General features: G+C 51.4%; 116 protein-coding genes and 1 pseudogene (2 of these 117 only partly in view). 62 read left to right on the top strand and 55 right to left on the bottom strand.

Annotation, left to right across the window (positions count from 1 at the left end):
• The 3 genes from GQE98_RS01670 to GQE98_RS01660 form a co-directional block, all read right to left on the bottom strand.
• A protein-coding gene (locus GQE98_RS01670; RefSeq protein ID WP_161313814.1) for an MFS transporter crosses the window boundary here: on the bottom strand, window positions 1-908 show its 5' portion. The gene continues 331 nt to the left of window position 1, outside the view; only the first 908 of its 1,239 coding nucleotides appear in the window; the start codon lies at window positions 906-908; its stop codon lies off the left edge, out of view.
• Window positions 909-1,018: 110 nt separating this feature from the next.
• Window positions 1,019-1,801 (bottom strand): TIGR02186 family protein, encoded by a 783-nt coding sequence (locus GQE98_RS01665; protein ID WP_161313813.1) that lies wholly within the window; start codon window positions 1,799-1,801, stop codon window positions 1,019-1,021.
• A gap of 5 nt (window positions 1,802-1,806) precedes the next feature.
• The gene (locus GQE98_RS01660; RefSeq protein ID WP_161313812.1) at window positions 1,807-2,724 is read right to left on the bottom strand and encodes a sulfite exporter TauE/SafE family protein; all 918 of its coding nucleotides are present in this window, start codon (window positions 2,722-2,724) and stop codon (window positions 1,807-1,809) included.
• A gap of 263 nt (window positions 2,725-2,987) precedes the next feature.
• On the opposite strand from GQE98_RS01660, the gene GQE98_RS01655 reads away from it, so the two are divergent.
• Window positions 2,988-4,016, top strand: coding sequence for a glycosyltransferase (locus GQE98_RS01655; RefSeq protein WP_161313811.1), 1,029 nt, complete (start codon window positions 2,988-2,990; stop codon window positions 4,014-4,016).
• On the opposite strand, the gene GQE98_RS01650 is transcribed toward GQE98_RS01655, so the two are convergent.
• A complete protein-coding gene (locus tag GQE98_RS01650) occupies window positions 3,946-4,347 on the bottom strand; it encodes an Mpo1-like protein (protein ID WP_161313810.1) in 402 nt (133 codons plus the stop codon). The genes GQE98_RS01655 and GQE98_RS01650 overlap by 71 nt on opposite strands.
• Window positions 4,348-4,496: 149 nt before the next feature.
• Here GQE98_RS01650 and GQE98_RS01645 point away from each other — a divergent pair, with 149 nt between their 5' ends.
• The 5 genes from GQE98_RS01645 (at window position 4,497) to GQE98_RS01625 (ending at window position 11,627) form a co-directional block, all read left to right on the top strand.
• Entirely contained in the window at window positions 4,497-4,937 is a 441-nt protein-coding gene (locus tag GQE98_RS01645) for a MerR family transcriptional regulator (RefSeq protein ID WP_161313809.1), read from the top strand.
• A 124-nt stretch (window positions 4,938-5,061) separates the two neighbouring features.
• On the top strand, window positions 5,062-6,198 hold the full coding sequence (locus GQE98_RS01640) for a thiolase family protein (RefSeq protein ID WP_161313808.1): 1,137 nt from the start codon (window positions 5,062-5,064) through the stop codon (window positions 6,196-6,198).
• A gap of 2 nt (window positions 6,199-6,200) precedes the next feature.
• On the top strand, window positions 6,201-8,534 hold the full coding sequence (locus tag GQE98_RS01635) for a 3-hydroxyacyl-CoA dehydrogenase/enoyl-CoA hydratase family protein (protein ID WP_161313807.1): 2,334 nt from the start codon (window positions 6,201-6,203) through the stop codon (window positions 8,532-8,534).
• 14 nt (window positions 8,535-8,548) lie between these two features.
• Window positions 8,549-10,339 (top strand): acyl-CoA dehydrogenase C-terminal domain-containing protein, encoded by a 1,791-nt coding sequence (locus GQE98_RS01630; protein ID WP_161313806.1) that lies wholly within the window; start codon window positions 8,549-8,551, stop codon window positions 10,337-10,339.
• 151 nt (window positions 10,340-10,490) lie between these two features.
• Window positions 10,491-11,627: an acyl-CoA dehydrogenase family protein gene (locus tag GQE98_RS01625; RefSeq protein ID WP_161313805.1), complete on the top strand. Its 1,137-nt coding sequence runs from the start codon at window positions 10,491-10,493 to the stop codon at window positions 11,625-11,627.
• Window positions 11,628-11,848: 221 nt separating this feature from the next.
• On the opposite strand, the gene GQE98_RS01620 is transcribed toward GQE98_RS01625, so the two are convergent.
• The gene (locus GQE98_RS01620) at window positions 11,849-12,793 is read right to left on the bottom strand and encodes a homocysteine S-methyltransferase family protein (RefSeq protein ID WP_161313804.1); all 945 of its coding nucleotides are present in this window, start codon (window positions 12,791-12,793) and stop codon (window positions 11,849-11,851) included.
• A 232-nt stretch (window positions 12,794-13,025) separates the two neighbouring features.
• Between GQE98_RS01620 and GQE98_RS01615 the strand changes: the two genes are divergently transcribed.
• Window positions 13,026-13,643, top strand: coding sequence for a TetR/AcrR family transcriptional regulator (locus GQE98_RS01615; RefSeq protein WP_161313803.1), 618 nt, complete (start codon window positions 13,026-13,028; stop codon window positions 13,641-13,643).
• A gap of 1 nt (window position 13,644) precedes the next feature.
• On the opposite strand, the gene GQE98_RS01610 is transcribed toward GQE98_RS01615, so the two are convergent.
• Genes GQE98_RS01610 through GQE98_RS01600 form a run of 3 tightly spaced genes read right to left on the bottom strand, consistent with a single transcriptional unit; the run spans window position 13,645 to window position 15,651 of the window.
• Entirely contained in the window at window positions 13,645-14,547 is a 903-nt protein-coding gene (locus tag GQE98_RS01610) for an acyl-CoA thioesterase (protein WP_161313802.1), read from the bottom strand.
• Window positions 14,544-14,978 carry an acyl-CoA thioesterase gene (locus tag GQE98_RS01605; RefSeq protein WP_161313801.1) on the bottom strand — a complete coding sequence of 145 codons (435 nt, stop codon included), beginning with the start codon at window positions 14,976-14,978 and terminating at the stop codon, window positions 14,544-14,546. The genes GQE98_RS01610 and GQE98_RS01605 overlap by 4 nt, the downstream gene beginning before the upstream one ends.
• Window positions 14,979-15,003: 25 nt before the next feature.
• Window positions 15,004-15,651 carry a TetR/AcrR family transcriptional regulator gene (locus GQE98_RS01600; protein WP_161313800.1) on the bottom strand — a complete coding sequence of 216 codons (648 nt, stop codon included), beginning with the start codon at window positions 15,649-15,651 and terminating at the stop codon, window positions 15,004-15,006.
• 156 nt (window positions 15,652-15,807) lie between these two features.
• Between GQE98_RS01600 and GQE98_RS01595 the strand changes: the two genes are divergently transcribed.
• Window positions 15,808-16,332 (top strand): EF-hand domain-containing protein, encoded by a 525-nt coding sequence (locus GQE98_RS01595; protein ID WP_161313799.1) that lies wholly within the window; start codon window positions 15,808-15,810, stop codon window positions 16,330-16,332.
• A 216-nt stretch (window positions 16,333-16,548) separates the two neighbouring features.
• Here GQE98_RS01595 and GQE98_RS01590 read toward each other — a convergent pair whose 3' ends face one another.
• On the bottom strand, window positions 16,549-17,424 hold the full coding sequence (locus GQE98_RS01590) for an SDR family oxidoreductase (RefSeq protein WP_161313798.1): 876 nt from the start codon (window positions 17,422-17,424) through the stop codon (window positions 16,549-16,551).
• Between the two features lie 191 nt (window positions 17,425-17,615).
• Between GQE98_RS01590 and GQE98_RS01585 the strand changes: the two genes are divergently transcribed.
• Both GQE98_RS01585 and GQE98_RS01580 read left to right on the top strand, forming a co-directional pair.
• On the top strand, window positions 17,616-17,918 hold the full coding sequence (locus tag GQE98_RS01585) for an SCP2 sterol-binding domain-containing protein (RefSeq protein WP_161313797.1): 303 nt from the start codon (window positions 17,616-17,618) through the stop codon (window positions 17,916-17,918).
• A 106-nt stretch (window positions 17,919-18,024) separates the two neighbouring features.
• Window positions 18,025-18,231: a hypothetical protein gene (locus GQE98_RS01580; RefSeq protein WP_161313796.1), complete on the top strand. Its 207-nt coding sequence runs from the start codon at window positions 18,025-18,027 to the stop codon at window positions 18,229-18,231.
• A 308-nt stretch (window positions 18,232-18,539) separates the two neighbouring features.
• On the opposite strand, the gene GQE98_RS01575 is transcribed toward GQE98_RS01580, so the two are convergent.
• The 4 genes from GQE98_RS01575 to GQE98_RS01560 form a co-directional block, all read right to left on the bottom strand.
• A complete protein-coding gene (locus GQE98_RS01575) occupies window positions 18,540-19,091 on the bottom strand; it encodes a 3'-5' exonuclease (RefSeq protein ID WP_161313795.1) in 552 nt (183 codons plus the stop codon).
• 29 nt (window positions 19,092-19,120) lie between these two features.
• Window positions 19,121-20,839, bottom strand: coding sequence for a long-chain-fatty-acid--CoA ligase (locus GQE98_RS01570; protein WP_161313794.1), 1,719 nt, complete (start codon window positions 20,837-20,839; stop codon window positions 19,121-19,123).
• Between the two features lie 96 nt (window positions 20,840-20,935).
• On the bottom strand, window positions 20,936-21,874 hold the full coding sequence (locus GQE98_RS01565) for a threonine/serine dehydratase family protein (RefSeq protein WP_161313793.1): 939 nt from the start codon (window positions 21,872-21,874) through the stop codon (window positions 20,936-20,938).
• Between the two features lie 7 nt (window positions 21,875-21,881).
• Window positions 21,882-22,292: a PaaI family thioesterase gene (locus GQE98_RS01560; protein WP_161313792.1), complete on the bottom strand. Its 411-nt coding sequence runs from the start codon at window positions 22,290-22,292 to the stop codon at window positions 21,882-21,884.
• A 154-nt stretch (window positions 22,293-22,446) separates the two neighbouring features.
• On the opposite strand from GQE98_RS01560, the gene GQE98_RS01555 reads away from it, so the two are divergent.
• On the top strand, window positions 22,447-23,103 hold the full coding sequence (locus GQE98_RS01555) for a cation efflux transmembrane domain-containing protein (RefSeq protein WP_161313791.1): 657 nt from the start codon (window positions 22,447-22,449) through the stop codon (window positions 23,101-23,103).
• Between the two features lie 40 nt (window positions 23,104-23,143).
• Here the strand turns inward: GQE98_RS01555 and GQE98_RS01550 are convergent, their stop codons facing one another.
• Window positions 23,144-23,332: a DUF1508 domain-containing protein gene (locus GQE98_RS01550; protein ID WP_161313790.1), complete on the bottom strand. Its 189-nt coding sequence runs from the start codon at window positions 23,330-23,332 to the stop codon at window positions 23,144-23,146.
• 100 nt (window positions 23,333-23,432) lie between these two features.
• Between GQE98_RS01550 and GQE98_RS01545 the strand changes: the two genes are divergently transcribed.
• Window positions 23,433-23,681 (top strand): ParB N-terminal domain-containing protein, encoded by a 249-nt coding sequence (locus tag GQE98_RS01545; RefSeq protein WP_161313789.1) that lies wholly within the window; start codon window positions 23,433-23,435, stop codon window positions 23,679-23,681.
• A 5-nt stretch (window positions 23,682-23,686) separates the two neighbouring features.
• Here the strand turns inward: GQE98_RS01545 and GQE98_RS01540 are convergent.
• Window positions 23,687-25,156 (bottom strand): annotated as a pseudogene (locus tag GQE98_RS01540) (M20 family peptidase); the annotation flags it as partial.
• 88 nt (window positions 25,157-25,244) lie between these two features.
• Between GQE98_RS01540 and GQE98_RS01535 the strand changes: the two are divergent.
• The 4 genes from GQE98_RS01535 (at window position 25,245) to GQE98_RS01520 (ending at window position 29,936) form a co-directional block, all read left to right on the top strand.
• Window positions 25,245-25,823 (top strand): cysteine dioxygenase family protein, encoded by a 579-nt coding sequence (locus GQE98_RS01535; RefSeq protein WP_161313787.1) that lies wholly within the window; start codon window positions 25,245-25,247, stop codon window positions 25,821-25,823.
• Window positions 25,820-27,418, top strand: a complete 1,599-nt coding sequence (locus GQE98_RS01530) for a rhodanese-like domain-containing protein (protein WP_202526025.1) — start codon at window positions 25,820-25,822, stop codon at window positions 27,416-27,418. The genes GQE98_RS01535 and GQE98_RS01530 overlap by 4 nt, the downstream gene beginning before the upstream one ends.
• Window positions 27,419-27,589: 171 nt before the next feature.
• Entirely contained in the window at window positions 27,590-28,786 is a 1,197-nt protein-coding gene (locus GQE98_RS01525) for an acyl-CoA dehydrogenase family protein (protein ID WP_161313786.1), read from the top strand.
• A 13-nt stretch (window positions 28,787-28,799) separates the two neighbouring features.
• Window positions 28,800-29,936: an acyl-CoA dehydrogenase family protein gene (locus tag GQE98_RS01520; RefSeq protein ID WP_161313785.1), complete on the top strand. Its 1,137-nt coding sequence runs from the start codon at window positions 28,800-28,802 to the stop codon at window positions 29,934-29,936.
• Between the two features lie 57 nt (window positions 29,937-29,993).
• On the opposite strand, the gene GQE98_RS01515 is transcribed toward GQE98_RS01520, so the two are convergent.
• The 9 genes from GQE98_RS01515 to GQE98_RS01475 form a co-directional block, all read right to left on the bottom strand.
• Window positions 29,994-30,572, bottom strand: coding sequence for a thymidine kinase (locus GQE98_RS01515; RefSeq protein WP_161313784.1), 579 nt, complete (start codon window positions 30,570-30,572; stop codon window positions 29,994-29,996).
• A 13-nt stretch (window positions 30,573-30,585) separates the two neighbouring features.
• Entirely contained in the window at window positions 30,586-31,107 is a 522-nt protein-coding gene (locus GQE98_RS01510) for a DUF1643 domain-containing protein (RefSeq protein ID WP_202526024.1), read from the bottom strand.
• The gene (locus GQE98_RS01505; protein WP_161313783.1) at window positions 31,073-31,762 is read right to left on the bottom strand and encodes a glutathione S-transferase; all 690 of its coding nucleotides are present in this window, start codon (window positions 31,760-31,762) and stop codon (window positions 31,073-31,075) included. Before GQE98_RS01505 ends, GQE98_RS01510 begins: the two co-directional genes overlap by 35 nt.
• Window positions 31,763-31,836: 74 nt before the next feature.
• On the bottom strand, window positions 31,837-32,559 hold the full coding sequence (locus GQE98_RS01500; protein WP_161313782.1) for a hypothetical protein: 723 nt from the start codon (window positions 32,557-32,559) through the stop codon (window positions 31,837-31,839).
• Window positions 32,560-32,882: 323 nt separating this feature from the next.
• A complete protein-coding gene (locus GQE98_RS01495) occupies window positions 32,883-33,242 on the bottom strand; it encodes a hypothetical protein (protein WP_161313781.1) in 360 nt (119 codons plus the stop codon).
• 121 nt (window positions 33,243-33,363) lie between these two features.
• Window positions 33,364-34,053 carry a fumarylacetoacetate hydrolase family protein gene (locus GQE98_RS01490; protein ID WP_161313780.1) on the bottom strand — a complete coding sequence of 230 codons (690 nt, stop codon included), beginning with the start codon at window positions 34,051-34,053 and terminating at the stop codon, window positions 33,364-33,366.
• Window positions 34,054-34,075: 22 nt separating this feature from the next.
• On the bottom strand, window positions 34,076-34,570 hold the full coding sequence (locus tag GQE98_RS01485) for a hypothetical protein (RefSeq protein WP_246157142.1): 495 nt from the start codon (window positions 34,568-34,570) through the stop codon (window positions 34,076-34,078).
• A 24-nt stretch (window positions 34,571-34,594) separates the two neighbouring features.
• Window positions 34,595-35,005, bottom strand: coding sequence for an RNA-binding S4 domain-containing protein (locus tag GQE98_RS01480; protein ID WP_161313778.1), 411 nt, complete (start codon window positions 35,003-35,005; stop codon window positions 34,595-34,597).
• A gap of 3 nt (window positions 35,006-35,008) precedes the next feature.
• A complete protein-coding gene (locus GQE98_RS01475; RefSeq protein WP_161313777.1) occupies window positions 35,009-37,954 on the bottom strand; it encodes a helicase-related protein in 2,946 nt (981 codons plus the stop codon).
• A 330-nt stretch (window positions 37,955-38,284) separates the two neighbouring features.
• Here GQE98_RS01475 and scpA point away from each other — a divergent pair, with 330 nt between their 5' ends.
• Window positions 38,285-40,435, top strand: coding sequence for a methylmalonyl-CoA mutase (gene scpA, locus GQE98_RS01470; protein WP_161313776.1), 2,151 nt, complete (start codon window positions 38,285-38,287; stop codon window positions 40,433-40,435).
• A 7-nt stretch (window positions 40,436-40,442) separates the two neighbouring features.
• Here scpA and GQE98_RS01465 read toward each other — a convergent pair whose 3' ends face one another.
• Window positions 40,443-40,952: a L,D-transpeptidase family protein gene (locus GQE98_RS01465; RefSeq protein WP_161313775.1), complete on the bottom strand. Its 510-nt coding sequence runs from the start codon at window positions 40,950-40,952 to the stop codon at window positions 40,443-40,445.
• Between the two features lie 118 nt (window positions 40,953-41,070).
• Here GQE98_RS01465 and GQE98_RS01460 point away from each other — a divergent pair, with 118 nt between their 5' ends.
• Window positions 41,071-42,105, top strand: a complete 1,035-nt coding sequence (locus GQE98_RS01460; RefSeq protein WP_161313774.1) for a histone deacetylase family protein — start codon at window positions 41,071-41,073, stop codon at window positions 42,103-42,105.
• The gene (gene queF / locus GQE98_RS01455; RefSeq protein ID WP_161313773.1) at window positions 42,106-42,570 is read left to right on the top strand and encodes a preQ(1) synthase; all 465 of its coding nucleotides are present in this window, start codon (window positions 42,106-42,108) and stop codon (window positions 42,568-42,570) included. It abuts the gene before it with no gap.
• A gap of 1 nt (window position 42,571) precedes the next feature.
• On the opposite strand, the gene GQE98_RS01450 is transcribed toward queF, so the two are convergent.
• Both GQE98_RS01450 and GQE98_RS01445 read right to left on the bottom strand, forming a co-directional pair.
• Window positions 42,572-42,970, bottom strand: coding sequence for a cytidine deaminase (locus GQE98_RS01450; RefSeq protein WP_161313772.1), 399 nt, complete (start codon window positions 42,968-42,970; stop codon window positions 42,572-42,574).
• Between the two features lie 23 nt (window positions 42,971-42,993).
• Window positions 42,994-43,998, bottom strand: coding sequence for a proline racemase family protein (locus GQE98_RS01445; protein WP_202526022.1), 1,005 nt, complete (start codon window positions 43,996-43,998; stop codon window positions 42,994-42,996).
• A gap of 110 nt (window positions 43,999-44,108) precedes the next feature.
• Between GQE98_RS01445 and meaB the strand changes: the two genes are divergently transcribed.
• Both meaB and rpmB read left to right on the top strand, forming a co-directional pair.
• Window positions 44,109-45,101, top strand: coding sequence for a methylmalonyl Co-A mutase-associated GTPase MeaB (gene meaB / locus GQE98_RS01440; protein WP_202526021.1), 993 nt, complete (start codon window positions 44,109-44,111; stop codon window positions 45,099-45,101).
• Window positions 45,102-45,212: 111 nt separating this feature from the next.
• Window positions 45,213-45,500 carry a 50S ribosomal protein L28 gene (rpmB, locus tag GQE98_RS01435; RefSeq protein ID WP_161313770.1) on the top strand — a complete coding sequence of 96 codons (288 nt, stop codon included), beginning with the start codon at window positions 45,213-45,215 and terminating at the stop codon, window positions 45,498-45,500.
• 141 nt (window positions 45,501-45,641) lie between these two features.
• Here rpmB and cobT read toward each other — a convergent pair whose 3' ends face one another.
• Genes cobT through GQE98_RS01420 form a run of 3 tightly spaced genes read right to left on the bottom strand, consistent with a single transcriptional unit; the run spans window position 45,642 to window position 49,159 of the window.
• Entirely contained in the window at window positions 45,642-47,510 is a 1,869-nt protein-coding gene (gene cobT / locus GQE98_RS01430; protein WP_202526020.1) for a cobaltochelatase subunit CobT, read from the bottom strand.
• Window positions 47,511-47,518: 8 nt separating this feature from the next.
• Window positions 47,519-48,520: a cobaltochelatase subunit CobS gene (cobS, locus tag GQE98_RS01425; RefSeq protein ID WP_161313769.1), complete on the bottom strand. Its 1,002-nt coding sequence runs from the start codon at window positions 48,518-48,520 to the stop codon at window positions 47,519-47,521.
• A 48-nt stretch (window positions 48,521-48,568) separates the two neighbouring features.
• Window positions 48,569-49,159 (bottom strand): J domain-containing protein, encoded by a 591-nt coding sequence (locus GQE98_RS01420; protein WP_161313768.1) that lies wholly within the window; start codon window positions 49,157-49,159, stop codon window positions 48,569-48,571.
• A 221-nt stretch (window positions 49,160-49,380) separates the two neighbouring features.
• Between GQE98_RS01420 and GQE98_RS01415 the strand changes: the two genes are divergently transcribed.
• Together GQE98_RS01415 and GQE98_RS01410 are read left to right on the top strand one after the other, a co-directional pair.
• Entirely contained in the window at window positions 49,381-49,638 is a 258-nt protein-coding gene (locus GQE98_RS01415) for a BolA family protein (RefSeq protein WP_161313767.1), read from the top strand.
• A 133-nt stretch (window positions 49,639-49,771) separates the two neighbouring features.
• Window positions 49,772-50,038 (top strand): ribbon-helix-helix domain-containing protein, encoded by a 267-nt coding sequence (locus GQE98_RS01410; protein ID WP_161313766.1) that lies wholly within the window; start codon window positions 49,772-49,774, stop codon window positions 50,036-50,038.
• A gap of 5 nt (window positions 50,039-50,043) precedes the next feature.
• Here GQE98_RS01410 and GQE98_RS01405 read toward each other — a convergent pair whose 3' ends face one another.
• From GQE98_RS01405 to GQE98_RS01390, 4 genes are read right to left on the bottom strand one after another with little or no spacing between them, the layout of a single operon-like run.
• Window positions 50,044-50,919, bottom strand: a complete 876-nt coding sequence (locus tag GQE98_RS01405) for an AEC family transporter (protein ID WP_161313765.1) — start codon at window positions 50,917-50,919, stop codon at window positions 50,044-50,046.
• 38 nt (window positions 50,920-50,957) lie between these two features.
• A complete protein-coding gene (locus GQE98_RS01400) occupies window positions 50,958-52,250 on the bottom strand; it encodes an HlyC/CorC family transporter (RefSeq protein WP_161313764.1) in 1,293 nt (430 codons plus the stop codon).
• Between the two features lie 9 nt (window positions 52,251-52,259).
• A complete protein-coding gene (gene aroB / locus GQE98_RS01395; RefSeq protein WP_161313763.1) occupies window positions 52,260-53,399 on the bottom strand; it encodes a 3-dehydroquinate synthase in 1,140 nt (379 codons plus the stop codon).
• A complete protein-coding gene (locus tag GQE98_RS01390) occupies window positions 53,396-53,998 on the bottom strand; it encodes a shikimate kinase (RefSeq protein WP_161313762.1) in 603 nt (200 codons plus the stop codon). The genes aroB and GQE98_RS01390 overlap by 4 nt, the downstream gene beginning before the upstream one ends.
• A 205-nt stretch (window positions 53,999-54,203) precedes the next feature.
• Between GQE98_RS01390 and GQE98_RS17970 the strand changes: the two genes are divergently transcribed.
• The 5 genes from GQE98_RS17970 (at window position 54,204) to GQE98_RS01370 (ending at window position 59,163) form a co-directional block, all read left to right on the top strand.
• Window positions 54,204-54,344 (top strand): hypothetical protein, encoded by a 141-nt coding sequence (locus GQE98_RS17970; RefSeq protein WP_202526019.1) that lies wholly within the window; start codon window positions 54,204-54,206, stop codon window positions 54,342-54,344.
• Window positions 54,325-56,118: a hypothetical protein gene (locus GQE98_RS01385; protein ID WP_161313761.1), complete on the top strand. Its 1,794-nt coding sequence runs from the start codon at window positions 54,325-54,327 to the stop codon at window positions 56,116-56,118. The genes GQE98_RS17970 and GQE98_RS01385 overlap by 20 nt, the downstream gene beginning before the upstream one ends.
• Window position 56,119: 1 nt before the next feature.
• A complete protein-coding gene (gene xerD, locus GQE98_RS01380; protein WP_161313760.1) occupies window positions 56,120-57,013 on the top strand; it encodes a site-specific tyrosine recombinase XerD in 894 nt (297 codons plus the stop codon).
• 97 nt (window positions 57,014-57,110) lie between these two features.
• Window positions 57,111-58,091, top strand: coding sequence for an HpcH/HpaI aldolase/citrate lyase family protein (locus tag GQE98_RS01375; protein WP_161313759.1), 981 nt, complete (start codon window positions 57,111-57,113; stop codon window positions 58,089-58,091).
• Between the two features lie 115 nt (window positions 58,092-58,206).
• Window positions 58,207-59,163: an acetyl-CoA carboxylase carboxyltransferase subunit alpha gene (locus GQE98_RS01370; RefSeq protein WP_161313758.1), complete on the top strand. Its 957-nt coding sequence runs from the start codon at window positions 58,207-58,209 to the stop codon at window positions 59,161-59,163.
• A gap of 2 nt (window positions 59,164-59,165) precedes the next feature.
• On the opposite strand, the gene GQE98_RS01365 is transcribed toward GQE98_RS01370, so the two are convergent.
• Window positions 59,166-59,999 (bottom strand): SDR family NAD(P)-dependent oxidoreductase, encoded by an 834-nt coding sequence (locus GQE98_RS01365; protein ID WP_161313757.1) that lies wholly within the window; start codon window positions 59,997-59,999, stop codon window positions 59,166-59,168.
• Between the two features lie 165 nt (window positions 60,000-60,164).
• Between GQE98_RS01365 and GQE98_RS01360 the strand changes: the two genes are divergently transcribed.
• Both GQE98_RS01360 and GQE98_RS01355 read left to right on the top strand, forming a co-directional pair.
• Complete coding sequence (locus GQE98_RS01360; RefSeq protein ID WP_161313756.1) at window positions 60,165-61,376, top strand: EAL domain-containing protein; 1,212 nt, start codon at window positions 60,165-60,167, stop codon at window positions 61,374-61,376.
• Window positions 61,377-61,389: 13 nt separating this feature from the next.
• A complete protein-coding gene (locus GQE98_RS01355) occupies window positions 61,390-62,265 on the top strand; it encodes a TIGR01459 family HAD-type hydrolase (protein WP_161313755.1) in 876 nt (291 codons plus the stop codon).
• Between the two features lie 13 nt (window positions 62,266-62,278).
• Here the strand turns inward: GQE98_RS01355 and GQE98_RS01350 are convergent, their stop codons facing one another.
• Complete coding sequence (locus GQE98_RS01350) at window positions 62,279-62,896, bottom strand: protein phosphatase CheZ (protein WP_161313754.1); 618 nt, start codon at window positions 62,894-62,896, stop codon at window positions 62,279-62,281.
• The gene (locus GQE98_RS01345; protein WP_161313753.1) at window positions 62,896-63,282 is read right to left on the bottom strand and encodes a response regulator; all 387 of its coding nucleotides are present in this window, start codon (window positions 63,280-63,282) and stop codon (window positions 62,896-62,898) included. Before GQE98_RS01345 ends, GQE98_RS01350 begins: the two co-directional genes overlap by 1 nt.
• Window positions 63,283-63,528: 246 nt before the next feature.
• Between GQE98_RS01345 and GQE98_RS01340 the strand changes: the two genes are divergently transcribed.
• From GQE98_RS01340 to GQE98_RS01295, 10 genes are all read left to right on the top strand, one after another.
• Window positions 63,529-63,960 carry a MaoC family dehydratase gene (locus tag GQE98_RS01340; protein ID WP_161313752.1) on the top strand — a complete coding sequence of 144 codons (432 nt, stop codon included), beginning with the start codon at window positions 63,529-63,531 and terminating at the stop codon, window positions 63,958-63,960.
• A 29-nt stretch (window positions 63,961-63,989) separates the two neighbouring features.
• Entirely contained in the window at window positions 63,990-64,970 is a 981-nt protein-coding gene (locus GQE98_RS01335; RefSeq protein WP_161313751.1) for a bifunctional riboflavin kinase/FAD synthetase, read from the top strand.
• Between the two features lie 410 nt (window positions 64,971-65,380).
• Window positions 65,381-68,200, top strand: a complete 2,820-nt coding sequence (ileS, locus tag GQE98_RS01330) for an isoleucine--tRNA ligase (RefSeq protein WP_161313750.1) — start codon at window positions 65,381-65,383, stop codon at window positions 68,198-68,200.
• 5 nt (window positions 68,201-68,205) lie between these two features.
• Window positions 68,206-68,679, top strand: coding sequence for a signal peptidase II (lspA, locus tag GQE98_RS01325; RefSeq protein ID WP_161313749.1), 474 nt, complete (start codon window positions 68,206-68,208; stop codon window positions 68,677-68,679).
• Window positions 68,680-68,696: 17 nt separating this feature from the next.
• On the top strand, window positions 68,697-69,281 hold the full coding sequence (locus GQE98_RS01320; RefSeq protein ID WP_161313748.1) for a DUF3035 domain-containing protein: 585 nt from the start codon (window positions 68,697-68,699) through the stop codon (window positions 69,279-69,281).
• Between the two features lie 143 nt (window positions 69,282-69,424).
• A complete protein-coding gene (locus GQE98_RS01315; protein ID WP_161313747.1) occupies window positions 69,425-70,792 on the top strand; it encodes a M16 family metallopeptidase in 1,368 nt (455 codons plus the stop codon).
• 10 nt (window positions 70,793-70,802) lie between these two features.
• Entirely contained in the window at window positions 70,803-72,155 is a 1,353-nt protein-coding gene (locus GQE98_RS01310) for a M16 family metallopeptidase (RefSeq protein WP_161313746.1), read from the top strand.
• Between the two features lie 68 nt (window positions 72,156-72,223).
• Window positions 72,224-74,059: a DNA mismatch repair endonuclease MutL gene (gene mutL, locus GQE98_RS01305; RefSeq protein WP_161313745.1), complete on the top strand. Its 1,836-nt coding sequence runs from the start codon at window positions 72,224-72,226 to the stop codon at window positions 74,057-74,059.
• A gap of 37 nt (window positions 74,060-74,096) precedes the next feature.
• A complete protein-coding gene (locus tag GQE98_RS01300; RefSeq protein WP_161313744.1) occupies window positions 74,097-75,290 on the top strand; it encodes a BaiN/RdsA family NAD(P)/FAD-dependent oxidoreductase in 1,194 nt (397 codons plus the stop codon).
• A 4-nt stretch (window positions 75,291-75,294) separates the two neighbouring features.
• Window positions 75,295-76,101: a phytanoyl-CoA dioxygenase family protein gene (locus GQE98_RS01295; protein ID WP_161313743.1), complete on the top strand. Its 807-nt coding sequence runs from the start codon at window positions 75,295-75,297 to the stop codon at window positions 76,099-76,101.
• Here GQE98_RS01295 and rsmD read toward each other — a convergent pair.
• Genes rsmD through GQE98_RS01280 form a run of 3 tightly spaced genes read right to left on the bottom strand, consistent with a single transcriptional unit; the run spans window position 76,040 to window position 78,264 of the window.
• Complete coding sequence (gene rsmD / locus GQE98_RS01290) at window positions 76,040-76,645, bottom strand: 16S rRNA (guanine(966)-N(2))-methyltransferase RsmD (protein WP_161313742.1); 606 nt, start codon at window positions 76,643-76,645, stop codon at window positions 76,040-76,042. The two genes, GQE98_RS01295 and rsmD, sit on opposite strands and share 62 nt — an antisense overlap.
• Entirely contained in the window at window positions 76,645-77,547 is a 903-nt protein-coding gene (locus GQE98_RS01285) for a pseudouridine synthase (protein WP_161313741.1), read from the bottom strand. The genes rsmD and GQE98_RS01285 overlap by 1 nt, the downstream gene beginning before the upstream one ends.
• A 3-nt stretch (window positions 77,548-77,550) precedes the next feature.
• Window positions 77,551-78,264 carry a gamma-glutamyl-gamma-aminobutyrate hydrolase family protein gene (locus GQE98_RS01280; protein WP_161313740.1) on the bottom strand — a complete coding sequence of 238 codons (714 nt, stop codon included), beginning with the start codon at window positions 78,262-78,264 and terminating at the stop codon, window positions 77,551-77,553.
• 141 nt (window positions 78,265-78,405) lie between these two features.
• On the opposite strand from GQE98_RS01280, the gene GQE98_RS01275 reads away from it, so the two are divergent.
• From GQE98_RS01275 to GQE98_RS01265, 3 genes are all read left to right on the top strand, one after another.
• Window positions 78,406-78,840 carry a deaminase gene (locus GQE98_RS01275; RefSeq protein WP_161314757.1) on the top strand — a complete coding sequence of 145 codons (435 nt, stop codon included), beginning with the start codon at window positions 78,406-78,408 and terminating at the stop codon, window positions 78,838-78,840.
• Between the two features lie 68 nt (window positions 78,841-78,908).
• The gene (locus tag GQE98_RS01270) at window positions 78,909-80,111 is read left to right on the top strand and encodes an acyl-CoA dehydrogenase family protein (RefSeq protein ID WP_161313739.1); all 1,203 of its coding nucleotides are present in this window, start codon (window positions 78,909-78,911) and stop codon (window positions 80,109-80,111) included.
• Between the two features lie 152 nt (window positions 80,112-80,263).
• Complete coding sequence (locus tag GQE98_RS01265; protein WP_161313738.1) at window positions 80,264-80,494, top strand: hypothetical protein; 231 nt, start codon at window positions 80,264-80,266, stop codon at window positions 80,492-80,494.
• On the opposite strand, the gene dddP is transcribed toward GQE98_RS01265, so the two are convergent.
• From dddP to purD, 4 genes are all read right to left on the bottom strand, one after another.
• Window positions 80,491-81,819 (bottom strand): dimethylsulfonioproprionate lyase DddP, encoded by a 1,329-nt coding sequence (gene dddP / locus GQE98_RS01260; RefSeq protein WP_161313737.1) that lies wholly within the window; start codon window positions 81,817-81,819, stop codon window positions 80,491-80,493. The two genes, GQE98_RS01265 and dddP, sit on opposite strands and share 4 nt — an antisense overlap.
• Before the next feature lie 104 nt (window positions 81,820-81,923).
• On the bottom strand, window positions 81,924-82,967 hold the full coding sequence (locus tag GQE98_RS01255; RefSeq protein ID WP_161313736.1) for a phosphotransferase: 1,044 nt from the start codon (window positions 82,965-82,967) through the stop codon (window positions 81,924-81,926).
• 46 nt (window positions 82,968-83,013) lie between these two features.
• Entirely contained in the window at window positions 83,014-84,084 is a 1,071-nt protein-coding gene (locus GQE98_RS01250; RefSeq protein ID WP_161313735.1) for a phosphotransferase family protein, read from the bottom strand.
• Window positions 84,085-84,106: 22 nt separating this feature from the next.
• Window positions 84,107-85,387, bottom strand: coding sequence for a phosphoribosylamine--glycine ligase (gene purD, locus GQE98_RS01245; protein ID WP_161313734.1), 1,281 nt, complete (start codon window positions 85,385-85,387; stop codon window positions 84,107-84,109).
• Between the two features lie 86 nt (window positions 85,388-85,473).
• Between purD and xseA the strand changes: the two genes are divergently transcribed.
• Entirely contained in the window at window positions 85,474-86,916 is a 1,443-nt protein-coding gene (gene xseA, locus GQE98_RS01240) for an exodeoxyribonuclease VII large subunit (protein ID WP_202526017.1), read from the top strand.
• Window positions 86,913-87,728, top strand: a complete 816-nt coding sequence (locus GQE98_RS01235) for a M23 family metallopeptidase (RefSeq protein WP_161313733.1) — start codon at window positions 86,913-86,915, stop codon at window positions 87,726-87,728. The genes xseA and GQE98_RS01235 overlap by 4 nt, the downstream gene beginning before the upstream one ends.
• On the opposite strand, the gene GQE98_RS01230 is transcribed toward GQE98_RS01235, so the two are convergent.
• From GQE98_RS01230 to ubiA, 7 genes are all read right to left on the bottom strand, one after another.
• Window positions 87,725-88,225, bottom strand: a complete 501-nt coding sequence (locus tag GQE98_RS01230) for a hypothetical protein (protein ID WP_161313732.1) — start codon at window positions 88,223-88,225, stop codon at window positions 87,725-87,727. The genes GQE98_RS01235 and GQE98_RS01230 overlap by 4 nt on opposite strands.
• Window positions 88,226-88,784: 559 nt before the next feature.
• Window positions 88,785-88,952, bottom strand: a complete 168-nt coding sequence (locus tag GQE98_RS01225; RefSeq protein WP_202526016.1) for a hypothetical protein — start codon at window positions 88,950-88,952, stop codon at window positions 88,785-88,787.
• 106 nt (window positions 88,953-89,058) lie between these two features.
• Window positions 89,059-89,862, bottom strand: coding sequence for a 3'(2'),5'-bisphosphate nucleotidase CysQ (locus tag GQE98_RS01220; RefSeq protein ID WP_161313731.1), 804 nt, complete (start codon window positions 89,860-89,862; stop codon window positions 89,059-89,061).
• Window positions 89,859-91,214 (bottom strand): TldD/PmbA family protein, encoded by a 1,356-nt coding sequence (locus tag GQE98_RS01215; protein WP_161313730.1) that lies wholly within the window; start codon window positions 91,212-91,214, stop codon window positions 89,859-89,861. Before GQE98_RS01215 ends, GQE98_RS01220 begins: the two co-directional genes overlap by 4 nt.
• 62 nt (window positions 91,215-91,276) lie before the next feature.
• Window positions 91,277-92,047 (bottom strand): sulfite exporter TauE/SafE family protein, encoded by a 771-nt coding sequence (locus GQE98_RS01210; RefSeq protein WP_161313729.1) that lies wholly within the window; start codon window positions 92,045-92,047, stop codon window positions 91,277-91,279.
• Window positions 92,048-92,118: 71 nt separating this feature from the next.
• Window positions 92,119-93,627, bottom strand: a complete 1,509-nt coding sequence (locus tag GQE98_RS01205; RefSeq protein WP_161313728.1) for a UbiD family decarboxylase — start codon at window positions 93,625-93,627, stop codon at window positions 92,119-92,121.
• 78 nt (window positions 93,628-93,705) lie between these two features.
• The gene (gene ubiA / locus GQE98_RS01200; protein WP_161313727.1) at window positions 93,706-94,635 is read right to left on the bottom strand and encodes a 4-hydroxybenzoate octaprenyltransferase; all 930 of its coding nucleotides are present in this window, start codon (window positions 94,633-94,635) and stop codon (window positions 93,706-93,708) included.
• 101 nt (window positions 94,636-94,736) lie between these two features.
• On the opposite strand from ubiA, the gene GQE98_RS01195 reads away from it, so the two are divergent.
• Entirely contained in the window at window positions 94,737-95,477 is a 741-nt protein-coding gene (locus GQE98_RS01195; RefSeq protein ID WP_161313726.1) for a 16S rRNA (uracil(1498)-N(3))-methyltransferase, read from the top strand.
• Window positions 95,478-95,620: 143 nt separating this feature from the next.
• A complete protein-coding gene (locus tag GQE98_RS01190; protein ID WP_161313725.1) occupies window positions 95,621-96,988 on the top strand; it encodes a glutamate--cysteine ligase in 1,368 nt (455 codons plus the stop codon).
• On the opposite strand, the gene GQE98_RS01185 is transcribed toward GQE98_RS01190, so the two are convergent.
• Window positions 96,982-97,791, bottom strand: a complete 810-nt coding sequence (locus GQE98_RS01185; protein ID WP_161313724.1) for a hypothetical protein — start codon at window positions 97,789-97,791, stop codon at window positions 96,982-96,984. The genes GQE98_RS01190 and GQE98_RS01185 overlap by 7 nt on opposite strands.
• Window positions 97,792-97,825: 34 nt before the next feature.
• Entirely contained in the window at window positions 97,826-99,256 is a 1,431-nt protein-coding gene (gene tldD / locus GQE98_RS01180) for a metalloprotease TldD (protein ID WP_161313723.1), read from the bottom strand.
• A 480-nt stretch (window positions 99,257-99,736) separates the two neighbouring features.
• On the opposite strand from tldD, the gene coxB reads away from it, so the two are divergent.
• The 12 genes from coxB (at window position 99,737) to GQE98_RS01125 (ending at window position 110,759) form a co-directional block, all read left to right on the top strand.
• Window positions 99,737-100,588 (top strand): cytochrome c oxidase subunit II, encoded by an 852-nt coding sequence (gene coxB, locus GQE98_RS01175; RefSeq protein ID WP_202526015.1) that lies wholly within the window; start codon window positions 99,737-99,739, stop codon window positions 100,586-100,588.
• A gap of 25 nt (window positions 100,589-100,613) precedes the next feature.
• Entirely contained in the window at window positions 100,614-102,218 is a 1,605-nt protein-coding gene (gene ctaD / locus GQE98_RS01170; protein WP_161313722.1) for a cytochrome c oxidase subunit I, read from the top strand.
• 18 nt (window positions 102,219-102,236) lie between these two features.
• Window positions 102,237-103,157 (top strand): heme o synthase, encoded by a 921-nt coding sequence (locus tag GQE98_RS01165; protein ID WP_202526014.1) that lies wholly within the window; start codon window positions 102,237-102,239, stop codon window positions 103,155-103,157.
• A gap of 1 nt (window position 103,158) precedes the next feature.
• Window positions 103,159-103,290, top strand: a complete 132-nt coding sequence (locus tag GQE98_RS18250) for a hypothetical protein (protein ID WP_281351229.1) — start codon at window positions 103,159-103,161, stop codon at window positions 103,288-103,290.
• Window positions 103,290-103,877, top strand: a complete 588-nt coding sequence (locus GQE98_RS01160) for a cytochrome c oxidase assembly protein (protein WP_161313721.1) — start codon at window positions 103,290-103,292, stop codon at window positions 103,875-103,877. The genes GQE98_RS18250 and GQE98_RS01160 overlap by 1 nt, the downstream gene beginning before the upstream one ends.
• A 65-nt stretch (window positions 103,878-103,942) precedes the next feature.
• The gene (locus GQE98_RS01155; RefSeq protein WP_161313720.1) at window positions 103,943-104,752 is read left to right on the top strand and encodes a cytochrome c oxidase subunit 3; all 810 of its coding nucleotides are present in this window, start codon (window positions 103,943-103,945) and stop codon (window positions 104,750-104,752) included.
• A 29-nt stretch (window positions 104,753-104,781) separates the two neighbouring features.
• Window positions 104,782-105,138: a DUF983 domain-containing protein gene (locus GQE98_RS01150; RefSeq protein ID WP_202526013.1), complete on the top strand. Its 357-nt coding sequence runs from the start codon at window positions 104,782-104,784 to the stop codon at window positions 105,136-105,138.
• 2 nt (window positions 105,139-105,140) lie between these two features.
• The gene (locus GQE98_RS01145) at window positions 105,141-105,857 is read left to right on the top strand and encodes an SURF1 family protein (RefSeq protein ID WP_161313719.1); all 717 of its coding nucleotides are present in this window, start codon (window positions 105,141-105,143) and stop codon (window positions 105,855-105,857) included.
• A gap of 2 nt (window positions 105,858-105,859) precedes the next feature.
• The gene (locus GQE98_RS01140; RefSeq protein WP_161313718.1) at window positions 105,860-107,362 is read left to right on the top strand and encodes a carboxypeptidase M32; all 1,503 of its coding nucleotides are present in this window, start codon (window positions 105,860-105,862) and stop codon (window positions 107,360-107,362) included.
• Window positions 107,363-107,466: 104 nt separating this feature from the next.
• Window positions 107,467-108,867, top strand: coding sequence for a threonine synthase (thrC, locus tag GQE98_RS01135; RefSeq protein WP_161313717.1), 1,401 nt, complete (start codon window positions 107,467-107,469; stop codon window positions 108,865-108,867).
• Between the two features lie 15 nt (window positions 108,868-108,882).
• The gene (locus GQE98_RS01130; RefSeq protein WP_161313716.1) at window positions 108,883-110,142 is read left to right on the top strand and encodes a M16 family metallopeptidase; all 1,260 of its coding nucleotides are present in this window, start codon (window positions 108,883-108,885) and stop codon (window positions 110,140-110,142) included.
• 32 nt (window positions 110,143-110,174) lie between these two features.
• A complete protein-coding gene (locus GQE98_RS01125; RefSeq protein ID WP_246157173.1) occupies window positions 110,175-110,759 on the top strand; it encodes a GNAT family N-acetyltransferase in 585 nt (194 codons plus the stop codon).
• Between the two features lie 9 nt (window positions 110,760-110,768).
• On the opposite strand, the gene GQE98_RS01120 is transcribed toward GQE98_RS01125, so the two are convergent.
• Complete coding sequence (locus GQE98_RS01120) at window positions 110,769-111,344, bottom strand: YqgE/AlgH family protein (RefSeq protein ID WP_161313714.1); 576 nt, start codon at window positions 111,342-111,344, stop codon at window positions 110,769-110,771.
• A 135-nt stretch (window positions 111,345-111,479) separates the two neighbouring features.
• Between GQE98_RS01120 and GQE98_RS01115 the strand changes: the two genes are divergently transcribed.
• Together GQE98_RS01115 and GQE98_RS01110 are read left to right on the top strand one after the other, a co-directional pair.
• Window positions 111,480-112,328, top strand: coding sequence for a protein-disulfide reductase DsbD domain-containing protein (locus GQE98_RS01115; protein WP_161313713.1), 849 nt, complete (start codon window positions 111,480-111,482; stop codon window positions 112,326-112,328).
• Window positions 112,329-112,431: 103 nt separating this feature from the next.
• Window positions 112,432-112,911, top strand: a complete 480-nt coding sequence (locus GQE98_RS01110) for a peroxiredoxin (protein ID WP_161313712.1) — start codon at window positions 112,432-112,434, stop codon at window positions 112,909-112,911.
• A gap of 66 nt (window positions 112,912-112,977) precedes the next feature.
• Here GQE98_RS01110 and rnhA read toward each other — a convergent pair whose 3' ends face one another.
• On the bottom strand, window positions 112,978-113,421 hold the full coding sequence (gene rnhA / locus GQE98_RS01105; RefSeq protein ID WP_161313711.1) for a ribonuclease HI: 444 nt from the start codon (window positions 113,419-113,421) through the stop codon (window positions 112,978-112,980).
• A gap of 181 nt (window positions 113,422-113,602) precedes the next feature.
• Between rnhA and GQE98_RS01100 the strand changes: the two genes are divergently transcribed.
• A protein-coding gene (locus GQE98_RS01100; protein WP_161313710.1) for a hypothetical protein crosses the window boundary here: on the top strand, window positions 113,603-114,116 show its 5' portion. Its footprint extends 206 nt past the window's final position; 514 of the gene's 720 nt are visible here — the first part of the coding sequence; its start codon is at window positions 113,603-113,605; its stop codon lies beyond the right edge, outside the window.

Raw genomic sequence — 114,116 nt, 5'->3', positions numbered from 1 at the left:
ACAATTGTAATGACGTAGCTGAACATGGCCGTTTTGAAGAGACCGATCTTCAGGGCGAGATATCCGGCGCCTAACATACCAACGGGGATGAGCAGTCCCGACAAACCGTAATTCACCGACGCTTCAATTGGTGTAAATCCGACTTCAATCAGATAGGTGACAGCCTGGATAACGACCGAGAACATACCATTTCCCGTAAAGAAAAACACGGATGCCAAACCCCAGAATGGCCAAGTGCGGATCGCCTTGGACATGGTCCATTCAATTTCCGGCTCTTCTGCACCGGTTGTCTGTGGCCGAGATAACTCTGTACTACCCGCAGTAATCCGCCGCCAAGGCAGGAACAGGATAACAAGTAGAATACTTAGGACAATCAGGCCGAGGAGGAGTTCCGCCTGTCGCCAGCCGTAGTTTTCAATGAAAATCTGTGACAGCGAGAGGCCAAGCAGCGTTCCGGCCCCCATTGAGGAATAAATGATGGCGAGGGCAAGTGGGATCTGCGCCCTGAACCAGCGGCTCGCCATGGCTGCATTGGGGACATTGCCGCAGCAGGAGGCTGAGAACCCGACGAGCAGACTGATCGTCATGTAGAAAAGCCAGATATTTGTCGCAAAGCTTGCGAAAATGAGACCAGCCCCTGCTGATAATATGCCGACGCCATAAACACTACGTGGTCCATAGCGGTCAAACAGTATGCCTACAATGGGACCGGTAAGCCCAGTTACGACCGCACCAAAGGAGTAAATGGAGGCAACGGTACCGCGGGTCCAGTCGAACTCTTTACTTAGAGGGGCCACGAGATTGGGGAAATTCTCGAACGCGAAGCGGCCAACAAGCCCCATCAAGAAGCACAACAGGAGGACGCCAATCGCCATAGGAACAAATTCTGTTTTTTTCGGACGACCCAAGAGGTTCGCTCCATTCTTGGTTTTATTCGGGAACTTAGGGAAGTTTGTTTGAGTTAAACTTATTCTAACCCACCTTAAAAGAAATATAAATGCTCTTTCTTTTCATGGTATTAATCCTTTCGGAAGATGGCCGCAGCGAGCCAGCCGGCAAGTATTGCGACGATAATTGCCGCCATGCCATAAAGCGCTGGATAGTCATAGGCAAAATCAAAGATTTGCCGTCCAAGACCGGATTTCTTGATGAAAAGCGGAGACGACTGGGCGCCCAAAAGCTCTCCGTCCCGGAAAAGATAAAATTCCGCAATATAGTCTCCTACCGGGACGTTGGCCGGGATTGAAACCGTTGTGCGGAAAAGAGTGTCACCTAGAAAATAGACGGGAGTTTCCTGATCTGAGTAGAGTTTCGCTCGAGATTTTTGCCGGATGATGGCTTCTTCGAATGGAAGTCTTATTTCCTCAGGATTTTCCGCACCGAAACGCAGGCGTGATGGGCCGATACGAAGGCGGTTAAGGACATCTGGCGCTGCGATTTCCTCAACCGGGCGATTGCTTGCGAGGGCATAGAAGCTCGGCACTCGCGTAAACTCTAATGCGTCCGTATTAACCCAAATCCCGGCCACGCGTTCCTTGCGCCGAACGACAACATCCTCTTCAGGACCGCGGACTACAACCAAAACATCGCCAAGGCTCAACTGTTCTTCGTTGTCGCTGTCAATCTTGACGGCACCGAAGAGAAGTAACTCTGTGCCGGTAAAATCAGACGTAACCGAAATCAGATGGGAAGATATATCGGTGACCAGAGAAGACTGCGCTCTAACTGAGTCTATTGATAAAGTGCTAATAGCACAAAGCGTAAGGAGTGAAAGGACAAGTCGGTGGCACGCATACCGCATATCTATCAATTCCCTCCATCGCTGAGGGTGTAAAGATCGTCTGGCGTGATCACGAGATCAAAGGCGAGTTTCAGGCAGACAGCAATAACCAAAAGGGCGAGCATTCCACGAAGTTGTTCGCCGCGTAACTTGGTGCCAAAGCGGGTACCGATCTGCGCCCCGATAACGGAACTGCTCATCAACAGCAGGGCAAGCATCACATCCACTGTCTGTGTACTGATCGCATGAAGCAAGGTAACGTTAGCCGTCACAAATATGATCTGGAAGAGAGAGGTACCAATCACAACTCCTGTCGGCATGCCAAGGAGATAAATCATCGCGGGAACCATGACGAACCCGCCTCCAACGCCCATGATAGCGGACAGAATTCCGACCAATGCACCAATGCTGAGCGGCATTATTGCACTGATATAGAGTTTCGATTTACGAAAACGCATCTTGAAGGGCAGGCCATGGATCCAGTAATGCTGATGCAGTTTTTTCCGGGTGCCCGATCCTTTTCGCGACTTGATCATGGCGTTGATGCTCTCGATAAACATCAGGCCGCCAATTGTGCCGAGAAAAATAACATAGGACAGTGAAATCATCAGGTCGACCTGACCAATAGATGCCAGGAGTGTAAAGATCCATATCCCGATCACGGACCCGATAATGCCGCCAATTAGCAGGACGACACCCATCTTGAAATCAACATTCCCGCGCTTCCAATGGGCCAGAACGCCAGATACGCTCGCTGCCGTTATCTGATTGGATACAGTGGCGACGGCCACGGCGGGTGGGATGCCGACAAATATCAGAAGAGGTGTAATCAGAAAGCCCCCTCCAACACCAAACATGCCGGATAAGAGTCCGATCAATCCGCCCATGCCCAAGATCAAGAATAAATTGACTGAAATTTCGGCAATGGGCAGATAAACAGTCATTTGCCAGCTTTGGCCTTCTTGATTTGAATGATTTGGACGGGGCAATACCGATTCTGTTGGCTATACATGAAAAGATTGAGTAAGGGAAGGGGAGGGAGGGATTTCTTCTCTTTCCGAGTCAAATTTCTCTGTCAACTCCATGGGGGTTTGTTAAATGCGGCCCTGTTGATGCAGGGCAGCTTTGAAAATTTTCTTGTGAATGATGCAAAGGCCAAGGTATTTAAACCTCAAACAATCTGCGACGAAAAAGTTCAGGAGTAAATATGCGCGTCCTTTACGTCGGAAACTTTAATGAAAAATCAAATGGTGCCCGCTTCTATGATTCTAACAGGAAGCTCGCAAATGGATTTATTCGAAACGGTCATCAGGTTTACCAGTTCAGCGACAGAGATATCGCGCGTGCATCAACTTGGTTCGGGTCTCGCAAATTCGGCATCTTACCAGCAAATTTCCGGCTGTTGGAAACCGCCAAGAATTTCTGGCCGGATCTTCTGGTTATTGGCCATGCGGATCCTATTTTTGCAACAACGCTGAAGCAAATACGCAAGGCGGTCCCGCATATCAAAATTGCGACCTATAATTTTGATGCCCTTTGGCATCAGGATAATGTCAATAGAATTACCGCCCATGCAGACGACGCCGATGCGATTTTTATCACAACCGCAGGGGATCAACTTACACAGTTTACCCGCAAGAATAATGTCGTTTCCTATTTTCCAAATCTGGTTGATTTGTCGATAGATACGGGGCGTGCCTTTGAGAACGTTGATCCGCAATTCCGGTTATTCTATGGCATGGGGAATGCGCTACCTGAGGTTGAGCGTTATAACGTCGCCAGCCGAATTCTCGACAGGTTTGGTGATGAGAAAATCGAAATCCTCGGGATGCGTGGAAAACGCCCGATTGCAGGAATTACCTATCAACGTCATCTTGGAAATGCGCGAATGGGCCTGAACCTAAGTCAGGGGGAGGGGGACCCACTCTATAGTTCCGATCGGATGGCGCAGTATACGGGAAATGGGTTGATGACCCTGATCCACCGGCGGACAGGATATGACCATATCTACAAAGAGGATGAACTCGCCTTTTACGATGATTTTGATCAATTGCTTGAGAAAATCGCCTATTTTATCGAGCATGATGATGAGGCGCGCGTCATTGCCAAAAACGGATGGAAGCGCACTCATGAAATCTTTAACGAGCGGGTGGTGACTAAATATATTACCGAGGTGACCTTCCGTCAGGATTTGAGCGAGGATTATCAGTGGCCGACGGAGTTGCATCGGATCTAACTTCACTGATCCCGGCTTTCGCAAGTTCGTCCGGCAGTTTTCCGCGCAACCAACAAAAATACATACGAAAATCGCTATAGAGCGACCAGAACGGATAGGTGAAGGTTGCGGGCCGGTTCTTCTCAATAAAAAAATGTGCTATCCAGGCGGGGGCGTAGCCAGCGACAAGCGCGAGGAGGATCAGCCAGGGCATCATGAAAACAAAAGTCGAAATCAGGCTCAACAAGGCAAGGGTTGTGCCGAAATAGTGAAGTCGGCGGCAATTTGGGTTAGAATGTTCTTGCAGGTAATAGGGCCAAAATTCTGAATATTCAGTGATTTTTGCCGCCATTTCTTGCCACTCCCCTTATGTTCAATATACATTATAACAGATACTTCTCCAGCCGATCCAGCATCAGCAAGCAGCCCAACAAAGGTTGACGTTTACGTAAACGTCAACTATAGTGATTGCCTAATGAAATACTGGGACTCGGAATATATATGAACGCCAGAGCAAAAATTAACAGAGACGACCGTATCAGCTTTTCCATCACGGAGCTTGCGGAGGAATTCGGCGTAACCTCTCGCACCATTCGTTTTTATGAAGATAAGGGCCTTGTTAATCCCGCGCGGGAGGGGACGACGCGTATTTACTCCCGAAAGGACCGTGGACGATTGAAGATCATCCTGCGAGGTCGTCGTCTCGGGTTCAGTCTGCAGGATATTAAGAAGATGCTGGACATGTATTCACCGGAAAACGGTAGTACGGACCAGTTGGCCTTTACGCTGGATAAATGCGAGGAACAACTTGAAAAGCTGATCGCGCAACGGGCGGATATCAACGAAGCTATATCGGAACTTGAAGATGGGATTGCCCAGCTGAAGGAACATCTGGCCTCGGGCAACAAGGCGTCAGGTAGCCGCAAAAAGTCAATCGCGTAAATCGTAAGATTGACGGTTTGAGAAGACTCTTAATCGTAAAGATTAGCCCTATATTTGGGTAAACAAAAAAAGTCGATCGGAAACAGGCCGGTCATTTGCAATCATCTGAAAGGAAGTCAAGGCAATGAAAAATGTCGTAATCGCGGGATATGCACGCTCTCCCTTTACCCTCGCGAACAAAGGGGAAATGATCAAGATTCGTCCTGATGAATTGACAGGACAGGTGGTCAAGGGCCTGATTGCAAACAGCGGCGTGAATGTCGAGGATATTGAAGATGTGATTATCGGCTGTGCGTTTCCCGAAGCCGAGCAGGGATTAAACGTGGCGCGCATCATTAGCTTTCTGGCAGGTATTCCTCAATCGACAGCCGCGACGACGGTTAACCGATTCTGTGGCTCTTCCATGCAGGCCATCCATATGGCAGCCGGTGCGATCCAGATGGGCGCGGGCGATGTTTTTATCTGCGGCGGGATCGAGAGCATGACCCGTGTGCCGATGGGCGGCTTTAACCCCGCGCCACACCCCGGACTGTATAAATCATACCCGGAAGCCTATGTATCCATGGGCATCACGGCGGAAAATCTTGCAAAGAAATACAACATCTCCCGTCAGGAGCAGGAGGAAGTAGCCGTTGAAAGCCATGCCCGGGCTACGGCGGCACGCGATGCCGGCAAATTCAATGACGAGATTGTCCCGATAGTCGACGGTAATATCCGCGTCGAGCAGGACGGCTGCATTCGTCCCGAGACCACAATGGAAGCTCTCGCCGGGTTGAAGCCCGCATTTGATGAGAATGGGACTGTCACGGCGGCAACGTCATCACCGCTGACGGACGGAGCGTCGGCTACACTGGTATGCTCTGAGGAATATGCTGATGCGAACGGGTTGAAAAAGCTCGCGCGGATCAGATCGATTGCCGTTGCCGGTTGTGCGCCGGAATTGATGGGCATCGGCCCGGTTCCGGCCACCAAGAAAGCGTTGGATCGCGCGGGCGTTACCCTCGCGGACATCGATATCATTGAACTGAACGAAGCATTCGCGGCGCAGGCGCTGGCGGTCCTGAAAGAATCCGGAATGGATTTCGCCAAGACCAATCTCGATGGCGGCGCCATTGCGCTCGGCCATCCGATGGGTGCGACAGGTGCCCGCATCACCGGCAAGGTCGCGAGCCTCCTGCAGCGTGAAGGCAAGGCGCTCGGCCTCGCAACGCAGTGCATTGGCGGCGGTCAGGGCATCGCGACGGTTCTGGAGGCTTGCTGATCATGGCGATTGAAAAAGTTGCCGTTATCGGCGCCGGTGTCATGGGCGCGGCGATTGCCGCCCATGTCGCCAATGCGGGCGTTCCGGTTGTGTTACTGGATATTGTCCCGAAAGATGCGAAAAACCGCAATATGCTGGCTGAAGGTGCGGTTGCGACCATGCTGAAAACCAAGCCAGCGCCGTTCATGCATAAGAAGAATGCGCGGCTTGTCACGACTGGCAATCTGGAAGACAACCTTGATCTTGTTGCAGATTGTGACTGGATTTGTGAGGCGATTATCGAGAACACGGGCCTTAAGCAAGACCTGTACAAGCGTCTCGATGAAGTGCGGAAGGCAGGCTCGGTTGTCACCTCCAACACCTCGACCATTCCTCTCAAAACGCTGATGGAGGGGATGCCGGAAAGCCTAAAGAAGGATTTCGCCATTACTCATTTCTTCAACCCGCCGCGCTATATGCGGCTGTTTGAGTTGGTCGGCGGTGAGCATACCCGTAAAGATGCGTTGGACGATTTGCGCGAATTTGCGGATATCGCACTCGGCAAAGAAGTTGTCGATTGTTACGATACACCGGGCTTCGTCGGTAACCGCATCGGAATTTACTGGTCGTCCGTCGCGACGAGCTCTGCCTATGATCTCGGACTGACGGTTGAGGAAGCAGATGCGGTCTGCGGCAAGCCGATGGGGATTCCTTCCACCGGGATATTTGGTCTCGGCGATCTAACCGGCATCGACCTGGGGCCGAAGGTTATCGCTTCCATGCTGTCCGAACTTCCGGCGAGCGATGCTTTCGCTAAGGAGTATGACCCTAACCATCCACTGGTTGCCATGACAGCCAAGATGATTGAGGAAGGTTATACCGGCCGCAAAGGTAAGGGCGGCTTTTACCGCATGAATAAAGAGGGCGGGAAAAAAGTAAAGGAAGCCCGCAACCTTAAGACCGGTGAATATGCCAAGGCAGAGAAGCCGCAACTCGGCTCCGTCAAAGCGGCGAAGAAGGGCCTGCGGGCTCTCGTCGAATATGACGACAAGGGCGGCCAATATGCCTGGGCGATCCTCTCCAAGACGATTTCCTATGCGGCATCACTAGTCGGAGAGATAGCTGACGACATCATCGCCATCGATACGGCGATGAAAACCGGATATGCCTGGAAATATGGTCCTTTTGAGCAACTCAACCAGCTTGGCAACCAGTATTTCATCGACCGGTTGGAAGCCGAAGGCCTGCCCGTTCCGGAATTCTTGAAGAAAGTCGGCGATCGGCCGCTTTACAAGGAAGAGGGTAAAGATGCCTATTACATGACGGTCGATGGCGATTATGCTGTCGTGCCGGTGCCTGAGGGCGCCTGGATGCTTGCCGACATTAAACGTGGCAATGAGCCGGTAATGTCTAACAAGGGAGCCAGCATCTGGGATCTGGGCGATGGCGTTGCCTGTCTTGAAATTCACACCAAGATGAATTCTATCGATCAGGATGTGGTGGCGATGTTGCAGGAAGCGGGCAAGATCGACAAGAAAGGCTTCAAGGCGCTGGTCATCGGCAATGATGCGGATAACTTCTCCGTTGGTGCGAATGTTGGCCTTGCTCTCTTTGCGGCCAACGCCGCGATGTGGCCGGTGATCGAGAATTCGATCTCTGAAGGCCAGAATGCGCTGATGAAGCTGAAATACGCCCCATTTCCGGTTGTTGCTGCACCGGCTGGTATGGCGCTCGGTGGTGGTTGTGAGATTGTCCTCGCGGCGGCGGCAGTTCAGGCCCATGCAGAAAGCTATATGGGCCTTGTCGAGGTTGGCGTCGGAGTTATTCCCGGCTTCGGCGGCTGCAAGGAACTGGTCATGCGTGCGATGCTGAACAAGAAACGTCCGGGCGGCGCAATGCCTGCTCTCTCTGGAGTATTTGAAGCGATTTCCACCGCCAAGGTTGCGACCAGTGCGGCAGAAGCGCGGGATATGATGATCCTTCGCGAGGGTGATCGGGTTACCATGAACCGCAAGCGTGTTCTCGCCGATGCGAAGAAACGCGCGCTTGAGATGGTGGAAGGTTACGCCGCGCCGGAACCGGTTGAGGTGAATCTGCCCGGTGAAACCGCGGCAGCCGCCTTCGACATGGCGGTTTCCGGCTTTGTCACAATGGGCAGGGCTACCGCCTATGACGGCGTGGTCAGCGAGCAGGTCGCTCGTGTCCTCACGGGTGGAAATACGGATATCACCGAGCCGGTGACGGAAAAGAAGCTTCTGCAGCTCGAACGAGAGGGGTTCATGACTCTCATCCATAACCATAAAACGCTTGACCGGATCGAGCATATGCTCACCACCGGCAAGCCGCTTAGAAACTAGAAGGGAGTATCGAGATGCCAGTTTATAACGCACCGGTAAAAGACTTCAAATTTGTCCTGAACGACCTTCTCGGGCTCGACAAGATGACCAATATGCCGGGTTTCGAGGACGCGACACCGGACATGATTGATGCGATCCTTGAAGAGGGCGGCAAGCTGATGAGCGAGGTAATCCAGCCGCTCAATCAGGTTGGTGACAAGGAAGGTTGCACCTGGAAAGATGGGGAGGTCACAACCCCGACCGGTTTCAAGGAAGCCTATGACGAGTATCGCGCCGCCGGCTGGATGGGCCTTGATGCCGATCCGGAGTATGGCGGGCAGGGGCTCCCTCATGTTATCGGGATTGCTTTCGCCGAGATGATGAGTGCCGCAAATATGGCCTTTGGCATGTATCCGGGTCTCACGCACGGGGCCTATGCCGCGATCCACAAGCATGGCACCGACGAACAGAAGCAGACCTGGCTTCCGAAGATGGTGACCGGCGATTGGACCGGCACCATGAACTTGACGGAGCCGCATTGCGGCACGGATCTCGGGCTTATGCGTACCAAAGCGGTCCCGCAGGACGATGGCAGCTACAAGATTACCGGAACGAAAATTTTTATCTCCGCCGGTGAGCATGATATGGCCGACAATATTGTTCATCTTGTCCTAGCGAAAATTCCGGGCGGACCCGAGGGGATCAAGGGCGTCTCGCTCTTTATCGTACCGAAATTCCTGCTGGACGCGGATGGAAATCCTGCTACCCGCAACGGGGTCGAATGTGGTTCGATCGAGCATAAGATGGGCATTCACGGAAACTCCACCTGCGTCATGAACTATGAGGATGCGACGGGCTGGCTCCTGGGTGAGAAGCATAAGGGCATGCGTGCCATGTTCACCATGATGAATGCGGCGCGTCTTGGCGTTGGTATTCAGGGGCTTTCTCAGGCTGAGGTCGCCTATCAGAACGCGGTCATCTATGCGAAAGACCGGCTTCAGGGACGTTCCATCTCGGGCGTGAAGGAGCCGGACAAACCAGCCGATCCGATCATCGTGCATCCGGATATCCGCCGGAACCTGCTGATGATCCGGGCCTTTACCGAAGGCGCGCGCGCGCTCGGTCTGTGGGCAGGATTGCAGGTCGATATGGTCGAGAAACATCCTGATGAAGAGGGACGTCGCGCCGCTGATGAGGCGCTCTCTCTCCTCACGCCAGTGATTAAGGCCTATTTCACCGATATGGGGTTTGAACTCGCCGCGACGGCAATGCAGTGCTATGGCGGCCATGGCTATATCCATGAATGGGGGATGGAGCAATTCGTCCGCGATGCGCGTATTACCCAGATCTATGAAGGAGCGAACGGCATTCAGGCGCTTGACCTTGTCGGCCGTAAGCTGCCACAGAATATGGGACGCAATTTGCGTCAGTTCTTCCATCCGGTGGATGCGTTCATCCAGGAAAACATGATGGATCAGGAGCAGAAGGAATTTGTCTTGCCGCTCGCGAAAGCATTCGCAAAATTACAGCAGGGCACGGCCCTGCTTGGCGAAAAGGGCATGAAAAACCCCGATGAAGCGGGGGCGGCCTCAACGGAATATCTCCGGATGTTTGGCCTCGTTGCGCTTGGCTTCATGTGGGCGCAGATGGCAAAGATTGCGAAGGAAAAGCTGGTTGAGGGAGCCGACGATCCACAGTTTTATGAGACCAAGCTGGTTACGGCACGGTTCTTTTTTGAACGGATGCTCCCGGATGTATCTTCCCTCCTCGTGAAGATGAGCGCGGGATCAAAAACCATGATGGAGCTGGATGCGGAAGCTTTCTAGCTCGTAGTGTTAAGAAAAATGAAAAAGGGCGGGTCTTTTGGTTCGCCTTTTTTTGTGGAGAAATACACCGCAAAAGGATAGACTCGGACGAAATTGACAAATTGTCAATTACAGGGAAATTCGCACGAAACATAAAAACAAAGGTGGCGAGATGATCGAAAGAAGCATTTTCAGCGAAGAACATAATATATTCCGGGAATCGGTTCGCCGGTTTTACGAGGAACATATCATTCCACATCACGCCCAATGGGAAAAAGACGGTCAGGTGAGCCGTGACGCCTGGAAGGAGGCCGGCAAACAGGGCCTTCTCTGCATGCCGATTCCGGAAGAATATGGCGGCGCGGGCGCGGACAAGCTTTACAGTATCATCATGATGGAAGAGCAGGCGCGTGCGGGCACCACTGGCCCGGGTTTTGGCCTCCATTCCGAAATCGTCGCCCCCTATATCCTGAACTACGGCACCGAGGAGCAGAAGAAAAAATATCTGCCCAAGCTGGCATCCGGTGAAATGATCGGTGCGATTGCCATGACGGAACCCGGGGCGGGCTCTGACCTACAGGGTGTGAAAACCCGCGCCGTCAAGGACGGTGATGAGTATGTCATCAACGGCTCCAAGACCTTTATAACAAACGGCTTCATGTGCGATCTGGTGATTGTAGTAACCAAGACGGACCCGAGCGCCGGCGCAAAAGGAACAACCTTGTTCCTGGTTGAGGCGGGAACGCCAGGTTTTGAGAAGGGCCGCAACCTCGACAAGCTCGGCCTTAAGGCGCAGGATACGGCAGAGCTCTTCTTCGATGATGTTCGCGTACCGGCCAGCAATATGCTCGGCGGTGAAGGCAAGGGCTTCTTCTGCCTCATGCAGGAACTCGCTTGGGAACGGCTGCAGATTGCTATCGGCGCAACCGCGACAATGGAAGCCGTTCTTGAGGAAACGATTGAATATACGAAAAATCGCAGTGCCTTCGGCAAGGATCTCATCGAGTTCCAGAACTCCCGCTTCAAGCTGGCGGAACAAAAAACACAGGTGCAGATCGCCCGGGTCTTCGTCGATAAATGCATCGAGGAGCTGCTCAAAGGTGAACTGGAAGTGGCAACGGCCGCCATGGCGAAATACTGGACTTCCGAGGTCGAGAACAGGGTCATTGACGAATGCCTTCAGCTTCATGGCGGTTACGGCTTTATGTGGGAATATCGGGTCGCCCGTTCTTATGCTGATGCGCGTGTGCAGCGCATTTATGGCGGCACCAACGAAATCATGAAGGAGCTGATCGCCCGAAGTTTATAAGGGCGATAAGGATAGTCAACAGCTGGTGATAACGCTTGGGATGAGGCTGAATGCTTGGTGTGTTCATCTCCCATATTTGATTGTCGTGCAATTTAAGCGAGGTTTTGTGCGTTTCATGTGAAACGCCAGATTCTCCCCAGTCATATCTGAAATACATTTCTTCTACCGTATTAGACTCCGGAAGCCATAGAAAGCAGGCTCCCGGAGGCTGATATTTCCTATCAATGAAAGTGTTGATGAATAGCGGTTATATGCCGATGATCGGTACCACAGCAGCCGCCAACCATAACCAGGTTCGGCAAATACTGCGCCAGATCCACGTGCTGGGCCGCGAATTCCGATGGATTGCCATCATCCAACTCTTCCGCTTCGTCCAGCTCCGCGTGACTTAACGCTGAGGCATTGGCCCGCAAGCCTCCAATCCGGTCCCGCCATTGCCCACCAGATTTCACTACATTTTCAAAGTGCGTGGTATGAGCACAGTTGATCATGTAGTAGACGGGGCTACTATCGCTCGCGATTTCTGTCTTGCGGATGGCGTCCTCCAGTGTTTCGCCAGTTGGAAGACGACCGTCAGTCTCGACTGTAAAGGAAATTGCCGTCGGGATTCCTGCTTCGGCGCCGAGCCGTGCGATGCCGATCGCTTCGTTGACATAATTCATCGTCACAGCAGTGATCATATCCGCACCTGCTTTGACAAATGACGTGACCTGTGCCCGGTGATAATCGGCCGCCTCTTGTGCGGACATGATGAGTGACGGGTTATAGCCATCCCCACGCGGACCGATTGCGCCGTTGATGACACATTTGGTCGCTTCGGTCTCATGGGCGTCGCGGATATCATGCAGCATTTCGACAGATTCCTGGTTGACCGCATCCAAGGCTTCGGGGCTGTAACACAAAAGGTTCCCCCAATCCTGACTGGCGCGCCAGGTCGGCGTGTCGAGAATAATCCCAGTTCCGTTTTCCTTGGCAATGGCGACATATTTAAGTAGGTAGTTCTTAATCGCCTGCTTGCCCACTTGGGTTCGCATCAAGTTAAAGGCGGCGAAGTAAGGCAGGTCAAAGCCTTCCAGGAACAACATTGTCGTTTCCAGCCCACCATCGGCCAAGTAAATATTATCTTTCGATTGCGGTAACTGATTTCTATATTTCGCATGTCTCATTTGTATCTCCTGTCTGTTTGGATGGCAGGAAAATATGAACAAGATGCCCGGTAAGATAGTAGAGTTATGGTACGGTTTGCCGATAAAGTTGAAATTCAGTTTATTTCAATAAGTTAATATATTTCAAGACGACACAAACCATGATAGAATGTAGTCTGGTGTCGATTAAACTGTACCGACGGTACTGTATTTGCAGTACAGTTTTTTGCAGTTAATATTTTCCGAGGAAATTATGAGAAAGGGCGCCGAAACAAGAGAGCGGCTGCTTTCCATTGCTGAGGCTGCAATCTTGGCGAAAGGCTTCGGCGCGACCTCGATTGAGGAACTGATTGCTGAAGCCGACATCACCAAGAGCGGCTTCTTTTATCACTTCAAGGATAAGACAGAGCTCGCCCGGGCACTGGTGCACCGCTATCTCGAACAGGATGAGATTCTGCTGGATAATCTTTTCAAGCGTGCGAGAGAGCTAAATGATGATCCGCTCCATGCTTTTCTGGTGGGTTTGAAGTTACTTGCGGAAATGATGGCGGACTTGCCGGAGGGGCACCCGGGCTGCCTTGTGGCGACAATATGTTATCAGGAGCGGCTATTCGACAAGGACATACACGACATGACCCAAGGCGGGGTTCTGGCGTGGCGGGAGCGATTTGTCGCACTTCTTCAGGAAATTAGCGAAATCTATCCACCGAATGACGATGTTGATATGGAGGAGGTTGCCGATTTCATCTCAACAATTGTCGAGGGCGGCATCATTATGTCAAAGGCTTTGAGAGAACCCAAAAAGCTCGCTGCCCAGCTCATGATACTCCGCTCTTATATAAAGCTGCTTTTTAGCCCCAGGCTAGCGTAAATTACAGTTGGGCACCCAGAAGTTTTTCCTTCGGATAGTTGGTAAATTCTTCCGGTAGGGGTACAGATTTTCGCTCTGTCATATCAAAATAACAGCCAAGCACTGTGGTTGTTACCGCCAGCTTGCCGGTGTCCATGTCAATAAGGTTATGGCCGAAGCGGAAAATCTTTCCGTCCGCTCCTATCAGGCCACTTTTTAAAACAATCGCCGTGGATTTCCTGATCGGTGCATGGAATTCAGAATAGTAATCTAGTGCTGCCGAGCCGAGATTCCGCTTGCGAATGACTTCCCGTGTCAGACCGACGGAATTGATAATATGGGTTGCGGCATCTGAGAAATAACCGACGATATGCCGCATCTCGATATGATCAAACTGATCGCATTCCCACACATCCACGGAACCACGCGCGCTTTCGAACATATGATCGAGGGGGCGGGCCGGCATCAGGGCGCCAGCAAAAGGTTTCAGTTGGAAGCTATCCGGGTGCGGGTCTGCCAGTACTTCAGCCGCGGACCTGACCTCGTCTGGGAGGGGCAATGAAGTATCTGTTTCGAAATCGGCATAATCTGCAGTAAATTCATATATAGCAGACAACCGGTCATTGACCGAATTGAAGATATGAATAAAGCCCGTGATCAGGTTGTCCTTTACCTCACGCACCCCGCCAAGGCCATAGAGAGGCGTACCTACATGAACCTCCGCTTTGTACTGTGTGCGGATGTTCCTGAAGCGAAGCCCCTTGTGTGTTGAGCGAATAACCGCCGGCGAAAGGCCAAGCCTATTTTGCAGTTGAGCGAAGGCGTCGGAAGCTTTCGTCATATAGAACTGCACATTCATATGCCGCATCTGGTCGCATTCCCAGGCCTCGACCGCACCTCGGAACAGGGGAAGGAGCTTGCTCATGCCGCGTCCTCCCCGTCGATCTTCAATTCAGCCACTTTGTGCCGGATTGCATCGCTTAGAGGAATGGCCTTGCGGCTTTCTAGGTCCATATAGGCTGACGTCATCCGGCTGGAAAAGACGAGCCCGTCGTCCACACTATTGTAGAGGCGATGGTCGATGGTCACTGTTCTTTCCGAACTTCCAACAACGGCACTTTCCATGTGAATGATATCGCCGGCATGAAGCTCCGCGACATAGCGGGAATCCTGATGCACGACGGCGAGGCCGCGCTTGCCATTCTTTAAATCATCCGGGTCCAGGCCAATGACATGAAACATGTTGCACATCGCCAGACTGATGCGGGCGCCGTAATATTGTATATTCATATGTCCCAGAAGGTCGCATTCACGCATCAATACCTGGCCGCGATAGCTCTCCATATAACCGCTCATGTAGGGAAAACTCCTGTCCTTGCACTTATTCTTTTTCTTTTTGTTGTGTCATTCTTAATAGCATTCGTTCACCGTAGCGGTCGACCATTTCTTGCCCGCTTTGGTTAAGCAATTGAAGTCGTCCGCTGTTTTCAAGTATCAATAGTCCAAGAAGATAGACGACAAAATCCGTCGTTTCCTCCTGTGCGTGGGCAGGGGAGGCGGGGGTGTGATGATAAAGGTTGTGTGCAAGCAGGCCCATCAGCGTGAGCAGGCGGCTGTCCAGTTCTTTCCTCACCTCTGCCGGAATATCCGTTCCGCTCGCCTTAAGGTCCGTTAAAGTGCAGAGGAGGAGATATCTTTCCTCCCGATGTTCCCGGAAATAATCAGCAAAAATGGTAAAGGCATGTCGGGTTGCATCGTCCTGACCTTCCGTGCGAGTGAGGGCCGCTTTTATTTGCCGTGTCAATTCGCCCAGAATACCGGCAAGCAGTTCAACCTGAATTTCCTCTTTCGTGCGGAAATAGCTATAGGCGGCCCCAAGGGAGTAGCCCGCTTCTTTAGCAATATCCCGCATGCTCAGCCCGTCCAGCCCATTCGCATTGAATAGTCGTCGCGCCGCCGTCAGAATATGTTGCCGCTTGAATTTTGCCAGGTCGCTCGTCCGGCTGTGCTTCTTCTGTACCTCAATCATTTTATCGCTCCAATACTTAAACATTATCAATAAAAATGAACAATGTTCAATAATTTTCCTGTGGCGCTTTCTGAAAATAATTTTTGTTTTTTCGACGGAAATAAATTTTCCAGATCGTTGAATGTGTAAGTCAGACCAATGAAGGAGACTTGAGTAATGAAACGTAAAATAATTATAGGTTCAATGATTGCCGCTCTCGCAATTCCTGCCCTTGCCATTGCAGCGACGGACGAACATCCGAAGGGCCACCATAAAGGCGATATCTTTGAGCGATTGGATACCAATAAAGATGGTGAAATCACCTTCGAGGAAATGACAGTAAAATCGACAGAACGCTTTTCCAAGCTCGATAAAGACGGGAATGGCGCCATTAGTATCGAGGAAATGACTGTCCGCAAGAAGGAATTCTTCGATAAGCTGGACACGGATAATAATGGCACGATCAGCAAGGAAGAAGCCCGCGCCTTTCATAAAGTAAAGCGTGAGGAGAGAAAAGAACGGCATGCAGGACGGATTATGAAAATTCTGGATGCAGATGGTAATGGCACCGTCACTAAAGAAGAATTCGCCGCGGCTTCGGACAAGCGCTTTGAGGAGGCTGACAGCAATAACGACGGTTTACTTTCCGCCGATGAATTGCAGAAAATGGGCCCTAAAAAGGGTGGTATGAAAAAGGGCTGATTAAACACATCGCGATACCCTTTTCATTGCGTAGCAGGGGCCCGCTCTTCTTCCTCCATTGGAAGGGCGGGCCCTTTCGCGTCTTTGCGTCAGCAGGATATCTTCATATTTTCAGCTTCGCGATAAATGTAAGGATGGTTGCGCCAGTCCCGAATATACTCAAAACCTCCCATAAGGAGAGGGTGCGGATCACCTCCTGATGCTCCGCTCTGAATATCACTTTTCATCCTCTCGCAGAAAGGCTGGTATTTCGGCCAGATGGAATCCGTTGAAAGGTTTGTTATTCTTATGGTCCGGCATATCCCAGTTCATTCGGATATTCGGTGCGCCGCCATCGACACGCAGGCAAGTTCCGGTGATAAAGGCAGATGCCTCCGAGAGCAGGAAGACGATGCCAGCCGATACTTCAGATTCAGTTCCCATTCGCTTGACCGGGTGTGATGCGATGCGGGCCTTTACCCGGTCTTTCCACCAATCCGGATAGGTATCCATGCCTGACGAGACGATCATGCCTGGGGCAATTGAATTGACCCGGACACCGGCTGCCGCCCACTCGATGGCTGCAGTTTCAGTGAAACTCAACATGCCTTTTCGTGCCGCGCCAGAATGGCCCATACCGGGCATGGAATTCCACATATCCGCAACCATATTGACGATCGGGCCGCCTCCATTCTCCTTCATCCATTGCGTATAGCATTCACGGGCAAACAGGAAGCCTCCGGTCAGGTTTGTCTTGATAACCGCTTCCCAGCCTTTCAGGGAGATCTCCTCAAGCTTTGCCGGAAACTGGCCGCCGGCGTTATTCACCAGGCCATGAATTGCACCTTGTTGTTTTATAATATCGGCAACCGTTGCTTTGACGGCGTCTTCATCGCGAATATCGCAACTATGGATGGTCGCGATGCCGCCCACCTTGGAAATCTCATCTTGAACAGATTCGACCTTTTCGATGGATCTACCGACAAGCGCAACCTGGGCCCCGAGAGAGACCAGCTCATGGGCGGTACACCGACCAATTCCGCTGCCGCCGCCGGTCACCACGATGGATTGCCCCTCAAACAAACCCGGCCGAAAAATAGATCGATAGCTCATTAGATTCTCCTGCGTTTCTTTTTCTTTTTAGGGGCCCCCGCTGGTCCCCGACAATGCACTATAATCCTAGATCAGTATTTGACAGATATAGGCTTGACGCTTACGTTAACGTAAAGATTATGTTTGGGGCCAGATGGACCTTGTTCCGAGTTTATAGACAGTTTTAGTCAAATGCTGAAAGGAAAAGAAAGATGGCGACGCTCGAAGAGATTACCGAAGGGATGCGCGAACGGGTTGGAGATGATAGCGGCCTTGATGCGACGCTAAAGTTCGATTTTAGTGACGACGGGGTTGTTTTCGTCGATGCGACCTCGGTACCAAACGTTGTTTCCAACGAGGATAAAGAAGCCGATTGCACCATCACAATCACAAAAGAGAATTTTGAAGCTCTGGCCAGCGGCGATCTGGACCCCACAACCGCCTTTATGATGGGGAAGCTGAAAGTCGGCGGTAACATGGGCCTTGCCATGAAGTTACAGAGCGTTTTCTCCTAATCTGGGAAAAAATCCGATTTTAGTGAAATTTTTTCTGTACCTTTTGGCCATGAGCCCTTATGTAAGGCGCTTCGAATTTTAGTTGCAAGCGAGTGGAGCTAGTCACATGACAGCGAGATCAGCACGGAATGGCCGCAATCAAGGCGGCAAGAGTCGTAAAAAAGGCGGCGGCGGAAGCGGGAGCGGCTTGACGAAGAGCAGTCGGTCCAATCAGCAGCGCGCTGCCCGTAAAATGAACCTGAAGGCACATGGTCGTCATGCGGCCCGTCGTCAGTTGAAGAAAATTCAGGCAGCAACACGTATCGCAGCCTGATTAGTACGAATTTAAAAAGGGGCTGTCCTGGAATTACCGGGACGGCCCTTTTTTTTGCCTTTTCGTAAATTGCAGAATGTGATGATCCCTAGGGCTGTCAGAGGAATGTTGGCAGGCTTGGGCGGGGTGTTTACGCTGCTCTTCGGTCGCTTTTACAAGCAGTAAGGCCATTGCGGCAGGCGAGAGATGTCTGATTCGGATCATTAGGGGATTCCATATTGCGAATGATTTTCATTATTAAATAATAACCGACCCGCGAGGTCAATAGTTATTAAGAATCATTCGCAATTAAGATAGGTTTGTGCAATTTAGAGCTGGTCTATCGCGATATAGCGCTCACCTACATTGTCGTACCCTGTTTCAAATGACCAGCCGTCCCGTTCTGCGGCGATAACAATATTTGCGCAAGCCCGGCTGTCGGATAGAGCGTCATGGTGGTTTAGGTCAAGGCCCAGAAAATGCGCGACATTGGGCAGTTTTGTTGGTCGAACTTCCCACATTCCCCGTGCGAGCTTAACTGTGCAAGTGAACTCCTGGGGAGGTATGGCGATATCATGGCGTGTGCAACAGCTTTGTAGCACCCTTGAATCAAAAGATGAATTATGAGCCGCAAAAAAATCCACTCCCCTAAACAGGGGTTCGATATCCGGCCAGAGGAAGCCGAAATCAGGAGCATCCATCACATGCTCCCAAGTCAAGCCATGGATATGGGTAAAAAAGAATTCCGGGCTTGGCGGGCGGATCAGGAAAGCTTGTTCATGAACAATTTTCCCATTTTCCACCCGGACAAGACCAATTGCACAGGCACTGTCTGGCGCCGTATTCGCCGTCTCGAAATCAATCGCAAGAAAGTTACTCATACACGCCTCTTGCGCTCCTTCATGTTTATTCAGGCAGAGGCTTCCGCCTTTTTCCGGGCTTCATATTTCAGTTTTTCTTCCTCCACAAGCTCTTTCTTGGAGAGCTTACCGACAAGTGTTTTTGGAAGCTCGGGTCGGAATTCCAGCGCTGCAGGCAGTTCATGCTTGCCAAGTTTATCAGCCAGAAACTCGCGAAGCTCCTCTAAAGTGAATTCCTCTCCGCTCGGTGTCAATTTAATAAACGCCTTCGCGGCTTCCCCCCGGTAGTCATCAGGAATGCCGACAACAGTTACTTCTGCTACGGCAGGGTGCTCAAAGACAGCTTCTTCAATGATGCGCGGATAGACGTTAAAGCCGCCGGATGTAATCATGTCCTTGGTTCGGTCGACGATATGCATATAACCGTCCTCATCCAGATAACCCGTATCGCCGGTCAGAAAAAAACCGTCGACAAAGCTTGCTGCCGTCGCCTCTGGATTATTCCAATATCCTTTCATGACATTCGGGCCCTTGATCGAGATTTCCCCAATTTCCCCTGTGGGCATAATTATGCTCTTGTCATCCACACCTAGAATGCGGATTTCAATACCCGGTAGCGGGACACCGGCCGCGCCTGAAACACGCTTTTCGGTCATTGGAGTGGAGGTTCCCGAAGGAGACGTCTCTGTCATTCCCCAACCTTCCAGCAACCGACATCCGGTGACTTTCTGGAATTTCTCCTGCACTTCGAGGGGCAAGGGGGCGCCGCCAGACGCGCAGAATTTCAGCGACGACAGATCGTAATTCTTGATTTCCGGATGGCTGGCAATGGCCATATACATGGTTGGGACGCCAGGAAAGACCGAAGGTTTCTTCTTGTTTAGATCCTTCATTACGTCATCAAGCTCGAATTTAGGATGAAGAATAATCTCGTACCCACCCGCAATCCCGAAATTCATGATCACTGAAAGTGCATAAATATGAAATAGCGGCAAGACTGCGAGCACCTTTTCCTGGCCATCGATAAGAACGCCGTCTTCTCCCTCCTGCATCGTACGAAACTGCTGACAGGCGGCAATAAGGTTTTTGTGGGTCAGCATGGCACCTTTAGGAAGGCCCGTGGTGCCGCCGGTATATTGCAGGACAGCTACCTGTTCGGCTGGATTCAAAACTGGGCTTGCCTCCATTTTACCATCGTTCGCCAAAAGCTGTTTATAAGTCAAATGATTGTCATCATTCGGAATTTTTGAAATCTCTTTCGACCGAACAAGCGGGTAAAGCAGGTTTTTCGGAAACGGGAGTACTTCTTTAAGGCTGCCGACAATAACTTTTTTCAGGCGAGTCTCACGCAGCATTTCCGCTATATTCGGATACAGGACCTCCAGATCCAGCGTCACGATGAAATCTGTATTACTATCCTCAATCTTGTGGTGCAGCTCGCGTTTTGCATCAAGTGGTGAATAGTTGACCACTGTCCCGCCTGCCTTCAAAACCCCGAAAAAGCAAACAATATAATGCGGGGTATTGGGTAGATAGAGCCCAACATGCACACCTTCCTTCACGCCAAGCGCCCGGAACCCCTTTGCCGCCCGATTGACCATATCGTCAAGTTCAGCGTAGGTGATGCGCTTGTCCATGAAATCAATGGCATATTGACCAGACCATTTTGCCACGCTTTCATCGAGAAGGGCGTAGACCGGTTTCTCCTCGATGTCGATTTCCCATTTCACCCCATTAGGGTATGATTTCTCCCATAAAAATTCAGACATGGTTCTCCCCAGAACATAATATTTCCCTGTATTAGAATCAGGTTACGTTGCAAAGGGTAGAGTGGTCAATCGAAACCATGCGCTGCAATTTCAGTTTCAGGAGCGGTCAAACCCATCGGGTCCGGCGCCGCAGATTATAACGCCGATCTTTGCGGCCGGCGGCGGATTGAACCGTCCGGATTTTAGCGCAGCAATAGCGGCAGCAGCCGAAAGTTCGACCCCGAGGCCGACGTTTTGCCAAAGCCACTGTGCTGCGCTTTTCATCTCCGCATCTGAAACAAGGAGGATGTCGTCAACAAGGTTGGAGATGATCTGGAAATTAGCCTCTTCCGATCGACGCGGGGCAAGAGAGACAGCCAGTGTTTCGATTCTATCAAGGGTAATCAGAGCACCAGCGTCAATGCTTTTTCTTAAAGTGGGGGCACCTTCGGCTTCAACGCCAATCACTTTTATATCTGGTTTTAGTGCCTTCACTGCGGTGGCCACACCGGAAATCAGGCCACCACCACCGATGGCAACCAGTAAAACATCCAGATCGGGCGCATCTTCAAGGATTTCCAGCCCAATCGTCCCCTGTCCGGCGATCACGCTGGTGTCCGCGAAGGGGTGTACATACCGTTTGCCTTCTTGCGCGGCAGCAAGTGCAAAGGCGTTCGCGTCATCCCAGACAGCGCCCTTAACAACAACTTCCGTCGCTATTTTGCGGAGTTTGTCGACTTTTGATTGGGGGGTGCTTTCGGGCAGAAAAATTGTTGTGTCGGTGCCGGTCATCGCGCCGGCGGTTGCCACGCCCATTCCATGATTGCCGCCGGAAGCCGTGACCAAGCCACATCCCAACTCCTCCTGCGAGAGATCCAGCACGGTATTGAGCGCACCACGTAATTTAAAAGACCCTGAAATCTGCAAATTTTCAAGTTTTGCAGAGACCTTTACGCCGTTATCCAGCTCGAACTCCATCTGTGGAGTCCTGCGGATTTTCGGCGCCAGCCGTTTTTGCGCGGTTTTAATCTCTGCGAACATAAAATCAGCGGTCATACAATTACTACTTTCCAATAATTTTCCATATTCCATCGGCGGTCACAATCCGTTCTCCCCTGACCAGCAACTCGCCGCGCACGAATATCACGGCCATCCCCTTGCGGCTAATTTCCGCGCGTGTCTCAATCCAGTCTCCCGGCTTGGCGCCGGCGACAAAGTCGCAAGTCAAAGAGATGGTCGCGCATTGTTGTTTATCAAGGCTGCGCCAGATAATCTGGCCCAGTGTTTCATCAAGGAAGCTGACCAGCATACCACCGTGAACCATGCCGTGGCCGTTGGTATGGCTTTCATCAGCGAGAAAACCGTAAATGGTGCTGTCACCATCCGTCTTGTAGTACAAAGGGCCAATTTTTTCCGTAAAACGGCCACGGGAGGCAAAGGGGCGAAACCCTTCAGGGATTAAGGAACTTGTCATACAGGGGGCTCACTAACGTTTTTTCTAGTTTAAGTACCGCAAGTATCCAGCCTTGCGCAAGAGAGTTACCACATTAGGTATAGATGACTGCCCTTGAGCCTGAGGCAAAGACAATGATAGCCTGTAACCTGAACTAAAAAGGATTGTGGAAAGTATGAGTGCGCATTGTTGTGGCGGATCCAATTTTGACGAAGGAGAAAGTCGGCAAACCGGTCGTTACCGTCTTATTCTCTGGATTGCGCTAGTGGTCAATGGCGGGATGTTTCTGGTTGAGGTGTTTGCAGGACTTGCCGCAGGCTCTGCATCGCTACAGGCTGATGCGCTGGATTTTTTAGGGGATGCCGGAAATTACGGGATCAGCCTTTTTGTGCTCGGTATGGCCCTCCGTGTTCGGGCAAAAGCTGCGATGTTTAAAGGAATGATAATGGCCCTGTTCGGGGTTTGGGTCCTCGGGACAGTAATTTTCCACGTGATTGCCGGAACCGTGCCAACCGCGACGACGATGGGAGTTGTCGGCACGGCGGCACTGATTGCGAATTTAGCCGTGTTTATCCTTTTGTGGTCCTATCGGTCAGGGGACAGCAACATGCGATCTGTCTGGCTCTGCACGCGTAATGACGTGATCAGCAATATTGCTGTTCTGGCCGCCGCCGCCGGGGTATTTGGCACGGGCACCGGCTGGCCAGATTTTTTCGTTGCGGGAATTATGGCAGTCCTTGCCTTGCAGGGGGCTTGGGTGGTCATTCGTCAGGCGCTCGGTGAAATGCGAGAAGAAGGCAGCAGGCACCCGCTGCCTTCCTCCTCAAGCTGATCTCAACGTCGTTATAGCCTCTTCCGAGGCTTTTCCCGGCTTAGCTTGCCGGTCTGACATATCCGTTTCGTTCAGCATTCTGAATGCATTCTTCCTTATCCGCATACCCCTGCGTAGAGGCACCGACGATGCGTCCATTGGGTGCGGTACGGCGCCATCGCCATTTATGATGCTTTACATTGTGGTCATGGTAAAATTCCCACTTATCTCGATCACCTTTATCTGTCATCCTGTTCTCCATTGGCTAAATATAGATTTAGACGCGTTGACCAAGAATTTGTGAGTAAGTAACTGCGACCGAGAATAATTAAATTTTACACTCTGGAGATGTGATGAAGACCGTCATTATCGAAACCGATAAGATCTATGTGCCGAGTAAAACCCGCAAAGGATTGGATGTCGCGCGCGTCGATGCGCTGGCAGAGGATATACTGGAAAACGGTCAGAAATCACCGATACAGGTTCGTATCGGTCAGGATCGCTATGTGCTGATCGAGGGGTTGCACCGACTGGAGGCGGTCAAGGCGCTAGGCGAGAAAAGCATCGATGCTGTCATAGTTCAGGCGCGGCGGCACTGATATGTTCAGCCAGCGGCATTTTCAATCAGTCGGCGATAGAACTGGATTATCTCGACATAGTTATCGATGAATATGCGCTCGTTGGTGCCATGCACCCGCGCGAGATCGTCAGGACCGAACCGCATGGGGACAAAACGATAATTATTGTCTGAAATGGATTGATAATGCTTGCTGTCCGAACCTGCGAGCATCAGTCCGGGAGAGACCAGGACGTCGGGCAGTGTCTCACGAATTGTTCTTTCAATCAGTTTGTACCCTTCCCCGTCCTGGCTTGAAATGCGAGATGGCTCGTTCCCCTGCTTTACGGAAATATCGATGTCCGGATCGTCTGTTACCTGTGTGACATGCTCTATGACATCTTGGATAAGCGTGCCCGGAAGCAACCTGAAATTAACCGTTGCGGTTGCTGTTGACGGCAGAACGTTATCCTTTGTTCCACCGTCTACGATAGTGACGGCCGTTGTGGTTCGGACCATGGCATTCGTGGCCCCGCCTTTCCCAAGTTCTCCAACCAATATAGGATCCAGAAGCCAGCGGTTTGATATGATGGCCCTGAGAGAGAGCGGCATATGCGGCGCGAGGGTATCAAACATATCCGATGCCGGACTGTTGAGGGCGGCCGGCAAACGGTTCTCCTCTAGCCGAGAGACAGCCCGCGCAATTTTTCCAATTGCGGTTGTCTTCGGCGGAATGGAAGAATGTCCTCCTTCGGTCGTGGCGGTTAGCGTCAGGGTGAGGTATCCCTTCTCGGCCAGCGCAATAAAAGCAATCGGGTCCTCTATGCCGGGCATGAGACCTTGAACGATTACCATGCCTTCATCCAGCGTAAAAGCAAGTCTGACGCCGCGCTCTTTTAGCAGCGCGGCAATTTTTCCCGCGCCCTTGTCGCCGCCGATTTCCTCATCATGGCCAAACGCAAAATAAAGCGTACGTTTCGGTTTTAAACCGGCAGCAAGTTGAAGTTCAGCAGCTTCCAATATGGCAAAGACGGAAAGCTTGTCGTCAAGTGTCCCGCGGCCCCAGATCACGCCGTCCTTTATGACGCCTGAAAAAGCCTCTTCCTGCCAGTCGCCTTCCGTGCCCGGTTCGACCGGAACAACATCCATATGCCCCATTAGGAGAACGGGAGGCAGACTTGAGTCTGTGCCTTCCCACGTATAAAGAAGGCTATGCCCGCCGACCACCTCACGTTTCAGCATATCATGTACAAGAGGAAAGGAATTGTTGATCAGGAGATGCAGACGGGTGAACTCAGCGCTTGCCACCGGTGCATCCGTTCCGTTGGAAATCGTTTTGATCCGCACGGCCTCCGCCAGTCGAGTTGCCGCGGCATTGGCGTTAATTGCGGGCATTTTAATCGCGTCGACAGTCGTGGTGTCTACTGTATTCGTAACGGTCTTGAAGGCGATGACGCCAACAAGGGCAATAATCACGAACCCAATAAGCAAACTGATTTTCTTGAACATCTCTCTCCAGCTCCTGGCGCGAAAACTTAGCGGTTATTCTTTCCTTGCACGGTGCAGGATGCTAAAAGTAAAGGCAAATTAAAAAGGGAGCGAGAAGATGGCCAGTGAAGACCGTCAGAAGGCAATTTCAGAAACCATCCATCGAATTCGAGAAAAAGCTTCAGGGCAGGAGGTTACAAGGGATACTCTTGATAATATTCGGGAGGAATTGATTACCCTTGCCCGCCGCAAGGATCTATTCTCCATCGAAAATTTTCCACCGCCCGGGGCAGATTCGAAACGCCGGAGTTGTCTTTATCGGCTCTCTGAAGACCAAGATCATGGCTTTGCGCTCTATCTGAACGTTGCGAGCGGGTCGGTTAATGCACCGCCGCATGATCACACAACCTGGGCCGTTATTGTCGGGATTGAAGGGCAGGAGGAAAACCGCTTCTATAAAAAAGTACCAGGCGGGGTCGAGCAAATCGCAAGCCATGTCGTGGAGCCGGGAACGGGCGTGACCATGCTTCCTGATGAAATTCACACCATCCATATCGAGGCGGAGAAACCGGTGCTGAATTTTCACATGTACGGGCTCGGGCTTGAACAGCTGGATGGGCGGAATTTCTGGAACGATAATACCAAGGAATGGAAGGTTTTTCCTGCTCATACAGATATCCGTGAGGCCCGAAATTGAAGTTCGAGAAAGTCTCCCCGGCGGCGCTTCGCGCCATCATGAAGGAAAATACGCAGGAATATGCGGTCCTCGACGTGCGGGAACAGGGCGTTCATTCCGAAGGGCATCCATTTTTTGCGATCCCGTTACCGCTTAGTCATCTAGAGCTGAGGGCCGAACGCCTGATCCCGCGTAAAACTGCGCCGGTATATATTCTGGACCAAGGCCCGGGTCTTCCATTGGGAGAGCGGGCTGCGGAAAAGCTGCAGGATCTTGGGTATAGCGACGTCAGTCTCGTCGAGGGCGGCGTCGTAGGCTGGCATGATGCAGGGTTTGAGCTGTTCTCTGGGGTAAATGTGCCTAGCAAGGCATTCGGTGAATTTGTCGAGGAAACGTACGGCACACCCCATATTACCGCGTCGGACCTTTCCGCACGTCGGGAGGCGGGTGAGAAAATTGTTGTGCTCGATAGCCGGCCATTTCCAGAATATCACCGCATGTCGATTCCGGGCGGGGTTGATATGCCCGGCGCGGAACTAGTTCACCGCGTGCATGAGTCTGTCGAGGATGAAAATACGCAAATTGTTGTCAACTGTGCAGGTCGAACCCGTAGCATCATCGGGGCGCAATCCCTGATTAATGCAGGGGTCAGAAATCCGGTCGCGGCATTGAAAGACGGGACAATGGGATGGTATCTCGCTGGACTGGAACTTGCCCATCGGAAAGACGATATTGCGCCCCTGCCAGGTTATGAGGCCTTGTCGCGTAGTCAGCGGGCCGCGAAGGATGTCGCTGACCGCTTTGGTGTGAAGCGGATCGATATGGCGCAACTGCAGACCTTGCATGAAGAGGCGGAAGGTCGCAGCCTCTATATCCTCGATGTGCGAAGTGAGGAGGAATATCTCGCAGGGCATCTTCCTGGCGCGATGCACTCTCCCGGGGGGCAGCTGGTTCAAGCAACCGACGAGTATGTCGCGGTCCGCAATAGCCGGCTTGTTCTTGTTGATGATGACGCGGTCAGGGGGGTGATGACAGCGTCGTGGCTGATCCAGATGAACTGGCCCGAGGTTTATGTCCTTACCGCAACTAAGGACGAGATGGTTGAAAAGGGCCAGATGCCAACGCCGGAAATCACGAAAGCATCGGTTCTTTCTGCGCTGGAGCTTGATGCGGTACTCGCATCGGGTGAGGCTGTTGCGGTGATCGATCTCGCGAGTTCCCTTGAATACAGAAATGGACATGTTCCTGGCGCCTACTGGGCGATCCGCGCACGGCTGGCAGAAGATCATATCTTTATCCCCGCGGTTGGACTGATTATTCTGACGTCACCCGATGGAAATCTTGCGCATCTCGCCGCACCTGAAATTGAAAAGCTGCGCCCGCAGACAATTGTACGTGTCCTCGATGGCGGCACAAACGCCTGGGCCGAGGCATCCCTCGTCATGGAAAGTGGTGAAACAAATCTTCTCAGCCGCACGGATGACGTCTGGTACAAGCCCTATGATACCAACGACCAGGAGGCAGTCCGGCGGCGGATGCAGGAGTATCTGGACTGGGAAGTCGGGCTGGTACAGCAGATCGAGAGGGATGGACTTGCCCGATTCCGGAGATACTGATCTCGGGCTGGTTGGATATCAGCGGCATTCGCCTTCGTTAAGCTACGGGAAGGCTTGCCTTGCAGGCCCCTGAACGGCATATTGAATGCCACGCTTGCAATGAGGAAAAAGCCGTCCTAGCATGAAACGTAAATGGGCCTGAAGAAACCCATGACAATAATGGAGAACCCGATGGATTTAACGTTTAGTAAAGAAGATTTGGCGTTTCGCGATGAGGTTCGCGAGTTTCTCGCAACCTCCCTTCCCGCGGATGTGAAAGATCGCTGTGACCGCGGCCTGCATCCAACCAAGGAAGGGCAAACCAGGTGGCAGAAAATTCTCAACGAAAAAGGATGGATGGCGCCGAACTGGCCTGTCGAGTATGGCGGAACTGGCTGGACCATCACTCAGAAATACATTGCCGCACAGGAATTCGGCTATGCGGCCGCGCCAGTTGCGACAGCCTTCGGCGTGAGCATGGTTGGCCCGGTGATCTATACCTTCGGTAATCAGGAACAGAAAGACTATTATCTGCCGCGTATCCTGAATTCCGATGACTGGTGGTGTCAGGGTTATTCTGAGCCGGGTTCCGGTTCGGATCTTGCCTCCCTGCAAACGAAAGCGGTTCGCGATGGCGATGACTATATCGTCAATGGCCAGAAAATATGGACTTCTTACGCACATTATGCAGACATGATTTTCTGCCTCGTTCGCACGGACAGCTCGGTCAAGCAACAGGAGGGTATTTCTTTCCTTCTGATTGATATGAAGACGCCGGGCATTACCGTAAAACCGATCATCGGTATTGATAAAGAACATAGCCTGAATGAAGTCTTCTTCGAGGACGTGCGAGTCCCCGTCGTCAACCGAATTGGTGAGGAAAACAAGGGCTGGACTTACGCAAAATTCCTCTTGGGGAACGAGCGTACAAGCATTGCTCGCGTTGGCCGCTCCAAACGGCAGGTTGAACGGCTGAAGGAGATTGCGAAGGCCGAACGCTCCGGCGGGCGTCCGCTCTCAGAAGATACTGATTTCATCAACAAGCTGACCCGCATTGAGGTTGACTTGATGGCACTGGAATATACTGAGTTGAGAATGCTTTCCATGATTGCCAACGGCAAGCAGCTCTCTGCCGAGCCCTCGCTCCTGAAGATCAAGGGAACGGAAATACAGCAGCGATTGACGAACCTTCTTGTTGAATCCTTCGGTATGTATGGCGCACCTTATGAGGCCGAACGGTCTTATGCGGGCCGAAATGAAGCTCCGGTTGGGCCGGATTATGCACATGGTCCAATGGCCGAGCATCTGTATCTGCGCGCCGCCACGATTTATGGCGGCAGTAATGAAATTCAACGTAACATCGTCTCCAAAATGGTTCTGGGATTATAAGGATAATTATAAGATGGATTTTGAACTTTCCGATGAGCAAAACATGCTCAAAGACAGTGTCGAACGGTTCGTGAAGGATAACTACTCGGCCGAGGCACGCGCGAAACTCGCGGATACGGAACTCGGGTTCAGCCGGGACCATTGGAAAACGATGGCAGAACTTGGCTGGCTTGGCATGCCCTTCCCGGAAGAAGTCGGCGGATTTGGCGGCACAGCCATTGAAACGGCCATCATGATGGAGAATATGGGAAACGGTCTGGTGCTGGAACCATTCCTGAGCACTGTCATTCTCGGTGGTGGTCTGGTTGCTGAAGCGGGCAACGAGGCACAAATCGAGGCAATTATCCCGGAAGTTATCGAAGGCAACATGATGCTCGCTTTCGCCTACGCAGAGCCGCAATCGCGTTTTGATTTAAATGATGTGGAAACCAGCGCCTCCAAGTCTGGCGACGGTTATGTACTGAACGGTCATAAGGCAGTTGTCTATCATGGTACGACAGCGGACAAGATTATCGTCTCCGCGCGCACCAGCGGCGATTCCCGTGACGAGAATGGTATTTCCCTTTTCGTCGTGGATAACAATTCAAGCGGTGTGACCCGTCGGGACTATCGCACAATTGACGGTCAGCGCGCTGCCGATATTACTCTTAAAGATGTCAAAGTTGGTGCAGATGCCTTGCTCGGCGAGGAAGGGGGAGCCCTCCCTGTTATTGAAAAGGTTGTTGATCGCGCGATTGCCGCGCTATGCGCCGAAGCCGTCGGGGCGATGCAGGCGGCAAACAATATCACCAATGAGTATATGAAAGAACGCAAGCAGTTCGGTACGCCAATTGGCAAGTTCCAGGTTCTGCAGCATCGTATGGTCGATATGTATATGGAGGCGGAACAATCCAAATCCATGTCTGATATGGTGGCGATGAAGCTTGAGCTTGATGACGAGACAGAACGCCGTAAAGCGGTTGCTGCCGCAAAGGCGCAAATTGGTCAGGCGGCGAAATTTGTTGGTGAGCAGTCAATACAGCTCCACGGCGGGATGGGCATGACCGATGAATACTCTATCGGTCATTATTTCAAGCGCCTGACGACAATTGAAATGCTGTTCGGTAACACTGACCACCACTTCAAGAAATACGCCGCGCTGGCTTCCTAAAGCCGAGTGAACGTCAACAAGATAGATGCCGGGAGCGAGCAAGTTTCCCGGCATTTTTCATGAATAGACCGCTTCCTTGAAATGGAAACGGCAGAGGGCGACGTAGCGATCGTTGCCGCCAATTTCCTTTTGTGCGCCTTCACGAACCGGCTGGCCGTCTTCATTCACGCGGATCACCATGGTGGCCTTCTTGCCGCAATGACAGATGGTCTTCAGCTCCCTGAGTTCATCCGCCCAGGCGAGAAGATATTGGCTCCCCTCGAACAGATTGCCCTGAAAATCTGTGCGCAGGCCATAGGCCAGAACGGGGATTTTGAGTTTGTCTGTAATTTCGGAGAGCTGGAAAACCTGATCTCGGGTCAGGAACTGGGCCTCGTCGATCATGACACAATCGACAGGCTGGACTTTGATCTCCTCCTCAATGACTTTGAGAAGGTCAGTGTCGGCTGAGAAAAGGCTTGCCTCAGCCTGCAGGCCGATTCGGGACGCAATCTTGCCAACGCCATAGCGATTATCCAGAGCGGCCGTAAAGAGAAAGGGACGCATTCCCCGTTCCTGATAATTGAAACTGGATTGCAGGAGGGTGGTCGATTTGCCGGCGTTCATGGTGGAGTAATTAAAATATAGTTTGGCCATGACTGTCTTGTTCCTAAAAATCAGTCCACGGGACGGGTTGCCGTGAATAGGGAAGATAGAGGGGGTGCCCGGGGAGCCCCTTTTGAGTCAATGACAGGACATGGGGCGTTATCTCATGCGCCTTCAGGAGGCGCTGAACTTCCTCATGGCGGCCCCGGTGATTTCCATGGCCACCCCAGGCACAGATCACCATATCGGCGCTGTTCGCGGTCTGCAGCAAAGCGATATCATTATCCGGGCCGACCGGATGAGGGCATTTCTTGAGCTCTCTCGGATCCGTGGCGCGATAGGCGAAGATATTGACAACCTCAAGGGCGCCATACCCCATATCGACCGCCCGGCGGTGGCATCGCTCAATCGTTGGATCGTTGCGGAATTCGTCAGCGGTTGATGGGTTCAGCATTATAAAGGCGACGCTTGGGCCGTCACTCCAGCGCCGCCAAAGCCGATAGCGATAGGCGCCGCAGGGGCTGAAATCCGCACCGGACTCTCCAAAAAATTCAGGTTCCATCGGTAGCCGGAATAACTTCGCCAATCGTTCCTTCTTCCCAGATCGGCCGCTTTTTCATGATATAGGCGAACCGATCTGAAGAAAGAAAACCATCAAGCCAGCGTTGAAGATGGGGATATGGTGCTGACTTAAACCAGCCAAGGTCCGAGTTTGCGAACTGCCGGATAAAGGGAAAGATTGCGATATCTGCAAGGGTTGGTTTGTTTGTCGTCAAGAAAGAGCTATCTGACAGTCTTTGCTCCAGTATTGTAAGAAACTTCTCTGCTTCTGCGCGGTAGTCTTCTCGCGTCTTCTCCGGAAAGCGGACATGGTACTTATATCGGTCCAGATTGGCTTTAAAGGGGCCGTCATTCTCCTCTATTAGTGCAAAAATCTCAGCCTGGGCTGTTTTTTCCATTGGGAGCCAGTTTTCGGGATCGTTCTGCGAAAGGGCCCATAGCATGATATCAAGGCTTTCCTCCAGCACATGGCCATCCTGCAGAACGAGCGCTGGAACAGTCGCCTTTGGGCTTGCAGCAATCATTTCCTCTGGCTTGTCCTTTAAAAGGATGTCACGTAACTCAACCTTTACACCTGAGTAAGTGATCGCCATGCGTGCCCGCATCGCATAAGGGCAGCGACGGAAACTATAGAGAGCGGGCAGAGAAAGTTCCTCTTGGCGGTTGGCGGGAAGGGGCATTTGAATATTTCAGATTATGCTGTTGCCATGGTTCGTATCATAATGGCACCGAGAATAGCGAAACTTATCAGGATTTACCAGCGCAGGCGATTGACTCGCCGACGCATTGCTGCGCGCAACGTTTCCCTGCGCTCAAAATCAATATCAATAACGTCTTCTTCTTCCGGAAATTCAAAAGCGGGAATTTCCGACTGACTGGAGGCGCCTGCCTCATAGTGCTCAGCCCTCTCGGTCTCGGTACCGCCATAGCTTGCGGGATGCAGATCGACGACGTCAACAGTTTCGCGCTGCCGATGTGGGCGGTTCCGTGTCGGTGACTTCAGAATATCAATTTCCTCAGGCGCAAGTTCGGGGGAAATGACAAAATCAGCGGAATAGGGTTCTGACCCTGAGGTTGATGTTGCAGTTGGCTTTTCGGGCCTTGGCGGGGCTTTTTTACCGAAACGCATTTCAGGGGCAGGGTCCCCAAACTCAATGGGTTCCTCAAAAGTTTCATAAACCTCCATCTTCGGAGGCTTCGGATATCGATACCGTCGGGACCGCTCCCGATAGGCCTGTTCGGTTGCTTTATTCTGGCGTGAATTGCTTGAGTATGATTGCTCGAAGGCGGCTGCGTTCTCTTTGAGGGAGGGTAGCTGTGTCTCAATCCTCTCGACTAGCGTGAGCATGGCATCTTTCAAGCGCGTGTTCCTATCGCGCAGCTGCCTGTTTTCCGCAAGTAGCGCACGCTCCCGCGCCGAGACAATGTCAGCCTGGCTAAAAAGGGGCCTTCCACGATTGTGGCGAGCGAAACTCATTTAATGCGCTTTTCCCGTCTCATTCTCGAATGATTGGTCGCAATCCGAAATTTAAGAATCCGTAAGACCTGTTTCGGATCACTTTTCATATTTTAGCGGGAAATTAGGGCGAAAACTACTCAAAAACTACAAATTATGGTTAATTTTGAGCAAAAATACGACAATTTTAGTTAAAATTTAAAAAACCTTAGAAAAACATCTTGTTACGTCTCATCCGGTTTCATATTTTTAATGACTTTTGTGGAAAAAATTAAATTTTTCAGGAGGTTATGGTTAACGCGAATCAATTTTTTGCACCTCTCCCCTGAAGGCAGAAAGGTACATTAGTTCTGGGCGACGATATCCTCCATTCTGCAATTTCCTAGTGAGTAGGTTTTTAAGATTTGGCAGGACTTATTCATATCGACAACAAAATTACCCTTACAGTTATTAAAACTGACCCAGCCCTGATAGTTATATTCCTCACCGGAATCGCCTTCTGAGATGTGATAGGTGAGATAATCAATATTTGAAATTTTATTCCGGTCGATTTTCAATCTATCAATTTGCTGTTCAACAACGGGTTCGCAATCTTCCGGACCAAAGGCGGCAATACTCTGTTGAAGGTAATCCTCGTTACCCGCGCAGGAGGAAAGGGCAAAAAAGGATATTCCACAAATTAAGATGTTTCGAAAATTCTGCATTGATCACCTATAATTATCTGGATTGGAAACGCCAACACAAGAGAACCGGACTTTCACTTTAATTTCCATGTAACGTGGTGCAGTATTTAGTCAAATAAATTGTTGATCCGGGCGCGTCAATTCAGATAGCGAGGCGGATGTCGATTGATGACAACCCATCGACATGGCCAACAACGTGATCACCCGGTAAGAGAGCGCCGACGCCTGCCGGGGTGCCTGAATAGATCAGGTCTCCTGGCATCAGAATAAAGGCTTCGGACAGGATGGAGATCACATCGCTAATTGACCAGATCAGGTCTGAGATCGAAGCGGATTGACGGATTTCATCATTCACCGTCAGCCAGATTTTGGCCTGCTCAATATTCGCGACTTCTGCCGCGGGAGTTATCGCGCCGCAGGGGGCAGACTGATCAAAGGCCTTGCCACTATCCCAGGGCCGCCCTTTCTCTTTGGCAACTTTCTGCAGGTCCCGACGTGTAAGATCTATTCCGGCAGCATACCCAAAGATAAGTTCTTTTGCGTTTTCTGCTGTGACATTCTCACCTTTTTTGCCGATAGCAACGACCAGTTCAACTTCATGGTGAAGGTCATTCGTGGCCTTGGGAAAGGGAATGCTTGCGCCACTTTCAACAACGGCATCGGCGGGTTTTGTAAAAAAGAAAGGGGGCTCGCGGTTCGGATCCCCGCCCATTTCACGTGCATGTTCCGCGTAGTTGCGTCCGACGCAGAAAATACGCCTTACTGGGTAGCGAAGATCGCTTCCCGCCACGATAACTGAGGGTGTTTCAATCGGGTCAAACACAAAGGCCATATCGCAATCTTTCCTTGAACGGCTAGTTCTCTTTTGTATTTCGCAGCCAGCTGTTTAGATCTTTAAGAAGCGTTTTCTGCGCGGCCTCGTCGAGGGAGTTGAACCAATCTTCAAAGCCGCGAATCAATTCTGCGGCTGACAGTTGTTCATCATAGGCGCCAAATAATATTTCTTTAAATTCGTCAACGGTTTCACATTCGAATTCGTTATCTTTTGGATCGAAAGCCCGGATCTTTTCCTGAACCTCAGCTTTTGCCATGACGGCGAAGAAGGGAATATCCTCTTCTAGGTCATATCCCCCCCAGCCTAGCCACCAGGCATCGCTTTTCGGCTCACCAAGGTCCCAGGCATACATGACTTCCGCTTCGATATTTCGTGCCGCCCGTTTGGCCTCAGCCTCCAGCTTTTTGGCGTCATCGGCTTCGTCCAACAGGATGCGTGCGACCTTAAAATACCCTGTGCCATCTGCATCCCAGGCGGTCATATATTGATCAAGTTTATTCTGACGTGTCACCATGGTTTCCTTTGCGATGAATTTGGCTCATTCCTCATGCTTTGAGCGTAGTTTGTCAAGAGCCCGTCGATCTGCCTTTGTTGGTCGTCCTGAGCCGGCATCTCGTCTGGCCACAGGCGTGGTTGTAGGATTAGTCGCGTCCTCCTTATTTTCAGGCGGCGCCAGATCTTCGTACAGGGCCCGCGCTTCCGGTGCCGGCCCCCGACGGATGCCAATATCGCGAATACGGATCACGCGAATGTTTCGGCCTTGCGCAAAGGTAAGTACGTCTTCTGCTTTGACCATTGAGCTCGATTTTGTGGTGACTTTACTGTTTACACGGAGTTTTCGCGCTTGAACGAGTTTCGCCGCCAGCGACCGGCTCTTGAAAAACCGCGCATACCACAACCATTTATCAACACGAATGCTAGCGGCTGCGGTTCCTCCGTCGTCGTTCATGCCTTATTTTTTGCCGAGTGTCTTCAAAATCGCAAAAGGCGAATCGGGGTCGATTTCCTTTTGTTTTGGTTGCGGCCGCTTTTGGGCTTGAGCGGGACGCTTGTTCCCGGACTTCTGCGTATCCTTAGCCCTTGCACGAGTTTTATCCCTACGCTCCGGCTTGGGCCCCTGCTTCTTCTTTTTAAAGGATTTACGGCGGTAAGTCAGGTCTTCTCCTTCACCTTCCGCAATATAACCCAGCTTATCCAGAATCAGAGAAAATTGTTCTCTGGTGGTTCCGACAAGAGAGAGCATCTCATGTGTTGGCTTGAATGGCAGATTGCGAGGTAGATCCTTCTTTCGTTTCTCCTCACCCGTTCCAGCAGGTTTCTCTTCTTCTGATTGAGTGGCGGGTAAGGTCTCATCAATAGACGCTTCCGCAACGACGCCGTCCGGTTGTTCAGCAGTGTTTTGAGAGGTTTCAGGAGGGGTTTGCTCCGCTTCCACAGATTTTTCGGGCTCCGGGGAGGGCGACGCCTTCTCTGTTTCCGTGATCGTCTTAGATTCTTCAGGCGTAACCGTATCGCTTTTTTCAGTTTCCTGTTTTGCTGCGTCCGCATCGGGCATCGACGGGGTCGTTTCGATCGGATCTTTTGCCTTCTCTTTGACCGCTTCAGGGTCTTCAAGCAACCCGCGGGAAGCGCGGCGCAGGAGTCCTGCCAGCCTGTCCAGCATATCCAGCCGAACCGCTAGCTTGTCATAAACCGCATAACCTGCCGTAAGATAGTAGGTCCAGGGCAACTTGCCGTCGGTCTCGAATGATACTCGTCCGGCCGGCGGGGCGGGAGGAATTTCAGCGCGTTCCTGAAAGATTGCCCACAGGAGACAGCGAAGCGCTGTTGGATCGGGTTTTAACAGAATAGGCATGAAGACATGCTCATAGCCCACTCGAATACCGCCGAACTTCAGGCGGCCGTAATCTTTTTTCTCCAGTAACCGAATCTGATCGCCAAGTTTATAACGGGGCATGGCCCCGAGATTCTCGCTGACTTGGAAAGCAATACCCCGCGCCGCGCCAGTAAGTGGCAAAGTCTCAAGCTGGACAAGCGGCTTAAGGCGCGCTTCAATCTGTGCCGATACCCAGTCACTCAACCGTTTAGTGGCGGCATCCTGGGCGCTGCCATTCAATTGCTCGCTCGCCAGCAGCTGAATTCGCGGTTTCAAGACCATATCCCCCTTGGCCAAGGTCGCGATCGGCGTTTCCTGCCAGATGAGCTTACCTTGCGCGTCAAGCGTGATCTCCGCATCTTCTGCCGATGCAAGCCGCGCCGCCCGTGCAGCTATTTCTGCCGCGACAGCCTTGTTCCCGATATTTCTAAGGGTCCTGGCTTCTGTATTATTCAGGCTTGTATCTGCGTTAAATTTCAACCCCGTGAGGGTTCCCAGAAAATGTCCCTCGACATGGACTTCGCCGGTCTCGTTAATCTGTGCTTCCAATTGACTTCGGTCTTTCAGTTTTCGCACCAACATAGCGGTGCGTCTGTCTACAAATCTCTGTGTCAATCGCTCATGCAAAGCGTCCGACAGTTTATCTTCTATAGTTCGCGCGGTTTCCTGCCAGTATTTATAATCATCAACCCAATCGGAAACATGGGAAATATACGTCCAAGTGCGCGTATGAGCAATACGTGTTGCAAGTGTGTCTATATCGCCATCAATTTTCTCCAGGCTTTTTAGGTGTCCGGCTATCCAGTCGGCGGGTAGTTTTCCGGTTGGCCCCTGTAGATGCAGGAAAATTTCCCGGATTAGACGAACATGGACGTCATGCATTGTTTTACGAAAATCCGGCACCTGGCACACCTGCCATAATTGACGAACGCCGGGCATCGATTGTGAGTAGCGGCGCACCTTTTCATCCTTGATGAGGGTCCTGAAGGCATTATAATCGTCCGGGTCTCTCGGTGATACCATCCCGTCTATCGCTGGCAAGGTTTCAAGGGATCGCAGCAGGTCGCGCGTTGTTGTGAAATCGAGATTCAGGTTTCGCCATCTAATTTGGCGGACAGCCTCAAAATTATGGCCTTCTATTTTCTCGATCAGTTCATCTTCCAATGGTTCAACATTCGCTGTGGTGCCAAAGCTGCCGTTGTTCATATGGCGTCCGGCGCGACCGGCAATCTGGGCGAACTCAGCCGGACGGAGGCGGCGGGACATTGATCCGTCATATTTGACGGTGCCGGCGAACGCGACATGGTCGATATCCATGTTCAGGCCCATGCCAATGGCATCAGTAGCAACCAGGTAGTCCACATCACCGGATTGATAGAGCTCAACCTGGGCATTGCGTGTGCGGGGCGACAGGCTACCCATTACGACGGCTGCGCCGCCACGCTGACGCCGAACGAGTTCAGCAATCGCGTAAACATCGCTTGAAGAAAAGGCAACGATTGCAGTTCTCGGCCGTAGTCGTGATATTTTCTTCGCTCCGCGGTACACAAGCTTTGAAAAACGGGGCCGCGAAATATATGTCGCCTCCGGAATCAGACGTTTGATCCAGGGCCGGATTGTTTCCGCACCCAGAAATAATGTTTCCTCCCGGCCGCGCGCATAGAGAAGTCGGTCCGTAAAAATATGTCCGCGTTCCGGATCCTCGGCGAGCTGGATTTCATCAACCGCCAGGAATTCAAAACCGCGATCAAGCGGCATGGCCTCCACTGTACAAACGAAATACGCGGCTTGCGGAGGGATGATTTTTTCTTCACCTGTGACCAGTGCGACATTCGCCGCGCCTTTTATGGCGACAACCCGTTCATAAACCTCGCGCGCCAGCAATCGCAAGGGGAGGCCGATAACCCCGTCGGCATGCCCCATCATCCGTTCCACCGCGAGATGCGTCTTGCCGGTATTGGTGGGGCCGAGAATAGCCGTTACCTGACCTGTTTTGAAATTGTTGGGGGAAATAGGGCGCATTGCAAACCTGGTTTATCGGGGAGGGGTCTTGTGCCCTCACAGCTGTTTATATACGCAGCCGCCTCAAGGAGAACAGGAAAATCTGACATGTCGTAACGGCGGCTGTTCCTTTTATATGTAGTGAATATGTCAAAATTATCTCGCATAAGGGAAAGAAATTCGCTTTATTAGGCAGAAAGAAATTGAATTTGGCGTACTAATGCCGCGCGATTCCAGATAAAGCTAACGCTCGTTTGGTATTTTGATAATTCTATGATATAGCTCCCGGCCTGAATGGGCTGTCGACCTCATCGTGGCTTATTGTTCAGCGGGATAAAAAGGATAAAAGAGATGGGCAACTTTCCAAAACAAACACTTCAGGACTGGGAAAAGCTGGCGGAGAAGGAACTTCGTGACCGTAAGCTGGATGAACTGAATTGGGAAACGCCCGAAGGAATTAAGGTCAAACCGCTTTATACGGCTGCTGATCTGGAAGGGATGGAGCTGGATGGCGCCCTTCCTGGCATGGCCCCGTTCCAGCGTGGCGTCCGCGCAACTATGTACGCTAACCGTCCCTGGACAATCCGTCAGTATGCCGGATTCTCGACCGCGGAAGAATCCAACGCGTTTTACCGACGAAACCTCGCGGCTGGACAAAAAGGCCTGTCTGTCGCCTTCGATCTTGCAACACATCGCGGTTACGATTCGGACCATCCGCGCGTTGTCGGAGATGTCGGTAAGGCCGGTGTGGCCATTGACAGTGTTGAGGATATGAAGATCCTGTTCGATAGTATCCCGCTCGATCAGATGTCCGTGTCCATGACCATGAATGGGGCGGTCCTGCCGATTTTGGCAAACTACATTGTTGCCGCGGAAGAACAGGGCGTGAAGCCGGAACAGCTTTCCGGTACGATCCAGAATGACATTCTGAAAGAGTTCATGGTCCGCAACACCTATATCTATCCGCCCGCACCGAGCATGCGGATCATCGGTGATATTATCGGATATACATCGGCCAAGATGCCGCGTTTTAATTCCATTTCCATCTCTGGCTACCATATGCAGGAAGCGGGCGCGACGCAGGTGCAGGAGCTTGCTTTCACGCTTGCCGATGGACTAGAGTATGCGCGCGCCGCCATGGCCTCCGGCCTTAAAATTGATGATTTCGCACCGCGGCTCAGCTTCTTTTTTGCCATAGGCATGAATTTCTTCATGGAAATTGCCAAGCTGCGCGCCGCTCGTATGCTTTGGGCCAAGATGATCAAGGAGTTTGAGCCGAAAAACCAGAGCTCCTTGATGCTGCGGACCCATTGCCAGACGTCGGGCGTCAGCCTGACGGAGCAGGATCCTTACAACAACGTTATCCGTACTGCTTATGAAGCAATGGCCGCGGTTCTTGGTGGGACACAGAGCCTTCATACGAATGCCCTTGATGAGGCAATCGCCTTGCCGACGGATTTTTCGGCTCGTATTGCCCGGAACACTCAACTTATTCTTGCGGAAGAGACCGGCATCCCGAATGTTATCGATCCGCTTGGTGGCAGCTACTATGTGGAAAGCCTGACGAATTCGATCGCGGCGGAAGCCTGGAAGCTGATCGAGGAAGTCGAGGAAATGGGCGGCATGACGAAAGCCGTTGAAAGCGGTATGCCAAAGCTTAGAATCGAGGAATCCGCAGCCCGACGTCAGGCCCGCATTGACCGGGGTGAGGAAGTTATTGTTGGCGTCAACAAATACAAGATCGATAAAGACGATAGCAATATTGAAATTCTCGATGTCGACAATACAGAGGTTCTCCGTCAGCAGGTTGCACGCCTTGAGAAAATCAGGAGCACGCGCGATGATGCGGCATGCGCCGCAGCACTGGAAGCTCTGACAAAGGGCGCCGAAGGCACGGAGAACCTGTTGGAGCTTTGTGTTGATGCTGCGCGGGCGCGGGCAACCGTGGGTGAAATTTCAGACGCCATGGAAAAGGTTTTCACTCGTCACCGGGCCGAAATCCGATCTATTTCCGGTGTCTACGGCGCGGCCTATGAGGGAGATGAGGGGTTCATGAAAATCAGCGATGATATCGATGCATTTGCCCGCGAAGAAGGACGTCGGCCCCGTATGCTGGTGGTCAAGCTTGGGCAGGACGGCCATGACCGCGGTGCCAAGGTAATCGCTACGGCCTTCGCGGATATCGGCTTTGATGTGGATGTCGGGCCGCTTTTCCAGACACCGGCCGAGGCGGCGCAGGACGCGATAGAGAGCGACGTACATGTCATCGGTATTTCATCGCAGGCCGCCGGGCATAAAACGCTGGTCCCGCAGATTATTGATGAACTCAAGAAGCAGGGTGCAGAAGATATTCTCGTTGTTTGTGGCGGCGTTATTCCGGCGCAGGATTATAATGCGCTTTATGATGCCGGCGTTGCCGCGATCTATGGCCCGGGCACCAATATCCCGAAAGCAGCAGCAGAGGTCCTTGAACTGATCCGCAAACGGCGTACGGCGGCTTAAGCCGCCTTCACCATCTGATTTCAATCTCTGTTCCGACGGGGACCAGGGAGAGGAACTCGTCCATTTCAGAATTGCTGAGGGCGATGCAGCCGTCCGTCCAGTCGAATAGTTGCAGGAGCCCACTGTACATACCGGCATTGTCTTTCTGGCCATGGACCATGATCATTCCGCCGGGATCGACGCCACGCGACGCAGCTTCCTCCCTATCCAATGCGTTGGGATAATTGATATGCATCGACCGATAGAAGTCTGAATCTTCATTCACATAGTCCAGTACATAAACGCCTTCGGGCGTCTTTTGGTCACCCTCCTGTTTTTTATGGCCTTTGGGAATGCCGCCAAGCGCGATTGTAAACTGGCGGACGATCTCACTCTTCTTGAGAAGAAACATTTTGCGCTGGGATTTATCGACCAGCACACGGTCGATCTCCCCGAAAGCGGCTCCCGGCATCAAAAGAAATGCGCCAATCAGCAGGGGAGCAAGCGCACGGGGAAAGCCTGATTTTATGAAACTCATGAATGTCATAACTTACTGAGACTAGTTTCCATCACCGCCAAGCATGAATATTCTATCATTCTCAGGAGATTTGTCAGTATTATAATATTGAAAGGGCATTGGGAGCAAAGGGACAACAATGAAAATCATCTACAGCCCCGATCATGCAAAGCATGATCCGAAAACCTATTTCAAGGGCGGGGCCTTTCATGAGCCGCAGGAGGTGCCGGGCCGCGCGGAGGCATTGGTCAAGGGCCTGAAAGAGGCCGGTCATGAGATTTTGGCACCGACGGATTTTGGTCCGAGCCCACGGGCGGCGGTGCATACGCCGGGCTATCTTCAGTTTTTGGAAACCATCCATACTCGTTGGAAGGTCGCGCAGATGGGGGGAGAGGAAGTCCTTCCCAACATTCACCCGGGGCGGCATATGTCCTCGATGCCGAGCGGTATTGTCGGCGAGGTTGGTTTTTACACAACCGATATCTCTGCGCCCATCGGCCCGACAACTTGGGAGGCGGCGGTAACCTCAAGCAATGTCGCGCTGACAGCGACGGACTACGTGCTTTCCGATCTGGAAGGCAAACTGTCGGCTTACGCGCTCTGCCGCCCTCCGGGACATCATGCGTTCAAGGATCAGGCGGGCGGCTTCTGCTTTCTCAACAATATCGCCATTGCCGGCGAATATGCGCGCCGGAAAGTGAATCGGGTGGCAATTCTTGATGTCGATGTGCATCATGGGAATGGCACGCAGGGCATTTTTTATGATCGCGCAGACGTCTTCACGATTTCACTGCATTGCGATCCGACGGATTTCTATCCCTTTTTCTCGGGTTATGCGCATGAGCGCGGAACGGGCGCAGGGGAGGGCTATAACTTGAACCTGCCCCTCGCACCCAAAAGCGCGGATGAAGCCTTCCTTGACCGGTTGGAGGAGGCCATGGCCGCCCTTAGCGCTTATGCTCCCGATGTTCTCTTTATCGCGCTGGGGCTCGACGCATTTGAAGGGGATCCCTTGATCGGGCTTTCCATCACGACGGAAGGCTTCGGGCGGATCGCAGCGCGTATTGCCCGCCTTGGCCTGCCGACGGTTCTGGTACAGGAAGGCGGCTATAACCGAGATTTCCTTGGTGTGAATATCACGAGTTTCATATCCGGATTTGAAGGAGTGCGGTAAATGGGTACAACGGATGTCAGCGGCCTGACCCAGCTTGGCAAGGATGTCGAGCAACCAAAAAGTCCGGAAGACGCTGTGCTAGAGCGTGTTCCCAACGGGCAGTCGGATGTAAATTATCTTGTCCGCTTTACTGCGCCGGAGTTCACCTCCCTTTGCCCGATGACAGGACAGCCGGATTTTGCCCATTTGGTGATTGACTATGTACCAGATGAGTGGCTTGTCGAATCCAAATCTCTCAAGCTGTTCCTGACGTCCTTTCGAAATCATGGTGCCTTTCATGAGGATTGCACAGTCATGATTGGAAGGCGCCTTGTCGATCTTCTGGCGCCGCGCTGGCTCCGGATTGGGGGGTACTGGTATCCACGCGGGGGAATCCCAATTGATGTTTTTTGGCAGACGGGCGCGCCGCTTGCCGATGTCTGGCTACCCGATCAGGGGGTGTCAACTTATCGCGGGCGCGGATAGGCTAAAAGGTAAACCCATCGGGAAGCAGGTCACTCATCGACGTCGTAACATCCCCGTTTTCGCCTGTATAATGAATCCGTGTCGCCGGTATCGCAAATTCCGCAATAAACTGGCGGCAGGCCCCACAGGGGGAGCAGGGGATAGAATTCCCCTGTTCATTGCGATTGGCGACAAAAACCTCTCGGAGCTTCATGGTGGGCCCTTCGCTTGTCACAGCGCGCGTAATGGCAGTGCGCTCCGCACAAATAGAAAGGCCGTAGGAGACATTTTCCACGTTGCAGCCCGCATATAGATTGCCGGATTCCGTTAGGATGGCGGCACCCACCTTAAATTTGGAATAGGGGGAATAGGCCTTTTCAAGGGCCTTTACTGCTTCGGTCTTCAGATCAGTCTTGTCCATAAATCGTCATTTCCTTCCAAAGCCTAGCGAAGGAGAAATCCGCCGCCAAGTGGATCGCCGTCCTCAAAGGTGAACTCCGCAGTGCCAGAATAATGGGCGCGGCCTGCAACCTCAACCGTCACGGCCTTATAGGGCCCCACCTTTGTCTGGCTTAAGATTTTTCCGGTGAAAATAGCGCCGGTCACGCTTTCAAACCGGCAAGTGTCGCCGATGCCTATCTTCTTTCGCGCGGCAGCAAGGGCCATGCGTGCCGTGACGCCTGATCCGGTCGGGCTGCGATCCACTTGCTTATCGGCAAAGACACATATGTTGGCGCTGGGGCTGCCTGCATGGCCCAAGCCGCCATCGGTGAGGATTGTGCCATACAGATAACCCAGCTCCGGTTCCTCCGGGTGGGTGATGGAGACCTGTGCCTTTACGGCCTCGGAAATCTGGGTCGCTGCGGTGACCAGATCCTGTGTGCGAGAGCTGCGCACATCAAGGCCAAGAGTTGCGGCATCCAGAATGGCGTAGAAAGCGCCGCCATACCCGATATCCAGCTCAACCGGACCATAGTCAACTGTCTCGACGAACTGACCCAGCTTATAGGAGTAAGCAGGTACACTTTCAAAGCGGACGGCGCCGGTCACACCATTTTCGGTAGCAACATAAGCGCGCACAAGGCCACAGGGGCATTGGATCTTAACTTTTGTCTCGCCATCACCCTTTACGACCAGCCCATAATCTAGGGCAAACCGACCGAGCGCCATAATCGCATGGCCGCACATGGTACTATAGCCTTCATTATGCATGAAAATCACTGCGAGGTCAGCATCCGGATGATCGTGCGGAACCAGTAGTGCGCCATACATATCCTTATGGCCGCGAGGTTCGAACATCAGGAAGCGACGATACTGGTCGTCATGATCGCGAAGATAGGCTCGCTTTTCAAGAAGGGTCCGTCCCTTGGGCACCGGTATGCCATCTGTAATGATACGGAGTGGCTCCCCGCCGGTGTGCATCTCAACTGTCTGGATACTGCTAATCATTGCTTCCCATCTTTTAAAACCAGAATACGGCTATCCGTTAAATTTCGATAGTGCTTTCAATTGACTTGACGAAGGCGCGGGATTTTCCCATACCCAAGACTATGAATGAAATGAACAAAAAACAATCGGCGGATGCTGATAAAATTGCAGTTAAGCTAAAGCAGGGAGATCGCCGGGCACTGGCGCGCGCCATTACCCTCGTGGAGTCTTCGCGGTCCGATCACCGGGCAACGGCCCAGGCATTGTTGAATATCATTCTGCCGGATACCGGCGATTCAATTCGGATCGGCATATCGGGAACGCCCGGTGTTGGGAAATCCACTTTTATCGAGGCTTTTGGCAAGCTTTTGACAGCCGCCGGGCATAAAGTTGCTGTACTCACCATAGATCCTTCTTCACAGCGAAGTGGTGGATCGATTCTTGGCGACAAGACACGAATGGAAGAACTGGTTCGTGATCCAAATGCCTTTATCCGGCCGTCACCGTCCGGTGGGTCGCTTGGTGGTGTCGCGCGGCGTACCCGCGAGGCAATGTTATTGACCGAAGCAGCGGGCTTCGATGTGATCCTGATCGAGACGGTTGGGGTAGGGCAATCCGAAACCACTGTTGCGGAAATGGTCGATGTGTTCCTGCTTTTGCTCGCGCCAGCGGGTGGGGATGAGCTTCAGGGAATCAAGCGGGGCGTGATGGAGCTTGCAGATATCGTCGTTATAAACAAGGCGGATGGGGATCTCAAGTCGGCCGCCGCCCGAGCGGCAGCGGAATATAAGGGTGCCATTGGCCTAATGCGACCTAAGAGCAAGAACTGGAAGCCGAAGGTTCTCATGGTCTCTGCGCTCAACAAGATTGGTATCGACAAGCTCTGGGAAACAATCGGGAAATATCGCGCGGCGCGCGGAAGTGATAATGAACTCGCTGATCAGCGACGTGACCAAGCCGTGGCCTGGATGTGGTCGGAACTAGGTGATTCCCTGATGGCGCGTTTTCGCGCGCATGATGTTGTTGCGGCTCGCATCAAACAGATGGAAGCCGATGTAAAAGCGGCGCAAATTGCTCCCACGACCGCCGCAGAGAAGCTATTGGAAATCTTTTTGGAAAAATAGTGCAGGTTCAGCCTAATATGCTTGACGGATGCGCCTCCATTCCTTAAATAGCGTCCTCACGTCCGGCGTTCTGCGCCGGCATATCTATTCATTTGGTTAAAGAGGTCCAAGATGGCACGTCGTTGCGAATTGACAGGTAAAGGTGTTCAGGCCGGCAATAATGTCAGCCACGCCAATAACAAAACCCGTCGCCGGTTTCTGCCGAATGTGCAGGAAGTCCGCTTGATGTCTGATGCACTTGGCCGTTCTTTCAGCATGAAAGTGTCCGCATCGGCACTGCGTTCCGTTGAACATAATGGCGGTCTTGATAAGTTCCTGTTGAAGGCGCGTGACACTAATCTGTCATTGCAGGCCCAGCGGGTTAAACGCGAGATCAAGAAAGCGGCTGCTTCCGCATAAATTTGATCTAAAGATCATGCAGAATTAAACGGGTGGGTTTTATCCACCCGTTTTTTTATGTGAGATTCTAAAAGGCGCGGCGATCTTGCCTTGTCGCACAGTCCTGAATTCACAGAAAAGACACTCAAGGGATAGAGCGCTTTACCAGCGATCCGCTTTTCCGCGCTTTGACGGCTTTTTCTCGTCAAAGAGATCGGCAAGCTGTTCCATCATGACACCGCCGAGTTGTTCGGCGTCTATGATCGTGACGGCTTGTTGATAATATCTCGTGACGTCATGGCCGATGCCGATAGCAATCAACTCGACCGGTGAGCGTGTTTCTATCCACTTGATCACGTCGCGTAGATGCTTGTCGAGATAATTACCAGGATTGACGGAGAGCGTACTGTCATCAACTGGTGCACCATCGGAAATCACCATCAGGATCCGGCGCTGCTCCGGCCGGCCTAACAGTCGACTATGTGCCCACAGAAGGCCTTCCCCGTCGATATTTTCTTTCAGTAACCCCTCGCGCAGCATCAGGCCAAGTGACTGACGGGCACGCCGATAGGGATAATCCGCTGATTTATAGACGATATGGCGAAGGTCATTAAGCCGCCCCGGGTTTGGCTCCTTGCCCTGTTCCAGCCATCTTTCTCGTGACTGGCCGCCTTTCCAGGCGCGAGTGGTAAAGCCAAGAATTTCGACCTTGACCGAGCACCGTTCCAATGTGCGAGCCAGAACGTCGGCGCACATGGCGGCAACGGAAATAGGACGCCCGCGCATGGAACCAGAATTGTCGATCAGCAATGTCACAACTGTGTCGCGGAAATTCGTATCCTGCTCCACTTTGAAGGAAAGAGGCAATTGCGGATCAATGACGACACGGGAGAGGCGGGCGGCATCCAGAATACCTTCTTCCAGATCAAATTCCCACGCGCGGTTTTGCTGCGCAAGTAATTTGCGCTGAAGCCTGTTCGCCAATTTGCTGACGAGACTATGTAAATTGGTTAGCTGTTGGTCGAGTTGCTGTCGCAGCCGGGCAAGTTCTGCCAGCTCGCACAGGTCACTCGCCTGAATCACTTCATCGTACTCAGTGGTATAGGCTTTATAGGCGGCCGCATCAGGGGAATTGCGGAAATCGTCCGGATATACCGGCCGGCTGTCACGGCCAGCTTCCTCTCCGGTGCTGGTCGCTTCCATATCCGCGCTTTCGCCCGCTTCGGTGTCGGTGCCGTCTTCCCCGGCCCCTTCCTGCGTATCGGCATCTTCGGCGGCGCTGGCTTCCTGTGCCTCGTCATCGCTTTCTGAACCGCTGCTTTCGGCATCCGGTTCCTGCTCACCTTCATCGCTGTCGCCGTTGTCATCCTCGTCCGAGAATTCGCCTTCCGCATCGTCAATCAGATCAAGATCTTTGAGAAGTTTCCGTGCCGCGTTGGCAAATTCCTTCTGACTGGAAAGGGCATCCAGCATTTCAGTGAAGTCATCTCCACTTTTTTCCTCGATCTCCGCTCGCCACAGATCGACCATGTTCCGGGCGCTTTCCGGAACAGGAATATTCGCGAGCTTTTCACGTGCGAGGAGGCCAATAACCTCGGCAATGGGGGCATTAGCCTTGTCATATACGCGGTCAAACCCACTTTCTTTGCAGTGGGTATCCAGCCGATTAAAAAGATTTTCGGCAACGCCTTTCATGCGACCGGCGCCAATGGCTTCTACCCGGGCCTGTTCTATCGCATCAAAAACCGCTTTTGCGTCCCCACCTTCTGGGGCATAGCGCGCATGAAGTCCGTCGTCGTGGTACCGTTTGCGAAGCGCAATACTATCCGCCAGGCCGCGGACAAGACGAATATCCTCTGGGGGCAGGTCTTTCGCAGGGTTTGGCAGACGGGCACGATCACCGCTCATTCCCGGCGCATCATTGCCATAGACGACGTCCAGCTCCTTGTCATGCGACATTGCCCGCATCGTTGCGGTAACGGCACGCTTAAAGGGTTCGGCCGCGGGCTCCTTATTTTTGATAAAGGCCACGGTACGTCTTACACGACGATGTTGGCAGCGGATTCAGGGAGTTCTTCGCCAAAGCTTCGCTGGTAATATTCGGCAACCAAAGGACGTTCCATTTCATCACATTTATTGAGGAAGGTTACGCGGAAGGCAAAACCAATGTCGCCGAAAATCTGCGCATTCTCCGCCCAGGTAATTACCGTTCGCGGGCTCATGACTGTAGAGATATCGCCTGCAATAAATCCGGCCCGGCTTAATTCAGCGCAGGCAATCATCGCGCGGACAGTCTTACGTCCGTCCTCATCATCATACCCCGGCAGTTTTGCAAGAACGATCTCATTCTCAATATCTTCCGGTAAGTAATTCAATGTTGTCACAATATTCCAGCGGTCCATCTGCCCCTGGTTCAACTGTTGGGTACCATGATACAGTCCGGTTGTATCGCCAAGTCCCACCGTGTTGGTCGTCGCAAACATGCGAAAGGCCGGATGCGGACGAATGACCCGGTTTTGATCCAGCAGGGTCAATTTTCCTTCTACTTCCAGAACACGCTGGATCACAAACATGACGTCCGGACGACCGGCATCATATTCATCAAACACGATAGCGGTTGGAGATTGCAGCGCCCAAGGTAAAATGCCTTCGCGGAATTCGGTCACCTGCTTGCCATCGCGCAAGACGATAGCGTCTTTACCGACCAGGTCGATCCGGGAAATATGACTATCAAGGTTAATCCGGACGCAGGGCCAGTTAAGGCGCGCCGCCACCTGTTCAATATGGGTTGATTTTCCCGTTCCGTGATAGCCTTGCACCATTACGCGGCGATTAAAAGCGAAGCCTGCCAAAATCGCCAGCGTCGTATCGTGATCAAAAACATATGTAGGATCCAGATCCGGCACCCGTTCTGACGTTACACTGAAGGCGGGAACTTCCAGGTCACTATCAATTTTAAAGACTTCCCGAACAGAAACCTTTGTATCGGGCAAATCAATTTTAATTTCTGGTGTATCACCAGCAAGTTCTAAAGACGTCATAAATAGCAGTTCCGTGTCACAAATTGTGGTTATTTTCTACGGCTAGTCTTACGAGTTAGCGCAAGATCGTAAAAGTGTATAGGCCTGATTGATGTTTTTTAGGATTTCTTCGGCCTCTTTATCTCCCCCGCGGATATCAGGGTGGTATTTTTTTGCAAGTTCTTTATGTCGGCGCTTTATTTGATCCAGATCGCACCCGGGCTGCAAATTAAGCACGGCAAGTGCTTCGCGTTCTTTCGGATCAATTGGCGCCTTTCCGTTGGCTTTTGCTTTAGCCGAAGCTTCCTCTGATGCGCCCATGTCATCACGAAAGTCGAACGGATCATCATAGCGATATTCCTTCCGGCCACTTGCGGTCCGCGTACCCAGTTTCCAAGTCGGCCGATGGCCGGTAATATCCTCATCCTTGTAACGGAGGACTTCTTCAGCCGTCATTCCATCGAAGAAATTCCAGGATTTATTGAATTCCCGTATATGCCCAAGGCAAAACCATTGGTAGTCAGTCGGTTTGCCCCGGTCGAGCAATCTCGCCTTCGGCGCCCGATATTCCCCGGCCTCAAAACAATCCGAATGATCGCACTGCCTGTGCAGTGGTTCCGAGGCACTTTCGCCAAGCGGTATTTCTCTATTCTTCGACATGGAATTATTATGAGCATAGCCCTCCCCCATAGCAAGGCTGAGGGTGAAACTAATTACTTTTTATGCCCGCCATGGCGTTAATTGGGCAACAAACGGCTACGAACTGTAGCGGAGCTTTTTATTACGAGAAAAAGCATTATTCTTCCGGTGCGTTGTCGCATGATCCAATATAGAATAGAAGATAAGGCGCATAGTTTAATTAAGAAAGGGAAGCAGGCAAAATGTCAGTTGCAGCAACTATTGAACGCAAGCTGAATGAGGCTTTTTCACCTTCCGATCTTGTCGTAATAGACGAATCGCATTTACACGCAGGCCATGCCGGCGCCCGCCCGGAGGGAGAGAGCCATTTCCGGGTTGAAATAACCGCTGATAAATTTAAGGGAATGTCCCGTGTTGCCAGTCAGCGTGCGATATATGAGGTCCTCGCGGAGGAGCTTAGCTCAGATATACATGCTCTCGCGTTGACGGTTCGTTCCTGATCCAGCCATACGACTGAATCTGTAAAAAACATCAGATAAAACTGTTGAACCAATTTATCACGCCCCTATATGCCATTTATAAGAGTTTAGCGAAAATAATAGCAACTTATAAGAGCACAACAGGAGCCTTGATGTGACACAGACAAGCCAGACCCTCGTAAACCGAAATATTTCAGTCATTGATCCGGCCTCGGGGCAACTTCATCGAACCAGTATTCGGTTGGAAGCAATTGAATGGGAGGCTCTTCGTGATATTTGCGCGCGAGACAACCTGTCAATTAATGAGTTTTGCTGTCGTGTAGATATGGATGAGAGGCGCCGTGAACATTCGCGGACATCCCGCATTCGTTCCGCAATCCTCGATCATTACCTTAACAACAGCAGGCAACTCGATTCCTGATTATCCTAAAGCACATAAAGCAGCAAAGCGGGGAGGGTGATAAAGGAGAGCAAGGTCGAAATAAGCACCATCCCCGCCACATGACCATGGGCCCGATCATACCTGAGCGAGAACAGATAGTTGAATACCGCGACCGGCATACAGCATTCCAGGATCAGAACACCGCGTTCTACCCCCTCCAGACCAAACAGGATCGAGAGGCCATAACCCACCGCAAATCCCATCACAAGACGGAGAAGCGAGAGTCCAGTCGCGAGACGGATATGGTTGACGGAAAGGCCGGCGAGGCTAACGCCGAGAGCAAGGAGCATCAAAGGAATGGTCAGGCTACCAACAAGAACAGATGTATCAATGATCCAAACCGGCAGGGAAAGAGAAAGAGCCTTTGATCCAAGACCGATAATCACGGCATAAATGAGGGGCGTTCGCATGAGCTGGCCTGGCGAACTTGCGCCGGATGAGAGCCAAACACCAAATGTGAATTGCAGAGTCGAAAACACCGTAAAGACTGCGATAGCGAGAGCTAGTCCGGCCTCTCCAAAGGCAAAAAAGCACAGCGGAAGCCCCATGTTTCCTGTGTTGGGAAACATCAAACCGGGCAGATAATTGCGTATATCAAGCCGGCAAATGCGCAATACAGCAAGGCCTATAAGGCAAAAGGAAAGCGCTGATAGCGCAGCGTACATCGCAAATTCAAGGAATGCTCCAAGTTCCATATCGAGCTTGACAAGTGTTGAAAAAATCAACATCGGAGAGCCAACATTCGTCACCAGGCCGGTGACGGTCTCGGTATGAAAGGCGCGTCCGCTCTTGGCCCAGAAAAATCCGATACCGGCAGTTATTACGACAGGTGCAATAATATTAAGGAGTATTTCAATCATGAAAGAGAAACTCTTGGTAAAATTGCCCTAAAGGAATTCTATAGATCAAGCGAGGTGACCCGCAATTCCGTAATCTGGTTAAGATCTTTCTTGAGCACTTCAAACTTGTACCCATGAAAAATAAATGCCTGACCAATTTCCGGGATAATTTGAGCCTCATGTATGACCAGGCCGGCGATCGTCGCGGCTTCTTCATCGGGAAGCGCCCAATTTAACTGCCGGTTCAGGTCGCGGATTGTCACATCTCCTTTGGAAATAATGCTGCCATCCTTCAGCAAGCGGACATCACTGACGGCAAGATCATGCTCATCTGCGATATCACCAACAATTTCCTCAAGAATGTCTTCAAGAGTCACGAGGCCCATCAGAGCGCCATATTCATCGACAACAAGTGCGAAATGACTCTTTCGCTCAAGAAATGCGTTGAGTTGGCTCCGCAAGGTGGTTGTTTCCGGCACGAACCAGGGTTCGGTCGCAATTGTCTCTATGTCGAGCTTCTCATAATCTCCAGCAAGAGGAATAAGGGCACGTAACATGTCTTTGGCATGAATAATTCCAATAATATTTTCGGGATTGTTCTTCCAGAGCGGTAACCTTGTGTACGGACTTCCCAAAACCTGATCGATGACCTCACGCAGTGGCTTTTCCGCGTCGACCATCTCCACATTCTTCCGGTGCACCATAATGTCTTCAAGGTCGACTTCATCCATATCAAGGATCGTGTCCAGCATGTAGCGTTCATGCATGATTACCCCGGCATCCTCGGAATGCAGGTCGATTGCGCCGCGAAGTTCATCTTGTGCGGCGTCTGTCAGTGTGTCCGTGTCGCCGTCATGCCCTTTTATGCCAACAAGACTCAACGTTACATCGACAATGTAGTTGATACCCATTACGACGGGAGAGAGGACGAAAACGGTGGGCCGTAAAAGCGGAGCAACAAAAAGCGCAACAGGTATCGTCCGGCGAAGCGCTACAGTTTTCGGCAGCACTTCCGCAAACACCAGTACGAGGACGGTCATGACAATAGTCGCATAGGCGACACCGATATCCCCGAACAGTGAGATAAAAATACTGGTCGCCAGAGCAGACGCCAGGATGTTGACCAGATTGTTTCCCAACAGAATGGCGCTTATAAGTTTTGTATGCTTGTCCCGAAGCCGGTTTACAAGCCCGGCGCGATGGTTGCCTGATTGCTCCATCTGGTGCAGACGGGCTCGGGACGCTCCCGTTAACGCCGTTTCCGAACCCGAAAAAAATGCGGAGAATAATAAAAGCAGAAAAATTGAGAGCGGAAGGAAGATCAGTTCCAAATTTGTTTCACCCGTGTCCATTTTCCCATTCTATTCCTTTAATTCCTGTTGAAGTAGAGACAGGATATCTGCCTCCTCAATCGTTTTTGTAATGAAAGTATCGCCAATCGCTTTCATCAGAATAAGTGTGATTTTGCCGCCACTGATTTTCTTGTCCTGACGCATATGAGCGAGCAGTTTTTCTGCATTCCAGTTTACACCCGCGATGTCGGGAACCCTAACAGGGAGGCCCAGAGATTTAAAATGAGCGCGAATGCGGCCACAATCCTGGCGATCTAGATAGCCGAGGCTGGCTGAAAGCTCCGCTGCCATTATCATTCCGATTGCCACGGCTTCCCCATGGTTGAGATGTGGACCATAGCCTGTTTCCGCCTCAAGAGCATGTCCGAATGTGTGACCCAGATTAAGAAGCGCCCGGACGCCACCTTCTCTCTCATCCTTGGCTACGATACGTGCTTTGGCTTTCACACTTTGTTCGACGGCATATATGCGCGCGGCAGCATCTCCTTCAATCACTTTTTTGCCATTTAATTCAAGCCATTCAAAGATTTCGTAATCCCCGAGCAGGCCATATTTCACCACTTCGGCATACCCGGCGAGGACTTCCCGCGGCGGCAGGGTGTCGAGCGCGGAGATATCTGCAAGGACGAGGCGAGGCTGATAAAAGGCGCCAATCAGGTTTTTGCCTTGTGGCGCATTGATGCCCGTTTTGCCGCCAACTGAGCTGTCTACCTGAGAAAGCAGGGTTGTCGGAATCTGAATGAAATCCACGCCGCGCCGCAAGGTGGATGCAGCAAATCCGGTAAGGTCGCCGATGACGCCGCCACCGAGGGCGATCAATGCCTCGTCACGCTGGATACGGCTGTCCAGCAGGCGGTTCATTAAATCGCTGTAGGAAGCAATACTCTTGCTGCTCTCACCCGGAGGAAAGACAAAGGTGCTAAACTGAATTCCTGCTTCGGTCAGCGAGTTTTGGAGGCCGTTCAGATGGAGTGCGGCAACATTCTCATCCGTGACAATGGCGACTCGCGGATTCTTGATCATGTCTTTCAGGATCGCGCCCGCGCCAGCAATCAGGTCGGCGCCAATTAGGATTTCGTATGAACGTAGGCCAAGTGCGACCTGTACTTGTGATACGGCAGGGGAGTGGGCTATGGACGAGGAGGTCATTTTCTACCTTGGGCGATTTCGCCCGACGATGAGTTTTTCAGGTCTTTAAGTGCGGCAATAATCTTATCGACAACAATTTCATGCGGTCCGTCGCCGCTGTCGACCGTGATATCCGCCTCGGCATAAACCGGATAACGCGCTTCCATCAGATTCTTTAATATGGTTTTTGGGTTGCCCGTTTTCAAAAGCGGCCGATTATTGCGTTTCATGCAGCGCTTATAAATGACATCAAGCTCGGCACGCAACCAGATAGAGCAGCCTTTCTTGGAGATAAGCGCTCGTGTTCTCGGATCCATAAATGCGCCGCCGCCGGTCGCCAGCACATGGCGCGGCTCCTTTAACAGGCGTGCGATAACCTTCCGCTCCCCTTCCCTAAAGGCGGCTTCTCCATGAAGGTTGAAAAATTCCGACACGGAAAGGTTAGACGCTGCTTCAATCTCTGTATCCGCATCTTTAAACGGCAATCCGAGCTGGGTTGCGAGGCGTCTCCCGATGGAGCTCTTGCCGGCTCCCATCAATCCAACCAGGACAATGGGCCTGTTCTCATATTCATTAACCGAAGTAGCGTTGCCAGCTTCGGCAATTTGTGTCTTGTTCATCCTATCACTTTTCAGCGTTCACGCGAATCCCCCGCTCAAACCTAGCGGCACAATATCTTTCTTAAGGTTATTGATGTATTTCGCCGAACCGTGCTAATCAATAAAGCCAATTTTTACCATAATCGCAGTTTAGTGCTTTAAATAGCAACAGTTTTACCCAACATGCACGATTTTAGTGCCCTGATTTTGGATACAGTGATCAAAAATGTCTAAGTTTTCCCTTTTTCTGCTTTTTTTGGTAGCGGCGTTGGTTATTGGTGGCGGCGTTTACCTCTCTGCCTGGGATATTCCGGCGCCAACGGTAAAAGTTGAAAAGGTTATTCCAAATGACCAGTTCCCTAAATAGATCCAGACTTTATAGTGCCGGCCTGTTAGTTGCGGGCCTCGCCGTCTTGATAAATACGGCATCTGCGCAGGAAAAGCCGCGTAATCTGGTGCCCCAGCTTGGTCAGCCCGCTACGCAATTGGAAAATGCACCTGACACAAGGATGCCAACAACATCCGCACCGCAAAAACAGGTACTCGAAGGGAGCCGCATTGAGGGTTCTGTCGTCGTCCAGTCGCTCGGCGGTCTAAGCCCCGCCTCTATTGGGACCTTGACGGCAGCAAATGGCGGGCTTGGCACAGATATGTGGCAAGGTACACCGACGGATCGTGTCCCGTATTTATTGAAGTATATGCCCATCTCCGCTTCTTCGCCTGAGATGCAAAGTCTTTACCGCAGATTGCTTTTAACAGGGGCAACCCTCCCGCAGGAGCAAGGCCAATCGACCGAAATACTTGAGCTGCGCCTTGAAAAACTGATGGATGCGGGGCTGGTAACCGATGCGTCGGTATTAATAAGCAGGGTTCCAGCCTCCAGCATGACTCCGGACCTGAATCGCATTTCAGCCGAACTTCTGCTGCTGAAGGGTGAGAACGAACAGGCTTGTCGGATTTTGGTGAGTAATAAGGCAGCGGCTGCAGGTAGTTTCTGGACCAAGGCAGATGTGTTTTGCAATATCGTCGCCGGGAATATGGCGCGGGCAGAGCTTGGCATCAGTCTACTTTATGAAACAGCGGGAGAGGATACACTCTTTTTTGCGTTGTTTGACCGATTGGCGGGAGGAAAATCCCCTCTTCCGGAAACAGGACAAGCTCTTAACTCCCTTCATTTTGCGATGATGCGGCTCGCGAAAGTGTCTCTTCCAATTCCATTATTCGAAACCGCGGGAAATGAATTCCTCTGGGCGTTGGCTATGGACCAGAGCGCAGATCTAAATGAACGTTTCGTTGCGGCCTATAAACTACTTGCCGTTGGCGGTGTTCCTCCTCTCCTTCCACGGCAGCTTGTTAGTCAGGGCGCTCTTTTGGAAGGCTTGGAAGATAGGCCGGATCTTGCGCGGATAGCGACTCTCTACCGGGAAGCTACCAGCACCAATGCCGACACCGAAATGGCCCGCTTGCTTGGAGAGATTTGGGCGGCCGGAGACAGAAACGGATCTTATTTTGCGGCATCCAGTCTTTCCATGCCGCTGCTATCAGGGCTTACCCCCGCTGAGTTTGGGGATTCATTTGAGCTCGATGCACTGCGGCTTTCATTGGTTGCGAAAGAGAGCGCAACAGCAGCATTGTGGGAACGAGCAGTCCGGCGGGGCGCATTGCGGGGGGATTTTTCCGCACGGGAAACAGCGCGAAAATTCATTACACGCGCGGATGCATATATGCTTATTTCCGGCACGACTGGTATCGCACGCTGGAACGCGGCAAGCTTCAACCCTGCCGACTTTGATCATGCCGAGGCATCCTCGCCAGGAGAGAATGCGGGACTGTATCTAGCTATTCTCGAGACGTTCGGCGAGCCGGTTCCTGAGGATCTTTGGGGGGCGGCGTTAGAGCTTGGCCAAGAGGCTAGGCTGGGCTTTTCTAATTTTGTTCTCGAGAAAAATTTGCAAAAAGCAGCGGAGGCGGGACTGGTTGGTGAGACTGTGGCCCTATCACTGGCGGCACTCGGTAAAGAAGGCCCTGGAAAGGCCTCAACTGAGACCCTAAAAACTGTTCTTGCTGCGTTGAAGGCAATCGGGCTTGAAGCCGAAGCCCGGCAAATTGCCTTGGAGGCCGCCGTTTCCCGGAACTTGTAAGATGTCGGCGCATTACCTTGAAGGCTTTCTGGAGATGCTGCTAACCGAGCGAGGCGCGGCAAAAAATACGCTAGAGGGATATCGCCGGGATCTCGTCGATTTCGAAAGTTTTATCGCGCGGCGAGGACGGAATTTCAAGACTACAGGCGCCACGGATATTCAGGCCTATCTTAAATTTTTGGATGATACCGGATTAAAAGCAACCACGCAGGCCCGGCGATTAAGCGCAATACGGCAACTCTTTTCTTATCTTTTAGGTGAAGATATTCGCCATGATGATCCGGCACTCAATATCGATAGTCCGCGTGCCGGTCGCCGCCTGCCAAAGTATTTGACGGAAGCCGAGGTCGATAATCTGCTCGCGGCAGCAGAAGGGGATGCGCCTGATAAAAAGCGGCTTTTCTCTTTGCTCCATCTCCTCTACGCGACGGGTCTTCGGGTTTCGGAGCTTGTCTCACTCCCCTATCCAGCCCTTCGGGACCAGGACCGGTTCCTAATCGTTCGAGGCAAGGGAAACAAGGAAAGACTGGTCCCGGTGAATCAGGCGTCCCGGGACGCAGTCGCGGAATATCTCAGGGTTCGGGAAAGTTTTTGCCCGGATGGAAGTCATTCAAAATGGCTTTACCCATCACGTGGCGGGCAAGGCTTTCTTACCCGTCAACGGCTTGGCCAACTGCTGAAAGAATTGGCCATCGAGGCAGGTATCGATCCGGCGAAAGTCTCCCCCCATGTAATGCGACATGCCTTTGCCAGTCACTTGCTGGCCCATGGTGCGGACCTTCGAAGCCTCCAGAAGATGTTGGGGCATTCGGATATTTCGACAACGCAAATCTATACCCATGTCCTGCAGGAACGACTGAAGGAAATCGTCACGGCCCATCATCCATTAGCGTAATGCAAATTTATTCGCGGAAAACTTGACTCTGTCCCCCGGCTAACGCAATTTCCTCCCAATAAATTCACAAACTTAAACCTAAGAAAGTGTAAAACTCATGAGCTTTACTGTTCCGGAACCCTGCGTTTCGCGCCTGAACCGTTGTGAACTTGCCGTTCCAGGCTCCAGCCCGCATATGTTTGAGAAGGCCGCAAAGTCAGACGCGGATGCCATTTTCCTTGATCTGGAAGATGCTGTTGCGCCGAACGACAAGGAACAGGCCCGTAAGAATATCATTGAAGCCCTGAATGATATTGATTGGGGCGATAAGGTGATGTCCGTCCGCATAAACGGCTTGGATACGCATTACATGTATCGCGATATCGTTGATGTTGTTGAAAAGAGCGGAGAGCGCCTTGATCTGATTATGATACCCAAGGTTGGCACAGCCTCCGATGTTTACGCTATAGATATGCTGGTAACACAGATTGAGGCCGCGACGGGACGTAAAAAGAAAATCGGGTTCGAGCATATTATCGAAACTGCGCTCGGCATGCAGAATATCCATGAAATTGCTGCCGCCAGCAAACGTAACGAGAGCCTGCATTTCGGTGTTGCGGACTATGCAGCGTCTACAAAAGCGCGCACAACCTCCATCGGGGGACCAAACCCGCTTTATGGTGTACTGACAGATCCGGCAGAAGACGAAAGCCGTGATTTCCACTGGGGCGATATGTGGCATTATGCCATTGCCCGGATGGTTGTAGCGGCCCGCGCCAACGGTCTTCGTCCGATTGATGGCCCTTTCGGGGATTTCTCTGATCCAGATGGTTATATCGCACACGGTAATCGGGCGGCGATACTCGGTTGCGAAGGGAAATGGGCCATTCACCCTAAGCAGATTCCACTTGCCAATGATATTTTTACGCCCGCTGAGAAAGAAGTGGCGAAGGCACGCCGTATTCTTGAGGCAATGGAAAAGGCGCAGGCCGAGGGAGCAGGTGCCGTCGCTCTCGATGGCCGTTTGATTGATATTGCGTCCATTAAGCAGGCCGAAGCCTTGGTAAATCAGGCTGATATTATCGCAGCACGCGGATAGATTTGCGCGTTATATAGCTGTCACTAATTTATTTGCTGGCGGAACGGTTGATTGACGTAACCGTCCCGCCAATTTATTAATCAGACCGTTGATCACTGTGGAGTTTGGACACTTAATGAATAATTTCCTTGATTTTGAGAAGCCGATCGCCGACCTCGAAGGCAAAATTCGCGAGTTGGAAGGGCTTGAAAGCGGTAGTGATATCGAAATCAATGAGGATATTGCCAAACTCCGTCAGAAGGCGCTTCACCAGTTGGAGCAAACATATTCGAAGCTGACGCCATGGCAGAAAACGCAGGTTGCCCGCCATGTGGACCGACCCAAGTTGAGCGATATTATCGCGCAATTGATTGAGGAATTTACACCGCTCGCCGGAGACCGTGCGTTTGCCGATGATAAGGCGATCATTGGTGGCATGGGCAGATTTCGTGGCCGCAGCGTGGTAGTTATCGGGACGGAGAAGGGCAAGGATACGGAAACCCGTCTTCGCCATAATTTCGGTATGGCGCGACCCGAAGGATATCGCAAGGCACAGCGTCTCATGCGCATGGCCGATCATTTTTCTCTTCCCATTTTGACTTTCATTGATACGTCTGGCGCTTATCCGGGTATCGGTGCGGAAGAGCGCGGCCAGGCAGAGGCAATCGCACGTTCCATTGAGGTCAGTCTTGATGTGCGCGTACCGATGATTGCGTCAATTGTTGGCGAAGGGGGCAGCGGCGGTGCTGTGGCGCTGGCAAGTGCCAATCGCGTCCTGATGTTCGCTCATGCAATCTATTCCGTGATTTCCCCGGAGGGCTGCGCGGCGATTCTTTGGAAGACTCGCGATAAGGCGCAGGAAGCGGCAACCGCGATGAAAATCACGGCGCAAGATCTTTTGAAACTTAACGTCATCGACCGGATCGTTGAGGAGCCGGTTGGCGGTGCCCAGCGTGACGTGCCGGCAGCGATTAACTCTCTTGGTAATGCAATTGAAGAGGAGCTCGCCGTTCTCTCCACGTTGGAGCCTGGCGAACTTCGGGAAGAACGCCGCCGGAAAATCCTAGCAATAGGCCGCCTCGAAGAAAGATGAATTTAACCTGAAAAGGCCTTTCCGAGATTGCGAACACTTTCCTGATGTGCGGACCAGTGGCGGCCGCCAATCATGCCGCCATCAACGAGAATGTCTGCGGCATTGACAAAGGTGGAATCATCAGACGCGAGGAAAAGGGCCGCTTTCGCAATGTCATCCGGAAGGCCCGCGCGGCGAATGGGCTGTGCTTGGGATAATAGCTTCCCGGCAACCTGCGCCGTATCTTCCGCCGCCTGACCCTTGAGGCCAAGTGCCTTGCCGAAGATACCGGTTGCAATAGCTCCGGGGGAGATGGAGTTGACCCGAACATTGCTCTCGCCCAGTTCCATTGCAGCGCTGCGCGTTAGTTGCAGCACCGCCGCTTTTGCACTGCTATAAACCATCGAAGTTGAATATCCAGCCAGATGACCGGCGATACTACCGTTGTTGATGATGCTGCCGTACCCCTGCTTTTTCATGATAGGGGCGGCGAACTTTATCCCGAGGAGAACGCTGCCAAAAAGCAGCGTCATGGCGTCCATCGATTTTTTGAAATCGACAGCTTCTATGCTGCCAACAGGCGCCGGGCCGCCTGCGTTGTTGAAGAGGCAGTCGAGTTTGCCGAATTTCTCAGCAGTCCCCTTAACGAGCGATTCCATATCGGCCTCGACAGTCGCATCAGCGCAGACAAAATGCACCTTTTCGCCGAGCCTGTTGGCGATTTTCTTTCCTTCAGACTCGCGCCGTCCGGAAAAAACAATCGTTGCTCCTTCCTCACTGAAAATCTCAACCGTGCGAAGACCTATTCCGCTGGTTCCGCCCGTTATAATGGTTACCTTGTCCTGTAATCGGTTCATTTTCATTCTTCTTTGCATGATGGTTTGAATTGGAAATATAAGATTACATCAATATACGATATGTCGCGAATAGATGTTTTTTAGGCATTCCGGCAGAGATTAACTTCCCTATTCGGAATTTTTGACTAAACTGGCGCCTTGTAACTTACGGGGGATTATCGTCGCGTGCTCTACCATAGCGTAATCATTATTGCCTATGCCCTGACGGCAGTGGTTATTGCTGTGCAGACTCCGGTTTATGTTCAAGGAATTGAACCTGTTGCCGGTTATTGGGCTGGTGGCGTCTTCTTTCTTCTGTGTGCCCTTGTTCATGATTTTATCATGAGACATGTCGAAAGATCGCGGTTTCAGCGTGACCTCCTCAAAATGCGCAGCGATCTTGATATGGCGGAATCTGGTCTTGATCGTTTTGACAATATTCTCGGCCGCCTGGCCGGCAAAGACGGCAATATGGAAAGCTTTGCCGCAGAAATGCAGATTTTACGCAAACTCCTGAAGCAGCTCTCCTCGGACCCTGCGCCAGAGAAAAAAGAGGAAGAGGAGATCATCCTTTCCGTCGATGAGGAAGTTCCCGAAGAGTTGGACGACGCAGTTGAGACGGCTGCGGACCCACGTGAAGAAGCCCCGCCCCGTGATGATGCAATTCTGGAAATTGTACGTGCTGGCTTACAGGAGAATAAAGTCGATCTGTATTTACAGCCGATTGTCCGGCTGCCGCAGCGGCGTACACTGTTCTATGAGGCATTCTCGCGCATACGCGGACCCCGCGGCGAAGTGATCACGCCGGGCCAGTATCTTGCTGTGGCGGAAAGTGCTGGCCTGATCGGCACGATTGACAATTTGCTGCTCATTCGCTGTGTGCAATTGATCAGACGGGTTCGCCAACGTAACGCAGATATTGGTTTTTTCGTCAATGTTTCCGCCAGGACCCTGAATGATACGGCTTTCTTTCGCCAGTTCGTTGAGTTTTTGGACCAGAACAAGGATTTAAGCGAAAGCCTGATCCTGGAATTCGCGCAGGATGATATCGAGAACGCGTCGGAGGTGATCCAGAAGGGGCTGGCGACACTTGCCAAGATGGGCTTTTCATTTTCCGTCGATCATGTGCAGCGACTTGATTTCGACTTTGGTGAGCTTGGTGATAGACATTTCCGTTATCTCAAGGTTGCTGCGGGAGAACTCCTTCCCGGCCGGCCGGGTTTACCTATGGATATTCACCCCGATGATCTGCGTGAGGCTCTGCTTCGCGAGAATATCGAACTGATTGCGAGCATGGTAGAAGATGAGGATACCGTGATCGGGCTGCTTGATGTGGAAGTCGGCTTTGGTCAGGGTTTCCTTTTTGGTGTGCCGCGCCCACCTCAATCCGTGAATTAACAGGTTTTTCTTTATGTCTTTCAAGATTATTTCCGGCCTTTCCGGAATTGCGCCGAACTATGATGCCTTTATCCTGGATCTTTGGGGGGTGGTACATAACGGCCATCATCCTTATCCCGGCGTGCTGGATTGCATGGACAGGCTGCGGGAGAGCGAGAAACCGATCATACTTCTTTCAAATGCCCCCCGCACGAATGGGTATGTGGTCAACTTCCTGGAGAGCATGGGAGTGGCGAGAGGGCGTTATGACCAAATTCTAACGTCGGGTGATATAACGCGTGAGGTGCTGGTAAGCCGTGAGCATCCTTTTCTTAAAGGCGCAGTTAAAGCCTTTTATCAGATTGGGGCAGATCGCGACAAAGGGCTGGATGACGGCCTTGACTATCAGAAGGTATTCTCGATAGAAGAAGCGAGTTTTTTGATTTGCACCGGGCTGGTGGATGACCAGACAGAAACGCCGGAAGATTATCGGGAGTTATTGCAAGATGCCCTCAAAAGGGATTTGCCGATGCTCTGCGCCAACCCGGACCTGACCGTGATGCGCGGCACAACCATTCATTACTGTGCGGGGGCAATTGCGGCGCTTTATGAGGAGATTGGCGGTCGGGTTGAACTCTTCGGAAAGCCTTATCCCGAAGTATATCGGCAGGTCATGACAAAACTAAATATACAGGATCCTTCCAGAATTCTCGCTATTGGTGACAGTATGCGTACCGATATTAAGGGCGCTAACGCCAATGGAATTGATAGTGTTCTCGTGAGTGGAGGGATACATGCAGAAGAGTGGGGTCTGAAGGACGGCCAGCTGCCAACGGCGACGCAGATAGAAAAAGTCGTCGAGCAGCATTTGTTCTCACCAACTTACGTAATCGGACATATGGTTTGGTAAGACGGCGCTTTTCTTAATCAAAAAGAGCGTCGATTTCTTCCTGTGCTTTATTGCGTGTGCTTTTATCGGCTTTCGTTGGCGCACTGGGAGTTTTTTGTGACCCCGTTCCCGTCTCATCAAAAAGGGTGTCGATTTCTGCCTGGTTGACGCCTTCGCCGTATAGGGCAGGGCCGTTTAATAGTTCTGCGTCTTGATCACGACGAGGTGCGACCATACTATCTTCGGCGCTATCCATGTGATGTCCCCATGCCTTTGTAAGGCGGGCGAGGTACTCCTCAATATAGTTGAGGGTGGAGACGACCTTGCTGATCCGTTGGCCCGTAATATCCTGGAAGGAACAAGACTCAAAAATTTCCATACAGGCGTCACTGACGACGTCAGCGTCCGTCACCTTTGCCGACATGATCTTTTCGGCCGCGCTCATAATCTGGTTCGTTGCTGTTTCGGTGGCCTCTACAATCGCATCCAGTTCTTTCCCGGCGCGGGGTAGTTTTTCCTGCTTGAGATCATTTGGTCGAATCTGCGCAATCTCTGTTCTTGCCGCCATAATGAAGTTGGCGAGGTCTTCACAATCCTGGTGAAGGGACTCGATCGCTTTTCTAAGCTGAATGACCTCTTCTGTATCGGGCATTAGAATTCACCAAGGACCGAGGAGATTTTTGTTCTTAAAGTGGCGGCATTGAATGGTTTGACAATGTAGTTGTTGACGCCGGCCTTTTTCGCGGCGACTACGTTATCGGTCTTAGATTCTGCCGTAATCATGATGAAGGGCGTGTTTTTTAGTGTCTCATCAGCTCGAACTTCCTTCAACAGCTGATATCCGGTCATCGGCTCCATATTCCAATCAGAAATAATAAGCTCATACTTCTTTGTACGCATTTTTGTAAGAGCGGCAGATCCATCCGAAGCTTCATCAACTGAGTTGAAGCCGAGCTGTTTAAGAAGATTGCGGATAATACGCAACATCGTTTTGTAATCATCAACGATAAGGATCGACATATTCATATCGACGGCCATTGAAAATCCCCTCTTACTTTCGTAAAAATGCGGTTTCAGTCAGGTTCCAATTCAAGTATCTGCCTTAACCATTTTGTTGGAGATTAGGTTTGGAACCTGAAAAATTAGTTAACCTGGATGCAGTTTTACTAAATCTGACTGGATTGACGAGGTCGGGCCGATTATATCGTCTCAGTGCTTGCGGCCTGGCTTTTTTTCCTTCTATATAGCTTAACAATATCCCAGACGGTAATGAGAAGGACTCCAATGGCAGTTTATGAAGATTTGCATGGCTATTTCCTTGAGGATTTAAAAGTCGGCATGACTGAGATTTATGCCAAAACGATCACGGAAGCAGATATCGTCATGTATGCTGGCATTTCAGGCGATACAAACCCCGTTCATCTCAATGCTGAATTTGCCGAGAAGACAATATTCAAGGAGCGGATAGCCCATGGAATGCTGTCGGCCGGTCTTCTCTCGACTGTGTTTGGAACAAAACTACCGGGACCTGGGGCGATTTACATGAATCAGAACCTCAATTTTAAGGCGCCTGTATGTATTGGCGACACAGTGACGGCGCGCGTGACCCTGAGAGAGATTAATGGCAAACGGGTCACGTTTGATTGCGCATGTACCATCGGGGAGACCGTTGTGTTGGATGGCGAGGCAACCTTGATGGTTTCCCGACGGTCTTGAGCCGAACGCAACGATACGGATTATAGCAGATGCGCATTTTACGCGATTACCAGAATGTTCCAGAAGAATGCCGCGGTCTCGTGCTGGCCATCGGAAATTTCGATGGCGTTCATCGCGGCCATCAGGCAGTCATTGCAGAAGCGCAGGAAATTGCGGATCGGTTGGGGCTTGCCGCGGGTGTCCTGACATTTGAGCCTCATTCGCGGGAATTTTTCGCGCCGGACGCCCCTCCGTTCCGACTTTCGACACTTGATACCAAAGCGGCTCACCTAAAATGGCTCGGCCTTGATGTGATGGTGGCGCTTGAGTTCAATCTCGCCTTTTCCCAAAAATCGGCAGAGGATTTTGTCCGTGACGTTCTGGTTGAGGGCTACAACGTCGCCCATGTGGTTGTTGGCTATGATTTTATCTTTGGCCATAAACGGCAGGGGACAACAGTCGTCCTTGCAGAGCTTGGGAAGAAATACGGGTTTGGCGTAACGGTAGTGGAGCCTGTCGGCGAAGGCACGGTGATTTTTTCATCCACGGCGATCCGTGAATGCCTGAAGGCGGGCGATCCCGGAAAGGCCGCCTTGCTGCTCGGTCATTGGTGGGAAATTGAGGGGCCCGTCATCGAAGGGGATAAACGGGGGCGTACCATTGGGTTTCCGACGGCGAATATCCCGCTGGTAGGCTATCATCATCCAAAATTGGGCGTTTATGCAGTCCGGGTTGGGTTGCATCGCGGAACTCACGTCGACTGGATAGATGGCGTGGCAAATTTTGGCATGCGGCCGACATTCGATAAGAAGGATGTCCTGCTGGAGGTTCATCTTCTGGACTGGTCGGGCGATCTTTATGATCAGAGCCTTCGAGTTGCTTTCGTCGATTTTATCCGGCCAGAAATGAAATTCGCCGGAATAGAAGAACTGACTGCGCAGATCGCCGAAGACGTCAAGAAGGCACGCGAAATTCTCGCCAACCCCAATAACCAGCAAACCAAATATGCAGACAAGAAGGTCTGTAGTTAGCGCCTTAAACAGGCGCCTTTTTTGAGTTTCCGTTTGCTGGCGATCAAATACCCGGCAATCCCCTTAAACGGTGGCCAGAATTTCTCAAGGCGTATCTTTTACTGGAAAAAACAACTGTAAGAATGCTAAGGCGTAAAAAACGCTTGTTTTTGGTCCATTTGGCCTTTGATTTCTCGACAGCAGAGCGCGGAGTTGATAAAACACCTGCCATGACAGAATTCTGGATACATATGGCTTGTTTCCTCGGGTGGGATGTCTCCCACGACCGAATTATAAGCCCGGCCTTTGCAAAGTAAGGCCGGGTAATGAAGGTTCACACCTGATGATCAGGGTAAAACCGTATAAATTGCGGCAGTCCGCCGCCCATGACTTACCGATAATTTGAGATACTGTTAGGATCAGTTTGCCCGATGAGCACTGACTATAAATCGACGCTATTTTTACCCCGTACGGATTTCCCGATGAAGGCTGGCCTTCCCGCGAAGGAACCCGGATTGTTGGAGCGCTGGGAGACTATGGACTTGTTCGGCCGTCAGCGCGAACAGTCTAAAGAACGCGAAAAGTTTATTCTTCATGATGGCCCACCCTATGCAAACGGCAATCTGCATATCGGTCACGCGATGAACAAGATCCTGAAAGACGTTATCAGCCGGTCACAGCAGATGATGGGCAAGAACGCGCATTACGTCCCCGGCTGGGACTGTCATGGCCTTCCTATTGAGTGGAAGATTGAAGAGAAATACCGCAAGGCCGGTAAAGACAAGGATCAGGTGCCGGTCGTCGAGTTCCGTAAAGAATGCCGGGATTTCGCAACCCATTGGGTAGACGTGCAGCGGGAAGAGTTTAAGCGCCTTGGCGTTATTGGCGATTGGGAACGGCCCTATCTGACCATGAGCTATGATGCGGAAGCGCAGATCGTTCGCGAACTGCTGAAGTTCCTGATGAATGGCGGGCTCTATCGCGGCTCAAAACCGGTCATGTGGTCCCCGGTTGAGAAGACGGCGCTCGCAGAGGCCGAGCTTGAATATCACGACCATACCTCGACAACGATCCATGTCCGTTTTCCGGTAAAGTCTGGTCCGGAAGAATTTATGGGCGGGTCCATCGTTATCTGGACGACAACGCCTTGGACGATGCCGGGCAACCGCGCCATCTCCTACGGCCCGGACATGGAATATGTCGGGATTGAAGTGAAAGAAGTGGCGGAAGGATCGCTTGCTGTTGTCGGTGAGAAGCTGTTCGTAGCCACGGAACTTCTTGATGAGGTCCAGAAAGAAGCGGGAATTGTCGCGGCTGATGTTATCTGGCGCGGCAAGGGTGATGCCTTCAAGGGCGTTATCTGTCTACATCCTTTCAATGGCAAGGGATATGATTTCGATGTACCGCTGATCGATGGCGATCACGTAACCGTCGATGCCGGTACCGGCTTCGTCCATACTGCGCCGGGTCATGGTCAGGAAGACTATGAAGTCGGAATGGTCCACGGCATCGAAGTGCCGCATACGGTGGATGAGGACGGCACGTTCTATGAACATGTACCGATGTTTGCGGGTCAGCATGTCTATAAGTGCAACGAGGGCGTCGCCGATGAGCTTGAAAAAGTCGGGGCATTGTTGAAGCGTGGCAAGCTAGTTCATTCCTATCCGCATTCATGGCGGTCCAAGGCGCCATTGATTTTCCGGAATACCAGCCAGTGGTTTATCTCGATGGAGACCAATGATCTCCGGGACAAGGCGTTGAAAGCTATCGATGATACGAAATGGTATCCCGCTTCGGGCCGGAACCGAATTCACTCGATGATCGCGAGCCGGCCGGATTGGGTGCTCTCGCGTCAGCGCGCCTGGGGTGTGCCGATCACGGTTTTCACCCATAAGGAAACCGGCGATTTGTTGCGGGATGAAAAGGTCAATGCGCGCATTGAGCAAATCATGGAAGAGGAAGGGGCGGACGCCTGGTTTGATTCGTCGCCCGAACGCTTCCTCGGCAATGATTATAATCCCGATGACTATGAGATGGCGAAAGACATTCTGGACGTCTGGTTTGATTCCGGCTGTACTCATGCCTTCACGTTGGAAGCTAGGCCGGAACTGCAATGGCCCGCATCGCTCTATCTTGAGGGGACCGACCAGCATCGTGGTTGGTTCCATTCGTCACTGCTGGAATCTTGCGGCACCCGCGGACGCGCGCCATATGAGGCGGTTCTGACCCATGGGTTTGTGATGGACGGGCAGGGACGGAAGATGTCCAAGTCTCTCGGTAATGTCGTCGCGCCACAGAAGATCATCGAGCAGAATGGCGCCGATATCCTGCGGCTCTGGGTGGTTGCTTCGGACTATTCCGAAGATATGCGCATCGGCAATGAAATCGTGAAGGGGCAGGTCGATAGCTACCGCCGCCTACGAAACACGCTGCGTTTCATCCTCGGCAATCTTGAAGGCTGGGAGGAGAGCGAAAGGCTTGACGTGAGCGAAATGCCGGAGCTTGAACGGTGGGTTCTGCACCGGATGTATGAACTGGATCAGCTCATCCGCGAGAATTTCAATGTCTATGAGTTCAGCCGCGTTTTTACCGCTATTCACAATTTCTGCACCCTGGAGCTATCGGCCTTCTACTTCGATATCCGAAAGGATGTGCTTTACTGCGACGGGGCGAATGACATACGTCGTCGCGCCGCCCGGACTGTTCTGGATCAGTTGTTCCATTGCCTCACAGCATGGCTTGCGCCGATGCTGGTCTTCACGGCGGAAGAGACCTGGCTCACCCGTTATCCCGGCGAGGACAGCAGCGTTCACTTGCGCCAGTTCCCGGACATTCCGAAGGAATGGAGCAATCCAGACCTGCATGACCGCTGGTCGAAAGTACGCAGCTTCCGCCGGGTTGTGACGGGTGCTCTTGAAATTGAACGTCGGGAAAAGCGTATTGGTTCCAGCTTGCAAGCTGCGCCAACCGTTTATGTGAGCGAGGAATATAAGGCACTGCTTGACGGGCTTGATCTTGCGGATATCTGCATCACCTCCGGCGTAACTCTTTCAACGGAACCCGCGCCAGAGGGCGCATTTACCCTTGAGGATATCGCGGGCGTCGCTGTGACGCCGGAGCTTGCCGAGGGCGAGAAATGCCAGCGGTGCTGGAAGATTCTCGATGAGGTGGGAACCCATGAAACTTATGATGATCTTTGCCATCGTTGCGCTGATGTTGTGGACTCCTTGCCGGTAGAAGTTGAGGCATAATCTGTATGTTCCGTCTCGGGCTTTTCATTGCGTCGATAATTATTGCCGTTGATCAGATCAGCAAAATGTATCTGATCGACCTGATGGCCCGCCATCCGGGGGGCATTGAAGTGACGAGCTTCTTTAATCTCGTGATGGTCTGGAACAGAGGCGTTAGTTTCGGCATGTTTGCCGGGGACAATATGCGCTGGATTTTGGTTGCCGTTGCCAGCGTTATTTCCGTCGTCGTATTTTTCTGGCTTAGAAAAGCCACAAATCAGATATTATCTATCGGTCTAGGTCTGGTGCTGGGTGGCGCAATCGGTAATATTATTGATCGTATCAGGTTTGGGGCGGTTGCTGATTTTTTTGATTTTGACTTGATCATTATGCGCTGGCCCGCATTTAACGTTGCCGATATGGCCATTGTCGTCGGGGTGATCGCTATTCTGCTTGAAAACTTGTTTCAGGGACGTAAGTCCGGTAAAATGTCATCATGAGGGAAGGGTTCAGTATAATGCGCAACGGGAGATTTCTGACCGGGATGGTTTTGTTGTCCGCAGTCCTTTTAACAGGCTGCGAGGGGACGAAGCAGGCTCTTGGTATTGGAAACAAGGAAGGACCGGATGAATTTACGGTCATCACCAAAGCGCCTCTGATTATACCGCCGGATTTTTCTCTTCGTCCTCCTGCTCCTGGGCAGAAGGGCCCGCAGGAAGTCCTCGCCGAGAATAGCGCGAAAGCAGCGCTTCTGGGCACTCAGGTTAATACAGCTCCCGTGACCCATAGCGATGCGGTAGCCGCTGGTGTCACCACAGGGGAGTTGGCACTTTTGCGCCAGGCTGGCGCGGAAAATGTTGATCCAAATATCCGTCAGATTATCGATACGGAAACTGCTGTCCTTGCAGAAAATGATGAGACCTTTATGGAAAAGATCATGTTCTGGCAGGAACAACCTCCTTTCGGCACGGTTGTTGATCCGGCAAAAGAGAAGAAGCGGCTGCAGGAAAATGCGGCCCTTGGCGAGTCTCCCGCTGCCGGGCCAGAAACTCCGGTTATCGAGCGGCGCAAACGTGCGCTTCTGGAAGGGTTGTTTAACTGACCTTTTCGGATTATCCGTTTTGCCCGGACGGCATCGTTCATTTGCGGTGACTTCTTCACAAATAATGGCTGTATAGTCTTGTAATTCAGGGCGCTTCACCCTTTATTTTAGGATAACAGTTTTAATGCGACCGGAGGCTAGTTATGGGCCCGATGCGACAGCTATTTATCTTCGTCACGTTTTTTAGCCTGGCTTTCGGTGGCAGTCCGGGGAATCTATTCGCCAAAGAGACTATACCAACCCTGTTTGATCCGAAGGTGACAACCCTTGAGAACGGCTTGGAAGTTGTTGTGTTGGAAGATCATCGTGCACCAATTGTAACTCATATGGTTTGGTACAGGGCAGGGGCAGCGGATGAAAAGCCACTCAAGTCCGGTATTGCACATTTCTTGGAACATTTGATGTTCAAGGGGACCAAAACGCTGGAGCCTGGCGAATTTTCCGCTATCGTCGCGGAAAATGGCGGACAAGAGAACGCTTTCACATCGCAGGACTACACTGCTTACTTCCAGAATGTCAGCGCAGACAAACTGCCTCTTTTTATGGAAATGGAGGCGGACCGCATGACAAATTTGGTTCTAACGGATGAAATCGTTGCACCTGAACTCAAAGTGGTATTGGAAGAGCGCTCGCAGCGCACCGATAATAATCCGGCGGCGCTTTTTGGGGAACAGTTCGATGCAGCGCAATTTCTGGCGCATCCTTATGGAACGCCGGTTATTGGGTGGCGACATGAAATTGAGAAGCTGACCACGAAAGATGCGCTGGATTGGTATAACACGTATTATGCGCCGAATAATGCTATTCTGATTGTCGCCGGCGATGTAACCGCAGAGGAGGTTTTTGAGTTAGCCAAAAAATATTACGGCCCGATCCCCGCACGAGAAATCCCCAACCGCGAGCGTGTGCAGGAACCACCGCAACTTGCCAAGCGGGTTATCGAAATGAGTGACAAGAGGGTCCGTCAGCCATCTTGGCGAAAAAGCTATCTTGCTCCTTCCGCGAGAAGTGAAGATCAGCGGAACCTTCGGGCGCTTGAAGTCTTAAGTCAGATCATGGGGGGCGGCGTTACCAGCCGCCTGTACAACAATCTGGTTGTGGATAAAAAAATAGCGACCAGTGCCGGCGCTTATTTTCATTCCGGTTCCTATGACAAATCTACCTTCGTTCTTTATGGTAGCCCGACTCCTGATTATAGCCTTGAGGATGTAGAGGGCGCGATCCAGGCAATCGTTAAGGATATTGTTGAAAACGGGGTAACTGAAAAAGAGTTAGTCCGTGCCAAGAAGAAGCTTCTCGCTGATGCGATATATGCCCGCGACAGCATTCGAGGGGCGGCAAATATTCTTGGCTCCTCCCTTGCCAGCGGCGAGACGATTGAACAGATTGTCAACTGGCCCAAAAACATTTCCAAGATTACTGCCGAAGATGTTCAAAAGGCCGCTGAAATGGTTTTCGATGATCGGAAATCCGTTGTAGGCCGTTTGCTGCCTGAAGATGCGAAAAGCTGAAGGAAAAATAATGCTGTACGCCTATCGCTCTATCGCAATATTTCTGGTCTCCACGACCCTCATCTTTCTAGGTAGTCTGCCGGCAAGTGCGGTGGAAATTCAGAAAGTTGTCAGTCCCGGAGGTATCGAGGCCTGGTTGGTGGAAGAAGCCTCTATTCCGATTGTCAGCCTGAATGTTGCCTGGCGAGGCGGGGCAAGTCTTGATCCGGCGGATAAAGCAGGTTTGGCCTATCTTGCCTCTTCCACCATGGATGAAGGGTCAGGGGAGTTTGACAGTAATGCCTTTCAGGAACGTCTCTCCGACCTAGCCATACAGCTTGGTTTCGATGCCAGTAAGGACAGCTTTTCGGGAAGCTTAAAAACCTTGAGCGAAAATACGGAAGAGGCATTCCGCCTTTTCGGGCTCGCTATCAGTGATCCGCGCTTCGATCAAGAACCGGTGGAGCGTATTCGCGGCCAGATCCTCGCATCACTTAATCAAAAACTTTCCGATCCAAATAGTCTTGCAGGGCGCGCCTGGTTCGAGCTTGCCTTTGGCGACCATCCCTATAGTCAACCGTCCGAAGGGACGATTGACAGCATATCTGCAATCACCCGTGAGGATCTCGTTGATTTTGCCCGGACGCGACTAGGTAAGGATAATATGCTGATTGGAGTTGTCGGCGATATAACGGCGGGGAAACTCGGGCCGCTTCTTGATGAGACATTCGGTAAACTCCCCGATAAAGCTGAAATTGCGGCTATTCCACAAACGGAACCGCTAGTCGAGGCTGCGATTAAAATTATCCCCCAGGATATCCCACAAAGCGTTGTCATCTTTGGTGGTCAGGGCGTTAAAAGGGAAGACCCCGATTACTATACGGCGTATGTGCTTAATTATATTTTGGGGGGTGGCAGTTTTCAGTCCCGCCTGACTGAGGAGATACGCGAGAAGCGGGGGCTGGTTTATTCCGTTTACAGCTATCTATACCCAATGAAAGCAGCGGGACTCCAAATGGGAGGTTTCGGAACCAGCAATGCATCTGTGAAGGAGGCCCTTGATCTGGTAGAGGCCGAACTCGTCCGTATTCGCGAAGAAGGCGTGACAGAGGAAGAACTGGCTGCGGCCAAGACATACCTGAATGGGTCCTTTCCGCTCAGCCTGTCATCCAATGACCGTATCTCTGATATTCTGGTAGCAATGCAGTTTAGCGACCTCCCCATTGATTATCTGAATAACCGGCCAGATCTGATCAATGCAGTAAGTCAGGAGGATATCAATCGGGTTGCACAAAAGTTGCTTGATCCTGACAAGTTGATTGTCGTTGTTGCGGGTAAGCCTGAAAATCTGGAAGCGACAGGCAAAGGCGCACAAAAGAATTAGCCGTCATGCTCTAGGCCCTCCTTGGCATTTTTGCTAAGGTCTATCTTAAAGTTTCTGCTGGATCGACTATGCCCTTAAGACGTCTGCCCGAGAATATTGTTAACCAGATTGCTGCCGGCGAAGTCGTGGAGCGACCGGCATCTGCTGTCAAGGAATTGGTGGAAAACGCGATAGACGCTGGCGCAACGAAGATTGACGTTGTCATGCGAGCCGGAGGGCGATCACTGATTACCGTGACGGATAATGGTTGCGGTATGAGTGCGGAAGAGTTGGAACTCTGTTTTGAACGCCATGCCACTTCCAAACTGCCGGATGATGATCTTGTCTTTATCCAGAATCTCGGGTTTCGCGGCGAGGCAATTCCCTCTATCGCTTCTGTCAGTCGTATGACAATTACGACCCGGCTGGAGGGTGAAGAAACGGCTTGGAAACTAAGCGTTGAAGGCGGTAAAAAGGGAGCGCTGGAACCTGGCAGCGGTCAAAAGGGCACGCGCGTCGAGATTCGGGATATTTTCTTTGCAACGCCAGCGCGGTTAAAATTCCTAAAGACTGAGCGCGCGGAATTTGGGGCGGCCCTTGATGTCGTCCGCCGCCTCGCCATGGCGTTTCCGTCGATCTCCTTTTCAATTGCCGATGAAAATCGAACGGCCCTCCGGGTTGCCGGGTCAGGAGGGGATCTTTTTGATGCCTGGCTAGATCGCCTCGGCGCGATTATGGGACGGGAGTTCGCCGAAAATGCCATCCGTATCGAGGCAGAGCGAGACGGCGTAAAGCTTGCGGGTTATGCCGGGGTTCCGACCTTTAATCGCGGCAACGCAACGATGCAATTCATGTTTGTTAATGGGCGACCGGTACGGGACAAGCTTTTCACGGGGGCCGTGCGCGGGGCTTACATGGACCTGCTGGCACGAAATCGCCATCCACTCCTTGCTCTGTTTCTGGAGATCTCTGCGGATCAGGTGGATGTGAATGTCCATCCTGCAAAGGCCGAAGTTCGCTTTCGTGATAGCGGCGGTGTTCGCGGACTTATTGTCGGATCTTTGCGCCATGCGTTGGCGGAACATGGGCATCGCGCCTCATCTACAATTTCGGGTCAGGCATTGGGGGCTTTCCGGGCACAAAATTCCCCCCTCCCTTTTCAATCACAGAGTCGACCAGCGGCAAATTGGGGACGCTGGAGCAGTGATCAGGCGGCCAATCCTTCTCCCGGCCTGGCGGAAGCTAACGCGGAGTATCACGCCCCCCTTGCAGCGGAAAATCCACCAGCTGCACGGGCAGACGAAGAAACAGGTCCGCAACAGGAAAAATCCCGTGCTTTGGAGCAGTATCCTTTGGGTGCGGCACGTAGCCAGCTTCACGAAACTTATATTGTGTCTCAGACGTCGACGGGTCTCATTCTTGTCGATCAGCACGCGGCCCATGAACGGCTGGTAATGGAGCGTATGAAGAAGCAGCTATCGACGAAAGGGGTGGCCCGACAGATGCTTCTCTTGCCAGAGGTTGTTGAACTCGATGAGGTGGCTGCGAACAGAATTGCCGAACGCGCGGATGAGTTGGCTGAAATGGGCCTTATGCTGGAGCCGTTTGGCACTGGAGCTATAGTTGTGCGCGAGACCCCGGCCATGCTGGGCGAATGTAATATCAAGGGGTTGGTGCAGGATCTGGCCGACGATCTGGGTGAACTCGACACGGCGTTATCGCTCAAAGATCGGCTTGATGATGTTTGTGCAACCATGGCTTGCCACGGGTCAGTCCGCGCGGGGCGCCGGCTTTCGATTGACGAAATGAATGCCCTGCTGCGAGAGATGGAGGTCACACCGCATAGTGGCCAATGCAATCACGGCCGGCCGACATATGTCGAGTTGCAACTTGGTGACATTGAAAAATTATTTGGCCGCCGGTAAAACCCGTTCCTGAGAATTCTCCAGACAAGGTGACGATATGACGTCTGTGGACGCACTGAAATATGATGTGGTCGTTGTTGGCGCAGGGGCCGCGGGCATGATGTGCGCAATAGAGGCCGGTAAGCGCGGGCGGAAAGTTCTGCTCCTGGAAAAGGCGCAGAAATGCGGGCAAAAAATCCTTATCTCAGGTGGCGGGCGATGTAACTTCACGAATTTGCTGGCCGCGCCGGAGAAGTTTATCTCTGATAATCCGCATTTCTGTAAATCCGCCCTGCGCCAGTATACGCAGTCTGATTTTATCGCCCTTGTTGAAAAGCATGGAATCGCCTTTCATGAAAAGAAGCTCGGCCAGCTATTTTGTGATGAAAGTGCAAAACATATCGTCAAATTGCTAGAGACCGAATGCGCCGAAGGGGGCGTCACAATCTGGCGAGGCTCCGGCGCCGATATGATAAATAAGACGGATGATGGATTTTCAATCTATACCGGTCGCCAGCAAATTCACTCAGAAAGCCTTGTTATTGCCACCGGCGGTCTTTCTATTCCGAAGCTGGGCGCAAATGATTTTGCCTATCGTGTGGCGCGAACGTTTGACCTTCCGCTTGCACCGTTGCGTCCCGGGCTGGTGCCCTTTACTTTCGAGCCTGGGGATAGGGAGCGGTTCGCTGACTTAACAGGCGTGTCCGCTGATGTAAAAATCAGCATCGGGAAAATCCAGTTTCGGGAGAACCTGCTGTTTACTCACCGCGGTTTAAGTGGACCGGCAATTTTGCAGATTTCGTCTTTCTGGCAATCAGGGGAATCGATTATGATCGATTTTCTTCCCGATATTGATCTTGCCAACTTGCTCAAGGAAAAACGGCAGAGCCAACCAAAACTTAAAGTGAGCGCTCTTCTTAAGGAATTTCTGGCGAACCGACTAGCGGTAGCCGTACTTCGTAACTTCGATAACCTCCCTGAAGTCGGTAATCTTTCGAACATCATAATTCAAGATTTAGTAAAAACAATTAAACTGGTTAAGATTATTCCTAGTGGAACTGAGGGGTATGCCAAGGCAGAGGTAACCGTCGGCGGGGTCAGCACAGCCGCGCTGTATTCAAAATCTATGGAAGTGAAATCAGTGCCGAAACTTTTCTTCGTTGGTGAGGCGGTGGACGTTACAGGTTTTCTGGGTGGATATAACTTTCAATGGGCCTGGTCATCGGGTTTTGTCGCGGGCCAATATGCGTAAAGCGATGACATTGAATGAATGGCTGTCTCTGGCGCCCGGTCTTAGTATTGGCAAAGAACCACATAGTAAGGAGAAGGCTTTTTCCAGATCCGAGCTTGCGGATATATCCGCGTCCTTCTGGAATGATGGCTATTTATTTCTTCCTTCCTTGTTCGGGGAGGATGAATTGGCACCAGTGAGAAACGCCATATATACCCTTGCAGACGAAGGCATCCCGCCGGTCTTTATCTATCTGTATGATCAACCCTGGTGGTTGTTTGCGCGGCTTGGCGGACTACTGCGGCATTTTGTCGGGAATGATTTTGGTGTCCTTCCCAATCTATGGGCCTGGCATCTGGACCGCGAAGGGGCGCGTGGTTGGCCACCGCATCGTGATTGCGATGGGCAGACTGTTTTCGGTACGGATGAAAATGCTGTCCTGATGAGCCTTTCTCTCTGGTTACCGCTTACGGACGTGGATGAGGATAACGGCTGTATGTATGTCATGCCGATTTCGCGCTACGAGGGGGGCGGTAATACGCCCGACACCGAGAGCCTGAACCTTCTGGATGCAATGGCTCTCCCGGCGAAAGCAGGCTCGGTTATGGGATGGCCGCAGGACCTGTACCATTGGGGCGGGCGTTTTACAGCGGCGGCGAAAAATCCGCGGATCAGCTTATCCCTTGAGTTTCAGAATATTGCTTTTGAGCCGCTGGCCGAGCCGTTAATTGATTTAAAAGAACTCCCGCCCTTTGGTTCACGGTTAAAGCTTATTGAGGATCAGTTTGCGAAGTACCGCCACATTGATCCTGATCTACGCGCAGGAAAATAAGCCGGGCAGCTCCATATTTTCGATCCTTGAGAGTTTCAAAGCCCTCCGGAATTGCAAGTTTTTCCTTTGTTGACAGCTCAATGACAATTACGGCTGCGGGGGCCAACCAGCCATTCTTTGCAAGTGCCGATAGGGCAGGGCCAGCTAGGCCGGCCTCATAAGGCGGATCCATCAGGACAAGGTCGCATGGTTTTCCGGGTTTGCCGGGGTTAAGTGCGTCACGCCTGAGGATGTCGCACTGCGCTTGCACGCCCATGTTCTTTACGTTTTGCTCAATGAGCTTCAGACTGTCCGCATGATTATCGATAAAGGTGACATGCGCGGCTCCACGTGAAAGAGCTTCTAGGCCAAGTGCGCCGCTACCGGCAAACGCATCCAAGACGGTTGCTCCGCGTGGGAGGGGCCCATGTTGTCCGCGCATTCCGTTATCATGCCCCAGAATGTTAAAGAGGGCCTCACGGGCGCGATCGGATGTCGGGCGAACGCGATTATCTGCCGGTAACAGCAATTTCTTGCCCCGAAATTCACCGCCAACGATCCGCATCAGCGGGCTCGTTTATTCGCAGGGCGGGCTTTTAGTGTTGGTCTTTTCCTTGATTTTGGTGCTTGGCCGGTTGGTGCAGCAGTTTTTTTCGACATTGATTGTTGTTTGCTGCGTAGTTGCCGTTGCCCATACCCATGCCCTTTTCCAACAGGCTCAGCGGTTTCTTCAAATTTTTCAATGCCCATCTGATCGCGCAGGATTTTAGATTTCACTTCTTCAACCGCACCAGCGGGGAGGTCGCCTAGAGCCATTGGACCGTAGGATATCCGGATCAGCCGCGAAACCGTGTAGCCGAGATACTCCATCACTTTTCGAACTTCACGGTTTTTTCCTTCCCGCAAAGAGATAGTCAGCCAGCTATTCGCACCTTTTGTGCTGTCAACGGTACCCTCAATCGCGCCATATCGCACCCCTTCGAAAGTGATGCCCTTGGCGAGTTTTTGCATATCTGCATCTTTTGGGTGACCATGAACGCGAACCCGGTATCTTCTTTTCCAGCCGGTTGCCGGTAACTCCAGCTTGCGGGCAAGCTCACCATCATTGGTCAGTAATAGCAGCCCTTCCGAGTTGAGATCGAGACGGCCTACGGAAATCACGCGCGGCAGGTCCTCGGGCAGTTTATCGAAGACGGTATCGCGCCCTTTCTCATCCTTGTGGCTTGTCACAAGCCCTGGCGGCTTGTGGTATCGCCAAAGGCGCGGTCGCTCAAGGTCCGGGATGTCATTTCCGTCAACCGTGATTTTGTCTTGCGATGTAACGGTGAAAGCAGCGCTGTCCAGTATCGTGCCATTGACGGCAACCCGACCCGCCTCTATCCAGCGTTCGGCCTCGCGGCGGGAGCAGAGGCCTGCCCGCGCCATGCGCTTTGCTATCCGTTCTTTTTGTAAGTCTTCAGTAGTCATCGATCAGGCCGCCGACGCCCCGACAAAGGCGTCAATTATTTTTCGATCTCCATCCGAGATCAGATACTCTGGATGCCACTGCACCCCAAGGCAGAACCGATATCGATTGTCTTCGATCCCTTCAATAACGCCGTCTTCTGCAAGCGCATTGATAATAATATTCTCGCTGATATCTCTTGCGGCCTGGTGATGCGCGCTGTTAACGGCGAGAGTTTCAGTTCCGACAATCCGATGCAAAAGAGTGCCTGGCGTGATCTTGACATTGTGGCCCGCTTCTGTGCGGGGGTTAGGCTGTTCATGGGCAAGGGCGTTTTCTACTTCATCCGGAATATGTTGGATGAGCGTGCCGCCCAGTATTACATGAAGGAGCTGTTGGCCCCCGCAAATGCCGAGCACCGGCTTGTTGGCGGCAAGCATTGCCTCTGTGATATTCTTCTCGAACTGGGTGCGGCGATCCTTGGTGACCACAGTATCATGCCGCGTCGTCGCGCCGAACAGGCTGGGGTCTACATCGAAGGCACCACCTGTAACGACAAGACCGTCAAGTTTAGAAACATAGTTCGCGACATGATCCGGTTCGTGGGGAAGGGCTAGCGGCAAGCCACCACTGCCAACAACAACATCGGCATAGTTCTGCCGAAGCGCGTACCAGGGCATGTTCGAATAGCCGCCGGGATCCTCTGAATCGAGGGTTATGCCAATAATAGGTAAACTCATGCTTCCTTTTAGTCCTCTCTTGACAACAACTCAACTCGCCTCTTTGTTTATGAGCTAATAATTTCCCTAAATTTCTATAGCTTGACGATAAGTGGATGAATTGTGCAGTCTGCACGGATGGATAATGAAATTGTTGATTATATGGAAATGGCGATTGGCACCGCAGAAATAGCGGCACGTCGCGGGGAGGTGCCGGTTGGTGCCATAATCGTGGATACGGCTTCTGGACGTGTTGTCGCGAACTGTGGTAATCAGATGGTGGGCCGTAATGATCCGACCGCACATGCGGAAATGCTGGCAATCCGCGCGGCCGGTAACATGATCGGCAGCCAAAGGCTTGTGGATTGCGATATTTATGTTACGCTTGAACCATGCCCTATGTGTGCGGCAGCAATTTCACTTGCAAGAATTAGGCGGCTCTATTTCGGCGCGTACGATGCCAAGGGTGGCGGGGTTGAGTATGGCGCTCGCATCTTTGATCAGACCAGTTGTCATCATCGACCAGAAATTTATGGCGGCCTGCAGGAAAGAAAATCGGCAGTACTTTTAAAAAATTTCTTTGAAAACCGACGCTAAATATTGAAAGATAGCGTCAAAATTAAGCAATAGCAAAAAACCCGAAAAAACAAAAAAAGGAACATCGGATGATCTTCGAATATTCAGACAAGGTAAAGGAACTGCAAGCGAGAGTGCAGGCCTTTATGGATGAACATGTCTATCCCAATGAACAGCTATTTTATGATCAGGTGGATGAGGGAGATCGCTGGCAGCCGACTGCTATTGTTGAAGAACTAAAAGAAAAAGCTAAGGCGGAAGGGCTATGGAACCTGTTTTTGCCTGAAAGCGATCGCGGTGCAGGCCTGACAAACCTGGAATATGCCCCTCTTTGTGAAATTATGGGGCGCGTTAGCTTTGCACCGGAAGTCTTTAACTGTTCCGCGCCGGATACTGGCAATATGGAAGTATTTGAACGGTATGCAAATGAGGAATTGAAGGAACGTTGGTTGAAACCCCTGCTGGCAGGTGAAATCCGCTCCGCCTTTGCCATGACTGAACCGGCTGTTGCGTCGTCAGATGCAACAAATATTGAATCGGAAATTAATCGTGACGGTGACGAATACGTCATTAACGGCACGAAATGGTGGACGTCAGGTGCCTATGATCCGCGCTGTAAAGTGCTGATATTTATGGGAAAAACAGACAAGACAGAATCGCGTTATAAACAGCAGTCAATGATTGTCGTACCCATGGATACGCCAGGCATCAATGTGAAGCGCTTCCTGCCGGTTTTTGGGTATGATGATGCGCCACACGGCCATGCGGAGGTTGAGTTCAAGGATGTTCGCGTGCCGGCGGATCATATGCTGCTCGGCGAAGGCCGCGGCTTCGAAATCGCTCAGGGGCGTCTTGGCCCGGGACGTATTCACCATTGCATGCGCCAAATTGGTGTTGCTGAGCGGGCATTGGAGAAGATGTGCAAGCGGGTTAAGTCTCGTGTTGCGTTCGGGAAGCCCATTGCTGAACAAACTGTAACCTTGGAACGTATTGCGGAATCTCGTGCAATGATCGAGCAGGCGCGGCTTTTGACCCTGAAGGCCGCCTATATGATGGATACTGTTGGCAATAAAGCTGCCAAGGCAGAAATTGCCATGATCAAGGTCGTTGCACCGAATATTACCGGTAAGATTATTGACTGGGCGATCCAGGCTCATGGCGCCGGTGGCGTGAGTGATGATTTTGGTCTCGCCTTTGCGTATGCCCATTCACGTACTTTGCGTCTTGCCGATGGACCGGATGAAGTGCATCGCAACCAGATTGGCCGGTTGGAGCTTAAAAAGCACGACTGATCTGAAGCTTTCAGGAATAAGCAAGTTGGAAAAGCTTCCCTTCGGGGAAGCTTTTCTTTTTTCCAGTATAGATTTTTCAATAGCATGCAGTTCCGCTTTTCCTATATACAGGCTTGTTCCTGTTTACAGCGAAATATTTTTAGGTCTCTCAAATGATCAAGTTTCTGGGTTGGGTAATGCTGGGCGTCATCGTGATTGTCGCCGGCTTTTTATATCGGTATGAAAGCCTTGATCCCTGTGAATGGTTGACTCAGGATTTAACGGCTCACGCGGGCCTGCAGCCGCTCTCTGGTCTTGGTGAGGCAGCGGGATTGGTTATGGAGCCGACCGAGTGTTTTCAGCGTTGGGCCAACCTTAGAGTTGAAGATGCTGAAAAGCACTAAGTGAGCAGGATATCCTCGAAGGGGTAGCGGGTGATATTCTCATAGCCCTCATCCGTGATGACTAGCTGATCTTCCAGTTTCACCCCTTCTTTTCCTCCTTTGGCGCCAATGTACGCCTCAACACAAATCACCATCCCCGGCGCCAGTTCATAGTCGAATGCACCCTCATGGTGATCCTCTGGATAGGCGATATGCGGCCATTCATCGCAGAGCCCAACACCATGCATCTTGACAGAATAGCGAGAATCTACAAATTCATCTGAAAGAAGATGCCCACCAAAGACAATTTCACGGAAAGGGACGCCCGGGGCCAAAAGCGTTATGTTCTGTTGAATATGCTCATAGGCATATTGATAAAGTCGCTTCTGTTCCGCCGTTGGCGTTCCATCTCCAATGAACCAGGTACGGGATATATCCGCGCACATACCGTAGCAACCGACAAGATCCGTGTCGAAAGCCAACAACTCGTTATTTCCGATCACTCGCGGGCCACATTCCTGAAACCAGGGATTGGTCCGCGGACCGGATGCTAGAATGCGCGTCTCGATCCACTCGCCGCCGCGTTTGATATTCTCGGCATGAAGAACTGCCCAGACATCATTTTCCGTTACACCGGGGCGAGCCATTTGATGCATCGCGTGCATCGATTGCTCAGTGGCATAGACGGCGCAGCGAAGGGCCTTGATTTCTTCTTCCTGCTTGGTGGCCCGGGTTTTTTCCGTTACTTCCTCGCCATCTAGAATCTGCAGCCCTAACCCCTCGAGTGCGCGCAGGCCATGTATCTGGATTTTGTCAACTGCAAGGCGGCGGTTGCCGCCTGCATGTTCCCGCATAAGGTCGTCGATCTGTCTGGCAAACCGTTCCGCGTTCTCAACGGATTTATCTCCACTTGTGAAGTAAAAGAAGGATGCGCCAGACCGCGTTTCGCGCACCAGCGGGTTAAAGGCTGTCAGCAGATCACTATCGGCGAAGTCCCAGATAACCATGTATCCGTCCGCCAGAACGAGACAGGCGCGAAACGGATTATGGGCTGCCCAGAGCTGCATGTTGGTCGTATCGGACGCGAAACGGATGTTGAGTGGATCATACATCAGGATTCCGCCATAATCTCTCGCCTGAATTGCCTGTACCAGACGGTTGAGGCGCTGGGTACGCATGATTTTCAGGTTGGGAACATCGAGCCCAGCTGCGGTCCATTCCTCAAACGCGAGTTGTGTAGGCCCGATTTCGACGCGGTTATTATCGTTGGGCGTTCCGTCTGGTTTTAGCGTCGGAATAGCTCCGCTGTCGGCTGGTTTATCGGCTGAAAAGATATCGTGCTTCATTTGCCAACCTTTGACGCTCCTGCTAGAAGCTTGAAAAAGTGGAACCTGAAAGCACAATATCAATTAATGGTAATATAAAGCAGCGCGACTGCGACAGATTTTAGTTACCTATCGACCTTCTGCCAGCCAAGGGTGGCCAGCATGTTCGTGAAGACCGCATATTCTTCGCCAACCTTGGAACTGGCATTACCGTCTAGTCCGCGCTTGTAAACACCCTGAACAATGGCGGCGGTGCGGAAGAGGGAGAACGCCAGGTAAAATTCCCAGTTGTCGATTCCGGTTCGCCCGGTGCGTTTGCAGTAAGCGTCAATATAAGCTTGTTCCGTCGGGATGCCGGATGCCTCGAAATCGATCCCGACAAGACCACCATTGCGCGGATGCATATAGTGATAATTCATGCAATTGTACGCGAGGTCGGAGAGCGGATGTCCAATGGTGGAAAGCTCCCAGTCAAGGACGGCAACAACTTCCGGCTTTGTCGGATGCACAATTACATTTCCAAGCCGGTAGTCCCCATGAACGATAGTGCTGTCATCGCTGTCTGGCAAATTCTCAGGGAGCCATTTGATCAGGTTCTCCATTGCCTCCAGATTGTCGGTTTGAGACGCGCGATATTGTTTTGTCCAGCGGCCGATCTGCCGCTCGAAATAGTTCCCTTTCTTGCCAAAATCCGAAAGACCAACCGCGTCGACATCGACGTTGTGCAGCTTGGCCAGAGCATCATTCAGTGAATCGTAAATTGCAGCGCGGACATGTGGCTCCGCGCCCTGAATGTCAGGAGACAGGATGATGCGTCCGTCAACCTTTTCCATGATATAAAAAGCGGTTCCAATAATGCTGTCATCCTCGCAAAGGCAAAAGGTGCGAGGGACGGGAACGTCGGTCTTCTGAAGCGCAGAGATAACCCTGTACTCTCGATCAACCGCATGGGCTGACGGCAGGAGGTTCCCCGGAGGCTTCTTGCGCATCACATAGTCCCGCTCAGGCGTATGCAGCAAAAATGTCGGGTTGGACTGACCGCCCTGGAATTGGCTAATTTGGAGCGGCCCTTTAAAGCCATCCACATTCTCTGTCAAATAGTCGAACAGCGCGCCTTCATTAAACTTGTGCATTTCCCGAACAGGAATGATTTCTACTCCGTCGCTCATAAACTTCCCTTTATTTGATTTGTTCTTTACTGGAAGATCAGCCGCTTTACGCGCCCTTGATGATTTTTTCTGCCTGCTCCCACCCACGTACCGCCAATGGCTTGACACGAACCGCGACGTCTGCGGCATTCTTGTTGGATGCAGTGCCGTCTTTTACCCGGCCAACAATGCCCTGCAGGATCGCTGCGAGGCGGAACATATTATAGGCCGCATAAAAATCCCAATGATCGATACCGTCACGTCCGGTTCGTTCACAATATGTCTGGACATATTGCTCTTCCGTTGGAATGCCAAGCGCCCGAAGGTCCAGGCCATTGAGGCCCCGGAACAATTCCGGTTCCAAACGCCAGGTCATGCAATGATATGAAAAATCCGCGATTGGATGGCCGAGTGTTGCCAACTCCCAATCGAGTATGCCCATAACCCGGTGGGATGATTTATCGAGGACCGTATTGTCGAGACGATAGTCCCCATGAACAATTGCTGTTTCATCTCCAGGAGGGATATTCTCCGGAAGCCATTCCATCAGATTGTTCATCGCTTCGATGGTTTCAGTTTCTGATGCCCGATATTGTTTCGTCCACCGGCTGATCTGCCGAGCGAGATAGTCTGTTGGCTTGCCGAAACTTTCAAGCCCGACGGCTTTATAATCGACCTGATGCAGTGCCGCCATGGCCGCGTTCATACTATCGAAAACGGCAACCCGGTTCGCTTTTGAATAGCCGGGCAAAGAGGGATCCCATTCAATATCCCCGTTCATGAATTCCATCACGTAAAACATTGTGCCGATAATGGAGTCGTCTTCACACAGGCAATAGGTTTTTGGTACAGGAACATCAGTTTTGGCAAGAGCCGTCAGAACCCGGTACTCGCGGTCAACCGCATGCGCGGACGGGAGAAGCTTGCCTGGCGGTTTGCGCCGAAGTACATATCTGCGATCCGGAGTTACAAGCATATAGCTGGGATTGGATTGCCCGCCTTTAAATTGCGAGACTTCAAGCGGTCCCGTGAAGCCAATAATATTCTTCGTTAGATATTGTTCTAACGCCGTTACGTCGAACTTGTGACGTTCACGTACTTCCATTGTTCCCGAAAACTGGGCTGAATCGTCGGACATTGATGCCCCTTTTTGTTGTTATTTAGGTCTTCTCTTCACGTTCAACTGCCCGCCAACCAATATCGGACCGGCAAAATCCTTGCGGCCAGTTAATCGTTTCGATGCCACTATACGCCTTTTCCTGAGCTTGTTTAACGGTTTTTCCCATTCCGGTGATCCCCAGAACCCGTCCGCCGGTCGCCAAGACCGTGTCGCCGTCGCGTTTGGTGCCAGCATGGTAGACAAGAACGTCGTCAATCTCTGCGGCTTCGTCAAGGCCTTGAATGAGAGTATTCTTTTCATATGAACCCGGATAGCCGTCAGCCGCCATAACAACGACGAGGGCTGTTTCGTCCCGCCACTGCAGGGTCAGGTCGGCAAGGCCCTTGTTCGATGTCGCTATCAGAGCCGGCAATAAATCGCTGTCTATCCTGGCACAGAGCACCTGACATTCAGGGTCGCCAAAGCGAACGTTATATTCGATCAGCTTAGGACCGTCTGTCGTGATCATCAGGCCGGCATAGAGAACGCCGGTAAACGGTATGCCGCGATCTTTCATCGCCTTGACAGTGGGTTTGATAATCTTTTTGATCGTTGTATCGATCATGGCCTGAGTCATGACCGGCGCCGGTGAATAGGCTCCCATGCCGCCGGTGTTCGGGCCGGTATCGCCATCGCCGACGGGCTTGTGGTCCTGCGCCGTCGCAAGGGGGAGTATATGTTCCCCGTCGGTCAACACGAAAAAGCTTGCCTCTTCGCCTTCCAGAAATTCTTCAATCACGATTTCGGCGCCCGCACCACCAAAGAGGCCCCCAAAAATTTCATCTATTGTTTCATTGGCTTCGGACAGGGTGCCTGCAATAATGACGCCTTTTCCTGCTGCTAGCCCGTCTGCCTTGATCACAATAGGCAGAGTTTGAGTGGCGACATAGTTCTTAGCTGCGTTAGCATTGTCAAAACGCTGATAGGCGGCTGTCGGGATTTCATACTCGCGGCAGAGATCCTTCATGAACCCTTTGGATCCTTCGAGCGCGGCGGCGGCGGCGCTCGGGCCAAAACTCTTTATTCCGGCATTCGCCAATTTGTCGACCAAGCCAAGGACCAGCGGTCCCTCGGGGCCGACAACAACAAAACCAACGTCTTCTTTTTGGCAGAAACTAATGATTTCATCGATATTCTCAGCGCCAATATCGACGCATTCTGCCACATCTTCAATGCCACCGTTACCCGGTGCGCAGAAAAGCCTTTCGACCAAAGGGGATTTTTTTAGGGACCAGCATAGCGCATGCTCGCGGCCTCCAGAGCCAATAACAAGTACTTTCATAATTTTTCGAACTAATTTCCTTTGAACGACAGTGGAGAGTTTGTAGCATACTGTGACGTCAGGCCAAACAATCTTGAAGGAAAATCGTGTCAGAAAATCAGAATTACGGGTCTTCCAATATTCATGAATATACAGTTTCGGAATTGAGCGGTGCGCTCAAACGAACTGTGGAGGATGTTTATGGCCATGTTCGTGTCCGGGCTGAGATCTCGGGACTAAAACGGGCGGCGTCCGGGCATGTTTATCTTACGCTGAAAGATGATAAAGCCGTGCTGGATGGCATAATGTGGCGGGGCACAGCGAGTAAGCTCAGCTTCCGTCCCGAAGATGGCCTCGAAGTCATTTGTACTGGTAAGCTGACCACTTATCCCGGTCGGTCAAAATACCAGATTGTGATTGACGTGATGGAACCGGCAGGTGTCGGTGCGTTAATGGCTCTTCTGGAGGAGCGCAAGAAAAAGCTCGCGGCGGAAGGTTTGTTTGACCCGTCGCGGAAAAAGAATCTGCCCTATCTTCCTCGAGTAATCGGCGTGGTCACGTCCCCGACAGGCGCCGTGATCCGTGATATTCTGCATCGCCTGCGGGACCGATTCCCGACCCATGTGTTGCTTTGGCCCGTGCTGGTACAGGGAGAGACTGCGGCAGGACAGGTCGCTGCGGCCATAAGAGGGTTCAATGCACTCCCAATGGATGGTGATATCCCTCGTCCTGACCTTTTGATCGTCGCGCGAGGCGGCGGCAGCCTTGAAGACCTTTGGGCTTTTAACGAAGAAGAGGTGGTGCGTGCAGCTGCCGAAAGCGTAATACCGCTGATATCCGCGGTTGGTCACGAGACGGATACAACGCTGATTGATTATGCTTCAGACAAGCGAGCACCTACACCGACAGCGGCAGCAGAAATGGCCGTTCCGGTGAGGTCTGAACTTATTGCCTATTTGGATGATCAGGAGCGGAGGATCAAACGCAGCCTTGGTCGCTCCCTCTCGGACAAACGCGAACGACTTGCTGGGCTGGCGCGTGGCCTGCGCGATCCTGCGTCGTTGATTGCGGAAAAGGTCCAGCATCTTGATCATCTGGAAAGCCGACTTCGGCAATCAGTTATAAGCAATCTCAATTTCAAGGGACAGCAATATACCGCAGCAGCGGCAAAATTACGACCGCAGCTGCTCGAACGGTCAATGAAGCAATATGATGAAAAATTGGTTCAAATTGATCGTCAGATGACGCGAAGCATCAGCATAAAACAAGAACGGTTCGCGGGGCGATTGGACGCGACAGCGCGATTGTTGGAAAGCCTGTCGTTCAGGCGTGTACTAAAACGGGGTTATAGTATTGTCTGGGATGATGCTGGAAAACCAATATCATCGGTGGGTGAGGCGACACCAGGCCGGGCCGTTGAGGTAGAATTTACAGATGGCAAGGCGGCCGCTATTTTTTCTGGTGGGGATCGTGGTGGCAAGCCCGATCGGGAAACTAAGAAAAAGCCCGCGGGAACGCCAGATGTGCCGAAGCAGGGGAGCCTTCTATGATACGTTCGCTCGTCTTTTTTGCCGTTTTCCTCATTTCCCTGAATGCAAATGCTGAGCGCGTGCATCTTACCGGCAATTTCACACAGGGTGGTCTTATCATGGGTGAGACTGAACCGGATGCAACTGTATTGTTTGACGGAAAACAGGTGACTGTTGCTCCCTCAGGGCGTTTCCTGTTTGGCTTCGGCCGTGATTTCAAGCCGACGGCGACACTCAATATCCGGTATGCAGATGGTAGGGAAGACGAGAATATACTCAAAATCACTAAGCGGGAATACAGTATCGAGCGGATCAACGGATTACCTCCCTCCAAGGTAACACCCAGCGCGGAATTTCTGGCACGGATTAAAAAGGAGAATGCTGAAATAGCGCGTATTCGGTCCATTGAAACGAAGGAGGAATGGTTCCTTTCCGGCTGGCAATGGCCGGTAATTGGCCGGGTAAGCGGTGTTTACGGCAGTCAACGGATCCTGAACGATATCCCCAAGCGCCCTCATTTTGGACTTGATATCGCGGCACCGACGGGCACGCCTGTTGTCGCGTCAACTGAGGGAGTAGTTCAGATGGCAGAAACGGACCTTTATTATACTGGCGGCACCATTATGATCGATCATGGCTATGGTCTGGTGTCCGTCTATTCCCACCTCAGCAAACTCGATGTGGAGGCCGGGCAATTTGTTCGGCAAGGGGAAAAGATTGGCGAGGTTGGGGCGACGGGTCGAGCGACGGGACCGCATCTCGATTGGCGTCTTAACTGGTTTGGCGAGCGCTTGGATCCGGAACTGCTTCTTGGGGCAATGCCACAAAACTAAGTTGTGGAGTGGTTTTTTTTGAATGCCTTTGCGCGTTTTTTTCGCCATCCGAGCAACAGGATGCCCGCAAGACCGCTGATGAAAGGTAAAAAGGAAGCCGGTAATGGAATCGCGGATGTTGATTGCGCGGAAATCGGGACATGCTTGCCTTCTTCTTCGATGTCCGAGGCGCGGATTCCAAACAGGAGGCCGATCCATTTCTTGTAGAACTGATCGGTGACACCGACCGGGTTAGTTGAAAACAAGCCAAGCGGATCGCCAACTTCCTGCTCGAAAGAGAGAGACACAGTTTTTCCTTGTGGAATGTTTCGAAATTTTTCACTTGCGAATGCAGCTGAATTCACTGCTTTCTGCTGTTGGTCCAATTTGAAAAACCATTTCGTTTGGCTTTGCAGCTGCTCATTTCCATAGTCACCATGAAGTGGAGCGGCTTCAATTGTTGAAGTGCTCAAAAGAACAATCACTACACTGGAAAAGGTTCTTATCCACGATTTCATTTTTTTCTCTATTGGAGATCGATATCTCTCAGGGAGATTGAAATCAGTACTTTTTTATGAAAGAAATCGCCTCTCGAATGCTCAAAAGCTGACGACAGGTTAATTATATTAAAGCATCGCCTATGCCGTCAATTGTGGCGGGGCGTGGTTTTTGCTGCAAAAATGCGACAATAATTGTTAAAAAGATAATAGAATTAGCGCCTTAGCCTTTGCCCTTTTTGGGACGTACGGAAAAATTTTCATAAAAATATCAAGAAACCAACCATTGAGCAGGAGGCTATGGTTAATTTATATGGTTAATTGCGCGTAGATTCAGCTTAATTATTGCGCAATGCGATATTGCAGTAAAATTTATGCGAATCGGCGTCTTTCAGGGCTTTGCCCGTTTCTTTCAGCTTTTGGGTCCAAAGTGGGAAGCCGGTTACTATGTGACCACTATCTTACGATTATTTTAGAATATGAATTCTGTCTGGGATGCAATCCACCCTGATAAAATACGAACAACAGGGCAACGGCAATGCCCGGTCAAACACTGAATGCCGCCGTGTTCGTCATAGCACTATTCCGACTTCAATTTTTCGCCTGCTTTTATAACGACGTTACCCGCTTTGTCCAAATTCTTGCTTGTATCTTCTTTGACGCCTTGCCAGGTATCGCTGCATCCACTGGCCAGCAATGAGACGGAAACGAGGATTGCTGCCAGAAAAATACGTGAAAAGAATGCCATTGTGGATCACCTCGATTGGTCAAAATAATAATCGTAAATTAGTCAGCGAAATCCAAATTTGCAACCAAATCTCGTTCCCTATGAAATTTGATGTCGCAGGGATGCCTCAAGAAGATTTGGCTTTCCCGAAAGTTTTCAGCAGTTTCATCAGCTGCGGATGGAAGCAGAGGCCCGACGAGATGACGTTTCGCTGATTAACGGATTTTCTGTTGTAGATAAGGGGATCCCCTTTGGTCGTGGTCGTAATGCCGCCCGCTTCAGCAAGGATAATATCCGCGGCGGCAATATCCCAGTCACTTTTCTCCGTCAATGATATGGAGGCATGAGCATCCTGAGACGCAACCTTCACGACCCGATAGGCAATGGAGTTAACATGGCTGAAGATTGCCCCGTTTACAGCCTCAAGCCACCCATGCCATTCGAAGGACTTGCGGCTGGCAATCAGCTTCGCGTTCAACAGATCGGATTTCTTACTGCAGTTTATGATCTCACCGTTTAATTTTGCACCTCGGCCCCGAACTGCTTCGTAGTATTCCTCCAATATGGGATTATAAACAATACCAAGGACCGGCTTTCCATCCTCAACCAGTGCGGCGCATATTGTAAACTCGGGCTTTCCGGCAATGAAAGACCGTGTGCCATCAATCGGGTCAACAATCCACACTCTGGATTTTTCAAGACGCGCAAGATCATCAGCCGTTTCTTCGGAAAGCCAGCCGTAATCAGGGCGCTCCGCTAAAAGCTTTTCCTTGAAATGGGTATCAAGGGCAAGGTCTGCCTCACTTACCGGATCGCCGGGCTTTTTCTCCCAGCTCTTCAGCGTATTCTTGAAATACCGGCGGGCGATATCTCCCGCCTCCTGCATAGTGTGAGACAGCAGAGCAAAATCATTATCAAATTCAGTCATCATGTCCCGGCGACCATCATCCCTTCAATACGTATGCTTGGCGCGTTGGTCCCCTGACGAAACTCAAGATCATCTGCGGGTGTCAAGTTGAGGAACATATCCCTGAGATTGCCGGCGATGGTCAACTCGGAAACTGGAAAGACGATTTCGCCGTCCTCAATCCAGAATCCTGATGCCCCTCGGCTGTAATCGCCTGTGAGGCCGTTGACACCAAAGCCGATAAGACTGGTGATATAAAGGCCTGATTTAATATCACTGATTAACTCGGAAAGGGAGCTTTTGCCCGCCTCCATATAAAGGTTGGTCGTTCCGGAGCCCGGCGGGGAGGCTGTGCCGCGTGTTGCCCTGCCGTTAGTTTCGAGATTCAACTGCCTGGCCGACGCGCTATTGAGAATCCAGCACTGCAATATGCCGTCCTGGATTAAGTCCAGCCGGTTATTTGCGATCCCTTCGCCATCAAATGGTTTTGAGGCAGCACCTCTGCGCCTGTGAGGATCATCGACAATACTGATATCGCTAGAAAATATCTGTTCGCCGAGTTGATCTTTTAGAAAACTGGTTCCGCGAGCGACAGATGCGCCGGAGATTGCACCAGCAAAATGGCCCAGAAGACTTCCTGAAACTCTGTTGCTGAATACCACCGGGAAAGGCCCACTCGGCATTTTACGGGGATTGAGGAGCTTTACAGCCCGCTCTCCGGCATTTCTACCAATTTCCGTCGGGGATTTCATATCAGCATAGAAATGACGACTGTCATAGTCGTAATCACGTTCCATGCCCTGACCTTCACCCGCGATGACAGAGGCACTGACAGAGAAGCTACTTGAACTATAAGCACCTCTAAATCCGGAGGAAGTAGCGAGCGCAATTGATGCCTGCCCCGTAGAAGCACCGCCACCTTCTGAATTTGTCACTCCCGAGACGGCAAGTGCTGCCTCTTCGGCTTCCTTCGCAATGCCAACAAGTTCATCTGGCGTCAAAGTAGAATCATCATAGAGATCGAGGTCGAGGACTTTTTGTGCCAGCAAATCGCTATCGGCAAGGCCGCAATACTCATCTTCCGGCATGCTGTGGGCCATAGCGAGTGCCCGATCCACCAGCGCTTCCAGCACCTCCGGCTTGGTGTCGTTGGAGGAGACGAAGGCCTGTTGCTTACCGATGAGAACCCGGAGACCCAAATCATGCGCTTCTGACCGCTCGACCTCTTCGGTTTCACCCTGGCGGACGGAGACATTAACGGAGGTACCCTGTATGCGAACAGCATCTGCCGCCTCTGCCCCCTTGCGAAGGGCCATCGCAATCAGATCATCTAGAATATTAAGTGAATTTTGCTCATCTGCTGTTTGTTTGGACATGGACACCTTGACTGAATAGTAACAACATCCTCATACATAGGAGGCGCAGGCCGAAAAGGGAATTAGAAAAGCAAATTCATGCCGGTGAGGCCGTCCCAGAGAAGTTTCCCGCCAGTTAATAACACCAGAATATACGCGATGCGGTAAAAGAGAACTTCCGAAATCATATTGTGCGCCTTCACGCCCAGCCAAATGCCAAGCGGTGCCAGCGGTAACAAGATTAAGGATGTTCCAATATTCTGTAAGGAAAACTGGCCGAGGAGGCCATATGGAATAAGTTTTACGTAGTTAATTGCGAAGAAAAACCAGACTGATGTGCCGACATACAGCGTTTTATCAAGTTTTTGAGGTAGCATATAAAACTGCAAGGGGGGGCCGCCCGCATGAGCGACAAAGCTCGTAAAGCCCGCTATCGATCCCCAGAAAGAACCGCCGGAAATACTGGCTTTGGCCACATGGTCGGCTGGGACTCTCCGGATGTAATGATTGAGCGTGAAAACAACGCAGATCACACCCAGCAGTATCTTGATAAAATCCGAGCTTAAATAGCTAAAGAGCAGATAACCTAAGAGAATCCCTGCAATTGCCCCCGGCAATAGATAGCCAAGATTACGCCAGTCGGCGATGCGTCGATAGGCTATCAGGCCGAAGATGTCCATCACACACAGGATTGGAAGTACGATCGCGGCTGCCTGTATTGGCGAAATCACCAGCGAGAGCAAGGGAACACACAACAGGCCAAGAGAACCTGCAAATCCACCTTTCGATATCCCGATCAGCAAGACTACCGGCACGGCAATGAAATAAAAAATGGGATCAAGGATAAACGTCATGCTTACTCTCTCGCGGCGGCAGGGCACGCGTGTTGTTTTTATTCAAATTGATAGGAGTATTTGTGATCCTGTTATTTCCAAATCGGTTTCCCGCTGCCAGGAAGCCCGAGCTTTTCCCATAGTTGATCTACTTTTTTGATGACTGCATCGTCCATGCGGATCTGTGTGCCCCACTCGCGTTTGGTCTCGGGCGACATTTTGTTTGTGGCGTCGAGGCCTATTTTCCCGCCGAGGCTCGGTTCAGGAGAGGCGAAATCGAGATAGTCAATCGGTGTGTTCTCAATAGTCGTAATATCCCGTACCGGATCCATTCGCGTAGAGACCGCCCACATCACGTCTTTCCAGTCGCGGGCATCGATATCGTCATCTACGATGATAAGGAATTTCGTATACATAAACTGCCTGAGATAAGACCAGGCACCCATCATTACCCGCTTTGCATGACCTGGATAGGCCTTCTTCATGGAAATTACGGCAATTCGGTAGCTGCAGCCTTCCGGTGGTAACCAGAAATCGATAATTTCGGGAAACTGCTGCTGGATGAGGGGGATGAAAAGCTCGTTCAGGGCTTCGCCGAGTACGCTGGGCTCATCCGGTGGCCGTCCGGTGAAGGTCGATAGGTAGATTGGCCTTTTGCGCATGGTTATGGCGGAGATGGTAAAAACAGGAAAGCTCTCAACGGAATTGTAATATCCGGTGTGATCGCCATAAGGGCCTTCATCACCATAGTCATCAAGCGAGACATGCCCTTCCAGAACAATCTCTGCATTTGCCGGAACTTTGAGCGGGATTGTTTTGCAGTCCACCAATTCCAGCTTTTCACCACGCAAGAGGCCCGCAAACTGGTACTCCGAGAGATTGTCGGGGATTGGTGTAACGGCCGCGAGAATGGTACCTGGGTCTGCGCCGATAACGACGGCGACCGGAAGAGGCTCAGTTTTTTCCTTACCCCAGCGGGTGTGATGCTGGGCACCTCCGCGATGCTTGAGCCAGCGCATAAGCGTTTTATTCTTCCCGAGTTTCTGCATCCGGTAGATACCAAGATTGAAGTCATCGGTTTTATCCCCGCCGGGACCCTTGGTCACGACGAGTGGCCAGGTAATGAGAGGCGCAGGCTCTCCAGGCCAGCAGGTCTGGATTGGCAGTCTATCCAGATCAATATCTTCGCCGGTCAGGATAACTTCCTGACAGGGCGCTGACTTGACACTCTTCGGACGCATGGTCATCACGGTCTTGAGAACTGGCAACATACCGATTGCCTCGCGCAATCCTTCCGGTGGCTCCGGCTGTCGCAAAAAGGCGAGTGTTTCGCCAACTTCCCGGAGTTCCTCCCGTTTGCGCCCCATTCCCATGGCCACGCGATCAACAGTGCCAAACAGATTGACGAGAACGGGCATTGAGCATTTCTCACCCTTTTCGTTGACGGGATTTTCAAAGATAACCGCGGGGCCACCTTCCGCCAGAAGGCGAGTCTGAATCTCCGTCATCTCAAGATCGGTCGATACCGGTTCCTGGATTCTGACGAGCTGATTACTTGATTCCAGCTGCGCTATAAACTCACGGAGTGACCCGTACGCCATCTTAATCTATCCATTGTTACTTTTAGCCGACGAGACTATGCCCGAGATAACCTGCCGCCGTAAAGTAAAAGCATTCCTTCACCAGGGCAGCGAGAATTTCCCCGCGATAATCGCGGCTAGCACGATCAGTCCAAAGTTCTTATTCGACTTGAAAATGATCAGGCAGAGATCGGAGTTATGAATATCGAGAGTTCGAGCCTGCCAGGCAAGATGGGCACCGGCACCTGCCATAAGGACATAAAAAGGAGGGGTGAGACCGGCAAGATAGCCGCTTAACAGAAGGGCTGCGAAGATTGCTAAATAAAAGGCAATCAACCAGTAGATCGTGGTGGCCCCGAATTTCAGTGCTGTTGATTTCACGCCGATCAGTACATCATCTTCCTTATCCTGATGGGCGTAAATAGTATCGTAGCCCAGTGTCCAGGCAATTCCGCCAAGATACAAAACAATCGGTGCGGGGCTCAGATCGCCTTTGACCGCGGCCCAGCCGAGTAGTGCGCCGTAGTTAAACGCTAACCCCAGGAAAAACTGTGGCCAATAGGTAAACCGTTTGGCAAAGGGATAGATCGCAACAAGGAAAAGGCTCATCGCACCCAGCAGGATGGCAAACAGGTTAAATTGTAAAAGAATCAGCAGGCCAATCAGGCATTGCAGGACCAACCAGAAAACGGCCTGAAATAGGGTGATCTGTCCGCTTGGGAGCGGACGTTTTTTTGTCCGTTCAACTTTGCCATCGAAATTTCGGTCGGCAATGTCGTTCAGGGTGCAGCCCGCCCCGCGCATAACCAACGCCCCGAGACTGAATAAAATAAAGAACCAGATATTGGGAAATGCTCCAACAGGGGCCGCAAGTGCGATTGACCAGAGACAGGGCAGCAGCAGAAGCCAGGTGCCGATCGGCCGATCAAGTCGAGAGAGCTTCATATAGGGCTGCAGTCCCTCCGGCGCGTAGAGGTCCACCCAGTTTTGCTTGCTGGCATCGTCAATAATGTTGTCGGGGCGTCGCATATCAAAACAGTCCTGATCTAACTAAAGGTGACGGAGATGGCATTAATTGATATGAATCGCAATAATTTATCTTCCATCTTTATTAAAGAGTTTATCACCACATGTTTCCGAAACCATATTCCCTTCGTCTTTATGTTCCAAGTGACCTTGATAAGGATCTGGGCGTAGTTCTGGACAAGAACCAGTCCCATTACGTGGCGACGGTAATGCGAAGCGCGGAGGGGGATATAGTCGCGCTGTTCAACGGACGTGACGGGGAATGGTTGGGACGTTTACAGGAAGTGCATAAAAATCATTGTCTTGTGCATATAACCGCGCAACTCCGGCCGCAAAAGGAGGAACCGGATATCGAGCTGTTGTTCGCGCCGGTAAAGAGAATCCAGAACGGGTTAATCGTACAAAAGGCGACCGAGCTCGGCGTTGCCAGCCTTCAACCCGTTCAGACACAACGCACGAATGCTGAGCGATTACGAGAGGATAAAATGGCGTTGCAGGTGTTGGAAGCCGCTGAACAATGTGAACGGCTTAACCTTCCAATTGTACATGGCCTTATAAAGCTGGAGCAAGCACTGGCGGCAATGGATCCGGAACGTTGTTTGATTTTTTGTAATGAGAGACTGACCTCTCGAAGCGCGAAAGAGGTGCTGCCAGATTTGCCGGCTGTAGGAAAATGGGCAATTGTAACAGGGCCGGAGGGCGGATTTACGGATGAAGAGATTGAAATGATTTCCGCACGCCCGAACACGCACGCTATTTCTTTGGGGCCACGAATTTTGCGCGCGGAAACTGCGATTATTACAAGTCTTTCGCTGCTGCAGGCCTTCCACGGAGATTGGACCTGAGCCAAACAGGCTTAGATCAATTTTTGATCATCGTTAGACATAAATGGCATTTTTGGCTTGAAGCCGTCACTGCAATTCTTTAAGTCAGGTTTAAAGGCCGGACTTGGGGCGCTCTGCCCGGCCATTTAATAATGAGGGAAAAAATGTCCGGACCTTCCAAGGGCGAAGCCATCGAAATTACTGACAAATCACAGTTGGTTGACTTCGCTGCGAGTGGATGCAAGCCACGCGATAAGTGGCGCATTGGCACAGAGCATGAAAAATTTGGTTTTACGCTCGATACTCATGAACCTCTAACCTACGAAGGCCCGAAGGGCATTCAGGCAATGCTGGAAGGTTTACAGCGCTTTGATTGGAAACCGGACTTCGAAGGCGACAATGTAATCGCACTCTCCAAGGAAGGATGTTCCATCAGCCTTGAACCTGGCGGGCAACTTGAGCTTTCCGGCGCGGCGGTTGAGAATCTACATGAAACCTGTAGTGAGGTTCATACGCATCTGGCGCAGGTCCGTGAGGTTGGTGATGAAATGGGGGTCGGGTTCCTTGGCCTCGGTTTTAGTCCTAAATGGACACGAGAAGAAACGCCGATCATGCCCAAGGGCCGCTACCAGATCATGAAAAACTACATGCCGACACGTGGACAGCATGGTCTGGATATGATGTTCCGTTCCTGCACGGTGCAGGTCAACCTCGACTATGCGTCGGAAGCGGATATGGTCAAGAAATTCCGTACCAGTCTAGCCTTGCAGCCTTTAGCGACAGCACTTTTCGCAAACTCCCCCTTTACAGAGGGACGCCCCAACGGGCACCTCAGTCATCGCAGCTTTATCTGGACAGATACAGACCCGGACCGAACCGGAATGATTCCTTTTGTTTTTGAGGACGGGTTCTCGTTTGAGCGGTATGTCGATTATGCCCTCGATGTGCCGATGTATTTTGTTTATCGAGACGGTACCTATATCGACGTGAGCGGGCAGTCCTTTCGCGATTTTTTAGCGGGAAATTTACCTGGGTTGCCAGGTGAAAAGCCAAACCTTGTCGACTGGGATAACCATTTGACGACGCTTTTCCCGGAAGTAAGGATGAAGCGCTTTCTTGAGATGCGCGGTGCGGATGGCGGACCCTGGCGTCGACTATGCGCACTTCCGGCATTCTGGGTGGGAATTTTATATGATGATACTGCCTTGGATGCCGCTTGGGACCTTGTAAAAGGCTGGACGGCGGAAGACAGGCAGCGGATTCGCGAAGATGTGATTACACATGCGCTTGCCACTAGAATGCCAGACGGACGGACCATGCAGGAACTCGCTGGTGAGGTGCTGGATATTGCGACGTCCGGCCTCAAGGCGCGCAAGAGAATGGACAGCTTCGGGGAAGATGAAAGTCATTTCCTGAATGCGTTAAAGACAATCGTAAAAATGAAGAAAACACCAGCAGAAGAAATGCTGGAGCGTTTTCATGGTGTCTGGAAAGAAGAAATTGATCTAGTCTTTACGGAATATGCTTATTGATTGGCCATCAGGTCTTCATAAATCGTAAAAGCTGCGGTGTAATCGCCTTCATCAGCTTTTACGATTAAAGTTCTGAGGATTGCTACAGTGCTCTTAATGCGGTCAACCTGCGCCTCGGGCAGATTAGCGCGGCGACCAAAATCACTCCTGATTAAATCTGTCAATTCGCGCAGTCTCGCGTAATCCCTGTTCTGAAGAGGGGCGCGGAGGAGTGGTAAATAGGACATGTTTGAACTTGTCTTTACAAAGCTTTGATTATTACCTAACTCCTTATTATCAATGGAATTCAGGTAAACTACCAGTGCTTCCAGTTTTTCTGAACTAGGGGATGGCCCTGCAAATTCCACCTCAATGACATGACGTGTAAAGGCATGTAGATCCGGAAGAACATTAATCGTGCCATATGGGGCGGTGTCCCGCGAGCCGCGTAATGATGGAATGTTTACTGGATTGAAAATACCATCGTCAAACCCTGCTTTCCAGAAATGATGGGTCACATCCACTTGACCGGGCCGGTCCGAAAGCCCGGTAATGAAAAAATCAGTATTTGCATGGCCATTGGGGTGACAGCTATTGCAGGAGAGGCCGATCCGGACGGCCTTCTCCCCGAGAAGGGATGGGCTGTGGAAGAGAAGGCGGCCATATAACCAGTCTTCATTACGAACCGTTTCGGGCCTTATGAATTCCAGGGGCGGGCCCTTCAACATCTCGGTTGAGCTTCCCGGCGGAAGCCAGTTACCCTCATCGGCAGCGGCTGACGTTACAACAGCCGCCGATGCGAATAGCAGGCTTATATATATCAAAAAGAGAGTTAAGTTTCTTCTACTCTCCAATATGTTAGGCTGTTCCGCCAACGGTCAGTCCTTCAATCAGCATCGTTGGTTGGCCAACGCCGACTGGGACGCTTTGTCCGCCTTTGCCGCAGGTGCCAATTCCACTGTCGAGCGCCATATCATTGCCGATCGCCGTAACCTTTTTGAGCGCTTCACTACCGGTTCCAATGAGGGTCGCGCCCTTAACAGGTGCGGTAATCTTACCGTCCTCAATAAGATAGGCTTCCGTGCAGGAGAAAACGAACTTGCCAGACGTGATATCGACCTGACCGCCGCCGAAGTTGGCTGTGTATAGGCCCTTCTTCACAGATTTGACGATCTCTTCCGGATCCCGATCGCCTCCGAGCATATAGGTGTTGGTCATGCGCGGCATTGGCAGGTGAGCATAGCTTTCACGGCGACCGTTGCCGGTTGGCTCAACACCCATCAGCCGGGCGTTCTGCCGATCCTGCATGTAGCCGACAAGAATACCGTCCTCTATCAGGGTGGTGCTGCTGGTCGCGGTGCCCTCGTCATCAATGCTGAGTGAGCCGCGGCGGTCGGCAATTGTACCGTCATCAACAACCGTGACGCCCGGCGCAGCTACCCGCTCGCCCATGAGATTAGAGAAAACGGAGGTTTTCTTGCGATTGAAGTCACCTTCAAGGCCATGACCCACTGCCTCATGCAGAATAATTCCGGGCCATCCCGGGCCAAGGACCACATCCATTTCTCCGGCCGGTGCGGCGACCGAGTCGAGATTGACCATCGCCTGACGGTAAGCTTCGTCAACGGCGGATTTCCAAGTCCCTTCCTCCAGGTAGAAATCATACCCGGTGCGCCCGCCCATTCCGTGGGAACCGGATTCGCGTCTGCCATCCTTTTCAACGACGACAGAGACGTTGAGGCGAACCAGCGGACGGATATCACCTGCGCGCTCCCCGCCACTGCGAATTATTTCAATGCCCTGCCAGGATCCGGCCAGCGAGACAGAAACCTGCACGACTTTACTGTCTTTGCCGCGTGCATAGGCATCTATCTCAGACAGCGCCTTCACCTTTGCGTCAAATGGAATTTCACTTAAAGGATTGTCATCACCATAAAGGGCGCGATTTGAGCCTGCGGGCGGCAAGGCCATTGTGCCGCTTTTGCCAGATTGTACGGCCTGCACAGTTCTTGAGGCATTGCGGATCGCTTCCTCGCTCAGTTCCGACGCATGGGCAAATCCTGTCGCCTCCCCGACCACGGCGCGAAGGCCGAACCCTTGAGTCGTATCGAAACTGGCACTTTTCAGGCGACCGTCATCGAAGGAAAAGCCTTCTGACTGGCGATATTCCAAGTAAAGTTCACCATCATCTGCGTTGGAGAGTGCTTCTGTGACCTGTTTTTCAACCGTCCCGCGGTCCATGCCCGTGGGGAGAAAAAAAAGGTCATTTGCAGTCGTTACATCTGTCATAAAAAAGCGCTCCGGTTAATTGACGGCGTGAGATACATATCCTTGAATATGTGACTTTTGATGGTGATTGTCGAGAGATGGCAAATGGTGATTTGAAAGATTCTAATCACTGTCCGTCTGGGCAAGGCTGCTCAGTGTGACAAAATGTCACAATATACCTTCTTTCAGATGTTGAGAAAAAGGCACAGGCAGATGCAGAATATATATCTTAAGTTGTTGATTTAAAACAATATATGTCATTTGCGTAGAATTTGGGGGCAAAAAAAAATTAAGCAAAATTATGATTAGCTGCAGTCTTGGACTTGTTATAAACCACATCGGTGGTGTAGTTTCCCGCGCAATCAGGTGGAAAGCTTTTTGATTTGCCGTTGCGAGGTGGGTATAAATTAAAAATCTGTCCAAAATTTGGCTTACGGGAGTATACTGGCTTTCGTACCAGGCCGAGTTAAATAGACATGTGATCACAGACGGGAATTGAAGATGAGTATGGTTAGAAATCTTGTCGCTTTTATGGCCGTAATTGCAGGCACGATATTGACGATGGGGACAGCCGCAGCGGAGCAGGGGCAACCCGCGCCATGGCAAATGACATTTCAGGAGGCGTTCTCGCCAGTCGCCGTAGAACAGCATGGATTCCATAATTTGCTGCTGTGGATTATCAGTGCTATTTCAGTATTCGTGCTGATCCTGCTGGTATATGTGATCCTGCGCTTTAACAAGCGGGCAAACCCCAACCCTTCCAAAACTTCCCATAACACGTTCATTGAGATAATCTGGACAGTTGTTCCGATCATGATCCTGATTGTCATCATGATTCCTTCTTTGAAGCTTCTTTATTATGGGGACCGGATCGAAACGCCAGATATGACCCTGAAAGCAATCGGCTACCAATGGTATTGGGGTTACGAATATATGGATGAAGAAGGGCTCGCCTTCGATGCTGTAATGCTCGAGGAAGATGAGCTCGAACCAGGGCAACCCCGCCTTCTGGCAACAGATAACGCGATAGTTCTGCCCGTGGAAACAAATATCCGCGTTCTTGTTACGGCTGAGGATGTGCTTCATTCTTGGGCAATGCCGTCCTTTGGTGTCAAGATGGATGCTGTGCCGGGCCGCCTTAACGAAACCTGGATGCGGATCGAGGAAGTCGGCATGTATTATGGGCAATGCTCTGAATTATGCGGTGCGCGCCACGGCTTTATGCCGATTATGATCAAGGCGGTCAGCAAGGAAGATTACGCAAAATGGCTGGTTGAAGCCAAAAAAGAATTTGCAAGTGAAGGGACGCCGGCGATTAAGTTCGCACAGGTCACTTCCACAAGCGCAGAATAAACAGGCTAGAGAGAGGCACGAGATTATGGCTTACGGTTCAGCAGCCGCTCACGACGAACACACTCCAACAGGTTGGAAGCGGTGGGTCTATTCGACTAATCATAAAGATATTGGATCGATGTATCTGATCTTTGCAATTATCGCCGGGATTATTGGCGGAGCAATGTCAGTTTACATTCGGGCAGAGTTGCAGATGCCGGGTGATCAATTCCTGAACGGCAACTACCATTTCTTTAATGTTCTGGTGACGGGCCACGGACTTGTCATGATTTTCTTCATGGTCATGCCCGCTATGATCGGCGGATTTGGTAACTGGATTGTGCCACTAATGATTGGTGCGCCAGACATGGCCTTCCCGCGTATGAACAACATCTCTTTCTGGCTGTTGCCGCCAGCATTGGGATTGCTGCTTATCTCGATTTTTGTTGAAGGACCGGCCGGCGCGAATGGTGTTGGTGGTGGCTGGACCATGTATCCGCCGCTTTCCTCAAGCATTGGTCATCCGGGAATGGCGGTTGATTTCGCAATCCTCAGCCTTCATTTGGCCGGTGCGTCTTCAATTCTGGGTGCAATCAACTTCATTACAACCATCTTCAATATGCGTGCACCGGGCATGACCATGCATAAGATGCCGCTTTTTGTCTGGTCAGTCCTGGTAACTGCATTCCTGCTTCTTCTCTCCCTGCCGGTACTTGCAGGTGGTATTACCATGCTCCTGACGGATCGTAACTTTGGTTCCGCTTTCTTCGAACCACAAGGCGGTGGCGATCCGATCCTGTTCCAGCATTTGTTCTGGTTCTTTGGACACCCTGAAGTTTATATCCTGATCCTGCCTGGTTTCGGTATGATCAGCCAGATCGTCTCGACCTTCTCGCGCAAGCCGGTTTTCGGATATCTCGGGATGGCCTATGCCATGGTTGCGATTGGCGCCGTTGGCTTCATCGTCTGGGCCCACCATATGTATACGGTGGGTATGAATGTCGATACCCGGGCTTACTTCCTGGTTGCAACACTGGTTATTGCTGTTCCGACAGGTGTCAAAATTTTCTCCTGGATCGCGACGATGTGGGGTGGGTCGATTGAGTTTAAGCCACCGATGGTCTGGGCACTCGGGTTTATCTTCCTCTTTACTGTAGGTGGTGTTACGGGTGTGGTTCTGGCTAATGCGGGTCTTGATGTTGCTCTACATGACACATACTATGTGGTCGCCCATTTCCATTACGTTCTGAGCCTTGGTGCCGTGTTTGCTATCTTCGCAGGCTTCTACTACTGGTTCGGCAAGATCACTGGTTACACCTACTCGGAAAAGCTTGCGCATTTACATTTCTGGGTCACCTTTATCGGTGTCAATATGATCTTCTTCCCGATGCATTTTCTTGGTCTGGCCGGTATGCCGCGGCGTATTCCAGACTATCCGGATGCGTTTGCCGGGTTTAATCAGATCGCTTCCTACGGTTCCTATGTGTCGGCTGCAGGCGTTCTGATCTTCCTGATCACTGTTGCACATGCCTTCATCCGCAAGGAGCAGGCGGCAGCTAATCCTTGGGGTGAAGGAGCGACGACGCTGGAGTGGACATTGTCTTCTCCGCCACCGTTCCATCAGTTCAACGAACTGCCGGTTATCAAGTAAGGTTCAAAGGAGTTATTTGTGTCCGACACAAGCCTTATAAAGGAAACAATCGAAACCCGCGCCCATTCGGATTTGGCGCGGGTTAGCGATTACTTCGCCCTGCTGAAGCCGAGGGTGATGTCGCTTGTTGTTTTTACAGGGTTGGTCGGGCTTGTCGTGGCACCGGGTGAAATCCATCCTGTGCTTGCCTTTACGGCACTCCTTTGTATTGCAATTGGCGCCGGCGCTTCCGGTGCGATTAATATGTGGTACGACGCGGATATCGATGCGGTAATGGAACGCACAAAAGAGCGACCGATACCGGCCGGACGCGTTAGCGCCAGTGAGGCGCTTGCGTTCGGGACTGTGCTCTCAGTGGCATCCGTGGTTCTGATGGGGCTAGCGATAAATTATGTTGCCGCAGCCTTGTTAGCGCTTACCATTGGCTTTTATGTCTTTATCTATAGCATGTGGCTGAAGCGCAGGACGCCGCAGAACATTGTAATTGGCGGTGCAGCAGGTGCCTTTCCACCCATGATCGGCTGGGCGGCGGTTACGGGGGATGTCAGCGCTGAATCTCTCGTCTTGTTTGCAATTATTTTCATGTGGACCCCGCCGCATTTTTGGGCGCTTTCGCTTTGGCGCGATATCGATTATGCAAAAGCGGGCGTACCAATGTTGCCTGTTGTAGCTGGACGTGATGTGACCAGGCGACAAATTGTGCTTTATAGCGTGTTGCTTTGCCCCGTCGCGGTAATGCCTTATTTTCTTGGCTATGCGGGTGCCGTTTATGGCATTGGCGCGACTCTGCTAAGTGGACTGTTTTTACTTCTTGCCCTAAAAGTCTGGCGTAGCAAGGATGAAGAAAGTGCAAAGCAGTTGTTCGCTTTTTCACTTTTATATCTATTCTTGATTTTCGCAACGTTGCTCGGCGAGAACCTTATCCGGACGGTGATTTGACATGACTCGTGACCAAGAGCATCTCAAGCGACAACGCATCCGAAATTTCGCCGTTGGGGGAATTCTTATTGCCCTTGTGGTGTTGTTTTACCTGATTACCATTGTAAAAATGTCAGGCGGAGCAAGCGCGTGATGAGTGGGCAGAACAGAAAATCGGTGCGTCTAGCCGTCGTTTTGGCCTCGGTTGTTGCGGGTATGATTGGCTTGGCCTATGCGTCCGTGCCGCTGTACGATCTCTTTTGTCGGGTAACAGGTTATGGCGGGACAACGCAGCAGGCGGATATTGCCCCGAATGTTGTTCTCGAACGTGAAATAACCATTGAGTTCGATGCGAATACCAGCCGCGATATGCCTTGGGATTTCAAGCCAGTAAAGCATAAGATGACAATGAAGGTTGGTGAAACGGGTCTTGCTTTTTATGAAGCCCATAATCCGACAGATCATGCCATCATGGGGACTGCGACTTTTAATGTAACGCCACAAAAGGTGGGGCAGTACTTTACCAAGATTGACTGTTTTTGTTTTACCGAGCAAGTGTTGCAACCGGGCGAGCGGGTCGATATGCCGGTCACCTTCTTTGTTGATCCTGAGATTGATAATGACCCTAACGCTAAAGAGGTTAAGGTAATCACACTTTCCTACACCTTCTTTATCGGTGAAGATGAAGAAGAAACGGAAATCTCGGCAAAAACTGAAAAAAAATCGGTTGATGTAAATTGACCGCTAAAAGAATTGGGTAACTTTTAAGGCCGGATCTTATCCGGATGCATTGCAGGAGTTTAGGAATGGCAGATTCTCACGCCAAACAACATGATTATCATTTGGTAGACCCGAGCCCGTGGCCGGCCCTCTCATCACTTGCCGCGTTCGTATCGGCAATCGGTGCGGTTATGTGGATGCATGACAAGGGTTATGCTGTCTTTGTAATCGGTTTTGTTGTTCTACTTTACACGGCCTTTGCCTGGTGGAAGGACGTTGTAAAGGAAGGAGAGCATGAAGGCCATCACACACCTGTTGTCCAACTAGGCCTGCGCTATGGCATGATCATGTTCATTGCCTCCGAGGTCATGTTCTTCGTGGCCTGGTTCTGGGCGTATTTCAATGCAGGTCTCTTCCCCACGGAAGTGGGTGGTGGTGTCTGGCCACCTGAAGGGATTATGACCTTTAATCCTTGGCATATTCCGCTTTTGAACACCGTTATCCTGCTCTTGTCCGGTACGACGGTAACCTGGGCACATCACGCTCTTCAGCACGGTGATCGCAAGGGGCTTGTTCAGGGTCTGCTGCTGACAGTTATTTTGGGGGCGTGTTTTACTGCCGTTCAGATTTACGAATACAGCCACGCGGCATTCGGGTTCACGGACGGGATTTATCCGTCAACCTTCTATATGGCGACCGGCTTCCACGGGGCTCATGTCTTTATTGGAACTGTCTTCCTGCTGGTATGTCTAATTCGCGCGACAAAAGGTCACTTCACGCCGACCCATCATTTTGGCCTCGAGTCTGCGGCATGGTATTGGCATTTCGTCGACGTCGTATGGCTGTTTTTGTTCTTCGCCGTTTACTGGTGGGGTGCGGGACCTGAATGGACCTGATTTAGAATATTATGCCTTATTCGTATGGCATGCCAGTTTCCCCTTTCCGCGCCGGGCTCACCTGCAAATGCCCGTCCTGCGGAAAAGGGAAACTTTTTAGCGGATTTCTCGATGTAGTAGAGACATGCGACGTCTGCGGCCAGGATTTCACCGCAGTTAATAGCGGTGATGGTCCGGCCGTTTTCATTATATTGATAGTCGGGTTTCTGGTGGCCGGTCTTGCGGTTGGAATGGAGCTTGTCTTTCATCCGCCCTACTGGTTGCAATTGGCGATCTGGTTGCCAATGATACTGATTTTGAGCATCGGGCTTCTCCGGCCCTTCAAGGCCTATTTGATCGCCCTACAATTCAAACATAAGGCCAGCTCCGAGATTGAGCGATATTGAATATGAAAAACTTTTCCCCTGGGCTTGTCCCGACGTTGATTACAGTGCCTTGCGTTTTAATTTTACTAGCGCTGACCATCTGGCAGGTTAATCGTTACGCTTGGAAAGTTGATTTAACAAACCAGATCAATAGTCAGCTTTCGGCGGCGGCGGTGGCTTTGCCGGCAGGAGATCTCGACCCTGAAGAATGGCATTACCGGCGGGTTAGCCTGACGGGTGAGTTCGACCATGACAACGAAGTTCATCTTTTTTCCCATACGACCAAGGGGCGCTCGGGATTCCAGATAATAACGCCGTTCATGCGCGGTGAGGAAGAGGACATTATTCTCGTTAATCGGGGTTGGGTGCCGGAAGTCAATAAGGAAGCACAAACCCGTTTGGAGGGACAAATAGAGGGTGAGGTCACGGTAACAGGTATCGCCCGAAAACCTTGGGGGAAATCATGGTCCTTTCTGCCAAAAAGCAATGCCGAAGATAATGTTTGGCTTTATGGTGAGCTTGCTGCCATGGCGGATCATTTGAACGTCTCGGTTGCACCAATTTTTGTCGAGCTCGACGAGGCTGATGTGCCAGGAGGCCTTCCCAGAGGGGGGCAGACACGTGTCTCCTTACCTAACAATCATATTCAATATGCGTTTACCTGGCTGGGCCTGGCGATTGCAATGATCGTTATTTATATCCTCTATGGCCTAAAACGCGGTAGATCAAAGCAGGGGTGATAATGCCCGGATCGTCAACAGCCTATTCAAATCTAGAGAAAAGATTTGCCCGCCTTTCTGCATTATCCGGTGCTGCAGCGATACTGCATTGGGATAGCGCGACTATAATGCCCTCCGGTGGCAGCGATGCCCGCGCCGAGCAGCTTGCGGCATTAAGTCTTTTATCGCACGAAATTTTGAACAAGCCGGAAGTTGCTGACTTACTGGAACAAGCGAAAAGCGAGACGGCAAATCTCAATGATTGGCAACTTGCCAACCTTACGGAAATGCGGAACCGGTGGCGGCATGCAACGGCGGTTGATCCGGATCTTGTCGAAGCCCATTCTCATGCGACGTCGCGCTGTGAGATGGAATGGCGCGAAGCACGAATAAACAATGATTTTGACACCCTCATCCCATCCTTAAAAGAGGTCGTCCATCTCACAGGCCGCATTGCAGAGGCGAAGTCAGCCGCCTTTGGCATGTCGCCCTATGACGCGCTTCTTGATGAATATGAGCCCGGTTGTACGGCTGCGATGATTGATCCTCTGTTTAACGATTTACAAGCGTTCCTGCCGAACTTTTTAGGGGACGTGTTGGACAGGAATAAGAATGCGCCGCCAATCCTGCAACCAGAGGGTCCGTTTGATGAAACCCTTCAAAAGCAGCTGGGTCTTGAGTTCATGACGGCGCTTGGTTTTGACTTCGATCATGGTCGTCTTGATATCAGTCACCATCCCTTTACCGGTGGCATTCCCGATGATGTGCGTCTAACCACACGCTATGAAACTGGGGATTTTACGCAAAGCCTGATGGGCACTCTACATGAAACCGGTCACGCCCTCTATGAGCAGGGATTGCCAAAGGAATGGCGTAGCCAACCAGTTGGTGCAGCCCGCGGAATGGCGCTGCATGAAAGCCAGTCGTTATTGATTGAGATGCAGCTTTCCCGCAGCGCAGACTTTCTCGCCTTTGCCCAGCCCAGGATCAAGGCGATGTTTAATGGTGACGGCGCGGCTTGGGAGATCGAGAATATCGAACGGCTTTACCTAAAGGTAGAACCCGGCTTTATACGTGTTGATGCCGATGAAGTTACTTATCCACTCCATGTCATATTACGGTATCAGCTGGAAAAGGCCTTATTGTCAGGCGATCTCGTGGTCGAGGATTTGCCCGCGGCCTGGAATAAGGGAATGCGCGACGCACTTGGGGTTAATCCGCCGAATGACAGGCTTGGCTGTCTTCAGGATATTCATTGGCCGAGCGGCGCCATTGGATACTTTCCAACCTATACCTTGGGTGCGATGGCGGCCGCACAAATCTACCGCGCAGCTGCAGCAGAAATTCCAGATCTTGTAGAAAATATACGTGCCGGGCAGTTTACTTCTCTAGTAGAATGGTTACGGCGTAATATTCATTCTCTTGGAAGTTCGCAATCAACGGAGAGCATTATTCAGGCCGCGACAGGTCGGCCGTTAAATGCCCATGCCTTCAAGGCGCACCTTAGAGACCGTTACCTTACCTGAACAATAAGTGACGACCAACAGGCAAAGGGTATATCGGTACTTGCACAAGCGCCCAGCATATGGTTACTCTCACCCGCCATTTGGTCCGTCTGAGGAGTGAGAAAGTGCGATATATCAGCACACGCGGTGAAGCACCGGTATTGAATTTTAAGGAAGTGGTCCTGACCGGTCTGGCGCGGGATGGCGGTTTGTACCTGCCCGAAAGCTGGCCGCAATTTTCAAAGGAAGACATTCAAAGTCTTGCGGGTATGTCCTATGCGGAAGCTGCGGCATTCCTGCTGCAACCGTTCCTGGGCGATAGCATAGATGCAGCAGATTTCCGGAAGATGACCGAGAAGGCATACGCAGGCTTTGTCCATAACGCCGTCGTACCGGTTAGCCAACTCGACAGCAATGAATTCCTGATGGAGCTTTATCACGGACCTACGCTTGCCTTTAAGGACGTGGCGCTACAGCTTCTGGGCCTTCTCTATGACCACCTGCTTGCGCGTGAGGGCAAACGCGTGACAATCGTAGGAGCGACATCAGGGGATACCGGATCCGCCGCGATTGAAGCCTGCCGGGGCAGGGAAGCGGTGGATATTTTCATCCTCCACCCCAAGGGCAGGGTGTCGGAGGTTCAGCGTCGGCAGATGACGACAGTGCTGGATGATAATGTTCACAATATCGCCGTTGAGGGAGATTTTGATGATTGTCAGGCCATGGTCAAGGCCATGTTCAACGATCATGACTTTCGGGATAGCCTTGCGGTATCGGCGGTCAATTCAATCAACTGGGCGCGTGTTATGGCGCAGATCGTTTATTATTTCACGGTGGGTGTAAGCCTCGGCGCGCCGTCGCGCCCTGTCTCCTTTTCGGTTCCCAGCGGAAATTTCGGCGACGTATATGCCGGTTATGCAGCAAGCAAGATGGGCCTTCCTGTCGAGCAGTTGATTGTCGCAACGAACCGCAACGATATTCTTTCGCGCTTTTTCAATAGCGGTGAGTACAGGAAATCAGGGGTTAATCCGACGATTAGTCCAAGCATGGATATTCAGGTTTCCAGTAATTTTGAACGGTTCCTGGCAGACCTTTACGGTCGTGATGGGGGCGCAGTATCCGATTTAATGCAGAAACTCGATAGTGAAGGCGGGTTCTCCGTCAACATGTCGTTATTGAATGAAGGCATCTTCTCCGCTGGATGTTGCGATGAGGAAGAAACCCTTGCGACAATCCGCCGAACTCTAAAGGATAGTGCGAAACTGGTTGATCCACACACTGCGGTTGGCCTTGCGGTAGGTAATAGGTGCCGCAAAAACAAGGATATACCGCTGGTGACCTTATCAACGGCGCATCCGGCTAAATTTCCCGACGCTGTGGAAGAGGCAACAGGGGAGCGCCCTGGCCTGCCCAAGCATATGGCAGATCTCTTTTCCCGCGATGAGCGGCTGGTAGATTTGCCAAATAACCTTGAGACAGTAAAATCCTATATTAAGGAACGGGCCCGTATTTTAACCGAGGCCTAGATCGGAACAAAATTGATGGACGTCAAAGTCTCTACTCTTAAAAACGGTTTGCGTGTCATTTCAGACCCTATGCCCGGTCTGGAAACTGCCGCCGTTGGTGTCTGGGTCGATACCGGTGCCCGCCATGAAACAGGGGCGGAAAACGGTATTTCCCACGTTCTTGAACATATGGCGTTTAAGGGAACGGCAAAACGCTCCGCATTGCAAATAGCGGAAGTGATTGAATCTGTGGGCGGGCACCTTAATGCATACACCAGCCGCGATCAGACTGCCTATTTCGCGCGAGTATTAAAGGATGATGTACCTCTCGCGGTTGATATCCTTGGTGATATATTGTTGAATTCCAGTTTCGATCAAACAGAGATTGCTCGCGAGAAAGAGGTGATCGTTCAGGAAATCGGGCAAACCTACGATACGCCCGACGATATAATCTTTGACTATTTGCAGGAGATCTCTTTCCCAGATCAGCCGCTTGGACGTTCAATTCTTGGGACCGTGGACCAGGTACGTAGTTTTGACCAGTCAATGATGGCAAGTTATATGAAAAGCCATTATCTCGCGCCTAGAATGGTATTAAGCGCGTCCGGTGCGATTGATCATGACAAACTTGTCATGCTAGCTGAGCAAGCTTTTGACGGGCTTGCAACAGTTGGGAAAACTGGTATGGAACCAGCTCGATATAGGGGGGGTGAATATCGCGAGGAGCGGAACCTGGAACAGGTCCATTATGCTCTTTCGGTCCCGGGCATTTCCTATACGGACGAAGATTACTACGCTGCACAGGTTCTTTCCGGCCTGCTGGGAGGCGGGATGTCATCGCGCCTGTTTCAGGAAATCAGGGAAAGACGGGGGCTGTGTTATTCAGTGTTCAGCTTTTCGTCCTCCTTTACGGATACAGGTACTTTCACGGTCTACGCTGGAACGGGAGCAGATCATATCGGAGAGTTGAGCAATGTTCTAACGGATGAGCTTTTGCGGACGAGTGACGGGATACTTGAGGCAGAGGTTGAACGGTCGAAGGCTCAGTTGAAATCCTCGCTCCTGATGGGTATGGAAAGCCCTGCGTCGCGTTCAGAAGTTCACGGTCGACAGCTACTTATTTACGACCGGGTTTTACCTGCCTCTGAAATCTCTGAGAATATCGAAGCCGTGACTGTTGCCGATACGCAGAAACTTGCCGGAAAGCTGTTTTTTGGGGTAACACCCAGCGTTGCCGCTCTCGGACCACTGAAAAACCTTGATTCATTTGATCATATCGCGGCAAGATTTAGCTAGGTTAAGTCACACAGGGAGGTCTGTGTCGCGTGTTGGAAAAGTTGGTATTGTTGGGCGGCGGTCCCCGTGTGGTAACTGAACGGCTTGTACTGCGCGCTCCCAAACTGTCAGACTGGGAAGCCTGGGCGGCGTTACGGGCAGACAGTCGTGAATTTTTGGTACCCTGGGAACCCATGTGGCCCTCAGACCCTCTATCCAAAGTGAATTTCAGGGCGCGGTTACGACGTTATTCAAAGGACGCAAAGGATGATCTGGGCCAGGCGTTTTTTATTTTCAATCGTGAAACCAGTGATTTAATTGGCGGCATTACAGTCGGCAACATACGCAGGGGGGTCGCACAAACAGGAACTCTGGGTTATTGGACAGGGCAGCGCTACACTCGCCAAGGCTATATGTATGAAGCACTTTGCGGTCTGTTGCCGGTTCTGTTTAATGACTTTGGTTTGCGGCGGGTGGAGGCGGCCTGTCTGCCGTCGAACATTCCCAGCTCACGCCTGCTCGAAAAGGTTGGCTTTTTCAATGAAGGGTTGGCACGGGAATATCTTTGTATCAATGGAGTCTGGCACGATCATCTGCTGTACGCTATTTTGAATACAGATCCTATATCTCCGCGCTAGCATTGGTTATCAGGCATGGCCCATGTCGCCGGACAAAAGGGAGGGGTCGATACCGAGCTTGTTAATGGCAATTTTCCACTTTGAGTCTAACTCGGATCCAAAGACAATATCTATATCCGGGTCAACAACGAGCCACCCATTTTCCTGAATTTCCTGTTCAAGCTGTCCTGGCCCCCAACCGGAGTATCCAAGGGCAAGGAAACTGCTCTTCGGCCCGCTGCCAACTGCAATAGTTTTCAGCATGTCGATTGTCGCCGTCAACGCCATGTCATCACCAATTACCAAGGTTGTATCATAGAGAAGATCGGTAGAGTGGACGACAAAGCCTCTTTCGGTATCTACAGGGCCGCCAAAGTGTATTTTGATGTGGCGTGCTTCTTCTGCTTTCGGGATATCAAGTTGTTCTAGTAAATCATCAAAGCTCAAGGCATCAAGAGAGCGATTGAGGAGTATACCCATGGCTCCCGATTCCGAGTGAGCACAGAGAAGAATGACAGCCTTTTTAAAACGCGGATCGCCCATGCTTGGCATCGCAACCAAGAGTTTTCCGTCCAGATAACCCGAATCAATTTTATTTGCGTTCATAATATAAATATGTGTCTGCGTTTAAAGAATCCCAGCCGTTGAATGTCCTCATGACGTGATTGTGACATATCAACCCTTAATAATGTTTTATATATGTGGTGACTATACCATTGTAAGGCTAAGGGTTAACTCTGTATGAGGTTATTGAATTTGCGGTATCTCTTTGTTGCATTTGCTTATCTTGCTTTCAGTGTCAGCGGGCCTGCAAATGCTGAAACGGCAACGGACTGGGCCACAACGGATCAGTCGCGCCTTCGATTGATTTCCGGGGTTGATGGTGTAAAAGGACGCGATTCTCTTCGCATCGGCCTTCAAATTAAATTGGCACCGGGATGGAAAACCTATTGGCGCAACCCCGGCGATGCAGGAATTCCCCCACGATTGAACTGGGACGGTTCAGAAAACCTAAAGGCTGCTATGGTTTCCTGGCCTCTCCCTGCACAGTTCCATGCCTATGGTTTTTCAAGTTGGGGCTACCATGATGAAGTCGTGTTCCCCATTGATGTTACGTTGATGGAAGCAGGAGAGCCCGTTAAATTAAAACTCAGTCTCCAACTTGGAATTTGTGAAGACGTTTGTATCCCCTATGAACATGACTTTACCCTCACCCTCGATGCAAATAATGCGGAGCTGACACAGGAGGCGGAAATCATCGAGACATTTGCCCGCCAGGTGCCTGCGGAAATTGGCTCGGATGGCTCTTTACTAAGTAATGCGACGGCTGAGACAGAGGGTGACCAGACATTTTCTATTACCGTGTCAGCCAACAAGCAACCCTTTGAAGACCCATCCATTATCGTAGAGGGGAAAGAGGGTGCATATTTCGACCTGATCTCCACTACGCTCTCAGAGGATCGCATGGGCGTAACATTTAGGGTGAAAGGTAATTTTCCCTCCAAGTCAGATCAGCTGCCAGGCCAGAACATCACGGTAACAGTATTTGATAAAGCCATGACGGGCGAGAAGACCCTTCAAATCAACTAAAAAAAGCGGATCCAGTGTAATTGAAACTTTTTATTTTCGCCTGCATCATTATGTTAGAGTTATCTAGAAAAATGACGCAACTAAACAAAAGTAGGAAATAGAAATGACGATATCTGTTGGTGACAAACTTCCCAATGCCGAGTTGATGATGATGACTGAGAAGGGGCCGACCAAAGTTTCTACGGCGGACCTATTTAATGGTAAGAAAGTTGCGTTGTTTGCCGTGCCAGGTGCCTATACCCCAACCTGTTCCGCCAAACACTTACCCGGTTTTGTAGAGAACACATCAAATTTGACAGCTAAGGGCGTCAATGAAATTGTTTGTCTGTCTGTTAATGACCCCTTTGTGATGGCCTCCTGGGGTAAAGATCACGATGCTGGCAGCATTAAAATGGTCGCGGACCCGGATGCGGCATTTACCAAGGCCTTGGGAGTTGAGTTTGATGCTTCCGGTGCAGGGCTTGGTATCCGCTCCCGGCGTTATTCGATGCTTGTAGATGATGGCGTTGTATCGCAGTTAAACCTTGAAGAAACCGGCGGTTTCGAAGTATCCGATGCGGAAACCCTGCTTGGTCAGCTTTAATTGATCTTCTCGGCGGGGAAGGCGATTGTCTTCCCCGTCATAACCCGCAGGCCATAATAGCGTCGGTCAGCGCTTGAATTCTTTCATTCCTTTATTTGCGAGCTGGTCGGCTTTTTCGTTGCCGGGATCTCCCGCATGCCCTTTGACCCATTTCCAGCTAACCTGATGCTCTGATATGGCTTCGTCCAGCGAAAGCCAGAGGTCCTTATTCTTAACTGGCTTCCTTGCGGCAGTTTTCCATCCGTTTCTTTTCCAGCCGGCCATCCATTTAGTGATACCATCCTTTACATAAGTACTGTCCGTATGAAGCTCGACCATGGAGCGTCGCTTTAGCGAGTTAATGGCTTTTATCGCTGCGGTTAATTCCATCCGATTGTTTGTCGTTTCGGCTTCCCCCCCGCAAAGTTCTTTTGTTTTACCGTTGTAATTCAGAAGGGCACCCCAACCCCCCGGGCCAGGATTGCCGGAACAGGCACCATCCGTGTAAATCACAACAATATTTTCTGACATAAACAAGCTCCAATACCAATACACTTACTCGTATATGTCCGGCTATTAGCATGAATGCCTCGCAGCGGCAATTTCAGAAAAAGGATAGTTTTAACTTAAAATTAGCCTCTTTCGAGCAACGTTGCAGCGGGGGAAAGGGCGCCATGGTCCTTTTTGGTATTAGTAGGTTTGAGTTTAAAAAATGCAAAAAAAATTATACTCGGCGGAGATCGAACAATTTGGCTCAAGTGCATCAATTGAAACAGCTCCCGCAAATGGCAGGATAACTGATGATCAATATGGTGAGATTATTGTGGCGCTTAATGAAATAAAGAGCCGTTTCGCCCAGAATACATCAGAGATTTCTCCTGTGAAGGATACTGCCGCAAGAAAGACGACAGAAGAGCTTGAAATACTGCGTCAGGAGCTTCAGGAACTTTCCAGCGTAATTCTTGAAACCCGTCGTGAAATTGCCTCTCTCAGCGCTTCAAAAAATGGCCAGAAAATTAACTCTGTAACAGACCAGCTTGATGCTGTTGTCGGGGATACGGAAACCGCGACCCACACTATTCTTGAGGCGGTTGAGGGTATAGAGGATATGAATGATAGCCTTGCACTTCATGCAAGCTCTCCGGAAGAAATAGAGAGTATCGAAGCGATCAGTCATGCTGTTATGAAAATCTATGAGGCCTGCAACTTCCAGGATGTTACCGGGC

It is taken from the genome of Sneathiella litorea, assembly GCF_009882915.1.
Classification (GTDB): Bacteria; Pseudomonadota; Alphaproteobacteria; order Sneathiellales; family Sneathiellaceae; genus Sneathiella; species Sneathiella litorea.
Note: the sequence above shows the minus strand (reverse complement) of the source record. Positions and strands in the feature narration are given on the sequence as shown.

Coding starts and splice junctions, on each gene's coding strand:
- GQE98_RS01665 (WP_161313813.1), bottom strand. CDS start 1,801: ATGCGGTATGCGTGCCACCGACTTGTCCTTTCACTCCTTACGCTTTGT.
- GQE98_RS01660 (WP_161313812.1), bottom strand. CDS start 2,724: ATGACTGTTTATCTGCCCATTGCCGAAATTTCAGTCAATTTATTCTTG.
- GQE98_RS01655 (WP_161313811.1), top strand. CDS start 2,988: ATGCGCGTCCTTTACGTCGGAAACTTTAATGAAAAATCAAATGGTGCC.
- GQE98_RS01650 (WP_161313810.1), bottom strand. CDS start 4,347: ATGGCGGCAAAAATCACTGAATATTCAGAATTTTGGCCCTATTACCTG.
- GQE98_RS01645 (WP_161313809.1), top strand. CDS start 4,497: ATGAACGCCAGAGCAAAAATTAACAGAGACGACCGTATCAGCTTTTCC.
- GQE98_RS01640 (WP_161313808.1), top strand. CDS start 5,062: ATGAAAAATGTCGTAATCGCGGGATATGCACGCTCTCCCTTTACCCTC.
- GQE98_RS01635 (WP_161313807.1), top strand. CDS start 6,201: ATGGCGATTGAAAAAGTTGCCGTTATCGGCGCCGGTGTCATGGGCGCG.
- GQE98_RS01630 (WP_161313806.1), top strand. CDS start 8,549: ATGCCAGTTTATAACGCACCGGTAAAAGACTTCAAATTTGTCCTGAAC.
- GQE98_RS01625 (WP_161313805.1), top strand. CDS start 10,491: ATGATCGAAAGAAGCATTTTCAGCGAAGAACATAATATATTCCGGGAA.
- GQE98_RS01620 (WP_161313804.1), bottom strand. CDS start 12,793: ATGAGACATGCGAAATATAGAAATCAGTTACCGCAATCGAAAGATAAT.
- GQE98_RS01615 (WP_161313803.1), top strand. CDS start 13,026: ATGAGAAAGGGCGCCGAAACAAGAGAGCGGCTGCTTTCCATTGCTGAG.
- GQE98_RS01610 (WP_161313802.1), bottom strand. CDS start 14,547: ATGAGCAAGCTCCTTCCCCTGTTCCGAGGTGCGGTCGAGGCCTGGGAA.
- GQE98_RS01605 (WP_161313801.1), bottom strand. CDS start 14,978: ATGAGCGGTTATATGGAGAGCTATCGCGGCCAGGTATTGATGCGTGAA.
- GQE98_RS01600 (WP_161313800.1), bottom strand. CDS start 15,651: ATGATTGAGGTACAGAAGAAGCACAGCCGGACGAGCGACCTGGCAAAA.
- GQE98_RS01595 (WP_161313799.1), top strand. CDS start 15,808: ATGAAACGTAAAATAATTATAGGTTCAATGATTGCCGCTCTCGCAATT.
- GQE98_RS01590 (WP_161313798.1), bottom strand. CDS start 17,424: ATGAGCTATCGATCTATTTTTCGGCCGGGTTTGTTTGAGGGGCAATCC.
- GQE98_RS01585 (WP_161313797.1), top strand. CDS start 17,616: ATGGCGACGCTCGAAGAGATTACCGAAGGGATGCGCGAACGGGTTGGA.
- GQE98_RS01580 (WP_161313796.1), top strand. CDS start 18,025: ATGACAGCGAGATCAGCACGGAATGGCCGCAATCAAGGCGGCAAGAGT.
- GQE98_RS01575 (WP_161313795.1), bottom strand. CDS start 19,091: ATGAGTAACTTTCTTGCGATTGATTTCGAGACGGCGAATACGGCGCCA.
- GQE98_RS01570 (WP_161313794.1), bottom strand. CDS start 20,839: ATGTCTGAATTTTTATGGGAGAAATCATACCCTAATGGGGTGAAATGG.
- GQE98_RS01565 (WP_161313793.1), bottom strand. CDS start 21,874: ATGACCGCTGATTTTATGTTCGCAGAGATTAAAACCGCGCAAAAACGG.
- GQE98_RS01560 (WP_161313792.1), bottom strand. CDS start 22,292: ATGACAAGTTCCTTAATCCCTGAAGGGTTTCGCCCCTTTGCCTCCCGT.
- GQE98_RS01555 (WP_161313791.1), top strand. CDS start 22,447: ATGAGTGCGCATTGTTGTGGCGGATCCAATTTTGACGAAGGAGAAAGT.
- GQE98_RS01550 (WP_161313790.1), bottom strand. CDS start 23,332: ATGACAGATAAAGGTGATCGAGATAAGTGGGAATTTTACCATGACCAC.
- GQE98_RS01535 (WP_161313787.1), top strand. CDS start 25,245: ATGGCCAGTGAAGACCGTCAGAAGGCAATTTCAGAAACCATCCATCGA.
- GQE98_RS01525 (WP_161313786.1), top strand. CDS start 27,590: ATGGATTTAACGTTTAGTAAAGAAGATTTGGCGTTTCGCGATGAGGTT.
- GQE98_RS01520 (WP_161313785.1), top strand. CDS start 28,800: ATGGATTTTGAACTTTCCGATGAGCAAAACATGCTCAAAGACAGTGTC.
- GQE98_RS01515 (WP_161313784.1), bottom strand. CDS start 30,572: ATGGCCAAACTATATTTTAATTACTCCACCATGAACGCCGGCAAATCG.
- GQE98_RS01505 (WP_161313783.1), bottom strand. CDS start 31,762: ATGCCCCTTCCCGCCAACCGCCAAGAGGAACTTTCTCTGCCCGCTCTC.
- GQE98_RS01500 (WP_161313782.1), bottom strand. CDS start 32,559: ATGAGTTTCGCTCGCCACAATCGTGGAAGGCCCCTTTTTAGCCAGGCT.
- GQE98_RS01495 (WP_161313781.1), bottom strand. CDS start 33,242: ATGCAGAATTTTCGAAACATCTTAATTTGTGGAATATCCTTTTTTGCC.
- GQE98_RS01490 (WP_161313780.1), bottom strand. CDS start 34,053: ATGGCCTTTGTGTTTGACCCGATTGAAACACCCTCAGTTATCGTGGCG.
- GQE98_RS01485 (WP_246157142.1), bottom strand. CDS start 34,570: ATGGTGACACGTCAGAATAAACTTGATCAATATATGACCGCCTGGGAT.
- GQE98_RS01480 (WP_161313778.1), bottom strand. CDS start 35,005: ATGAACGACGACGGAGGAACCGCAGCCGCTAGCATTCGTGTTGATAAA.
- GQE98_RS01475 (WP_161313777.1), bottom strand. CDS start 37,954: ATGCGCCCTATTTCCCCCAACAATTTCAAAACAGGTCAGGTAACGGCT.
- scpA (WP_161313776.1), top strand. CDS start 38,285: ATGGGCAACTTTCCAAAACAAACACTTCAGGACTGGGAAAAGCTGGCG.
- GQE98_RS01465 (WP_161313775.1), bottom strand. CDS start 40,952: ATGAGTTTCATAAAATCAGGCTTTCCCCGTGCGCTTGCTCCCCTGCTG.
- GQE98_RS01460 (WP_161313774.1), top strand. CDS start 41,071: ATGAAAATCATCTACAGCCCCGATCATGCAAAGCATGATCCGAAAACC.
- queF (WP_161313773.1), top strand. CDS start 42,106: ATGGGTACAACGGATGTCAGCGGCCTGACCCAGCTTGGCAAGGATGTC.
- GQE98_RS01450 (WP_161313772.1), bottom strand. CDS start 42,970: ATGGACAAGACTGATCTGAAGACCGAAGCAGTAAAGGCCCTTGAAAAG.
- GQE98_RS01445 (WP_202526022.1), bottom strand. CDS start 43,998: ATGATTAGCAGTATCCAGACAGTTGAGATGCACACCGGCGGGGAGCCA.
- meaB (WP_202526021.1), top strand. CDS start 44,109: ATGAACAAAAAACAATCGGCGGATGCTGATAAAATTGCAGTTAAGCTA.
- rpmB (WP_161313770.1), top strand. CDS start 45,213: ATGGCACGTCGTTGCGAATTGACAGGTAAAGGTGTTCAGGCCGGCAAT.
- cobS (WP_161313769.1), bottom strand. CDS start 48,520: ATGACGTCTTTAGAACTTGCTGGTGATACACCAGAAATTAAAATTGAT.
- GQE98_RS01420 (WP_161313768.1), bottom strand. CDS start 49,159: ATGTCGAAGAATAGAGAAATACCGCTTGGCGAAAGTGCCTCGGAACCA.
- GQE98_RS01415 (WP_161313767.1), top strand. CDS start 49,381: ATGTCAGTTGCAGCAACTATTGAACGCAAGCTGAATGAGGCTTTTTCA.
- GQE98_RS01405 (WP_161313765.1), bottom strand. CDS start 50,919: ATGATTGAAATACTCCTTAATATTATTGCACCTGTCGTAATAACTGCC.
- GQE98_RS01400 (WP_161313764.1), bottom strand. CDS start 52,250: ATGGACACGGGTGAAACAAATTTGGAACTGATCTTCCTTCCGCTCTCA.
- aroB (WP_161313763.1), bottom strand. CDS start 53,399: ATGACCTCCTCGTCCATAGCCCACTCCCCTGCCGTATCACAAGTACAG.
- GQE98_RS01390 (WP_161313762.1), bottom strand. CDS start 53,998: ATGAACAAGACACAAATTGCCGAAGCTGGCAACGCTACTTCGGTTAAT.
- GQE98_RS17970 (WP_202526019.1), top strand. CDS start 54,204: ATGTCTAAGTTTTCCCTTTTTCTGCTTTTTTTGGTAGCGGCGTTGGTT.
- GQE98_RS01385 (WP_161313761.1), top strand. CDS start 54,325: ATGACCAGTTCCCTAAATAGATCCAGACTTTATAGTGCCGGCCTGTTA.
- xerD (WP_161313760.1), top strand. CDS start 56,120: ATGTCGGCGCATTACCTTGAAGGCTTTCTGGAGATGCTGCTAACCGAG.
- GQE98_RS01375 (WP_161313759.1), top strand. CDS start 57,111: ATGAGCTTTACTGTTCCGGAACCCTGCGTTTCGCGCCTGAACCGTTGT.
- GQE98_RS01370 (WP_161313758.1), top strand. CDS start 58,207: ATGAATAATTTCCTTGATTTTGAGAAGCCGATCGCCGACCTCGAAGGC.
- GQE98_RS01365 (WP_161313757.1), bottom strand. CDS start 59,999: ATGAACCGATTACAGGACAAGGTAACCATTATAACGGGCGGAACCAGC.
- GQE98_RS01355 (WP_161313755.1), top strand. CDS start 61,390: ATGTCTTTCAAGATTATTTCCGGCCTTTCCGGAATTGCGCCGAACTAT.
- GQE98_RS01350 (WP_161313754.1), bottom strand. CDS start 62,896: ATGCCCGATACAGAAGAGGTCATTCAGCTTAGAAAAGCGATCGAGTCC.
- GQE98_RS01345 (WP_161313753.1), bottom strand. CDS start 63,282: ATGGCCGTCGATATGAATATGTCGATCCTTATCGTTGATGATTACAAA.
- GQE98_RS01340 (WP_161313752.1), top strand. CDS start 63,529: ATGGCAGTTTATGAAGATTTGCATGGCTATTTCCTTGAGGATTTAAAA.
- GQE98_RS01335 (WP_161313751.1), top strand. CDS start 63,990: ATGCGCATTTTACGCGATTACCAGAATGTTCCAGAAGAATGCCGCGGT.
- ileS (WP_161313750.1), top strand. CDS start 65,381: ATGAGCACTGACTATAAATCGACGCTATTTTTACCCCGTACGGATTTC.
- lspA (WP_161313749.1), top strand. CDS start 68,206: ATGTTCCGTCTCGGGCTTTTCATTGCGTCGATAATTATTGCCGTTGAT.
- GQE98_RS01320 (WP_161313748.1), top strand. CDS start 68,697: ATGCGCAACGGGAGATTTCTGACCGGGATGGTTTTGTTGTCCGCAGTC.
- GQE98_RS01315 (WP_161313747.1), top strand. CDS start 69,425: ATGGGCCCGATGCGACAGCTATTTATCTTCGTCACGTTTTTTAGCCTG.
- GQE98_RS01310 (WP_161313746.1), top strand. CDS start 70,803: ATGCTGTACGCCTATCGCTCTATCGCAATATTTCTGGTCTCCACGACC.
- mutL (WP_161313745.1), top strand. CDS start 72,224: ATGCCCTTAAGACGTCTGCCCGAGAATATTGTTAACCAGATTGCTGCC.
- GQE98_RS01300 (WP_161313744.1), top strand. CDS start 74,097: ATGACGTCTGTGGACGCACTGAAATATGATGTGGTCGTTGTTGGCGCA.
- GQE98_RS01295 (WP_161313743.1), top strand. CDS start 75,295: ATGACATTGAATGAATGGCTGTCTCTGGCGCCCGGTCTTAGTATTGGC.
- rsmD (WP_161313742.1), bottom strand. CDS start 76,645: ATGCGGATCGTTGGCGGTGAATTTCGGGGCAAGAAATTGCTGTTACCG.
- GQE98_RS01285 (WP_161313741.1), bottom strand. CDS start 77,547: ATGACTACTGAAGACTTACAAAAAGAACGGATAGCAAAGCGCATGGCG.
- GQE98_RS01280 (WP_161313740.1), bottom strand. CDS start 78,264: ATGAGTTTACCTATTATTGGCATAACCCTCGATTCAGAGGATCCCGGC.
- GQE98_RS01275 (WP_161314757.1), top strand. CDS start 78,406: ATGGAAATGGCGATTGGCACCGCAGAAATAGCGGCACGTCGCGGGGAG.
- GQE98_RS01270 (WP_161313739.1), top strand. CDS start 78,909: ATGATCTTCGAATATTCAGACAAGGTAAAGGAACTGCAAGCGAGAGTG.
- GQE98_RS01265 (WP_161313738.1), top strand. CDS start 80,264: ATGATCAAGTTTCTGGGTTGGGTAATGCTGGGCGTCATCGTGATTGTC.
- dddP (WP_161313737.1), bottom strand. CDS start 81,819: ATGAAGCACGATATCTTTTCAGCCGATAAACCAGCCGACAGCGGAGCT.
- GQE98_RS01255 (WP_161313736.1), bottom strand. CDS start 82,967: ATGAGCGACGGAGTAGAAATCATTCCTGTTCGGGAAATGCACAAGTTT.
- GQE98_RS01250 (WP_161313735.1), bottom strand. CDS start 84,084: ATGTCCGACGATTCAGCCCAGTTTTCGGGAACAATGGAAGTACGTGAA.
- purD (WP_161313734.1), bottom strand. CDS start 85,387: ATGAAAGTACTTGTTATTGGCTCTGGAGGCCGCGAGCATGCGCTATGC.
- GQE98_RS01235 (WP_161313733.1), top strand. CDS start 86,913: ATGATACGTTCGCTCGTCTTTTTTGCCGTTTTCCTCATTTCCCTGAAT.
- GQE98_RS01230 (WP_161313732.1), bottom strand. CDS start 88,225: ATGAAATCGTGGATAAGAACCTTTTCCAGTGTAGTGATTGTTCTTTTG.
- GQE98_RS01225 (WP_202526016.1), bottom strand. CDS start 88,952: ATGGCATTCTTTTCACGTATTTTTCTGGCAGCAATCCTCGTTTCCGTC.
- GQE98_RS01220 (WP_161313731.1), bottom strand. CDS start 89,862: ATGATGACTGAATTTGATAATGATTTTGCTCTGCTGTCTCACACTATG.
- GQE98_RS01215 (WP_161313730.1), bottom strand. CDS start 91,214: ATGTCCAAACAAACAGCAGATGAGCAAAATTCACTTAATATTCTAGAT.
- GQE98_RS01210 (WP_161313729.1), bottom strand. CDS start 92,047: ATGACGTTTATCCTTGATCCCATTTTTTATTTCATTGCCGTGCCGGTA.
- GQE98_RS01205 (WP_161313728.1), bottom strand. CDS start 93,627: ATGGCGTACGGGTCACTCCGTGAGTTTATAGCGCAGCTGGAATCAAGT.
- ubiA (WP_161313727.1), bottom strand. CDS start 94,635: ATGCGACGCCCCGACAACATTATTGACGATGCCAGCAAGCAAAACTGG.
- GQE98_RS01195 (WP_161313726.1), top strand. CDS start 94,737: ATGTTTCCGAAACCATATTCCCTTCGTCTTTATGTTCCAAGTGACCTT.
- GQE98_RS01190 (WP_161313725.1), top strand. CDS start 95,621: ATGTCCGGACCTTCCAAGGGCGAAGCCATCGAAATTACTGACAAATCA.
- tldD (WP_161313723.1), bottom strand. CDS start 99,256: ATGACAGATGTAACGACTGCAAATGACCTTTTTTTTCTCCCCACGGGC.
- coxB (WP_202526015.1), top strand. CDS start 99,737: ATGAGTATGGTTAGAAATCTTGTCGCTTTTATGGCCGTAATTGCAGGC.
- ctaD (WP_161313722.1), top strand. CDS start 100,614: ATGGCTTACGGTTCAGCAGCCGCTCACGACGAACACACTCCAACAGGT.
- GQE98_RS18250 (WP_281351229.1), top strand. CDS start 103,159: ATGACTCGTGACCAAGAGCATCTCAAGCGACAACGCATCCGAAATTTC.
- GQE98_RS01160 (WP_161313721.1), top strand. CDS start 103,290: ATGAGTGGGCAGAACAGAAAATCGGTGCGTCTAGCCGTCGTTTTGGCC.
- GQE98_RS01155 (WP_161313720.1), top strand. CDS start 103,943: ATGGCAGATTCTCACGCCAAACAACATGATTATCATTTGGTAGACCCG.
- GQE98_RS01150 (WP_202526013.1), top strand. CDS start 104,782: ATGCCAGTTTCCCCTTTCCGCGCCGGGCTCACCTGCAAATGCCCGTCC.
- GQE98_RS01145 (WP_161313719.1), top strand. CDS start 105,141: ATGAAAAACTTTTCCCCTGGGCTTGTCCCGACGTTGATTACAGTGCCT.
- GQE98_RS01140 (WP_161313718.1), top strand. CDS start 105,860: ATGCCCGGATCGTCAACAGCCTATTCAAATCTAGAGAAAAGATTTGCC.
- GQE98_RS01130 (WP_161313716.1), top strand. CDS start 108,883: ATGGACGTCAAAGTCTCTACTCTTAAAAACGGTTTGCGTGTCATTTCA.
- GQE98_RS01120 (WP_161313714.1), bottom strand. CDS start 111,344: ATGAACGCAAATAAAATTGATTCGGGTTATCTGGACGGAAAACTCTTG.
- GQE98_RS01115 (WP_161313713.1), top strand. CDS start 111,480: ATGAGGTTATTGAATTTGCGGTATCTCTTTGTTGCATTTGCTTATCTT.
- GQE98_RS01110 (WP_161313712.1), top strand. CDS start 112,432: ATGACGATATCTGTTGGTGACAAACTTCCCAATGCCGAGTTGATGATG.
- rnhA (WP_161313711.1), bottom strand. CDS start 113,421: ATGTCAGAAAATATTGTTGTGATTTACACGGATGGTGCCTGTTCCGGC.